Genomic DNA, 115,343 nt, shown 5'->3' on the forward strand with positions numbered 1-115,343 from the left:
GTGAAACTAATTAATTTTGGGTAAGAATTAGCATGAAAACTTTCGTTGCTAAACCAGAAACTGTAAAACGTGACTGGTACGTTGTTGACGCTGAAGGTAAAACACTGGGTCGTCTGGCAACTGAAATCGCATCTCGTCTACGTGGTAAGCACAAGCCGGAGTACACTCCGCACGTTGACACCGGTGACTACATCGTCGTTATCAACGCTGAGAAAGTTGCGGTAACTGGTGCTAAGCGCACTGACAAGATGTACCACCGCCACACTGGCTACATTGGTGGTCTGAAGTCTATCAGCTTCGAGAAGCTAATCGATAAGAAACCAGAAATGGTTATCGAAACTGCTGTTAAAGGCATGCTTCCTAAAGGTCCTCTAGGCCGTGCAATGTACCGTAAACTGAAAGTTTACGCAGGTACTGAGCACAACCATGCTGCACAGCAGCCTAAAGTTCTAGACATCTAATTGGGGAAGATGACAATGGCAGAGAATCAATACTACGGCACTGGTCGCCGCAAAAGCTCAGCTGCTCGTGTTTTCATTAAACCGGGTACAGGCAACATCGTAATCAACAAGCGCAGCATCGAAGAGTACTTCGGCCGCGAAACTGCTCGCATGGTTGTTCGTCAGCCACTAGAGCTTGTTGAAATGACTGAAAAACTGGATCTGTACATCACTGTTAAAGGTGGTGGTATCACAGGTCAGTCTGGCGCAATCCGCCACGGCATCACTCGTGCTCTGATGGAGTACGATGAGTCTCTACGTCCAACACTGCGTGCAGCAGGTTACGTGACTCGTGACGCGCGTCGCGTTGAGCGTAAGAAAGTTGGTCTGCGTAAAGCACGTCGTCGTCCACAGTTCTCTAAGCGTTAATTTACGCGCCGGTTTACCGGTTGTACTGTGTACAGAAAAAGCTCAACCTTCGGGTTGGGCTTTTTTTTTTACAGGTTCAAAACGTGTTGTTTGGCCTTCCTGCCCGGGTTGTTTTTGTTTGTTCCATGAAAAATCAAAACAAAAAGAACATACCTCTCACATTTGTTGCCGAAAGGTAGCTTTATCTTGTCAAAAAGTGGGGTTTTATTTATCATTTGGCGCGATTAACAACAGCTTAAAAATGTATCAATGATCTGTTGTATCTTTCCGTTGAGAGTTAGCCGTAAGCTCCAGGGACGCTAAAGGACATAATAATAATCCAGAGCGGGAGCACATGGGAGAATGTTTGGATGAGCAATGCGCCAGTAAGTAACGGTCGCCGCCGCTTCCTGACTGCGACAACGTCGGTTGTCGGAGGCTTAGGTGCAGTCGCTGTAGCTGTGCCTTTTATCAAGTCGTGGAACCCGAGCGCCAAGGCAAAAGCCGCCGGTGCGCCAGTCGAAGTTGATATCAGCAAGTTGGAAGATGGCCAAATGGTTCGCGTCGAATGGCGTGGTAAGCCAGTATGGGTCGTGCGCCGTAGTGAAGCAATTATTGAGGAACTGGGCGGTCATGATGACCAGCTGCGTGATCCGTCGTCAGATGAACCGCAGCAGCCGGGATACGCCCAGAACCAATTACGTTCAGTTAAGCCTGAAATCTTTTTAGCCGTAGGTATTTGTACCCACCTTGGCTGTTCACCGACCTACCTGCCTGATAGCTTCAGTGAGCAGGTCAGCGGTGTATCAGCTGGCTTCTTCTGTCCGTGCCACGGTTCTAAGTTTGATATGGCAGGCCGTGTATTTTCAGGAGTACCGGCACCATTGAACCTAGTGGTGCCGCCTCATATGTTCTTGGATGACAACACCATTTTAGTCGGTGTCGATGAGGAGACAGCCTAATGGAAGCATTACTTGGTTGGGTCGAAAAACGACTGCCAGTGATGAATGCTTACCGTAAGCATTTATCCGAATACCCGATGCCGAAGAACTTCAACTTCTGGTATCTGTTTGGTTCATTGGCCATGCTGGTACTGGTGAACCAGATCCTGACCGGGATCTGGTTGACGATGAACTACGTGCCTTCCGGTGATGGTGCATTCGCATCGATCGAATACATCATGCGTGATGTGGAATACGGTTGGCTGTTGCGCTATATGCACTCGACCGGCGCCTCGGCATTCTTTGTTGTGGTGTATTTGCATATGTACCGTGGTTTGATCTACGGCTCGTATCAGAAGCCGCGTGAGCTGCTGTGGCTGTTCGGGATGCTGATCTTCCTGGTGTTGATGGCCGAAGCCTTCATGGGCTACCTGTTGCCTTGGGGCCAGATGTCTTACTGGGGTGCCCAGGTGATTATCTCCCTGTTTGGTGCGATCCCGGTCATCGGTGACGATCTGACGCTGTGGATCCGGGGTGACTACGTGATCTCCGGTGCAACCCTGAACCGTTTCTTTGCCTTACACGTGATTGCGTTGCCGATTGTGCTGCTGCTGCTGGTAGTACTGCACGTTCTGGCGCTGCACGAAGTGGGCTCGAACAACCCGGATGGGATTGAGACCAAGCTGCCGAAGGGGAGCAAAGGCGAAGGGTACAAGACCCAGTTCCCGTTCCATAGTTACTACAGCAAGAAGTATGACATCATCGACTCCATTCCTTTCCACCCGTACGGGACGGTGAAAGATATGGTTGGGGTGGCTGTGTTTGCCTTCCTGTTCAGCTACGTGATTTTCTTTAACCCGGAAATGGGCGGCTACTTCCTTGAGCCACCTAACTTCGAAGCGGCGAACCCGCTGAAGACCCCTGAGCATATCGCGCCGGTATGGTACTTCACACCGTTCTACGCCATCCTGCGTGCGGTGCCGGATAAGCTGCTGGGTGTTATTGCCATGGGTGCCTCTATTGTGGCGCTGTTCCTGCTGCCGTGGTTAGACCGCTGTAAAGTGCGCTCTTACCGCTACCGGAGCAAACTGCATCTGGGCAACATTGTCCAGTTTACGATTTGCTTTATTGCGCTGGGTATTCTGGGTGCGCTGCCGGCGACGCCGACTTATACCCTGATGGCACAGGTATTTAGCTTTGGTTACTTTATGTTCTTCGTGCTGCTGTTCTTCTATAGCAAGAATGAAGCTACCAAACCGCTACCAGAGAGGGTGACATTCAAATGAGGAAGTTGATTGTATTGCTATTTGCCCTGTTGCCGTCTCTGGCAATGGCGGCTGGTGCAAAGGTGCCGTTGGATGCTGCCAACAATGATCTATCGGACAAGGCCTCACTGCAGCGTGGTGCCAAGACGTTCATGAACTACTGTTTTGGCTGTCACGCCACGCAGTATCAGCGTTATGAGCGGGTCGCGAATGATCTGGACATTCCTGCAGAGCTGATGAGAGAGCACATGATCTTTAATCCGGACGCGAAAATTGGTGAGCTGATGACCAATGCGATCCCGACCGAGTATGCGGCGACTTCATTTGGTGCTCCGGCGCCGGATCTGACGCTGGTTGCCCGGGTTCGCGGAACGGATTGGCTCTACACCTACCTGCGCTCATTCTATGCTGATCCAAGCCGCCCGTTTGGGGTGAACAATGTGGTCTTCCCGAGTGTGGGGATGCCGCATGTGCTTGAAGAGCTACAGGGTGTGCCGTCGAAGGTGTATGAAACCCGTCTGATTGACGGTGTAGAAGTGAAGGAGTTCGTCGGGATTGAGTCTGACGGCTCCGGTGAGCTGAACACCGAAGAGTATGACGCGGTGGTTCGTGACCTGGTCAACTTCCTGGAATACTCAGCCGAGCCAATGAAGCTGGAACGTCAGCGCCTTGGCCTGTGGGTGATGGGCTTTATCGTCGTATTCTTTGTACTAACATTACTGTTGAAGAAAGAGTATTGGCGTGATGTCCACTGATCGGGTAATCTAGTGGGTTAAGAATCTCGCAATGGGGGCTCGGGCCCCCGTTGCTTTTTGTGTATTTAAGTATACTGGAGGGGTTAATGGCTGTAGCTGCCAATAAACGCTCTGTGATGACTCTGTATTCTGATGCTTCGGATATCTACAGCCATCAGGTGCGTATCGTTCTAGCGGAAAAGGGTGTCAGTGTTGAAATCGAGCTGGTTGAGCCGGACAACTTACCTGAGGATCTTCTGGATCTGAACCCGTACAACTCTGTTCCGACCCTGGTTGATCGCGAGCTTGCGCTGTATCAGGCGAATATCATCATGGAATATCTGGATGAGCGTTTCCCTCACCCGCCGCTGATGCCTGTGTATCCGGTGGCTCGTGGTAACAGCCGCCTGATGATGTATCGTGTCGAGCGTAACTGGTATACCCTGGCTGAGAAGGTCACCAATGGCACTGCGGATGAAGCCGAGAAGGCGCGCAAGCAATTGCGAGAAGAGTTGCTGGCACTAGCCCCGGTTTTTGCGGAATTCCCTTACTTTATGAGCGAAGAGTTCAGCCTGGTGGATTGTTACCTGGCACCGCTGTTGTGGCGTTTGCCGCAAATGGGGATCGAGCTGGCAGGACCTGGCGCCAAAGAAGTGAAAGCCTATATGACTCGCGTGTTTGAGCGTGATTCTTTCCTGGCCTCGCTGACTGAAGCAGAGCGTGAAATGCGCCTGGCTGGCCAATAATGGATATGGCAACAATGACGCCGCGCCGCCCTTATTTGGTGCGGGCCTTCTATGACTGGCTGGTCGACAATGATTTGACCCCGCACCTGGTGGTCGATGCGACCTTGCCCGGTGTGCAAGTCCCGATGGAGTTTGTCAGCGACGGTCAAATTGTGCTGAACATCGCCCCGCGCGCGGTGGGGAACCTGGAGCTGGGGAACGAAGCGATTAGTTTCAATGCCCGTTTCAGTGGCCGCCCGCATTCGGTGATTGTCCCGCTCTATGCGGTGATGGCGATTTATGCCCGTGAAAACGGTGCCGGAACCATGTTCGAGCCGGAGCCGGCGTATGAGCCTGAGCTAGCTGAGCATGCTGAGCCGGCAACCGAGGATGAGCCGCTGATCGAGCTCGCAGAGGAAGAGGCGCCGTCTCTGTTGGCTGAAGTTACGGAAACGGCTGAAAGCGAGACCCCGGCGGAGGGCGATGAGCCGCCTCGTCCGCGTGGTCGGCCGAGCCTGCGTGTCGTCAAATAAAGTGACACGCTTGTTCGCCTGCAACAGGCGTCATGAAATAAAAACGCAGCCGAATGGCTGCGTTTTTTTATGGGGTGAGTCGAAAACGGGTTCACGATGGGTTGCCAGGTGTGCTTGCGAGATATTCAAACACCTTGACTACTTTCTTCACCCCGCTGACATTACGGGCGATTTCTGTCGCGATATTGGCTTGCTCACGGGTGACATAGCCCAGCAGGTACACTTCCTGGCCTTCGGTGATCACCTGAATCGTCACATCCTGCAGTTTCTTGCTGCCGATCAGCTGTGATTTCACCTTGGTGGTCAGCCAGCTGTCTTTGCTGACTTCGCCCAGTTTAGGCAGCGGGCGGACTTGGATCTGGTTGAACACAGTGCTGACATTGCTGAGCTGGCGGATCTGCTCGGCCAGCTGCGCCTTGGTGGCGTCATCGACGGCCTGGCCGACGAGCAGCACTTTGCCGTCAAAGGCCACCGCATTGATCCGGGCCTGCTGACGGTAGGGCGGTTTGTTCACCAGGCCGCCGACTTCCATCTCAATTTGTTGATCAAACCACTGCCGCTTGGCCGAGCGGGGATCGCTCGGGGTCAGCGCGGCGCACCCTTGGAGGAGGAATAACGCGGCCAGCAGCAGCGTCGGGAGTGTGCGCATGGATTATCCCTCGTGTTGTGGGAACAAGACCTTATCGATAAGATCACACAAACAATGGACGGTAAGCAAGTGCCCTTCCTGGATCCGGGCTGTGCGTTGTGACGGGATCCGGATTTCAACGTCCTGGACGCCAAGCAGGCCTGCCATCTCGCCACCGTCCTTCCCGGTCAGGGCGACAATGGTCATATCGCGGGTCAGGGCCGCTTCCATCGCCTTAATGATGTTCTTGCTGTTGCCGCTGGTTGACAGCACAAACAGGATGTCGCCGGCCTGGCCCAGTGCCCGGACCTGCTTGGAGAATACTTCGTCGTGGTGGTAGTCGTTGGCCACGGCGGTGAGGGTGGTGGTATCCGCCGTCAGTGCCAGCGCCGGCAGGCTCGGACGTTCGGTTTCAAAACGGTTAATCAGGCAAGAGGCAAAATGCTGGGCGTTGGCGGCCGAGCCGCCATTGCCGCAACACAGGATCTTATGGCCGTTCAGCAGGCTTTGCACCATCAGCTGGGCGGCCTGGGAAATGGCATCCGGCAGCGCTTCTGCCGCTGCAATCTGGGTCTGAATATTTTCGGTAAAACTTTCTTTAATGCTCTCTAGCATGGATTAACCTTCCACCAGGATATTGGTAAGCCATTCAATGTGCTGCTCGGCGCCTTGGATCGCCACGACATCAAATCGGAATTCGGTCTGCTCGGCCGCCAGCCCCTGTTGCCGGAGCCAGAACAGGGCGGCACGCTTCAGACGTTGCAGTTTGCGCCAGTTTACCGCTTCTGCGGCTGAACCGTAATGGGGGGATTGACGAAATTTGACTTCAACAAATACCACACAGTGGTGATCGCGCATGATGAGATCGATTTCACCGCTGCGGCATTGGAAATTTCGGTCGACGGCGACGAGCCCCTGGCGGCGCAGGTATTGTTCCGCCAGTTGCTCATAGGCCTGCCCTTGGCGGCGCCTATTGAACCGGTTCAACGCCATTTCCGGAGAACATGGCCCAGCTCAGCTGGCGTTGGATCACGCACTGCTCATCCAGGCTCAGGCGACCGGTTTTCCCCTGGGTGCTGTAGTTGTCGACTGCCTGCATCTGCGGCAGTTCGGTGATCATCTGATACGCATCCATCCCGAAGGCGTGCAGGCGCAGATCGGTATTGCTGGCATTTGGCCACAACTCGTTAAACCGGGTCATGAAATGATGGTTGGCATCGACCAGCAGCGGAATATCGCTGAACTCAATACCACGCAGCTCATTGAAGTTGGCGTTGCTGTCCGGGTAGCTGCGTGAGCTGGCGTACAGTTTCGGCGGCTGGATATCCGGGTTGATGGCGACTTCGATGAACGGCTTGAGCAGGGTCAGCTCATTTTTGTTGGCAATCAGGTACACGGCATCAGTGTCGCGTCGGCTGCGGGGCTGGGCCTCGAGCGTAATGCCCATCAGCTGTTTCATTTGTTGAATCCGGGACTGGCTCTCGGTCAGGCCGAATACAGCCGCAATTTGCTGTTGTACCTGTTTGCGTGAGCTGAACGAGCTGCTGGCCGGTTGGTGGCCGGTCAGTTGCTGCCACTGGTTGATAAAAGCCTGGCTGACCCGCTCACCAAAGGGGTTGCCCGGCGCGAGGACCATCGGGTATTGGTGGCCCTTGGCAAACAGATGGCGGGCAGCTTGTTCGGCTTCCTGCTCAGGTGACAGAGCGAAGTAACATGCCTTGCCCTGGGCACTGTTGACCTGATCCGGCTCGTTGAGGGCCAGCATGGTCATTTGTGACTGGTTCAGACGTTGGAAGTCGGTGATCTTGTCTTTGCGCAGCGGACCAATCACCAGTTCGATCCCGGTTTGCTCCAGCTTGCTGACGATGGTCGCCAGCGGCTCAGCTTCGGTATCGTAAATAGTGAGCTCGGTGTCTCCATCGCGCCCGGTATCATCGAGCATGGCATTGATGAAGCCGTCGCGTACGGCTTTGCCGGCATTTTCATAGCGGCCGGAAAGCGGCAGCAGCAGGGCTACGTTGCTGAGCTCGGGGATCTCCAGCGACAGGATCGCGGCCAGCTCTGCCGGTAGCGCCTGGTTGGCTGGATGGTAAGGGTGCTGGGCCAGCCATTCGTCGACTGCGCTCTTGAGCCTGGCCGGACGCTGCGAGTAGGTGTTTTTCAGAATACTGAGCTGGACCCAGCCGCGCAGTACCGTTTCGTCTTCGGCAATCTTGGCCGATTGCAGCTGGTTGTTGCTGTAGCTGGCCAGATCCTGCCACAGCCGTTGCCAGTTGGCGGCCTTTTGCTCCGGCTGCAGGTACTGATCCAGCACGGTGCGCTCGCGGGCCGCTGCAAAGGCCTGATTGGTCTGTGCCAGCAGCTCGGCGCGCAGCATGTGATAACGCAGGTACTGGCGGTCGTTCAGGGTCCACCAGGGCTGGAAGCTCAGGGTGTCGAGGGCTGCTTTCGGCTGGCCTTGCTGATAGTGCAGGGTCGCGCGTGCCAGTTGCCATTCCGCCATCTGAACCGGGCTCATCGCCAATCGGGCCAGGCGGTCGGCCTGTTGCTCAGCTTGCTCCAGGCGGCCTTCTTTGATCAGGGCTTTGAGGGCAAGAATGTGCCAGTCGATGCTGGTGGTGCCTTCACTGGATTCAGCTTGGATTAGATAATTGGCCGCACTGTCGGTGACAGGTGCGGTGATATCCAGGGTCACGGTTTGGGTTGGCGTCGAACAGCCAGCCAGGATCACGGCAAGCGCTACAGGGGCGATGAGTCGTGATACACTTTTACGCTTATGGGTAAAATTGAGCATTGAATTTTTTCAACTGTGACAAATTACTCTCTATATTAATTGCAGATGAGATCTTAGACAAATGAGTGAGACCAATTCATGCCCGGTAGATGTCGCAACTTTGTACATCGTACCCACACCAATCGGTAATCTGGCAGACATCACGCAGCGTGCATTGGATGTATTGGCGAATGTGGACCTGATCGCCGCAGAAGACACCCGGCATACCTCGCGCTTGCTGACCCATTTTTCTATCTCAACCCGCACCTTTGCGCTTCATGATCACAATGAGCAGCAGAAAGCTGACTTCCTGATCGAGAAGCTTCAGGCGGGCATCAGCATCGCGTTGGTCTCGGATGCCGGCACGCCTTTAATCAGTGATCCAGGGTATCATCTGGTCAATCGTTGTCGTCAGGCCGGTGTCAAAGTTGTGCCCTTGCCGGGCCCGTGCGCGGTGATCACCGCCCTGAGCGGGGCCGGGCTGCCGTCAGACCGTTTCAGTTTTGAAGGCTTCCTGCCGCCGAAAAGTAAAGGGCGCCGGGATTGCTTTCAGGCACTGGCCGATGATGAGCGTACCCTGATCTTTTATGAATCCCCGCACCGGATCATGGACTCCCTGGCGGATATGTTGGCGGTGCTGGGCGCTGAGCGCCAGGTGGTGCTGGCCCGGGAACTGACCAAAACTTATGAGACCATTCACGGCGCGCCGCTGGGCGAGCTGATTGCATGGCTGCAAGAAGACAGCAACCGGATCCGCGGTGAGATGGTGCTGCTGGTGGCCGGTCACCGGGCAAGCAAAGAGGCCCTGCCGTCCGATGCCCTGCGCACGCTGGGATTGCTGGCGGCCGAGTTGCCGCTGAAAAAGGCTGCCGCGCTGACGGCAGAGATCCACGGGGTGAAGAAAAACGCGCTGTATAAATGGGGGCTGGACAACCTGGACTAACCGGCTGGCGGGTCGATATATGCGGGGATTGCTCTCTTTTCGAGCGACCCGCTGCCGGCGGCGACATTTCGCTGGCAACCGGGATCGAACTTCGCTACAATCCGCCCCCTGAGTTGGCCAGGTAACCGCTGCTTCGTTGATGTCCTTTGGGAGACTGACGAAGGGGAGGAAAGTCCGGGCTCCACAGGGCAGGGTGCCAGATAACGTCTGGGGGGCGCAAGCCTACGACCAGTGCAGCAGAGAGTAAACCGCCGATGGCCCGCTTTTCAAGTGGTGCACAGGTAAGGGTGAAAGGGTGCGGTAAGAGCGCACCGCGCGGCTAGCAATAGTTCGTGGCACGGTAAACTCCACCCGGAGCAAGACCAAATAGGTCCCTAATGGCGTGGCCCGCGTTGGGGACGGGTAGGTTGCTTGAGCCTGTGAGCGATTGCAGGCCTAGAGGAATGGTTACCACCGCGCAAGCGGGACAGAACCCGGCTTATCGGCCAACTCCCCTCATTCTCTATAAAAGGTGATGTATTGCTTCAATTTGAGGCGAACATCACCTTTTATCGTTTTAGGGCTTTGTGACGGAAATGGACTGCTTCGGCAGAATATCTGTTTGGAATCAATGCAAAACCCGTCCCCGGTAATATCATTTGTTTGTCAGAAAGCCCGCCCCTCGCTTGACAATTTTTTTGTGTCATACGTACACTTTGCGATGGGAATGTGCGGGAAAAGCTGATCTTTCCGCGAAAATCACCGGTTTTTTGTTGAAACCGTGAGCTGACAAACAGTTTTCCCAACTTATACGCTTTCAGGCCGGTCCTGCCCAGAAGACTGCGGCGGTGCCGGCGAGCTTTCACTATCGCTGAATGAATAATATGTCTGAACAATTTGAGCACGTTTCCGTATTGCTCCAGGAATCTGTCGACGGCCTGGCCATCAAACCCGATGGTATCTATATCGACGGTACATTTGGCCGAGGTGGGCACAGCCGGCTGATCCTTTCTCAATTGGGAGAAAATGGTCGCCTGTATAGTATCGACCGCGATCCGCAGGCCATTGCTGAAGCGCAAAAAATCAATGATCCACGCTTTACCATTATTCACGGGCCGTTTTCCGGTTTGGCTGAATATATGGAGGAGCGCGGACTGAGCGGCAAAATTGACGGGGTGCTACTCGACCTTGGCGTGTCGTCGCCGCAGCTGGATGACGCCGAGCGCGGATTCAGCTTTATGCGTGACGGGCCGCTGGATATGCGAATGGATCCGACCTCCGGCATCTCGGCAGCAGACTGGCTGGCCCAGGCTGATGCCGATGATATTGCCTGGGTACTCAAAGAGTTCGGTGAAGAGCGCTTTGCCAAGCGGATTGCCCGCGGCATTGTGGCGCACCGCGAGAATCCGGACAAGGAGCCGCTGACCCGCACCTTGCAACTGGCCAGCCTGATCGCCGAAGTGTCGCCGTTTCGTGATAAACACAAGCACCCGGCGACCCGCAGTTTCCAGGCGATCCGGATCTATATCAACAGCGAGCTGGAAGAAATCGAGACTGCGCTGAACGGGGCTGTCGATGTGCTGGCACCGGGCGGCCGGCTGTCGGTGATCAGCTTCCACTCGCTGGAAGATCGGCTGGTGAAGCGTTTTATCCGCAAGCAGAGCAAAGGGCCGGAAGTGCCTGCCGGCCTGCCGCTGACGGAAGATCAGATCAAAGCGTTGGGATCGGCAGCCCTGAAAACGGTCGGCAAGGCGATCAAGCCGTCGAAAAACGAAATTGACGGCAATGCGCGTTCGCGCAGCTCCGTCCTGCGGCTGGCTGAACGGTTATGAGTGCTGCACCAGAGCCGTCAGAAAACCTGGCACGCCTGATCGCCCGGGACCTGGTCACCGTCGGTCGGGTGCCGCTGGTGCTGCTGGTTCTGGTGCTGGTTTCAGCACTCGGAGTGGTGCTGATCACCCATCACTCGCGTCAGCAGATTGCCCAGCAGGAGCAGTTGCTGATCGAGCGGGATCAGCTCGACATTGAGTGGCGTAACCAAATTCTTGAGGAAAATGCCCTGGCTGAGCACAGCCGAATTGAACAACTGGCTGAACAAGAGCTGGAGATGAAGCGCCCGTCACGGGATAGCGAAGTCGTCGTACAGTAATGAGTTTGATGAATAAATTAAAGCGTCAGCAGTCTGAAAATCAGCGTCGCCAGAAAGCGCCACCGGTGTTTATCCCGTGGCGCTTTGGTGTTATATGCGGATGTGTTGTGCTGGCGTTACTGGCCCTGATTGGCCGCGCTGCTTATATCCAGGTGCTGGAGCCGGGGAAGCTGATCCAGGAAGGCGATATGCGCTCGCTGCGGGTCAAGGCGATGCCGTCTGCGCGCGGGATCATCTCTGATCGCAATGGTGAGCAGCTGGCAGTCAGTGTGCCGGTCCAGGCGGTCTGGGCCGACCCGGTGCAAATCTACAAAAGTGGCGGTATTCAGAACCCGGATCGCTGGTATGCCCTGGCCGATGTACTGGGACTGGACCGTGAGGGGTTGCTGACACGGCTGGAAAGCAATCAGAAGCGCCGCTTTATCTACCTCCAGCGTCAGGTCAGCCCGGCGATGGCCGCCTATGTCAACAAGCTGAAACTGCCAGGGGTCGGCCTCAAAGATGAGTCGCGCCGTTTTTATCCGGCTGGAGAAGTCAGTGCACACTTACTCGGTGTGACGGGGATTGATAGCCGCGGCTTGGAAGGGGTCGAGCGAACCTATGATGGCTGGCTGACCGGCGAGCCGGGGCGACGTACGGTGCGCAAGGACCGTTACGGCCGGGTGGTGGAAAATATTTCCCTCAAACAGCGTGAGCCGGGCAAGCCGCTGAGCCTGAGTATTGATCAGCGCCTGCAGGCGGTGGCTTACCGGGCCGTGAAACAGGCGGTAGCGGATTACCGCGCGACCTCGGCCTCGGTGGTGATGGCGGATGTCCGCACCGGTGAAATCCTCGCCATGGTCAATGCGCCGTCCTATAACCCGAATAACCGCGAGCAGCTGCAGAGTTTCCGGATGCGAAACCGGGCGATCACTGATGCGATGGAGCCGGGCTCCACCATCAAGCCATTCGTGGTGCTGGCGGCGATGGAAAATGGGGTGGCCGATGAAGACACCATGATTGACACCGGCAACGGCCTGATGCAGGTCGGTGGCAGCCGGGTGCGCGATGTCTCCCGGGTCGGCAAGGCTGACTTGACTAAAATCCTCAAGAAATCCAGTAATATCGGGGTGAGTAAATTGTCCCTGGCGATGCCGGTCGATGCCGTACTCGGGATGTACAGCAGCGTCGGGCTCGGCGATGCCTCCGGGATCAACCTGATCGGTGAAGCCCAGGGATTCTTTCCCGATCGCCGGCGCTGGTCGGACTTTGAGCGCGCGACCCTGTCGTTTGGCTACGGGATCTCGGTGACACCGATTCAGCTCGTGCGTGCTTACGCCACCCTCGGTGCGATGGGCGTCAACCGTCCGCTCTCGATCCTCAAAACTGAACAAGTGGTGCCCGGACGGCAGGTCACGTCGGTCGAAAATACCCGCAAACTTCTGAATATGTTGGAAACCGTCACCCAGAAAGGCGGGAGTGCGTTTCGCGCGGCGGTACCGGGCTACCGGGTTGGGGCCAAAACCGGCACCGCGAAAAAAGCCATGGCCGGCGGTTATAGCGATGAATATATTGCGATGACGGCCGGGGTTGCACCGATCAGTAATCCGCGCCTGGCGATGGTGGTGGTGATCAATGAACCGCAGGGCGATAAGTATTACGGTGGCCTGGTGGCTGCACCGATTTTTTCTGAAGTGATGGAAAGTGCGCTTCAGATCTTGAATGTTCCGCCTGATGCCGGAACCGGTGAACAACTCAAAGTCGTACATAACAGAGGCCAAACCCATGCCGGTACTTAAATCAAATCGTCAACTCGGCGAACTCTTGTCTCCCTGGCTCGACCCGGCGCACTGGCCTACCGAGGCTGGGCAAGTTGCGCTGTCGGGAATGACTTTAGACAGTCGTCGTGTCCAAGCGGGCGATCTGTTCGTGGCGGTAAAGGGGCATGCCGTTGATGGCCGCCGGTTTATCCCGGCCGCGATGGAAGCCGGTGCGAGCGCGATCCTGGCGGAAGAAACGGCTGGCTCGCAACCTCGTATCGAGATGCAGCAGGGGATCCCGGTGCTGTTTCTGCCCGCGCTGGGCCAGCAGCTTTCGGCCATTGCCGGACGCTTCTACGGCGCGCCGGACCAGGCACTGAAGCTGGTGGCGGTGACCGGCACCAATGGCAAGACCACCATTTCCCAGCTGCTGGCTCAATGGGCAGCGCAGCTCGGCTATTGTGCCGGGGTGATGGGCACCACGGGCAATGGCCTGCTGCAGCAGCTGAAGCCGACAGTCAATACCACCGGCAGCGCAATTGAAATTCAGCAGGAGCTGGCCGATTTGGTTGCCCAGGGGGCGGATTTTGCCGCGATGGAGGTGTCTTCCCACGGCTTGGTGCAGGGGCGGGTGAAGGCACTGAAATTTAGTGCCAGCATTTTCACCAACCTCAGTCGCGATCACCTTGACTATCACGGCGATATGGCAGCTTATGCGCAAGCGAAGAAAACCCTGTTTACCGAGCACCAGGCCGGTGTCGCGGTGATCAATGCCGATGATGCCGTCGGACTTGAGTGGCTGGGCGAGCTGCCGCAGGCGGTCGCTGTTGCCAGTCAGCGGTCGTTGCTCGCAGCGCACCCGGGGCCGGCCTTGTGGCTGGAGCAGGTCAGCTATACCACCCAGGGGGTGACCGTGGCGTTTGATTCTTCCTGGGGGGCGGGTGAATTTACCGCGCCGTTGGTGGGCTCATTTAACGTCACTAACCTGATGCTGGCGTTGGCGACGTTACTGGCGACCGGCCATCCGCTGGTACAGCTGATGGCAACGGCACCGCAACTGCAGGCGGTGATTGGCCGGATGGAAGTTTTTCAAACCCCTGACAAACCTATGATGGTTGTTGATTATGCTCACACGCCGGATGCGCTGGAAAAAGCGCTGCAGGCGCTACGGGTGCATTGCCGGGGTAAACTCTGGTGTATTTTCGGCTGCGGCGGCGATCGTGATACCGGCAAACGGCCGTTGATGGCCGCAGTCGCTGAGCGGCTGGCGGACCGCATTATTCTGACCGACGACAACCCGCGCAGTGAATCGCCGGCGGCGATTGTAACCGATATGCTCGTCGGGCTGACACAACCGGCACAAGCGAAAATCGAGCACGATCGCGCCCGCGCCTGTGAGTGGGCATTTACCCAGGCCGGCGCCGACGATATCGTGCTGGTGGCCGGTAAAGGACATGAAGATTATCAGGTGCTGGCGGATTGCACGATTCATTACTCGGATCGGGAAACGGTTGCAGCACTATTGGAGAACAAGGCATGATCAAGGTTCAGCTATCACAACTGGCACAGGTTCTGGATGCCGAGCTGATTGGCCAGGACACGTCTATTGCGCAGATCTCGACCGACACCCGCAATATGCAGCCTCAAACGTTATTTATAGCCCTGAAAGGCGAGCGTTTTGACGGCCATGATTTTTGCGCCAATGCCCGGGAGAACGGGGCAACCGCGCTGTTGGTAAGCAAGCACTTACCGCTCAAAATCCCGCAGCTGGTGGTTAAAGATACCCGCCTGGCGTTAGGGCAGCTCGGTGCGTGGGTCAAAGCAGAAATGGCCGCTCAGCACGGGTTGCAGACCCTGGCGCTGACTGGCAGCTGCGGGAAAACCACGGTTAAAGAGATGACTGCGGCCATTCTGGCGCAGAAAGGCAAGGTGCTGGCGACCGCCGGCAACCTGAATAATGATCTCGGGGCACCGCTGACCCTGCTGCGCCTCGAGCCCAGCCATGAGTTTGCGGTGGTCGAGCTGGGAGCCAATCACCAGCAGGAAATCTCTTATACCACCGCCTTGGTGAAGCCGCAGGTGGCGCTGATCAATAACCTGGCGGCAGCCCACCTGGAAGGATTCGGCTCGCTCGATGGCGTAGCCAAGGCCAAAGGGGAGATTTTTGAAGGCCTGGATGACAACGGCGTAGCGATTATCAATGCCGACTCCAACGCCCGGGAGTTGTGGCAGCCGCTGCTTGACTCCAAGCGGGTGGTCACATTCTCTGCGGCCCGGCAGGACGTCGATTTTAGCGCCGATGACATATTTATTAACCATCTTGGCTGCGCTTGTTTTACAATGCGCACCCCCGATGGCAATGTGCCCGTGACGCTGACCCTGCCGGGGGCGCATAACGTGGCCAATGCCCTGGCTGCGGCTGCTTTGAGTATGGCCGTCGGTGCCAGCCTGGATCAGGTTCGGGTTGGTCTGGCTGGGGTTGAGCGGGTTAAGGGGCGGGTGGAAATCAGCCAGCCGGCGCCAGGACTGCGGCTGATTGATGATACTTACAACGCCAGTGTCGCTTCGGTGAAAGCGGCGATTGATCTGCTGGCAACATTTGACGGCCAGCGCTGGTTAGCGTTGGGTGATATGGCTGAGCTGGGCGAAGAGAGCCTTGCGCTGCACCGGGAAGTGGCGGAGTATGCGCGCGCCAAGGCGCTGGACAAGGTCTTTACCTTCGGCCAGGCCAGTGCGGTGGTGAGTGAGCTCAATCATGGCCACCATTTTGCGGATAAAGCGGCGCTGATTGCGCAGCTGAAATCACAGCTTCATCAATTTCAACATAATTCACAAAATGAAGAGGTTACAGTGCTGGCAAAGGGTGCCCGGAGCACCCGGATGGAAGACATCATTGTCGCACTGCAGGAACATAAAGAATGATTTATTGGTTAGCCGACTTACTTGAGTCCACATTCCCGTTTTTTCGTCTGTTTGAGTACCTGACGTTTCGTGCCATTATCAGTGTGCTGACGGCACTGTTGCTCTCGCTGTGGATGGGGCCGCGCCTGATTACTCGCCTGCAAATGCTGCAGATTGGCCAGGTGGTACGCCATGACGGGCCGGAGTCGCATTTCAGCAAGCGCGGTACGCCAACCATGGGCGGCATTATGATCCTGGCTGCGATTGCGATTACCGTGCTGTTATGGGCAGATTTGTCGAACCCGTATGTCTGGGCCGTGTTGACGGTGATGTTGGGTTATGGTGCGGTGGGCTTTGTCGATGACTACCGCAAAGTGGTGCGCAAAAATACCGATGGCCTGATTGCCCGCTGGAAATACTTCTGGCAGTCGGTGATTGCATTCGGAGTCGCGTTTGCCCTGTATGTGCACGGCCAGGATACTGCGGCAACCCAACTGGTGGTGCCGTTCTTCAAAGATGTGATGCCGCAACTGGGGCTGTTCTACATCGTGATGACCTATTTTGTGATTGTCGGCACCAGTAATGCGGTCAACCTGACCGATGGCCTTGATGGCCTGGCGATCATGCCGACCGTAATGGTGGCGGCCGGGATGGCATTTATTGCCTGGGCGACCGGGAACGTCAATTTTGCCGAATACCTCAATATTCCGTACCTCAAAGATGCCAGTGAGCTGGTAGTGGTCTGTACTGCGATTGTCGGTGCCGGTCTGGGCTTTTTGTGGTTCAACACCTATCCGGCACAGGTGTTTATGGGCGATGTCGGCTCGCTGGCCCTGGGCGGTGCGCTCGGCACCATCGCGGTGTTGGTGCGTCAGGAGCTGCTGCTGGTGATCATGGGCGGGGTGTTCGTAATGGAAACCGTGTCGGTGATCCTGCAGGTCGGTTCGTACAAGCTGCGCGGCCAGCGTATTTTCCGGATGGCGCCGATCCACCACCACTATGAGCTTAAGGGCTGGCCGGAGCCGAGGGTGATTGTGCGCTTTTGGATCATTACCCTGATGCTGGTGTTGATCGCGCTGGCAACACTGAAGGTACGATAACATGAATGGCTTGGATGGTGTCAAACAGGTTGTGGTAGTTGGACTGGGTATGACCGGCCTCTCGGTGGTGAACCACCTGCTGCGTCAGCCGGGCGAGCTGGCGATCAAGGTCATGGACACCCGCCTGACACCGCCCGGGCGGGATCAGCTGCCGTCATCGGTCGCCCTGCACAGCGGCGGCTGGCAGATGGACTGGCTGCTGAATGCCGATTTGATTGTTGCCAGTCCGGGTGTGGCACTGGCGACGCCGGAGCTGGTGGCCGCGCGCCAGGCCGGGATTGAGATTGTCGGTGACATTGAACTGTTTGCCCGCGCCGTGACCAAACCTGTGGTGGCGATCACCGGATCGAACGGCAAGAGTACCGTTACCAGCCTGGTCGGCGAAATGGCCAAGGAGGCCGGGCTCAACGTCGGTGTCGGCGGCAATATCGGATTTGCCGCGCTGGATATGCTGGCGCAGGACCATGATTTGTATGTGCTGGAGCTGTCGAGCTTCCAGCTGGAAACCACCTCCTCATTATCGCTTGTGGCCGCGGCCTACCTCAATTTGTCAGAAGACCATATGGATCGCTATGACAGCCTGGCCGATTACAGCCAGGCCAAAATGCGGATTTTCGATCACGCCAAGCTGGCGATCTGGAACCGCGATGATCCGGCAACTTGCCCGCCATCCTTTGTCGGCGCGATGACCAGTTTTGGTTTTGACGCTCAGGCTTACGGCCTGGTTGAGCAGGACGGCGCCGAGTGGCTGGCGGTGGAGCAGCAAGCTTTAATGCCGGCCGCAGAGATCGCCTTAGTCGGCCGGCATAATATCGCCAACAGCCTGGCCGCGCTGGCGCTGGCCGATGCGGCTGGTGTTGATCGCGAGGCGGCCTGTCGCGCGCTGCGCCGTTATCGCGGCCTGGCCCATCGCTGCCAGCTGGTGGCGGAACATCTGGGGGTGCGCTGGGTCAATGACTCGAAAGCGACCAATCTGGCCAGCACTCTGGCAGCCCTGAAAGGACTGTCGCTGTCCGGCACCTTGCATCTGCTGATGGGTGGGGATGGCAAAGGCGCGGATTTCTCTGAGCTCAAACCGATCTTGGCACCGCTGGATGTCCGGCTCTATTGCTACGGTCGGGACGGGGAGTTGTTCCTGCCTTTGGCTGACTCTGCCATCCGGGTTGAAACGATGGCCGAGGCCATGGCGCAGGCGGCAGCCTCGGCCAAAGCGGGTGACATGATCCTACTGTCGCCGGCCTGTGCCAGCTTTGATCAGTTCCCGAATTTTATGGCCCGGGGCGATGCTTTCGTGGCTCTGGCGCAAACCCTGCAGTACCAAGTGGCCGGGGGAGCGTGATGCTGAGTGCGCTGCGAGATCGCCTGGGAGGACTGGGAGAGTGGCTGACTCGCCCGGCAGCGCCGTGTCTGTATGATCGTCAGCTGGTCTGGATTGCCCTGATCCTGATGGTGACCGGTCTGGTGATGGTGACTTCCGCCTCGGTCCCGGTCGCGACCCGGCTGACCGGGATGCCGTTTTACTTTGCGCTGCGCCATGGCTTTTTCCTGATCTGTGCGCTGGTGATTGCGGCGTTTGTGGTCCAGATCCCGCTCGAACGTTGGCGTCAGCTCAGTGTGCCGATGCTGCTGGGGTCGATTTTTCTGCTCATTGCCGTGCTGGTAGTGGGGCGTTCGGTGAACGGGGCGTCGCGCTGGATCCCGCTGGGGATCTTTAACCTTCAGCCGGCCGAAGTGGCCAAATTGTCGCTGTTTATTTTCCTCTCCGGCTATCTGGTGCGTCAGTATCACCAGGTGCGGGAGAGTTTTTATGGTTTTATCAAGCCGCTGGTGGTGCTGGCGGTGATGGCCGGGTTGCTGCTGATGCAGCCGGATCTCGGCTCGTTCGTGGTGATGTTTGTCACCACGGTCGGCATGCTGTTTATTGCCGGCGCCAAGCTGTGGCAGTTTCTGGCGATGCTGGCGGCGGCGGTGCTGGGGATCACCCTGCTGATTATTTTTGAACCCTACCGTTTGCGCCGGGTGACCTCCTTCATGGATCCGTGGGAAGATCCGTTTGGCAGCGGCTACCAGCTCACCCAGTCGTTGATGGCTTTTGGCCGCGGCGACTGGCTGGGCCAGGGGCTGGGTAACTCGATTCAGAAGCTGGAATACCTGCCGGAAGCTCATACCGACTTTGTGTTTGCGGTGTTGGCGGAAGAAGTGGGGCTGGTCGGGGTGACTGTGGTGTTACTCCTGATTTTTGCTCTGGTATTCAAAGCGCTGCTGATCGGGCGTAAGTGCCTGCAGTCAAGACAGCTGTTCGGTGGATTTCTGGCATTTGGCTTTGGCTTCTGGTTTGCGTTCCAGACCCTGGTCAACGTTGGGGCGGCTGCCGGGCTGGTTCCGACCAAGGGGCTGACATTGCCGCTGATCAGCTACGGCGGCTCAAGTTTATTTATGATGGCGACGGCGGTCGCGATCTTAATCCGAATTGATCATGAGCAGCGTCAGGCGGCTCGGTACGGGCCTGCAGAAGAAACAGATGAAAACGATGACGAACAAGAATAAGCGCTTACTGGTGATGGCCGGTGGCACTGGGGGCCATGTGTTTCCCGGACTGGCGGTGGCCAGGAAGCTGCAACAGGAAGGCTGGGAAATCCGCTGGCTGGGGACAGCCGATCGGATGGAAGCGGACCTGGTGCCCAAGCACGGGATTGAGATCGACTTTATCAAGGTCAAGGGCTTGCGGGGCCAGGGGATTGCCAGGCTGTTGGCCGCGCCTTTTAAAATTTTCGGCGCCATTGCGCAGGCCCGGCGATATCTCAAAGCCTGGCAACCGGACGTAGTGCTGGGGATGGGCGGTTATGTCAGCGGGCCGGGCGGCGTTGCAGCCTGGCTATCCGGGATCCCGGTGGTGCTGCATGAGCAAAATGCAGTTGCTGGCCTGACTAACCGCTGGCTGTCCCGGATTGCGTCGGCGGTCCTGCAGGCGTTTCCCGGCGCATTTGCCGACAAAGAGGTCGTGGGCAACCCGGTTCGCCGTGATGTCACCGAGCTGCCACCGCCGGCACAGCGTTTTGCTGAGCGCCAGGGGCCGCTGCGGATCCTGGTGATGGGTGGCAGTCAGGGTGCACGGATCTTGAACCAGACCCTGCCGGCCGTTGCCGGCCAGCTGGGCAATAAAGTCACAATCCGCCATCAGGCAGGGAAAGGCAACCAGGCTGAAACCGAGCAGGCCTATGTCGCCAATACAGCCGTGACACATGAGATCACCGAGTTCATCGATGATGTGGCGTCGGCTTATGCCTGGGCTGATCTGGTCGTGTGTCGCTCCGGTGCGCTGACGGTTTCTGAGCTTGCTGCGGCTGGTGTCGGCGCGATCTTCATTCCTTTTATGCACAAAGATCGTCAGCAGGCGTTGAATGCCGATCATCTGGTGCACTGTGGTGCGGCCAGGATGATTGAACAGGCTGATCTGACGCCGGCAGGGCTGGCTGAGCAAATTGACCAACTTGATCGCCGCGCGCTGGCTGCCATGGCCGAAGCGGCGCGCGATGCAGCGATTCTGGATGCCGATGCCCGCGTGGCGGCGGTGATCCGAACGCTGGCAAACCCATAACATGAGACAGAGTGATGAAAGAACTGGATAACCAGCAATTAGCAAAAATCAGAACCATGGTACCAGAGATGCGTCGGGTTGAGCGCATCCACTTTGTCGGGATCGGCGGGGCCGGAATGAGCGGGATTGCCGAAGTGCTGATTAACGAAGGCTACCGGATCAGCGGCTCGGACCTGGCACCGAACGCGGTGACTGAGCGTTTGAGCGCCAAAGGCGCGGCGATCTATTTCGGCCATGCGGCCGAGAATATCGAAGGCGCCAGTGTGGTCGTGGCATCGACTGCAATTGTGGCCGAGAACCCGGAACTACAGGCTGCCCGGGCTAAGCGGATCCCGGTGGTTCGCCGTGCTGAGATGCTGGCTGAGCTGATGCGCTATCGCCACGGAATCGCGATTGCCGGGACCCACGGCAAAACCACCACCACGGCCCTGACCACCCAGATTTATTCTGAGGCCGGCCTGGATCCGACGTTTGTCAACGGCGGCCTGGTGAAGAGTGCCGGAACCAACGCCCGTCTGGGTTGCAGCCGCTACCTGATTGCCGAAGCCGATGAAAGTGATGCTTCCTTCCTGCACTTGCAGCCGATGGTGTGTGTTGTCACCAATATCGAAGCGGATCATATGGAAACCTATGGCGGCGACTTCGAAGTTCTTAAACAAACTTTTATCGATTTTCTCCACAACCTGCCGTTTTACGGTTTGGCGGTGATGTGCGTCGATGATCCTGTGGTGCGTGAACTGCTGCCGCGGGTCGGCCGTCAGGTGATCACTTACGGCTTTGCCGAAGATGCTGATGTCCGCCTGGTGAACTACCGTCAGCAAGGCCAGCAGGGCTTTTTCACCATCACGCGCAAGGGCAAGCCGGATCTGGCAGTTAAGCTCAATATTCCGGGCCGTCACAACGCGCTGAATGCAACGGCTGCGGTCGCCGTGGCGACCGAAGAAGGCGTTGAGGATGCCGCGATTATCCGGGCACTGGCCGAGTTCCAGGGGACCGGTCGCCGCTTTGATCACCTGGGCGAGTTCGACTCCGGCAACGGCAGGGTCATGTTGGTTGATGATTACGGCCACCACCCGAGTGAAGTGGCGGTGACCATCCAGGCTGCCCGCGCCGGCTGGAAAGACAAGCGACTGGTGATGGTGTTCCAGCCACATCGCTACAGCCGGACCCGGGATCTGTATGACGATTTTGCCAACGTGCTGGAGCAGGTCGACGTGTTGGTGATGCTGGATGTCTATTCGGCCGGGGAAGCGCCGATTGCCGGTGCCGATGGCCGCTCCCTTTGCCGCACCATCCGCCAACGCGGCAAGATCGATCCGATTTTTGTTCCCAATGGCGAAGCTTTGCCGTCTGCACTGGCCAGTATTCTCCAGGAAGGAGATCTGGTGCTGACCCAGGGGGCTGGTGATGTCGGCAGAGTTGCCCGCAACCTGGCGGAGATGAAGCTGAATATTGCAGCAATGAGCCGCCGTTAAATGTTCGGGAATAAACGGTGATAAATGGTACATTTATTGCATTGTTTTTAAGCAGTACAGACCGGCAAGCGCAATTTTTATTGGGTTTTACGTTCAGGAATTGCCAGGAAAGGCGCGACAGGAGTTGGAGAGCAACAGGTTGGTCGGTATAATCGATCAACTTTGCATTCTCCGGCGTCTGGCCGGTCAGCCGGGTCGTCTGGCACCGCAATGAACCAAGCTGGGGCGGTGCAGGAGACGGAATGAAAGCAAGTAGGCAAGACAAGATATGGCTGATGCAGTCGTGACAAGCTTCTCCCTGCCGTCATCGGCAAAGCGGATACCGTGGGGAGGGATGACTTTTTTTCTTGCGGTGATTGGTTTTATCGCCTGGCTGTTGAGTGCCGGCCTCACCTGGATGACAGATGCGAACCGCCTGCCGTTGTCACAGCTGGTGATCCAGGGGGAGCTGACATACTTGAAAGCCGACGATGTCCGCCGGGGGATCCTGGCATTGGAGCATCTCGGTAGTTTCATGACCCAGGATGTGGATGAGATCCAGCTGGCGCTGGAAGCCCTGCCGTGGGTCGCCCGGGCATCGGTTCGGAAACAGTGGCCGGATACAATCAAAGTCTTTTTGGTTGAGCATCAGCCGGCTGCAGTGTGGAACCGGCAGCATCTGGTCAACACCAACGGTGAGGTTTTTCGTGCTGCGGCCGCGCAGGTCCGGGAATTAGGGCTGGTTGAACTCAGCGGTCCTGAGGGCAGCAGTGCTGAGGTACTGGCAGCCCAGCGGGAGATGCAACCGAAATTACAGCGTGCCGGCCTGGAGATGGCGCAGCTTGCTCTGAACGAGCGTCGCTCCTGGCGGGTGTGGCTAACAAATGGAATCCGGCTTGAACTGGGCCGGGAAGGCAGGATGGAGCGCCTGATGCGTTTTATCAGCCTGTATCCTGAATTAGAGCAGCAAGGAAAAGCCATAACGTACGTAGACTTGCGCTACGATACTGGGGCTGCTGTGGGTTGGAACCAAGTTCCAGAATAAGACAGCCGGACGACACTCCGCCAAACAGAGGAGTGCGGGTGAGTATAACGATAAGAGTGTGCGCTAATGACGAAGGCGGCAGATAAAAAACTCATAGTAGGCCTGGATATCGGCACGTCCAAAGTGTGTGCTTTGGTCGGGGAAGTGCTGCCCGATGACAAGGTCAATGTCATTGGTGTCGGCAGCAGCCCGTCGCGGGGTATGGATAAAGGCGGGGTCAATGATCTTGAGTCCGTGGTCAAGTCAGTACAGCGCGCCGTCGATCAGGCGGAGCTGATGGCTGACTGCCAGATTTCCTCCGTGTTTTTGTCCTTATCCGGCAAACACATACGTTGCCAGACAGAAAAAGGCATGGTGCCGATTTCTGACAAAGAGGTAACACAGGATGATGTTGATAATGTTATCCATACAGCGAAGTCGGTAAAAATTAGCGATGAACATCGAACTTTGCATGTAATTCCCCAGGAATTTGCTATTGATTATCAAGAGGGAATTAAAAATCCGGTTGGGTTGTCAGGGGTGCGGATGGAAGCCAGCGTTCACCTGATCACCTGTCACAATGATATGGCCCGCAATATTGTCAAGGCCGTTGAACGATGCGGGCTGAAGGTTGACCAACTGATATTCTCCGGTCTGGCCGCCAGCCATGCCGTACTGACAGCCGATGAGCGTGAACTGGGTGTTTGCGTGGTTGATATCGGCGGCGGCACCATGGATCTGGCCGTATGGACCGGCGGGGCACTGCGACATGCCGAAGTGATCCCGTATGCCGGGAATGTGGTGACCAGCGATATCGCTTATGCCTTCGGCACGCCTCCGGGCGATGCCGAAGAAATCAAAGTCAAATATGGCTTTGCGCTGAGCGAGCTGGTCAGCAAAGACGCCAAAGTGGACGTCCCGAGTGTCGGTGGTCGTCCGTCACGGAGCTTGCAAAGCCAGACCTTGGCGGAAGTGATCGAGCCTCGCTACAGTGAGTTACTGGGGCTGGTGAATCAGAAGCTACTGGAAATACAGGAACAACTGCGTACTGCGGGGGTGAAGCACCATTTGGCGGCAGGGGTTGTCCTCACCGGCGGCGCTGCGCAAATGGAAGGGTTGATTGAATGTGCCGAGCGGGTTTTCCGCAATCAGGTACGGATCGGGCAGCCGCTTGAGCTGAGCGGTCTGACAGATTATGTCCAGGCCCCGCACTATGCAACGGCAGTAGGATTACTGCATTACGGAAAGGACAGTCAGACATTTGACGAGAGTGAACCGGAGCCGAAACGCTCTGTCTCCGGGATCTTCACGAAAATCAGTGGTTGGCTAAGAAAAGAATTTTAAACCTGATGCGAACAGGAAAAACGGAGAGAACAAATGTTTGAACCGATGATGGAAATGTCTGATGAAGCGGTAATTAAGGTCATTGGCGTTGGCGGCGGCGGCGGTAATGCTGTCGATCACATGGTACGTGAGTCGATTGAAGGGGTTGAGTTTATCACTGTGAACACTGATGCTCAGGCCCTGCGTAAAAGCAGTGTCAGCACAGTGATCCAGATTGGTGGCGATATCACCAAAGGCTTGGGTGCTGGTGCGAATCCTCAGGTAGGGCGCGACTCTGCACTGGAAGATCGCGAAGCCATCAAGGCTGAGCTGCAAGGCTCAGATATGATCTTTATCGCGGCAGGCATGGGCGGCGGCACCGGGACCGGTGCGGCGCCAATCATTGCGGAAGTGGCAAAAGAGCTGGGTATCCTGACGGTGGCTGTGGTGACCAAGCCATTCAGCTTCGAAGGCAAGAAACGCATGGCGTTTGCCGAGCAGGGTATCGAAGAGCTGTCGAAGCATGTGGACTCTCTGATCACCATCCCGAACGAGAAGCTGCTCAAAGTGCTGGGTCGTGGGATCACGCTGCTGGACGCGTTTGCGAAAGCGAACGATGTTCTGAAAAATGCCGTCCAGGGCATTGCAGAGCTGATCACCCGTCCGGGTATGATCAACGTCGACTTTGCAGATGTCCGGACGGTAATGTCCGAAATGGGTCACGCCATGATGGGCAGCGGCGTTGCGACCGGTGATGACCGTGCGGAAGAAGCGGCTGAAATGGCGATTTCCAGCCCGCTGCTGGAAGATATTGATCTGGCTGGCGCACGCGGTGTGTTGGTGAACATCACGGCCGGTCTGGATATGCGTCTGGACGAGTTTGAAACTGTGGGTAACACGGTGAAAGCGTTTGCCTCGGATAACGCCACTGTGGTGATCGGGACCTCGCTGGATCCGGAAATGTCGGACGAGCTGCGGGTGACAGTGGTTGCTACCGGGATTGGTAAAGAGACCAAGCCGGATATTACCCTGGTGACCAGTTCAAAGCCGGTTCAGGCGACGGCGACACAGGAAAAACCAGCGGCCCCAGCCGTGGCAGTGGAAGAGACGAAGTCGGCTCCGCTGACACAACAGCCGGCTGCTGAGAGTAACAATGTTCAGCAGGGTGGTTCGTCTGCTGCGGCGAAGTCCAAGCCTCAGGCGGATCACGACTATCTGGATATCCCGGCATTCCTGCGTAAGCAGGCGGACTAATCCGGGCAAATGGTTTGGGTTGCCACTGAATCAGTGGTATAATGTCTGCCCATTTATTATACCGTGGTATAAAAATGGGCCGATGTATTGGCAAACAATAGTTGAGAAAGCAGATGATCAGACAACGTACACTGAAAAGCATAGTGCAAACGACTGGGGTGGGACTTCACTCTGGACGTAAAGTGACGCTTATTCTTCGTCCTGCTGCTGCAAATACCGGTGTGATCTATCGCCGTACAGACTTGAATCCGCCGGTAGATTTTCCTGCCAACGCTGATTCAGTGCGCGATACCATGCTGTGTACAGCACTGGTGAATGAGGAAGGGGTACGGATCTCAACTGTTGAGCACCTGAACGCAGCTTTAGCAGGCATGGGGATCGATAACGTGATTATCGAAGTGGATGCGCCGGAAATTCCGATTATGGATGGTAGCGCCAGCCCGTTTATTTACCTGTTGCAGTCTGCCGGAATTGAGACCCTGAATGCGCCGAAGCGCTTCCTGCGTCTTAAGAAAACTGTTCGCGTCGAAGATGGCGACAAGTGGGCTGAGCTTCGTCCGTTCAACGGGTTCCGCCTTGATTTCGCTATCGATTTTAACCATCCGGCGATTGAATCAGAGCAACAGCGTTTGGTGCTGGATTTTTCCAGCCAGTCATTTGTCAAAGACATCAGCCGTGCCCGGACCTTCGGTTTCATGCGCGACATTGAGTACCTGCAGTCACAAAACCTGTGTCTGGGCGGTAGCTTCGATAACGCGATTGTACTGGATGATTACCGCATCCTTAATGACGAAGGCCTGCGGTTTGACAACGAGCTGGTGACGCACAAGGTACTGGATGCCATCGGTGATCTGTACATGTGTGGTCACAACATCATTGGTGAAATGGTCGCTTACAAATCCGGCCATGCCCTGAATAACAAACTGTTGCGCGCGGTGCTGGCAGATCAGGAAGCTTTTGAATGGTCCACCTTCACCGATGAGCAAGAGGTGCCTGTCACCTTCGCCCAGCCTGGGATGGTCCTGGCCTAAGCCGAATCGGATCCAGAATTGAATAGAGAAACGCCGGACCTGGTCCGGCGTTTTTGTACCTGGCGTCCAGCGGCTTTAATGGGACTGCGTTAGTTTTTGTTCTGTTTGGCAGCGAGCGCTGCGAGCCGCTCCAGCCGGGCTTTGACTTTATCCGGCGCGCCTTGCGCGGTGTTGCGTAGGTATTGTGCCGCCTGAGGCGAAATCGGTTTTTGTACGATGTCCGGGGTTTTGTCTGTCGGCTGGGTGGCCACAGCGGCCAGGGCCGGATTGACTTTAATTTCGATATTGGCGAGGTTCGGCAGCAGCTGGGCACGCAGTTTGCTCATCAGGGTGTTGCGTTCATAGTTGAGCCGCATCGACCAGGCCGCGGATGCAACCTCGAGGATCAGGGTACCCTGACGGTAGTTGCTGACCCGGCAATGTTCGGCGCAGGCCAGGTGTTGCTTGACTGCATTGTTCAGTTTGCCGAGGGCAACGGCACGCTGCTGAATATTACCCAGCTGGGTGTCGTCAAGCAGGCTGGCGGTCGATTGAGGGCGATGATCGCGCATGAAACACGGCTCCGGATCACTAATTAGCGGTAAAGTTCTAATTTTTCGATTATGAAAAGCCAGACGCCTGTTTTTATCATAGGCGGCCTTGGTATTATGTCATATTATATCAAGTCTATACGACGCGGGTGAATCTTTCCCGGCGACGGTAGCAGAGGCCTGTGGGCCTCTATCGGGCAGCCGTGTCGCTGGTGAACGCGGCTGCGGTTGTTTCCCGGCAATTCCAGGTATTGTTTTCGTTTCGCCCTTGAAAAAAAGTCCGGGCGTCACAATATCATTTTTATCCGATGTTTTTCGTGTCGGCTTCTGCGCCACTTCGGGTGGCGGATTCAGATGGGACAGGGATGGCAATACCGGAGCAATTCATGCCAGCACATCACGAGCGCTGTGATGGAAATGGCCAGAACATTTTCCCGGTTATGAAACCCAGATTTAGCAATTCAGCCAGCGCTGAAGCTGAAATAAACAAAGAGAAAACGGCAACGCCATGTTATCAAAACTACTGACCAAAGTTATCGGTAGCCGTAACGATCGCACTTTGCGTCGTTTGCGTAAAATTGTTGACCAAATCAACAAGCTAGAACCTCAATTTGAAAGCCTGCAAGACGAAGAGCTGAAAGCGAAAACGGTGGAGTTCCGTGAGCGTCTTGAGCAGGGCGAAACCCTGGATCAGTTGCTGCCAGAAGCGTTTGCGACCGTACGAGAAGCCTCGAAGCGTGTCTATGGCATGCGTCATTTCGATGTCCAGCTGATTGGCGGAATGGTGCTCAATAGCTGCCAGATTGCTGAGATGCGCACCGGTGAAGGTAAAACCCTGACCGCGACCCTGCCAGCCTACCTCAATGCCCTGACCGGCAAAGGCGTCCACATTGTGACGGTGAATGATTACCTGGCTGCCCGGGACGCCGAAACCAACCGTCCGCTATTTGAATTCCTCGGCATGACGGTGGGCGTGAATGTTCCAAACATGCCACCCCAGGCGAAGAAAGAAGCCTATGCGGCGGATATCCTGTACGGCACCAACAACGAATTTGGCTTTGATTACCTGCGCGATAACATGGCCTTCCGTCCGGAAGATCGGGTTCAGCGCGAGCGTTTTTTTGCCGTGGTCGATGAAGTGGACTCAATCCTGATCGATGAGGCACGAACGCCGCTGATCATTTCCGGTCCGGCGGAAGACAGCTCAGAGCTGTATACCCAGATCAATACCCTGATCCCGGAACTGGTTCGCCAGGAGAAGGAAGACAGTGATGAGTACCGCGGAGAAGGTCATTACACGGTTGATGAGAAAGCCAAGCAGGCTTACCTGACGGAAAACGGTCAGGAGTTTGTCGAAGAGCTGCTCAAGCAAAAAGGCATGATGGCGGAAGATGACACCCTGTACTCACCGGCCAACATCAGCTTGTTGCACCACGTGCATGCAGCGCTGCGTGCGCATGTCCTGTTTGAGCGCGATGTCGACTACATCGTCAAAGATGATGAAGTGATCATCGTGGATGAGCACACCGGCCGGACGATGCCGGGGCGTCGCTGGTCCGAAGGGCTTCACCAGGCCGTTGAAGCCAAAGAAGGGGTGAAGATCCAGAATGAAAACCAGACGCTGGCGTCGATCACCTTCCAGAACTACTTCCGCCTGTATGAAAAACTGTCCGGCATGACCGGGACCGCAGATACCGAAGCGTTCGAGTTCCAGTCGATTTACGGTCTGGAAACTGTGGTGATCCCGACCAATAAGCCGATGATCCGCGATGATATGGGTGATCTGGTCTATATGACCGAGCTCGAGAAATTTGCCGCGATCAGTGAAGATATTCAGGACCGGGTTAAAAACGGCCAGCCTGTCCTGGTGGGGACCGTGTCGATTGAAAAATCCGAACTGCTGTCCAATGCTCTGAAAAAAGCCGGTATCAAGCACCAGGTGCTGAACGCCAAGTTCCATGAAAAAGAAGCGGATATTGTTGCCCAGGCCGGTCAGCCGGGTGCGGTGACGATTGCGACCAACATGGCCGGTCGGGGGACCGATATCGTGCTGGGTGGCTCCTGGCAGAATGAAGTCGCCAAACTGGACAACCCGGATGCAGACCAGATTACGCAGATCAAGGCTAAATGGCAAGAAGTGCACGAGCAAGTGCTGGCTTCTGGTGGTTTGCATATTATCGGGACCGAGCGTCATGAATCGCGCCGGATCGATAACCAGCTGCGTGGCCGTTCCGGCCGTCAGGGGGATCCGGGCTCTTCCCGCTTCTACCTGTCGATGGAAGATGGCCTGATGCGGATCTTTGCCTCGGATCGTGTCTCGAACATGATGAAGAAACTGGGGATGGAAGAGGGTGAAGCGATTGAGCACCCATGGGTGACCAAGGCGATTGAAAATGCTCAGCGCAAAGTCGAAGGTCGTAACTTCGATATCCGTAAGCAGCTGCTTGAGTTTGATGACGTGGCTAATGATCAGCGCAAGGTCGTTTACGAGTTGCGTGATGAGCTGATGAATGCCGAAGACATCAGCGAGATGATTGAGCAGAACCGCGAAGATGTGCTGCAAGGCGTGATTGATGGTTATATACCGCCGCAATCCCTGGAAGAGATGTGGGACATTCCGGGGCTGGAAGAGCGCCTGAAAGCAGATTTCGATCTTGAACTGCCGATCCAGCAGTGGCTGGATGACGAAGAGAAGCTGTACGAAGAAGCGCTGCGTGAGCGGATCATCGAGAAAGCGGTTGAGATCTACCGTCAGAAAGAAGAAGTCGTTGGTGCGCCGGTGCTGCGGAACTTCGAGAAGACGGTCATGCTGCAGAACTTAGATACGCTATGGAAAGAGCACCTGGCGGCGATGGATCACCTGCGTCAGGGGATCCACCTGCGCGGCTATGCCCAGAAGAACCCGAAACAGGAATATAAGCGTGAGTCGTTTGAACTGTTTGAAGGGATGCTCGAAGCGCTGAAATCCGATGTTATTGCGATTCTGAGCAAGGTTCGGGTGCAGCAGCAGGAAGAAGTTGAGCGGATTGAAGAAGAGCGTCGTCGTCAGGCGGAAGCGCTGGCTCGTCGTCAACAGTACCAGCATCAGAACGCAGAAAGCCAGATTGCCGATGAAAGCGAGCAGGGTGGGGAGAACGAACCTTACCACCGTGGTGAGCGCAAGGTTGGCCGTAACGAGCCGTGTCCGTGTGGCTCGGGCAAGAAGTACAAACAGTGTCATGGTAAGATTAACTAATACAACCGTCACACAGGTTTGATATCCTAAGAAGGCCGCCTTGTGCGGCCTTTTATTTCTCGCGCAAGTAATCCCAATCGCAGTAAATAACTGGTCATCCTAGCTTGTTCAAATGCTCGATAACTGCGTTAGAATTTTTGATTGTAGAATAACTACTTATCTAAAAATTCTGCCTTGTTCTCAAACATTTTTCCGGCGCTATTTCTGATCACTGACTTACTTTGATTGGTATCATTGAGACTGTAGGCAGGTTATACATTGGATAAGAAGCAAGTTTGGATCTCAGCCGGGATCATACTGAACACAGCACAGGATCAGGTTTTTATCACCCGTCGTCCGGCGAAAGTGCACAAAGGGGGATTCTGGGAGTTTGCCGGCGGCAAGGTTGAGCAAGGCGAAACTGCCGAGCAAGCGGTGATCCGTGAGCTGGATGAGGAAGTCGGGATTCGGGCGACAGAGCTGGAACATTTTATGGCGCTGGAACATGATTATCCGGAAAAAGCGCTGAAGTTTGACTTTTTCCTGGTCAAAGCGTTTGAAGGCGAGGCGTTTGGCAAAGAAGGGCAACCGGGGGAGTGGGTTGAGCTGCAGCGCTTGCGTGATTACGCGTTTCCGGAAGCCAACGACGCCGTGCTGAACAAGCTGCTGGCGATGTAGCCCTGGCTGGAATTGTGAGTTTTAACTGATTCGAACAGCCCTGTGAGCGTCAGTCGCCCACAGGGACTGGTGATGTCATTCTTAATAGCCCATATCTTCCGACCAACCATCGGCATCGGAGAGATCCGGCGCGCCCGGGATCGCTTTCTCTTCATCTGCCCACTCGCCTAAATCGATGAGCTGACAACGCTTCGAACAAAACGGGCGGTACGGGCTTTTGTCGCTCCATTCAACCGATGACTGGCAGGTCGGGCACTTGACGACGGTGATGGCAGCAGATGGATTGGTTTGTGTCACGGATACCTCAGCAGATAGCTAGCTTGAATTCGATCGTGTCCGCAATGCTGGCCCCTTCCTCAAATGGTAAGAAGCGGATCGCAAAACGGCCACGATGGCCCGATATCATAGGGTAAACCCCATAGCTAGGGCAAATTTCCAGCCGTAGCAAGCTGGCATCCTCGGCGTCATACTGGAAAAAGCCGCCCCGTGCGACCTGGGGTTGGTGCTGGCCGAAATCCCGGGTCAGACGCAGCCAGAGATTCAGTGCCTCGTGCAGTTCATGGATCTGCCTGAGCCAGTTGGCCATATCATTTTGCTTATGGGCCAAAGGTAAGTGGAGCCAGTGATGCAGCGCCGGCAGATCGAAACAGCAGCTCCCGCCCGGAATGGAGAAGCGTTGTTTGATACTGTTGAGAAAGCGATCTTCTCGGAGCTCCTGGCCGAGCCGATTGGCCGTGATCAGCTGGTGATGGGCCAGGTCGATTTGATCCAGCACGGCCAGCAGCGCCGATTGATCCACGGCATCAATATCCATCCAGGTCTTGAGCTTGGCCCTTAGCTTATCGAGATCCTTGGCCAGCTCGGCTTTGAGCTGGATTTGATCGAGGATCTCAAGCAGATCGAACAGCGCCCGGAAAAAAATTTGATGCTGCCACTGATCATTGAGCTGGCTGGCATGGCTCATTTGCCGCATGAGATACTCAAGACGCAGATAAATACGGACTTTCTCATTTAACGGATGTTCAAAACGGTTCGTTAGCATACAGACGTCATCCGACATTAATTCGTTGTTAAGCGTACTGGCGGCTCAGGGGGAGATACTGCTGATGCAGCGCGCTGACAGCCGCTTCAAGTTCAGTGCTGCCGCCGTTGTTGGTGATCACATCATCAGCCGCCTCCAGGCGCTCCTGGCGCGTTGCCTGGGCAGCCAGAATTTTCCGGACATGCGCTGCATCAACCTGATCGCGTTGCCGGGTTCGGGCAATCTGAACGTCTTCCTCGACGTCGACGACCAGCAGGCGATGGGCCATGGCCTGGAGGTTGTTCTCCACCATCAGCGGGATCACCAGCAGGCAGTAAGGTGACCGGGCCTGGCGGATCTCCGCCTGCATTTTTTCCCGGATCAGCGGGTGAAGCAGGTTGTTGAGCCAGTGCTTCAGCGTGCTGTCATTGAAAATCGCCTGTCGTAGCTTAGCGCGGTCCAGGGTGCCGTCTGTCAGTAGGATGTCAGAACCCAGTTTATCAACAATGGCTTGCAATCCCGGCGTGCCGGGTTCAACCACCTCGCGGGCAATGATATCGGCATCGATGATGTCAATGTGGTAGCGGGCAAACAGATCGGCAACGGTGGACTTACCGCTGCCGATCCCGCCGGTTAATCCGACAACCATGGTCATGATCAGAGTCCTAAGTATGAAGTCAGGTACCAGCTCAGGATGTCATTTCCCCACAGGATTGCTATCCAGCCGGCAACGGCCAGATAGGGACCGAATGAAAATGGGGTTTGGGTATCCGAGCTTTGAAGTCGCATCAGGATGATGCCACAAATCGCCCCGACCAAGGAAGACAGCAGCACGACAAAAGGCAGCAGCTGCCAGCCCAGCCAGGCGCCGAGTGCTGCCAGGAGTTTAAAGTCGCCATAGCCCATCCCCTCTTTGCCGGTCAGGAGCTTGAAGCCCCAGTACAGGCCCCAGAGCGACAGGTAGCCGGCCATGGCGCCGATCACCGCATCCGTCAGTGATACCGGGCTCCAGCCCAGCAACGCACAGGCCAGCCCGCCCCACATCAAAGGCAGGGTGATTTGATCCGGCAGTAGCATTTTGTCGATATCAATGAAGGTCAGGGCGATCAGGGCAAAGCTGAACCCGAGCACGGCAATCGCCCATTCGGAAGGCGGCAGCATCAGGGCGACCGTGGTCGCCATCACGGCGCTCAGCAGCTCGACAGCCGGATAGCGGGCACTGATTTTCGCCTGGCAGTGTTTGCAGCGGCCTTTGAGCAGCAGCCAGCTCAGGACCGGAATATTCTCCCAGACATGGATGGGGTGCTGGCACTGCGGGCAACGTGAGCGCGGGATACTGAGGCTGAAGGTGGCGCCGGGCTCGACCGGGCCGAATTCGGGGAAGCACTCGGCGCAGTCGGCTTTCCACTGGCGTTCCATCATCACCGGCAGGCGATAAATCACCACGTTTAAAAAGCTGCCGATGATCAAGCCGAAAATGGCGGCAAACACGGGAAATAACCAGGGATAGTGGCTCAGCAGTTCCATGAAAGTGTTCTCATATAACAGATTACGGCTATTGTAGGGGAATCAGGGGCGAGATCCCAGCGCCGAGTTTTCGGCCGGTTGGGGCTGGGATCTTCGGCGCGCAGCGCATGGCTGGCACGGCCGTGACGGGGAAAGTGCCGGATGAGCGCGGCATATTAGCCGATCACGCTCATCAGCCTGAAAATCGGCATGTACATGGCCAGTAGCAGGCTGGCAATGAGACCACCGAGAAACAAGATGATCATGGGCTCGAGGATTTTGCCGAGGTTATCGACGGTATTGTCGACTTCATCTTCAAACAGGGTCGCCATTTTGTTGAGCATGTCATCGAGCGAACCGGACTCTTCCCCGATCTGGGTCATCTGGAGCATCAGTTCGGGAAACACACCGCTCTGGCGCAGGGCGATATGCAGCGGCATCCCGGCAGCGGTTGCGGCATGGACTTCCTCTACCGCCTGCTCAATATAGAGGTTATCGGCGGTTTTCCCGGCCGACTGCAACCCGGTTAAAAGCGGGATCCCGGCGCTGAAGGTGGTGGCCAGGGTACGGGCAAACCGGGCCACGGTGGCTTTGAGAGTCAGCTCTCCCAACAGTGGCAGTTGCAGCTGCAGCCGGTGTATCTTGCGCCGGAAGCCGGGGGCGCGCTTGTACTGATAGCTGGTGAGGATCACTGTCAATGCCAGGGTGGCGGCCATCATGGGCCCATGGGCAATGGTGAAGTCGGAAGCCTTCAGCACCTGGCGGGTAAACCAAGGCAGCTCGGCGCCAAAGCTGGCAAAAATCTCGGCAAATTGCGGGATCACCATCACCAACATCAGGATAGTCACCAGAACGGCCGTAAAGGTGACCATGGTGGGGTAAATCATCGCCTTGATCACTTTTTTGCGCATTGCCTCGTTTTTCTCCCGGTACAGGGCAATACGCTTGAAGATTTCGCCCAGGTGGCCGGTTTGCTCGCCGGTGGCGACCAAATCGCAGTAGAACTTATCAAACAGCGGTGAGCTGCTCTGCAACGCCCGGGACAGCGAGGCCCCCGCTTCCACCTGGGCGGTCACCTGAGTCAGGACTGCCCGGGCTTCTGCTTTGTGATGGCTGCTGGCCATCATGTTGAGCCCCTGGACCACAGGAACGCCGGAGTTGACCATAGTGGCCAGCTGGCGGGTGATGGCGGTGATATCGGTTGGTTTGAGCTGGTTTTTGAGTTTACTGAATGTCGAAGGTTTGCGCCGTTTGATCTTTTTCACCTGAACCCGCTGTTCGCTCAGCAGGTTGCGGACATCCTGCTCCTGAAACCCGAGCGTGATGCCACTGACTTTCTTGCCGTTCTGGTTGATCCCGCGCCAGTGGTAATGTCGAACTTTGCTGGGTTGGTTCATCGTCTGACTCCTGATTGACGTTCCCGGGGCTGCGCGCGAAATGGCCCGGGAGATTGATACCTGTTACGACAGTGCCGGGGAGGTTGCCCGGACAGAAATGATCTTGCCGGGGGGCCGGGGGGATGGGCTATCTTTTGCCGATGCCGATGCCGATGCCGATGCCGATGCCGATGCCGATGCCGATGCCGATGCCGATGCCGATGCCGATGCCGATGCCGATTGGAGACTGAACTGCAATACCCGCTGGAGCTCATCGAGGCTGGTGATCCCGGTTTCCAGCTTCTCGATCCCGGACTGTTGTAGGGTTTGCATCCCTTCACTGCGGGCGATGTCTTCCAGCTCCAGGGTTGAAGCGCCGGCGATCAGTGCCTGCGCCAGCCGGCGGCTGAACGGCATCACCTCATAAATTCCGACCCGGCCCCGGTAGCCCTTGTTGCACTCATCGCAGCCGGTTTCATTGGCCCGGTACAGGGGGATGCCGGGCGTGATGGCCAAAGCGCTTCGGGTCAGCGGATCGAGTGGATCGGGCTGCATGCAATGCTGGCATAGCCGGCGTGCCAGGCGCTGGGCGATGATCAGGCTCAGCGATGAGGCGAGGTTAAACGTCTGGAGCCCCATGTGGGTCAGCCGGGTAATGGTTTCCGCCGCCGAGTTGGTATGCAGGGTGGAGAGCACCAGGTGACCGGTCTGGGCGGCTTTGACCGCAATGGAGCCGGTTTCCAGATCCCGGATCTCGCCGACCATCACGATATCCGGATCCTGACGCAGAAAAGAGCGCAGGGCTTCGGCAAATCCCAGCCCGGTGCCCGGGTTGATCTGGACCTGGTTGACCCCGGGCAGGTTGATCTCGACCGGATCTTCGGCGGTGGAAATATTGCGCGACTCGGTGTTGAGGATGGTCAGGCCGGTATAGAGGGACACGGTTTTACCGCTGCCGGTCGGCCCGGTCATCAGGATCATCCCCTGCGGTTTTTGCAGCGCATCCAGATACGCCTGTTTCTGTTGCGGATTATAGCCGAGGGCATCAATGTCCAGGCTGGCGCTGGCACCGTCGAGGATCCGCAGCACCACTTTCTCGCCCCACAGGGTCGGCAGGGTCGAGACCCGCAAGTCAATCGCCAGGGTCGGCGAGAGCCGCAGTTTGATCCGCCCGTCCTGGGGCAGGCGCCGCTCGGCAATATTGAGCTTGGACATCACTTTGAGCCGGGTCGACAGGCGGCGGGACAGGTGCGCCGGCGGGGTGGCGTGCTGATGCAAGATGCCGTCGCAGCGAAAGCGGATGCGGTAGGTTTCCTCATAAGGCTCGAAATGAATGTCGGACGCTTGTTTGCGCACCGCATCGAGCAGCACCTGGTTGATGTAGCGGGTAACCGGGGCGCTGTCCTGGCTCAGATCGGTGGCGGTATCCTCGAATTCGCCTTCACTCAAATCAACCAGCTCGCCGAGATCGCTGTCACTGAGGCTGCGCTGGTGGCTGGTCTCGCCGATTTCGCTGCCGTACAGGCGTCGGATCGCACTGTCGAGCTGCTTGCACTCAAGCAGCAGCGGTTCGATGGATTTGCCGGTGGCAAAGCGGAACTCATCCAGGGCATCAAGCTGGGTCGGATCGCTCAGGCCGACATACAGGGTGGTTTCACTCTGGCTGAGTGGTAAGACCCGGTGGCGCAGGATCAGCTCGCGCTGGTTGAGTTGCTGGCAGCAGGCGGTGTAGTCGTACTGGTGGACATCGACCAGGGCGACGGCAAACAGGTGCTCGAGCTGGCGGGCCAGCTCGGCGCTGGTGAACAGCCCGAGCCGGATCAGGGCCGACGGCACCGGCATGCCGTCGGCCTCGACTGTATCCACTACTTGTTGCCGCTGCACCGGGCTGAGCAGCCCAGCCTGGCGCAGGGTCGAAGCGAGGTGGGTGTGCATTAGCTTGCTGGACACCAGTCAGTGCTACCGGCACCGGTACAGGTAACAGTCCAAACAACGCCGTTAGTATCAAGTGTTGGAGTTAGCGCAACAACGGCATCTGTCGGGAGAGAGCCCTTTGCTTTACCTTTAGTTACAGAAACTGTAATCTTCGAGTTTGCATCCACAGTACCTAAAGTTGCTTGTTTTACGCTTGAAGACACTTCAAAGCTATCATTGCCTTTGGCAAAAGTTTGTTTTGCGGGTACACCACCTTTACCATCTGTACAGTCAGTTTTTCCTCCTAATAAGCAGATACCAATAGCCGTTTTAAAAGCCGCTGTTGCATTCAACATTTCACTAGCATGAGCTCGCTTGGTGTAGTTCTGGTAGGCTGGCACAGCAAATGCACTTAATACCCCGATAATCGCCACCACGATCATCAGTTCAATCAGTGTAAACCCTTGTTGTTTCTTCATTACTTTATCCTTTCTTTGTCCAAGATGACGAAATCATTTCAGTGCGTTCAGAATATTTATATTTGCAACTGTGTGAATATGGTTGTCGGGATTTCTCGGCGCAGCAGAGAGAAAATGTGGCGGTTGTTTCACGGGTTACATCCCGGCGTCGGGAGAGGGCACACTTTTTCTGAGGAATTGATAAAGCGGGTAATAGTACGGATAGAGAAATGGCGTGGAAATGAGCAGGGGAAATGCCAACCCGTGTTGCCGGCTTGTTTTAGGCGAGGAGATGGATGGATTCAAATGCAGAAAAATCAGTGAGGTGCCCCGGCATCATGGGCCGGCCGGGGCGGGTGTTATCGGTCGTGCGGGGTCAGGGAAGGCGGTTTACTGGAACCGCATCGACAGATCTAGGGCGCGGACGTGCTTGGTCAGCGCGCCGACCGAGATGTAGTCGATGCCGGTGTCAGCATAGTCACGGATGGTGGCTAAGGTGATGTTACCGGAGTTCTCCAGTGCGGCGCGGCCGGCGTTGATCTTCACGGCTTCGCGCATCATCTCGAGGGTGAAGTTATCCAGCATCACGATATCGGCCCCGGCATCAATGGCTCGGCGCAGCTCTTCCAGGCTTTCGGTCTCCACTTCCACCGGTTTGCCCGGGTTGAGCTGTTTGGCGGTACGGATTGCCGCCTCAATGCCGCCGCAGGCGATGATATGGTTTTCCTTGATCAGGTAAGCATCAAACACCCCGATGCGGTGATTGAAACCGCCGCCGCAGGTGACGGCATATTTCAGCGCACTGCGCAGGCCCGGGATGGTTTTGCGGGTATCGAGCAGCCGGGTCGGGGTGCCTTCAAGCTGCTTGACGTACTCGGCAACCGTGGTGGCGCAGCCGGACAGGGTCTGGATGAAGTTCATCGCGTTGCGCTCGCCGGTCAGCAGAATTCGGGACGGGCCGCGCAGGGTGCACAGGGCCTGGTTCGGCGCGACTGTGTCGCCGTCTTTGACATGCCATTCAATCGTGACTTCACCGCCGAGCTGTTGAAAGACTTCATCGGCCCACAGCCGGCCGCAGAAGACGCCGGCCTCGCGGGTGATGATGGTGGCGACGCCCTGGCTGTCAGCCGGGATCAGGCTGGCGGTGATATCGCGGCTGGGATCGATGATGCCGCCCAGATCTTCACGCAGGGTCTCGGCGACGGCGCGGGTGATCTCAGCCGGTAGTTGCTGTTTGAGGTATTCCAGGCGCGAGGCGCTGTCGTGCTTTTGTTCCATCTCGGTCATGACAAATCCATAGCAAGGTGAAGTGCCGGATCCGATCCAACCCGGCTTAATCGATGGGCAAATGATACAGCGAGCAATCCGGAGATCCTAGGGCGTGCTTCATGATTTGTGTTTGTGGCGCAGCCGGCGCTTGATCTCCGTCGGCCAGTCGTTAGGCTGTGCAGCAGACAACCGATGCAGGATCAACTCATGTTCACAATTAACCAGACCCACTGGCTGGCCGGGGTCTCCCATGTGCCGTCGCCATTTTATGATCAGCGCCCGGACAGCCAGGATATCTCGCTGCTGGTGGTGCACAACATCAGCCTGCCGCCGGGCCGGTTTGGCGGCCCCTACATCGAGCAGCTGTTCACCGGTAAACTCGATCCGAATGAACATCCGTATTTTGCTCAAATATCAGGCTTTCGTGTTTCCGCTCATTGTTTAATTAGACGGGATGGCGGTATTATCCAGTTCGTTCCGTTTGATTGTCGGGCCTGGCATGCCGGGGTATCACAATTTGCCGGGCGTGAGCGGTGTAACGATTACTCGATCGGCATCGAGCTCGAAGGGACGGATCATCTGCCTTATACCGAGGCGCAGTACGATGCGTTGACGGCATTGACCCGGACCTTGATGGCGCGATATCCCGCAATCACTCGCGAGCGGATCACCGGGCATGAGTTTATCGCCCCGGGACGCAAAACCGACCCCGGTCTGGCCTTCGACTGGCAGGCGTTTAAAACAGCGCTGTAGAAATTGTAACATTTTTATCTTTTTTCAGATTTGGTCGTTAATTGGTCAGACCAATAATTATTTGCTCACTGCTTGATCCCCTTCTAACCTGTTGTGGAGCCATGATGGCCTTGTTTTCACAAGTTTTCATAAGTTGAATTTTTTGTTAAACAGGTCATCGTTCTATGATTTCCATCAAGTTGCCGGTGGACATCTTCAATTATTTCTGTAAAATTTCCTCCCAAATTTAATTGGTATTACCAATTATCCAGCTTCAGGTTTCCTGAGACGCTATAAGTGCAAGAAGCATAACGAAAAAGATGACTTATAAACGAATTCGCCAGCCAAAGCTCTCTGATGCTATCGAGCAGGAACTGGAGCATCTGATCCTGGAAGGCATATTGTCTCCGGGGGAGCAGTTGCCGTCTGAGCGTGAGCTTGCCAAGCAATTCGACGTTTCACGCCCGTCCGTACGGGAAGCCATCCAGCGCCTTGAAGCCAAACGCCTGCTGACCCGTCGCCAGGGCGGTGGAACGTTTGTCACCGAAAAACTATGGCAGAGTTTTTCCGAGCCGCTGTTGGACTTGCTCAGCGCCCATCCTGAAACCCAGCTAGATTTACTCGAGTCTCGCCATGCCCTGGAGGGCCTGGCTGCCTACTATGCAGCCCTGCGAGGCACTGAAGAAGATTTTACCCGTATCCGCGACTGCCATGCGCGGATCCAGGACGCCCAGCAGCAAGGCGATCCCAAGGCGGAATCTGCCGCCGTGATGCAATACCTGATCGCAGTCACTGAGTCTGCGCACAATGTGGTATTGCTGCACATTATCCGTAGCCTTGCCCCGTTGCTGGAGCAAAACGTATTACAAAACTTTGAACTCCTGAACCGCCGCGAAGAGGTGGTGGACAAGGTGAGAAAGCATCGAGCCAATATTGTGCATGCGATCGTTTCCGGTAAGCCTGAACAGGCCCGTGAAGCATCTCATGCACATTTGGCTTATATCGAGGAAACACTGTTGGATTTATCGCGTGAAGATAGCAGACGTGAACGCTCTCTTCGTCGGATTCAACAACGCAAGGACGGGCTGGATTAGGGGGCCTCATCTAGGGTGAGACTGCTCTGAAGCACAGTCGCGACATTGTTAGTTTTGTAGATTATCAACGAAAGGATAGATCGCATGTCTGAAGTCATGAAGAATGACGTGGACGTACTAGAGACTCAAGAGTGGCTTGCAGCCCTCGAGTCAGTCGTTCGTGAAGAAGGTGTAGAGCGCGCCCAGTTCCTACTTGAGCAAGTAATGGACAAAGCGCGTTTAGACGGTGTAGATATGCCAACCGGCATCACAACCAACTACATCAATACAATTCCAGCGGCGCAGGAGCCTGCGTATCCTGGTGATACCACGCTTGAGCGTCGTATCCGTGCTATCATCCGCTGGAACGCCGTGATGATCGTACTGCGTGCATCGAAGAAAGATCTGGAACTGGGCGGCCACATGGCGTCATTCCAGTCTTCAGCGGCATTCTACGAAGTCTGCTTCAACCACTTCTTCCGTGCGCCAAACGATGTAGATGGCGGCGACCTGGTTTACTACCAGGGCCACATCTCTCCAGGGATCTATTCTCGTGCGTTTGTTGAAGGCCGTCTGACCGAAGAGCAACTGGACAACTTCCGCCAGGAAGTCGACGGTAAAGGTCTGCCATCTTACCCTCACCCGAAACTGATGCCTGAATTCTGGCAGTTCCCGACCGTATCTATGGGTCTGGGTCCAATCGCTTCTATCTACCAAGCGCGCTTCCTGAAGTACCTGGAAGGCCGTGGCATGAAAGACACCTCGAAGCAGCGTGTATACGCGTTCCTGGGTGACGGTGAGATGGATGAGCCGGAATCACGTGGTGCGATTTCTTTCGCTGCGCGTGAGAAACTGGACAACCTGTGCTTCCTGATCAACTGTAACCTGCAGCGTCTTGACGGCCCGGTTATGGGTAACGGCAAGATTATCCAAGAGCTGGAAGGCCTGTTCAAAGGCGCCGGCTGGAATGTTGTGAAAGTGATCTGGGGTAACAACTGGGATTCACTGCTGGCGAAAGATACCTCTGGTAAGCTGCTGCAGCTGATGAACGAAACCATCGATGGTGACTACCAGACGTTCAAGGCCAAAGACGGCGCTTACGTGCGTGAGCACTTCTTCGGTAAATACCCAGAAACTGCTGCTCTGGTTGCAGACATGACTGACGACGAGATCTTCGCGCTCAAGCGTGGTGGTCACGAGTCTTCGAAGCTGTTCGCAGCGTTCAAGAACGCCCAAGACACCAAAGGCAAGCCGACTGTGATCCTGGCCAAGACCGTGAAAGGTTACGGTATGGGTGAAGCGGCTGAAGGTAAGAACATCGCGCACCAGGTTAAGAAAATGGACATGACCCATGTTCTGCACCTGCGTGACCGCCTGGGTCTGCAAGACCTGGTTTCAGACGAAGATGTGAAGAGCCTGCCGTACCTGAAACTGGAAGAAGGTTCGAAAGAGCACGAGTACCTGCACGCGCGTCGTAACGCCCTGCACGGTTACACGCCGCAGCGTCTGCCGAACTTTACCCAAGAGTTCATTGTTCCTGAGCTGGAAGAGTTCAAGCCGCTGCTGGAAGAGCAGAAGCGTGACATTTCTTCAACCATGGCATTCGTCCGTTCTCTGAACGTGCTGCTGAAGAACAAGAACATTGGTAAGAACATCGTTCCTATCATTGCAGATGAAGCCCGTACGTTCGGTATGGAAGGTCTGTTCCGTCAAATCGGTATCTACAACCCGCACGGCCAGAACTACACCCCGCAAGACCGCGACATCGTTTCTTACTACAAAGAAGCCACGTCTGGCCAGGTTCTGCAGGAAGGGATTAACGAACTGGGTGCCATGTCATCTTGGGTTGCTGCAGCGACGTCTTACAGCACCAACGATCTGCCAATGATCCCGTTCTACATCTACTACTCGATGTTCGGTTTCCAACGTGTTGGCGACATGGCGTGGATGGCTGGTGACCAGCAAGCCCGTGGTTTCCTACTGGGTGCAACTGCCGGTCGTACCACCCTGAACGGTGAAGGTCTGCAGCACGAAGACGGCCACTCGCACATCATGGCGGGTACGGTACCGAACTGTATCTCTTACGACCCAACATTCGCGTACGAAGTCGCGGTCATCATGCAAGACGGTATCCGTCGCATGTACGGTCCGGAACAAGAAAACGTGTTCTACTACCTGACCCTGATGAACGAAAACTACGCGATGCCAGCCATGCCGGAAGGCGCTGAAGAAGGCATCCGTAAGGGTATCTACAAGCTTGAGTCTTACGCGGGCGACAAGTCTAAAGTTCAGCTGATGAGCTCCGGCACCATCATGAACGAAGTTCGTAAAGCGGCTCAAATCCTGAGCGACGATTACGGTGTTGCGTCTGACGTTTACTCTGTGACTTCGTTCAACGAACTGACCCGTGACGGCCAGGATGCAGAGCGTTTCAACATGCTGCACCCAGAAGCTGAGCAGAAAGTGCCTTACATCGCAGAAGTGATGGGCAACGAGCCTGCTATCGCCGCAACGGACTACATGAAGAACTACGCTGAGCAAGTGCGCGCATTCGTACCGGCTGAATCTTACAAGGTTCTGGGTACCGATGGCTTCGGTCGTTCTGACAGCCGCGAAAACCTGCGTCGCCACTTCGAAGTGAATGCTGGCTACGTTGTTGTTGCAGCGCTGACTGAACTGGCGAAGCGTGGTGATGTTGAGAAATCTGTAGTTGCTGAAGCAATTGCGAAATTCGACATCGACGCTGACAAGATCAACCCGCTATACGCGTAAGAGGCAATAAATAATGGCAATCGAAATTAATGTACCTGACATCGGTGCGGATGAGGTTGAAGTGACTGAAATTCTTGTCAGCGTTGGCGACAAGGTTGAAGAAGAGCAGTCTCTGATCACGGTTGAAGGCGACAAAGCTTCTATGGAAGTACCGGCCTCTCAGGCGGGTATCGTGAAAGAAATCAAAGTTGCTGAAGGCGACAAGGTTTCTACCGGTTCTCTGATCATGATTTTCGAAGCCGAAGGCGGCGCTGCTGAAGCAGCGCCAGCCCAAGAGGCTCCGGCTCAAGCGGCAGCACCTGCTGCTCCAGCTCCAGCAGCAGCGGCTGAGCTGAAAGAAGTTCACGTCCCGGATATCGGTGGCGACGAAGTTGAAGTGACTGAAATCATGGTTGCGATTGGCGACAGCATTGAAGAAGAGCAGTCACTGATCACCGTTGAAGGTGACAAAGCTTCAATGGAAGTCCCTGCACCGTTTGCTGGTGTTCTGAAAGAAATCAAAGTTGCAGCGGGCGACAAAGTGTCGACTGGCTCTCTGATCATGGTCTTTGAAGTGGCTGGTTCAGGTGCTCCGGCTGCGGTTGAAGCGCCGGCAGCAGCCCCAGCGGCAGCATCCGGGGCGCCGGCCGCAGCCAAAGAAGTGAACGTGCCGGATATCGGTGGCGACGAAGTTGAAGTGACTGAAATCATGGTTGCTGTTGGCGACATGGTGGAAGAAGAGCAATCTCTGATCACCGTTGAAGGCGACAAAGCTTCAATGGAAGTGCCTGCGCCATTTGCGGGTAAAGTGAAAGAAATCAAGATCGCGACCGGTGACAAAGTGTCGACCGGCTCTCTGATCATGGTCTTCGAAGTGGCCGGCGCTCCGGTGGCGGGTGCAGCGCCTGCTCCGGCGGCAGCAGCTCCGGCACCAGCGGCGGCAGCTCCAGCGGCACCAGCAGCAGCGCCTGCGGCAGCGGCCTCAACGGGTGATTTCCAGGAGAACAATGAGTACGCGCACGCGTCTCCGGTTGTTCGTCGTCTGGCGCGTGAATTCGGCGTGAACCTGGCGAAAGTGAAAGGCACCGGTCGTAAGAACCGTATACTGAAAGAAGACGTGCAGAACTTCGTGAAAGATGCGCTGAAACGTCTGGAGTCTGGCGCAGGTGCAGCAGCATCTGGCAAAGGTGACGGCGCGGCCCTGGGTCTGCTGCCTTGGCCGAAAGTGGACTTCAGCAAGTTCGGTGAAACCGAAGTGAAGCCACTGTCTCGCATCAAGAAGATCTCTGGCGCGAACCTGCACCGTAACTGGGTGATGATCCCGCACGTAACTCAGTGGGACAACGCAGACATCACTGAGCTGGAAGCATTCCGTAAAGAGCAGAACGCGATTGAAGCGAAGAAAGACTCTGGCATGAAGATCACCCCACTGGTGTTCATCATGAAAGCGGCTGCGAAAGCGCTGGAAGCCTTCCCATCGTTCAACTCTTCGCTGTCTGAAGACGGTGAGAGCCTGATCCTGAAGAAATACGTGAACATCGGTATCGCGGTTGACACACCAAACGGTCTGGTTGTTCCTGTCTTTAAAGACGTGAACAAGAAAGGCATCCATGAGCTATCTGAAGAGCTGATGGCTGTGTCGAAGAAAGCCCGTGCCGGTAAGCTGACTGCAGCAGACATGCAGGGCGGCTGTTTCACCATCTCCAGCCTGGGCGGCTTGGGTGGCACTGCATTCACGCCAATCGTGAACGCGCCTGAAGTTGCCATCCTGGGTGTGTCTAAGTCTGAAATGAAGCCAGTGTGGAACGGTAAAGACTTTACCCCACGCCTGCAGCTGCCACTGTCGTTGTCATACGACCACCGTGTGATCGACGGCGCGGAAGGTGCACGCTTCATCACTTACCTGAACGGCTGTCTGTCAGACATCCGCCGTTTAGTGCTTTAAGGTTCATATCCGCAATCCATGCCTGCAACCGCAGGCATGGAATTGTTGGGTAGCTCACAGGCTCTGGCAATTTACTTTTCAGTTTGTTAACACCTCTGTAAAATCAGTTGACTAACTGAAAGAAAGAAGAGCCTACGCCTGTTAGGGATAAAAGACTTACAACGAGGTCATGATGAGTAAAGAAATTAAAGCCCAGGTAGTGGTGTTGGGTTCAGGCCCTGCTGGTTACTCTGCGGCGTTCCGTTGCGCAGACTTGGGTCTGGAAACAGTCCTGATCGAAAAATACAGCACCCTGGGTGGTGTTTGTCTGAACGTTGGCTGTATTCCTTCAAAAGCGCTGCTGCACGTAGCTAAAGTGATTGAAGAAGCCAAAGCGATGGCTGATCACGGTGTGGTATTCGGTGAGCCTCAGACCGATATCAACAAGATCCGTGTGTGGAAAGAAAAAGTAATCAATCAACTGACCGGCGGTCTTGGCGGCATGGCTAAGATGCGTAAAGTCAACGTGGTGAACGGTTACGGTAAGTTTACCGGCCCGAACACCATCGTGGTTGAAGGCGAAGAAAACACCACGATCACGTTCGATAACGCGATCGTTGCGGCAGGCTCTCGTCCAATCGAGCTGCCATTCATCCCGCACGAAGATCCACGCATCTGGGATTCAACAGACGCGCTGGAGCTGAAAGAAGTTCCTGAAAAACTGCTGGTCATGGGCGGCGGTATCATCGGCCTGGAAATGGGTACGGTTTACCACGCACTGGGCTCTCAGATCGACGTTGTTGAAATGTTCGACCAGGTGATCCCTGCAGCAGACAAAGATATCGTGAAAGTCTTCACCAAGCGCATCAAGAAGAAATTCAACCTGATGCTGGAAACGAAAGTGACCGCGGTTGAAGCCAAAGAAGACGGTATCTACGTGTCAATGGAAGGCAAGAAAGCCCCTGCTGAGCCAGTTCGTTACGACGCAGTGCTGGTTGCGATCGGCCGTGTACCAAATGGTAAGCTGATCGACGCTGAGAAAGCGGGTATCGAAGTTGACGAGCGCGGTTTCATCAACGTTGATAAGCAAATGCGTACCAACGTGCCTCACATCTTTGCGATTGGTGACATCGTTGGTCAACCAATGCTGGCGCACAAAGGTGTGCATGAAGGCCATGTGGCGGCAGAAGTGATCTCGGGTAAGAAGCACTACTTCGACCCGAAAGTGATCCCTTCAATTGCTTACACCGAGCCAGAAGTGGCATGGGTTGGTAAGACTGAGAAAGAAGCGAAAGCGGAAGGCATCAACTACGAAGTTGCAACCTTCCCTTGGGCGGCATCTGGCCGTGCCATCGCCTCTGACTGTGCTGACGGTATGACGAAGATGATCTTCGACAAAGACACCCACCGTGTGATCGGTGGTGCGATCGTCGGTACCAACGGTGGCGAGCTGCTGGGCGAAATCGGCCTGGCGATCGAGATGGGCTGTGATGCAGAAGACATCGCCCTGACCATCCACGCTCACCCGACGCTGCACGAGTCTGTGGGCCTGGCTGCTGAAGTGTTCGAAGGTTCGATCACTGACCTGCCGAACCCGAAAGCGGTCAAGCGTAAGTAAGCAGCCGCTTGCGATGAATATGAAAAAAGCGCCTCAGGGCGCTTTTTTTGTGCCTCGTGTTTAGCACCCGTATCTGATGACACCTAGGGCAGCTTCGGAAGTGCTGAGGGGTTCCAGGGCTTGCGTGAGGGCTGGCGTTTGTTGGAATCGTCTGCCTACGGGTATCAGGGCAAAAGCGTCTGGTATAAAGCCTGGTATAAAAAAGGAGAGCCGAAGCTCTCCTGTAGATGGATATGTCAGGCGGCACTGGTTACAGCTTGAAGGTGCCCACCATATCGTCCAGGCGCTGCGACAGAGCGCGAAGCTCCTGGCTGGCCGTGGCCAGCTCCGCGGCGGTTTCTGCGGTGCGCTGGGTCGTGTCGTTGATCTCTTCAATGTTGCAGTTGATGTCGTTGACCACGGTCGACTGCTCCTCAGTGGCCGTTGCGACCTGGGTATTCATGTCCGAAATCAGGGTGATCCGCTCGGCAATTGAGATCAGGGCGCCGGAGGCTTCGTCGGCAGAGGAAACGCCGTCCGAGGTGAGCTGGCGGCTTTGCATCATGGCATTGACTGCGTTGCCGGCTTCTTCCTGCAGGCGGTTGATCATATTCTGGATCTCGTCGGTGGAATCGGCGGTGCGGCTGGCCAGGTTGCGCACTTCATCAGCCACCACCGCAAAGCCACGGCCTTGCTCACCGGCCCGCGCGGCTTCAATGGCGGCGTTGAGCGCCAGCAGGTTGGTCTGCTCGGAAATACCGCGGATCACGTCCAGAATACTGCCAATCGCCTGGGTGTTATTGGCCAGTGATTCGATCACATCACTGACCTGGGCCACATCCTGCGCCAACTGGTTGATATTGTCACGGGCCTGGCCGACAACCTGCTGACCGCTCTGGGTTTCGGCGTCGGCATTATGCGCTGCTTCGGCGGCCTGAGCGGCATTGCCGGCAATTTCGCTGACCGTGGCGCCCATCTGGTTGATGGCGGTGACGACCTGGATGGTGCGATCCCGCTGGCTGTGGCTGTTATCCAACGTCAGCTGGGCCTGAGATGCCACAGATTCCGACGCGCTGCGCAGCGCGAGGCCGGTATCAGCCACTTCCCGGACCGAGCGATGAATTTTACCGATAAAGCTGTTGAAGCCGGTAGAGAGGCGGGCAATTTCATCTTTGCCTTCCACTTCAATCCGGCGGCGCAGATCGCCTTCTCCTTCACCCAGATCGTTAAAGACGTTGGCCAGCTGCTCAATCGGGCGGGTGATACTGGTGCCGAGCCAGATTGCCAGCAGCGCAAAGATGGCGGCAACCCCCAGGGTGAGCAGCATGATTTGGTTGCGGGCCTGGTTCAGGCCGGCGAAGGCTTCTTCTTTGGGCAGCTCAGCCACCACGTACCAGTCCATCGATGGGATATAGCTGGTGGCCAGCAGGCGATCCTGGCCTTCAATGTGAGCCTGGGTCAGGTTGAAGTCGTTTTTGAGCAGTAGCTGGCGAGCGATATCCGGGCTGTATTCCTGGCGCAGATCCCGCTGTCCCATTTTCTGTGAATCTTTGTGTAGCCGGATCATGCCCTCGGCATCGGTCAGGTAGACATAACCGCTTTGCTCGAGCCGGAACTGGTTGATAAATTCGACCATCTCATCCATAGAGCGGGACAAGCCGGCCATGCCACGGCCATGAAGCTGCTGGTAGTTGATGAACAGTTTGACCTCCCCGCTTGCTTCGCGAAACACATTAAGCATATGGGCGTTGCCACTGGCCGTAAAGTTATAGAACCAGCTGTCCTGTTGCCGGTTGAGCTGGCGCAGGAAGCCATTCTGGTTCCAGTAGCGGCCTGACTGGCGGTCGGCAATGGAGGCGTCCAGCAGCTGGTATTGCGCTTTAACCTGATTCAGCTGGCTTACCAGTAAGGCTTCCTGCTGTAGTGATAGTGCGCCGCTGAGCAACTCGGTGGCGAGGCGGTTGGACGCTAATTGTTGTGCAGCGGATTGTAATACTGACACTTCTTTGTCAATGTGGTTGCGTATCTGCATTAAGGTTGCAGGAAGTTCGCTGTTGAGCAGGCGGTGTTCAACCACCTGGCGTGCTTGCTGCTGGCTGAGGATCCCGACCAGGGCCGTTGAGGCCAGTACGGCGAAAATCATCGCCATGATCAGTTTCTGTTTTATGGTTAACTGGTTGAACTTCATAGTGCTTAACCCGCTTATAGCTAATCGGTATAGTAAGAACGAGCCTGTCGTCCACGGATAAAGTTGCTAATGACCCAACAACAGCCATCAGATCTAAATCTCTCTTCGGTTATATATCTGCCGTTCCGTTACATTTCTTTAGTGATCCTGCTCCCACTAATTGCAATCTCCTGCGCTTTTTCAGCTGCTGCTGACGAGCGACCCAAGGTCGGGGTGGTGCTCGGTGGGGGCGGGGCCAAAGGGGCGGCGCATATCGGGGTGCTGAAAGCATTAGAAGAGATGCATATCCCGGTGGATTACATTGTCGGTACCAGTATGGGGGCCTATGTTGGCGGGCTTTATGCTACCGGGATGAGCGCCGAAGAAATTGAGGCGCTGATGACCTCGGTCGATTGGGCAAGCGGCTATGAAGATCGGGTCAAGCGCAGTGAGCGCCGGGTGCGGGAAAAGCAGCAGGAAGACAGGTTCCAGGTGAACAGTGAGATCGGCTTTGAGTTCTGGAAACTGAAAGTGCCGCGGGGGTTCGTGCAGGGCCAGCGGATGGGGGAGATCCTGCGATCGACTTCGGGCAACCTGCCGATGATGCGCTGTTTTGATGATCTGGCGATCCCGTATCGGGCGGTGGCCACTGATATCGAACGGCTGGAGCCGGTGGTCTTGAAGGAAGGGGATTTGGCTGAGGCGATGCAGGCCAGTATGTCGGTGCCCGGATTGCTGCCGCCGCTTGAGCTTGATGGCCGCCTGTTGGTCGACGGTGGGATCACCAACAACCTGCCGATTTCCGTGGTTCAGGAAATGGGGGCCGACATCATTATTGCGGTGGATATCAGTAATGAGTTTAAAAAACGGGATGAGCTGGAAGATTATGTCGCGGTGATGGATCAATTGACCGATTTCATGGTGCGGGATAACGCAGCGCGTCAGCTGTCGCTGCTCAAAGACAAGGATATAGTGATCCGCCCGGATATTCGTGGGATCACCACCACGGATTTTGACAAGATGCCGGAAGCATTTGCCAAAGGCTACCGCGCCACCAAGGCGTTGCAGATCAAGTTACAGCGGCTGGGCGATCCGGTCTGGTTTCAAACCTATATTGATCGCAAGCAGCGCAAGCGCCGGTCGCTCAATTACCTGGATCAATTGCGGGTCGATCAGATCAAGCTGGTCAACCTCAGTCACTATTCCGACCAGGTGTTGCTGAATCGTCTCAAGCTGGAGCCGGGCAAGGTCATTCGTTCGGAGGCGCTGGCGGAAGGGGTCAGTAACCTCTACGCCCTGGATCGGTTTGAACGGGTGGATTACCGCATTCTGCGCGAGCAGGGCGAAAATGTAGTTCAGATTGAAGTGAAGGAGAAAAGCTGGGGACCGAACTTCATCGATCTGCGCTTCGCCCTGGAAGACGATTTTCAAAACACGACCGATTATTCCATCGGTGCGGCGTTTAATGTGACCGGGCTGAGTGGGGCCGGGGCGGAGTGGCGGACCGAGCTCGAATACGGGACCAAGAAACGGATTGCGACTGAGCTGTATTTACCGTTTGTCAAAGATCAGGCCTGGTTCAGTCTGCTGCGGGCGGAGTACAAATATGCCGAGAAAAATATTACCGGTTTCGGCGAAGAGCCGAGCCTGGAAGAGATCGGTAGCTTTGTGCAAGCCACTTACACCGACACCGTGCTGGATGCATCATTTGGCTGGCAACCTGAGCTGTGGCAGGAGTTTCGTCTCGGTGCCCGCTATATCTACGGGGAAACCGAATTTCCGGAAATTTTCGGCGTCGGTACAGATATCCGCGAGAGTCGGATTGCTTATCTCAACTATAACCTCGATACCCTGGATAACTTCATCATGCCGCGTCACGGCAATTTATTTGAGGTGGAACTGGCGGCTTCTGACGATATTAATGAGTTTCTCGACCAGGAACTGACAGATGTTTCCTTTCACCTGGATGTGAAGTGGAAGGGGGCGGCCAGCTTTGGCCCGCATACGTTGATGGGCAAGGCCGAACTGGGCCGGGTCAAATCCGATGAAGATCTGCGCCTGGACCCGAAGGAACTGGGCGGCTTTCTGAACTTGTCCGGGATCCCGAAAAACAGCCTGGCGGGCAACAACAAGATTTTCTCCGCTTTGGTGTATCGCTACGATCTGCTGGAGCAGGATTTTGGCCTGTTTAACTCGACCATTTACCTGGGCAGTTCGGTGGAGTGGGGCGGGGTTTATAATGACGATGATATTTCCCTGCATGAGGCACCGCTCTATGTCGCCGGAAGCGTATTTTCCGGTTTAACTACGCCGCTGGGGCCGCTGATCCTCGCTTATGGTCAGACTGAGCAGAACAATCATGCAGTGTACCTATTTTTCGGTGGCGCATTGTGATTGCAAACGGATTGCTATCGCTCTGATTCTTTGCAAAAGAAGTGCGATGCTGGCAGGGAATATCGGCGAAAGTTCGGGCAAAATTATGCGAAAAATGTGAATGTTGTATAAAACGGGTAGATTTTAATTTTACGTTAAAAATGGTATGCTCGCTGGACGGTTTTGGTCCCTTCTGCCCAAGATGCCGTCTAAGGACAACAAGAATAGACCCGGATGCAGAAGACGATCAATTACGTCCAAGGATGTTTGGCCATCGCGGCCGAACCAACAATGAGGAATATGTCGTGCTTGAAGCCTACCGTAAACACGTCGAAGAGCGTGCTGTCGAAGGAGTTGTGCCAAAGCCGCTCGATGCCGAGCAGGTTGCCGCCCTGGTTGAACTGTTAAAGAACCCGCCGGCCGGCGAAGAAGCGTTCTTGCTGGATCTGCTGGAAAATCGTATTCCCCCGGGTGTTGATGAAGCCGCTTATGTCAAAGCTGGTTTCCTGGCCGCTGTCGCCCAAGGCGAAGCCCAGTCGCCGATTGTCTCGAAAGAAAAAGCAGCTGAGCTCCTGGGCACCATGCAAGGGGGTTATAACATTGAGCCCCTGATCGCCCTGCTGGACAATGATGCCTTGGCGCCGATTGCAGCGAAAGCCCTGTCTCATACCCTGCTGATGTTTGATGCTTTCTACGATGTGGAAGAGAAGGCGAAAGCGGGCAATGCGCATGCTAAGCAGGTGATTCAGTCCTGGGCTGATGCCGAGTGGTTCCTGAAAAAGAACCCTGTGCCAGAAAAAGTTACCCTAACCGTATTTAAAGTCACCGGTGAAACCAACACCGATGATTTGTCTCCGGCCCCGGATGCTTGGTCTCGCCCGGATATTCCATTGCACGCCCTGGCAATGCTGAAAAACGAACGTGACGGCATTGAGCCGGATCAGCCAGGCGTGGTTGGCCCAATCAAGCAGCTGGAAGCGTTGAAAGCGAAAGGCCATCAGTTGGTTTACGTCGGTGATGTGGTCGGAACCGGCTCTTCCCGTAAGTCAGCAACCAACTCCGTGCTGTGGTTTATGGGGGATGATATCCCTTATGTACCGAACAAACGCGCCGGCGGTTACTGCCTGGGCGGCAAAATTGCCCCAATCTTCTTCAACACCATGGAAGATGCCGGTGCCTTGCCGATTGAGCTGGATGTGTCCAAGCTCAACATGGGTGACGTGATTGACCTGTACCCGATTGAAGGCAAGGTTTGTAAGCACGGCACCGACGAAGTGCTGTCGACCTTCAAGCTCAAAACTGACGTCCTGTATGATGAAGTGCGTGCCGGTGGCCGGATCCCGCTGATCATTGGTCGTGGCCTGACAGACAAGGCGCGCGAAAGCCTGGGGCTGGAGCCGTCTGATGTCTTCCGCCGTCCGCAGCCAGTCGCAGACTCAGGTAAAGGCTTCAGCCTGGCCCAGAAGATGGTTGGTAAAGCGTGTGGTGTTGAAGGGATCCGTCCGGGCACTTACTGCGAGCCGAAAATGACCACTGTGGGTTCTCAGGACACCACCGGGCCAATGACCCGTGATGAGCTGAAAGATCTGGCCTGTCTGGGCTTCTCTGCCGAGCTGACCATGCAGTCATTCTGTCACACCTCTGCTTATCCGAAGCCGGTTGATGTGGTCACGCACCACACCCTGCCTGATTTCATCATGAACCGTGGCGGGGTTGCCCTGCGTCCGGGAGATGGCGTGATCCACTCTTGGCTGAACCGCATGCTGCTGCCGGATACTGTAGGTACCGGGGGTGACTCTCACACCCGTTTCCCGCTGGGGATTTCGTTCCCGGCTGGCTCTGGTCTGGTGGCCTTTGCTGCCGCGACCGGTGTGATGCCACTGGATATGCCGGAATCGATCCTGGTGCGCTTCAAAGGCGAGATGCAGCCGGGGATCACCCTGCGTGATCTGGTTCATGCAATCCCTTATTTCGCGATCCAGCAAGGTCTGCTGACAGTTGAGAAATCGGGTAAGATCAATGAATTCTCCGGTCGGATCCTGGAAATCGAAGGGGTAGAGCACCTGACGGTTGAGCAGGCATTTGAGCTGTCCGATGCTTCTGCTGAGCGTTCAGCAGCCGGTTGTACCGTCAAGCTGTCGCAAGAGTCGGTTGCAGAGTACCTGGAGTCGAACATTGTGATGCTCAAGTGGATGATTGCCGAAGGCTATGGCGATCGCCGCACCATTGAGCGTCGGATCTCCGCGATGGAAGCCTGGCTGGCGAATCCTGAGCTGATGGAAGCGGATAAAGACGCCGATTATGCCCATGTGATTGAAATCGATCTGGCAGAGATCAAAGAGCCAATCCTGTGTGCGCCGAACGATCCGGATGATGCCCGCCTGCTGTCTGAAGTTCAGGGAACCGAGATCGATGAAGTCTTTATCGGCTCATGCATGACCAACATCGGTCACTTCCGTGCTGCCGGTAAGCTGCTGGAGAAATTCGGTGGCCAGCTCGATACCCGTCTGTGGGTCGCGCCGCCAACCAAGATGGACCGTGATCAGCTGACCGAAGAAGGTTACTACGGTATCTTCGGCCGTGCCGGGGTGCGGATTGAAACCCCGGGATGTTCGCTGTGTATGGGGAACCAGGCGCGGGTGGCAGACAAGGCAACTGTGATGTCGACCTCGACCCGCAACTTCCCGAACCGTTTGGGGACGGGCGCGAATGTCTACCTTTCCTCTGCCGAGCTGGCCGCAGTGGGGGCGATTCTGGGCCGGATCCCGACGATGGATGAGTACATGGAGTATGCCAAGCAGATCAATGCGACGGCAGCAGATACTTACCGTTATCTGAATTTCCACCGTATGGACGCTTACACCAAGAAAGCCGATGAGGTAATTGTTCAGACTGCGGTCTGATATCATCTGATTGAATCGGATCAGGACAGGGGAAGCCGGATGGCTTCCCTTTTTTATAGCCGTGTGTTTTATAGCCTTGTTTTTTGTCTTCGTTTGCCGGCGATGTCGTCAGCGGGCGTGTTGCAGCTGGATGAGCGCGGCAACGTTGCGTGCGGTGGCTTCGACGTTGGCTGCGGCTTCGGCCAGGGCTTGTTCCAATGGCATAGCTCCGGGCACTACGCTAAAGACGGCATCAATACCATGCTGGTGGACCACCGCGGCGTCCGGTGCGACACTGCCGGCGATTGCAATCACCGGTCGTTGGTATTGCTTGGCGACCCGTGCGACGCCGATCGGGGTTTTGCCGTGAATACTCTGGCGGTCGATCCGCCCTTCGCCGGTGATCACCCAGTCGGCATCCTGAACAGCTTCGGCCAGTCCGGCAGCTTCGGCGACCATGTCAATTCCCGGCCGCAGGCTGGCATCCAGTAATCCCAGCAGCGCAGCGCCTAGTCCGCCGGCCGCCCCGGCGCCTGGTGTGTTCAGGACTTCCCGCCCCAGTTGCTGGTGGATCAGCGCGGCATAGTGCGCCAGATTGGCATCAAGCTGTCGGACCATCGCCGATGTCGCGCCTTTCTGCGGGCCGAAGATTTGCGAAGCGCCGGTAGGTCCGCAAAGCGGATTGTCGACATCACAGGCCACTTCCAGCTTGACACGGGCCAGGCGCGGGTCGAGGTTGCGCATATCCAGGGTGGCAAGGTTCGCCAGGGCTGCACCGCCTCGGCCGATATCCTTGCCATGCCGGTCAAGCAGACGACCCCCAAGGGCCTGGGCCATGCCGATCCCACCGTCATTGGTGGCGCTGCCGCCGATCCCGAGAATGATGTGCCCGGCCCCGTGATCCAAAGCTGCCTTGATCAGCTCGCCGGTGCCGAACGAGGTAGTATGTAGCGGATTGCGCTGTGCCTGTGGTACCAGATGCAGGCCAGACGCTGCCGCCATTTCGATGACCGCGGTGATGCCGTCGCCCAGCAGGCCGAAAAACCCCTGCACGGGTGTGCCGAGCGGTCCGGTAACCGTGGTGTCGATCCGGGTGCCGCCCGTTGCATCAATCAGGGATTGCGCCGTGCCTTCACCGCCGTCCGCCATCGGCAGCTTGATATAGTCGGCCTCTGGCAGGACTTGGCGAAAACCGGCTTCAATGGCTGTGGCCACTTCCATCGCGGTCAGGCTCTCTTTGTACGAGTCCGGTGCTATGACGACTTTCATGTTTTCTATCCTTTGATGAAGGGCTCGCATGGGGTGTTGAGCAGCCGGTGATGAGCTTGGTAAGTTGCAATTTTGCGTCAGATCCTGACAATGTGCGCTCTTTACCTGCAATCGCCTGAGACGCGCATGTTGTGTCCGGGTAATTTTTATTATATCAAGCCTGTGGCTGAGGGCGGAACCGGGCCGGGCAGTATTCACGACCCTCGGAGATAGCGATGGATTACGAGTTCAAAAAAAATACCCTGGACGGCAGTTATCACGCCGTTTTTTCAATGGGGCATGAAGCGCTGGGTCGCTGGTTAATTGAGGAAGTCGGCCGGGATCTGAACATGATCGAACAGGTGCTGGCTCAGATTGGTGCATTGAAATGCAGCTCCCGTGAGTGGCGTCTGGTCGGGGAGGAGCTGACGCTGAGCCTGCAGGACAATGAAGCGCTGGTCCAGGCTAACTATTTGTTCTCTGAAGATGAGACTGAGCTTGATGACGACATGCATTTTTACGACGAAGAATGCATGGCGTTGTGTGGTTTCGAGGATTTTGAACAGATGCTGCAAGCCTGGCGCACTTTTGTGACCCGGTATTAGCCATACAGCTCCGCCGGGCTAAAAATTGCTTCTTTTCAGTGAAAGGGCTGCACCCCAGTGGTGCAGCCCTTTTTCTGTTTGGTGAGCTTTTTTGTTAAAGCATTGATAAAAAACAAAATAAAAAACTGGCACAAAGCTTGTTACTTCATCTGTGTGAGAGGAATGGCGATTACAGGTTAAGGAGCAGGCAATGAAAATAATTAACGCAATTATCAAACCCTTTAAATTGGATGATGTTCGCGAAGCATTGGCGGATGTCGGTGTTGAGGGGATGACCGTGTCTGAGGTCAAGGGATTTGGCCGCCAGAAAGGGCATACCGAGCTGTACCGGGGTGCTGAATATCAAGTCGATTTCCTGCCGAAGGTCAAGCTGGAAATCGCCACCCAGGCCGACAACCTGGATGCCATTGTAGAAGCGATCACCAAGGCGGCGCAAACCGGCAAAATTGGTGACGGGAAGATTTTTGTGTACGACCTCGATCATGCGGTACGGATCCGTACCGGCGAAACCGATCTGGAAGCATTATAAGCATCGAGTAAGAAGGGGATAATGACCATGGAACTAACAACAACCGTAACAGAGCTGCGTTATGCGCTCGATACATTCTTTTTCCTGATGTCAGGCGCATTGGTAATGTGGATGGCGGCCGGGTTTGCCATGCTGGAAGCTGGGCTGGTCCGCTCGAAAAACACCACTGAGATCCTGACCAAAAACTTTTGCCTGTACGCCATTGCCTGCACTATGTACCTGATTGTGGGCTACAACATTATGTATGTTGATAATGGTGAAGGCGGTTGGCTGCCGTCGTTTGGTGCCTTGATCGGCAGCCAGGCGGATGGCGCGGATCACTCGCTGGAATCTGATTTCTTCTTCCAGGTGGTGTTCGTGGCAACGGCGATGTCCGTGGTCTCCGGCGCCGTGGCCGAGCGGATGAAACTGTGGTCCTTTCTGATTTTCTCTGTCGTTCTGACCGCCTTCATCTATCCGGTGGAAGGCTACTGGACCTGGGGCGGGGGCTTCCTGTCAGAAGCGGGATTTAGCGACTTTGCCGGCTCCGGGATTGTCCATATGGCAGGCGCTGCAGCTGCGCTGGCCGGGGTGCTGCTACTCGGTGCCCGAAAAGGAAAATACGGTAAGCACGGTGAGATTCATCCCATCCCGGGCTCGAATATGCCGCTGGCAACCCTGGGGACCTTCATCCTGTGGTTCGGCTGGTTTGGCTTTAACGGCGGCTCACAGCTGATGGTATCTGATTTCGAAAATGCCACCGCAGTGGGACAAATTTTCCTCAACACCAATGCTGCTGCGGCGGCCGGTGCGATTGCTGCCCTGGCCGTCTGTAAGACAACCTGGGGCAAAGCGGATTTAACCATGGTTCTGAACGGTGCGCTGGCCGGCCTGGTTGCCATCACGGCCGATCCGCTGTCACCATCACCGTTGTCGGCAGTCGTGATTGGTGTTGTCGCCGGTGCGCTGGTGGTCTTTAGCATCATTGGTCTGGATAAAGTGAAAGTTGATGATCCGGTGGGGGCGATTTCGGTACATGGTGTGTGCGGCTTCTTTGGCCTGATGGTGGTGCCGCTGAATAACGCGGATGCGACGTTTGGTGCCCAGCTGCTCGGTGCCGTGGTCATCTTCGGCTGGGTGTTTGCCATGAGCTTGGCAGTCTGGGCCATTCTCAAAGCAACGGTCGGGATCCGGGTCTCGGAAGAAGAAGAGATGGCGGGAATGGATGTGCATGACTGTGGGATTGATGCCTATCCTGAGTTTGTCAGCGTGAAGTAATGACAGGCTGCGAGGGAGAAAGTGAGGATGCTGAACTGCTATTGATAGTTTTGATTTTTAGTGAAATCATTTACATACATACAGATCACAATTCGCGAAAAATGCCGCTGGAAATAGCGGCATTTTTGTGTTGATTTGTTTCAGCGCATTGTTTCTAAGCCTTGCTAACGTATAATCAATCGCTATTGATAAAACTTATCATTAGATTTTTCAATTGAGGGATGAATACATGAAAAAGCTGTTGGCATCGGCAATTCTTTTCGGTCTGGCTGCTCCGCAAGCAGCGCTGGCTGCTGAAGAAGTCAATGTTTACTCGTACCGCCAGCCTTTCCTGGTTGAGCCAATGTTTAAAGAGTTCACCAAAGAGACCGGCATCAAGGTGAATGTAAAGTTCGCCAAAAAAGGCCTGGCAGAGAAACTGCAGCAAGAAGGCGAGTACAGCCCGGCTGACGTGATCCTGACCACGGATATCAGCCGTCTGGTTGAACTGTCTGACAAGAAACTGGTTCAGGCCGTTGACAGCAAAGTGCTCGACGAGAATGTACCGGCACAGTACCGTGATTCAGATGAAGAGTGGTTTGCACTGACCCTACGTACCCGTAGCGTGTATTCTTCCCGTGACCGTGTTGGTCGTCTGCCTGCTGACTTCGACTACATGGATCTGGCCAACCCTGAGTGGAAAGGTAAGATTTGTACCCGTTCCGGTAAGCACCCGTACAACATCTCGCTGGTTTCTGCCATGATTGCTAACCACGGCGAAGCCGAAGCCAAGCAGTGGCTGGAAGGCGTGAAAGCGAACCTGGCGCGTAAGCCGCAGGGGAATGATCGTGCGCAGGTGAAAGCGGTGAAGGAAGGCCTGTGTGATCTGGCCATCGGGAACAGCTACTACCTGGGTAAGATGGTCAACGACGAGAAACAGAAGTCTTGGGCTGAAGCCGTTTACATCAACTTCCCGGGTCAGAAAGACAACGGCACCCACGTGAATGTCAGCGGTATGGCTATGGCCAAGTACGCGCCAAACAAAGCCAATGCTCAGAAGCTGATGGAGTTCCTGACCGGCGATAAAGCGCAGCATATGTATGCTGAAGTGAACTACGAGTACCCGGTGAAAACCGGCGTTGAGCGCTCGGCGTTGGTGGCCTCTTGGGGTGACTTCCGTGCCGATAAGGTATCACTGGAAAAAGTGGCAGATTACCACAGCACAGCGATTAAACTGCTGGATGAAGTGAAGTTTGACCTGTAAGTAAGATAAAAATGGGGCGTATTGCCCCATTTTTATTTGAGGCTTAGTATCTTTTCCAATAACTTATGGTACTTTCATCCTCTTTTCGTGCGGGGATGCGAATGAGACGTCGCAAGCGGTTGTCACGGCACCATAACTTGATTGCAAAAGGTATTATAAGTTCGCAATGAAAGAGAAATTTTTGTGTTGGCAAACCAGTGGCTGGGGGCTGTCTCTGCTGCTGGTTTTGCCGATTGTTGCCATTTTCTATACCGCGGCCGGCGAGTCCGACGAGGTGTTTTCCCATTTGATGGGGACAGTGATGGCAACCTATACCAGCAACACTTTCTGGCTCGTGGTGACCACCCTGGTACTGGCGTTGCTGTTTGGCTTACCCGCCGCCTGGGTGATGGCCATGTGCCGGCTGCCGGGTGAGAAGGTGCTGCAGTGGGCGTTGGTCCTGCCGCTGGCGATGCCGGGCTATATCATCGGCTATATCTATACCGACTGGTTTGACTATGCCGGTCCGATCCAAATTTTCCTCCGTGACTTTTTTGGCTGGCACAGCGTGCATGATTACTGGTTTCCGGATATTCGCTCGCTGGGCGGTGCCAGCATGGTGCTGGCATTGGTCCTGTATCCCTATATCTACCTGCTGGCTCGCGCCGCTTTTCTGGAGCAGAGTACCAGCTTGCTCCAGTCCGCACGTTTGCTGCGTTGCACGCCCTGGGAGAGTTTTCGCCGGGTGTCACTGCCGCTGGCCCGCCCATCGATTGCGGTTGGTTTGTCGCTGGTGGCGATGGAAACCCTGGGGGATTTCGGGACCGTCAGCTACTTTGCCGTTAATACCTTGACCACGGCGGTCTATGATACCTGGCTGGGTTACTCGAACCTCAATGCCGCGGCCAAGATTTCTGCCATCATGCTGGTGGCGATTTTCCTGTTGATCAGTGCCGAGCGCTTTAGTCGCCGCAAGCAGAAGCTGTTCCAGCAGGAGCTGGCGCATGGCGATGACGTGCGTTATACACTCAGCGGTGCCCGCAAGTGGCTGGCGCTGATCTGGTGCTGGGGCCTGGTGGCCTGTGCTTTTCTGTTCCCGCTGATGCAGCTGGGGTATTATGCTTGGCATTATTTTGCCGAGAGCTGGACGCCAGAGTTCCGGGCTTACAGCTTCAACAGTTTGCAGGTGTCACTGACGGCAGCGGTGCTGGCGGTGGTGTTGGCGCTGATCGTCAACTTCTACCGCCGCCTGGACGGGCGACGGATGACGCTGGTGCCGATCCGGATCTCCTCACTGGGCTATGCCGTGCCGGGGACCGTGCTGGCGATTGGGGTGATGATCCCGCTGACCCAGGCCGATCACCTGCTCAATGATCTGGCAAAGTCCCTGGAGCTGTCACCCCCCGGGCTGGTGTTTTCCGGCACTATGGTTGCGATTATTTTTGCGTTTGTGGTGCGGTTTTCCGCGGTGGCGATTGGCAGTATTGAAAGTAGTCTGGCCAAGGTGTCGCCATCACTGGATATGGCAGCCAAAACCATGGGCTATGCTTCAACCCGGATGTTGCGGCGGGTACATTTGCCGTTGATCCGCCGGGGCTGCCTGATTGCTGGTCTGCTGGTGTTTATCGAGTCGATGAAAGAGCTCAACGCTGCTTTGCTGCTCAGGCCGTTTAATTTCGAGACCCTGGCAACCTACGTCTTTAACTTTGCTTCCGATGAGCAGCTGGAGCTGGCCGCCCTGCCGGCTATCTTACTGGTGCTGGTCGGGCTGGTCCCACTGGTGATGGTGAACCGATCTTTGGAGAAAAAACACTGATGAGTCATGCATTATCCATTCGCAATCTGACATGTCGCTATCAGGGACAGGCGGTGTTACAGAACCTCTCGCTGCCGGTTGAAGACAATGAGATCGTTTGCTTGCTGGGTGCCAGCGGCTGCGGAAAAACCACCTTGCTCAAGGCCATTGCCGGCTTGCTGCCGCTGGAGCAGGGGGAGATCCATATTCACGGCCGGACCATTGCCGATCAGCACACCTGGCTGCCGCCGGAAAAGCGCAATATCGGGATGATTTTCCAGGACTATGCCCTGTTCCCACACCTGACAGTGGCTGAAAATATCGCTTTTGGCCTGCGGGGATGGGATAAGCCCAGGATCGCCCGCAAAGTGCAGGATATGCTGGCGCTGGTGCGCCTGGACGGACTGGATACGCGCTATCCACATCAGCTCTCGGGCGGGCAGCAACAACGGGTTGCAATTGCCCGGGCGCTGGCCAGCGAGCCGGATTTGATCCTGCTCGATGAGCCGTTTTCGAACATTGATACTCAGGTTCGCCATGGGCTAATTAAAGAGATCCGACGTATTTTTAAAGCCCAGGGTGTGACGGCCATTTTCGTCACCCACAGCCGGGAAGAGGCGTTTGCGTTTGCTGATCGGATGGCGGTGATGAATCAGGGTGTGATCGAGCAGTTCGGCACTGCCACCGAGCTCTACTACCGGCCGAGCAGCCGCTTTGTGGCAGAGTTCCTCGGCTCGGGGTCCTACCTGCCGGCCACGGTGCAGCACAATAATCTGATGACCCCACTGGGGACCATGAATCTGGAGTCGGCATCATCGCTGGCTTCTGATACCAGTGTTGAGTGGCTGATCCGGCCGCAGAACCTCAAGGTCAAACCGGCCGATGACGGGGAAGGCGTGATCACCGAGCAGCTGTTTATGGGCGATAGTTGCCGCTATACGGTGGATTTGAAAGGCTATCACCTGGTGGTGAACTCCAACCTGATTCTGCAGACGGGCCAGCGAGTGGAAGTGGCCGTGGAGCCGCATGATCCTGTCGTGTTTGCAGCGGCCAGTTAAAGATCGGGTACCTGTACGAATCAGGCCAGCAATTGCTGGCCTGTTTTGATCTTACCGGGTGTACTGAATATTAATTGCCGAGCAGGGAGGCGATATGCAATTCGGCCTGCTCGCGCATCACGTCCTGCTCCGGATTGATATTGCTTTGCAGGTACAGCACGTAACAGATGCCGTGGAGTTGCCAGGCCAGCGCTTCGGCACTGCGTGAATTGTCAATTTCCTGGTTGCTGATAGCCTGGGCAAACATTTCGACAATGCGCTCGTGGTTGGTTTTGTTGCTGCCTACAAATTGCGGCCAGATTTCATCGCGAACCGAAGTGCTCCACTCATACCAGACTTTTAGCCAGTCCTGCTGTTCGATCACGGCCTCGATTAAATGGTCCGTGAAACTCGTCAGACGAGGGTAGAGTGGGCGGCTATCTGCGCCCAGGCAGTCGCTCAGCACTTGGCTGAAGCGGTTTTCGACCTGGTTCAGTACTTGCTCGACCAGCGCTTCCCGAGTGGGGAAGTAGTTAAACACAGTCGCGACAGAGACATTGGCCATTTCGGCAATGTCGGCATGTCCGGCCCGGCCGATACCGCGACGGGCAAAGACTTCCAGGGAAAAATCCAGCAGTTGCTGTTTTCGCTTTTCCGGTGAAAGACGAGTTCTGGTTTTTTTGACGATCGTATCCATTTTCGCTTATTCCCTAGCCATGATCATGGTGCGTGAAGTTATATAGTTGTTTTAAATGATAACTTTACAATAGCGGGTGGTTGCAATCAAACTAGTTTTATACAAACTGTATCATATAATTGACAACTTTGAAAAATAACTATTGTCGGTGAGGGATGTTAGAATAGAGATCCGTTGAAAAAGTTAGCCGACAGGCGGCCGTTGTCGCTGTCCTGATGGAGAAAAAAATGAAGCATACCGTTGAAGTAATGATTTCTGAGCAGGATGTTCAGGCACGTATTCAAGAGCTGGGGCAACAAATCACTGAGCATTACAAGGATTCAGAAAATCTGGTGATGGTAGGTTTGTTGCGTGGCTCGTTCGTCTTTATGGCTGATCTGGCGCGTGCCATTGACCTGACGCATGAAGTCGACTTCATGACCGCCTCAAGCTACGGCAATACCATGGAAAGTAGCCGTGATGTCCGGATCCTTAAAGATCTGGATGATGACATCAAAGGAAAAGATGTGCTGCTGGTGGAAGATATTATCGATACCGGGAACACCCTGAACAAGGTATGCGAGATCCTGTCGCTGCGCGAGCCGAACTCGATTCGTATCTGTACCTTGCTGGACAAGCCGGAGCGCCGTGAAGTGAAAGTGGATGTCGCCTGGATTGGCTTTACTATCCCGGACGAGTTCGTGGTCGGTGTCGGCATCGATTATGCCCAGAAATACCGCCACTTGCCGTACATCGGCAAAGTGATCCCACTGGAAGGCTAATCGGCCGGCCGATGCAAAAAAGCGACCAGCCGGTCGCTTTTTTCGTTGTTGGGGAGGGCCGGTGCCGGCTTAAACTTTCGCCCCCGGTAAAATGGTGGCCATGGCATTGGCGTAGGCTTCTTCCAGGCCTTCGCGGCTAGTCGCGGCAACGCCCAGATCACGCAGCACACCATCTTCGATCCCGTACACCCAGCCGTGGATCTTGATCTGCTGACCCCGTTCCCAGGCTTGCTGCATAATGGTGGAGTTGCCCAGGTTATAGACCTGGGTCGCGACGTTGATTTCACAGAGTTTGTCGCTCCACTGCTCGCGCGGCAGGGTTTCCAGTTCGGTGCGGTGCTTGAGGTATAAATCGCGGATGTGCAGTAACCAGTTGTTGATCAGGCCGAGCTGCGGGTTGTCAATCGATGCAGCAACCCCGCCGCAACCGTAGTGACCACAGACAATGACGTGGCGAACTTTGAGGACGTCGACTGCATACTGGACCACGGAAAGGCAATTTAAGTCGGTATGGATCACCTGGTTGGCGACGTTGCGGTGCACGAAGAGCTCGCCGGAGTCCAACCCGGTCAGTCGCTCTGCCGGAACCCGGCTGTCGGCACAGCCGATCCACAGGTACTCCGGATGCTGGGCTTTGGCCAGGTGGGAGAAAAACTCTGGCTTTTCTTCCTTAATGTTCTCTGACCAGGAAAGATTATTTGCAAAGAGCTGCTTAATATCTGCCATGTTGGTGCCTTAGTTTGATACAGTCGTTATCCCGATAGGAATCACCCATTTACATAACCCTCTTGTGATAGCCCGCCATGCAGGGAAGCGCAAAGCGCTATGTAAATCGGCTTTACTATACACAAGCGAGTCAATTATCAAATCGGATTAGTTGTCCGCTAGGTGAAAGTTTCTAACATAAAGATCGCATTTTATGAACGCACTGGAAATAAAAAATGTAAGTAAAACTTATAAAGGTGGCGTTAAGGCATTGAAAAATATGACGCTTAACGTTGAGGAAGGCGATTTTTTCGCTTTGCTCGGGCCCAATGGTGCCGGTAAATCGACCACCATTGGGATTATCAGCTCGTTAGTGAACAAAACTTCCGGCTCGATCAAGGTATTCGGGTATGACCTTGATACCCAGGTGGTGGAAGCGAAAAATCACCTCGGGCTGGTGCCGCAGGAGTTCAACTTCAACCAGTTCGAGATGGTCGAGCAGATCGTGATCAACCAGGCCGGCTACTACGGGGTGGAGAAGTCCCTGGCGCGCGAGCGAGCGGAAAAGTACCTCAAGCAGCTGGACTTGTGGGAGAAGCGTCATGAGCGGGCCAGAAATCTTTCCGGCGGAATGAAACGGCGGCTGATGATCGCCCGGGCCCTGATGCATGAGCCTAAGCTGCTGATCCTTGATGAGCCGACCGCCGGGGTCGATATTGAGCTGCGCCGCTCGATGTGGACCTTCCTGCGCGAGATCAACCGCCAGGGGATCACGATTATCCTGACCACTCACTACCTGGAAGAGGCGGAGATGCTGTGCCGCAATATTGGCATCATCAATCACGGCGTGCTGATTGAGCATACCAGCATGAAAGCCCTGCTGGGTAAGTTGGAAGTGGAAACCTTTATCCTGGATATCAAGCTCAACGGCAACAAGCCGGCGCTGGCCGGGGTGAAGTGGAAATTGCCGGATAACCATACCCTGGAGATCGATGTGCCGAAAGGCACGGGTCTGAACGCGGTGTTCAGCCAGCTGAGCGCGCAGGGGGTGGAGGTGTTGTCGATGCGTAACAAGGCCAACCGCCTGGAAGAGTTATTTGTCAGCCTGGTGGCTGCAGAGAAGAAGGAGCAGGCATGAGATACCAGTACTGGGTGGCGTTTAAAAGCCTGATCACCAAAGAAGTCAACCGGTTTGCCCGGATCTGGGTGCAGACCATGGTCCCGCCGGCGATCACCATGACCTTGTATTTCATTATCTTCGGCAGCCTGATCGGCAGCCGGATCGGTGAGATGGGCGGATTTACCTACATGGAGTACATCGTGCCGGGGCTGATCATGATGTCGGTGATCACCAACTCTTATTCCAACGTGGCGTCGTCGTTTTTCAGCGCCAAGTTCCAGCACAATATTGAAGAGCTGCTGGTCGCGCCGGTACCGAATTATGTCATCATTGCCGGTTATGTCGGTGGCGGGGTGCTGCGTGGCTTGGGCGTCGGCCTGATTGTGTCTGTGGTTTCCTTGCTGTTTGTCGACCTGCAAATTGCCCACCTGGGGGTGATTATCGCCACCGTGCTGATGACCTCGATTGTGTTTTCCTTAGGCGGGCTGATCAACGCAGTGTATGCCAAAACCTTCGATGATATCAGTATTATTCCGACCTTTGTTCTGACGCCGTTGACTTATCTTGGCGGGGTGTTTTATTCGCTGAGCCTGTTGCCGGAGTTCTGGCAGGGGGTGTCGAAGCTGAATCCGATTGTTTATATGGTTAATGCATTCCGTTATGGCTTCCTGGGTGTGTCGGATGTCGGGATTGTGACCTCGTTCAGCGTACTGGGGCTGTTTGTCGCGATTTTGTATGCGATCTGCCACTACCTGATCTCGCGTGGGATTGGCTTGCGTTCTTAATCGTAGCTGATCAGTGAGGTTAAAAATCCCGGCCTGGGCCGGGATTTTTTGTGCTGTTTAGCTGTGGAGTTTATTCTTCCGCAGCGGTAGCCGGCTGAGCCAGATCGATGACCTGGTTGTCGATCAGGCGGGCTTTGCCGAGAAAGGCTGACATCAGAATAACCGCCTGCTGGCTCGACTCGCCGATTGGCTGCAGGGTTGCGGCATCACGGATGTAGATTTCATCCGGCTGCAGGCCGGCTGCTCTGAGCTGATCGTTGGCATCGACAATGATGTCGGCATAATCGGTGCGGCCGCCACGAACCTGGCTGCTGATCCAGCGCATGGTGCGGGCCAGGACCGGCGCCCGCTGGCGCTCATCAACGGTCAGGTAGCCGTTGCGCGAGCTCATGGCCAGGCCGTCCATCTCCCGCACGGTCGGCACGCCGATGATCTCGATATCCATCGCCATGTCGATGACCATCTGACGGATCAGGGCCAGCTGCTGGTAGTCTTTTTCACCAAAACAGGCCAGATCCGGCTGAACGATGTTGAACAGTTTGGTCACCACGGTGGAAACGCCACGGAAGTGGCTCGGGCGCAGGGCACCTTCCAGCATGGTCGACAGGCCCGGAACCTCAACAGACGTTTGGCGATCCAAGCCCTGCGGGTACATGATCTCCGGCGTCGGCGTAAAGACCAGCTCTACGCCTTCATTATTGAGTTTGGCCAGATCGTCATCCAGGGTGCGCGGATAGTTGTTCAGGTCGTCGGCTTTGTCGAACTGCATCGGGTTGACAAAAATGCTCACCACGACCACGTCTGCCAGCTCGCGCGCTTTGCGAACCAGGGTCAGGTGGCCTTCATGCAGGTTGCCCATGGTTGGCACAAAAGCAATCCGGCGGCCGTCACGGCGCCAGGCCCGGATTTGCTCTCGGATCGGGGCAATCTCAGCGAATGTTTGCATTGTTTGTGATTCCTTACTCAAAGGTATGCTCTGGACCCGGGAAGACACCCGCTTCGACTTCTTCCAGGTACTTGGTTACGGCGGCACGCATTTCGCCGGTTTCGGCCAGATAGTTTTTGGAGAAACGCGGCATATAGTTGGCCGAGATGCCGAACATATCGTGCATGACCAGGATCTGGCCATCGGTGACGTTGCCCGCCCCGATGCCGATCACCGGGACATCAACAGCCTGGGTGATCCGCTCGGCCAGGCTGGCCGGGACACACTCGAGCAAAATGATCTGGGCGCCGGCTTTTTGCAGCATAATCGCATCTTTGACCATCTGCTCGGCGTGGTCAGCGTCACGCCCTTGAATTTTATAGCCGCCGAAAATGTTAACCGACTGTGGGGTCAGGCCCAGGTGGGCACAAACCGGCACCGCACGCTCGGTCAGCTTTTCAACGGTTTCTGCCAGCCAGGCACCGCCTTCGAGTTTGACCATGTTGGCCCCGGCGCGCATCAGCTCGGCAGCATTGTCACAGGCCTGCTCGGGCGTGCCATAACTCATAAACGGCATATCCGCCATCAGCAGCGCGTTCGGGCTGCCGGCGCGTACGCAGCGGGTATGGTAGGCGATGTCCGCCACACTGACCGCCAGGGTGTCGGGTTTGCCTTGCAGCACCATCCCCAGGGAGTCACCGACCAGCAACACCGGCACGCTCTGTTGCTCGAACAACTGGGCAAAACTGGCATCATAGGCGGTGACCGATGCAAATTTACGACCTTGTTGCTTCCATGCCATCAGGTCATTAATCGTGATTTTTTTCATAACGTTTCCCTTTCCCTAACACAATGGTGATTTACCCTTGCCAGATGGCCAGGCCATTGCGGTCTACCTGAGTCAGCAGCGTTTGCAGCGCTATCTGATCCGGCAGGATTAAATCCGGGGCAATCTCTGCCAGCGGGTACAGGACAAACTCCCGCACCTTCATGCCATAGTGCGGCACGGTCAGCCGCTCGCACTGATGGACGAGATCGCCGTACAGGATGATATCGAGATCCAGGGTTCGCGGTCCCCAGCGCTCGGCTTTACGTACCCGGCCGTGGGCTTGTTCGATGGCCTGGGTTTGATCCAGCAGCGCCAGCGGGGCCAGCGTGGTGTTAACGGCGACCACGGCGTTGATATAATCCGGCTGGTCCTGCGGCCCCATCGGGGTGCTGCTGTAGAGCGAGGATTCTGCAACCACCTCAACTCTCGGGACGTCTTTCAACGCAGCAATCGCCCGGCGGGCCTGTTCGGCCGGGTTGCCCTGGTTGCTGCCGATTGCGATATACGCTCGGATCATGATGATTTCGCTTGTGGTTTTTTACGGCGTGGCGGACGGCGGCGGCGTCGACGCTGGCTGCTGCCCTCGTTGAGCTCCTGCACCATCTTGCCGCGCTGGTTGCGGTCGGCAGATTGGAAGTCGCGCCACCAGGCACCCAGCGTGGCAATGTCGTTGCCTTCAAACTGGCCGCGCATTTCCAGAAAGTCAAATGCCGCGCGAAATTTCGGGTGCTCCATCATCTTGAAGGCCCGTTTGCCGCTGCGGCGGCTAAAGCGCAGCTGTTGCTGCCAGATGTCGCGTACTGTGGTGGTAAAGCGGCGCGGGATGGCAATGGTTTTGACCTGCTCATCGAGAATATCGTTGGCCGCGACCATAAAGGCATCGTAGTAGGACAGGCCGCCGGTGACCGAGATTTCTTCGGCACGGGTGGTCATCGGGTACCACAGCATGGCGGCATACATAAAGGCCGGGTTGACGCGTTTTTCCTCGGCAATGCGGGCATCGGTTGCGGCCAGGATGTGCTCGATCATCCGCTCGGTCGGGCTGCTGTGATCTTCGGTGAAGTGCTCGGCCAGGATCGGGAATAGCTGCTGGAACAGGTTGTATTCGCGCAGCAGCTTATAGGTCGCCAGGCCGTTGCCCGATTGCAGCAGCTTGAGGCTCTCTTCGAACAGGCGCGCCGCCGGAATATCCTGCAGCAGCGTCGACAGACGCAGGATTGGCTCGGCGGTGTTGGCTTCAATGTCCATGTCCAGCTTGGCGGCAAAGCGCACCGCGCGTAGCATCCGGACTGGATCTTCGCGGTAGCGGGTTTCCGGATCGCCGATCAGACGGATGATCCGATCTTCCAGATCAGGCAAGCCGTTGGCATAGTCGCAGACCGTGAAGTCCTTGATGTTGTAGTACAGGGCATTGATGGTAAAGTCGCGGCGCTCGGCATCTTCATCAATGGTGCCGTAGACGTTGTCACGCAGCAGCATGCCTTCGTGGTTCTGGGCGGCAACCTGTTGTTTGATATTGCCGGCCGGTTTGGTCTCGGCGTGGTGGCCACGGAAGGTGGCAACCTCGATCACATCACGACCAAACAGAATGTGCGCCAGGCGGAACCGCCGGCCAATCAGGCGGCAGTTGCGAAAGAGCTTTTTGATCTCTTCCGGAGTGGCGTTGGTGGCGATGTCGAAATCTTTCGGCTTCTGATCCAATAACAGATCGCGCACGCCGCCACCGACCAGGTAAGCGTCATAACCGGCCTTATTGAGACGATAAAGTACCTTCAGCGCGTTTTCGCTGATATCTTTACGGGAAATACCGTGCTCTTGGCGTTGATAAATTTGCAAGGTCAAGTCCTCGGTAGCATGAGTACTGCTTTGGCGATTCAATACCTTACGGCAAAAGCTGGCTACTCGATTAAAGATAATACACCTCATTTACGTGGCTCGGATGCTATAGACAGCCGCATATCATATATCACGGTCGGGCATTTTAGAATGCCAGCGTGATGGCTGTGGCTTGTGGCAGTCTCCCTACGTGCCAGTTCTGGCACCCCCAGCGCAGGATCGCTTCCCGGCTGCTGTCGGCCAAATCGGCCGGGGGGGTCATCCCTAAAAATGTCATGGCCTGGATCAGCACCGGGTTCGGGTTTTGCTTGTCGATTGCCGGCGCATGATTTTGCTTCGACAGTTTATTGCCGTTTTCGGTCACCGCCAATGGCAAATGAAGATAACTGACTTCCGGCTGACCTAACTGGCGGTAAAGCCCGATCTGACGCCCGGTCGGGTCGATCAAATCAGCCCCGCGTACCACCTCGGTCACACCCTGGGCGATATCGTCCAGAACCACAGCAAGGTTATAGGCATAGAGTCCGTCACGGCGGTGAATAATGAAGTCTTCCTGCGCCAGGGCCGACGGGATTTCAATCCGGCCGTGGAGGATATCATGGAAATGGGTGATCGGGGTATCGACCCGCAATCGGACGGCACTGTTTTCGGCACTGTGGTGGCGGGTTCGGCAGGTTCCCGGATAATAGCCGCCGGCGGCTTTGATTTCTTTGCGGGTACACCGGCAGTAATAGGCTGCGCCGCTGTGCAGCCAGGCATCGATCTGGGCTTGGTACACATCATGGCGTTGGCTCTGGTATAACACCGGGCCGTCCCATTCAAGACCGTAGGCTTCCAGGGTGTGCAGGATATCATCGGCGGCGCCGGGCATTTCCCGTGGCGGGTCGAGATCTTCCATCCGCACCAGCCAGCGGCCTTGCTGGGATTTGGCTTGCAGGTAGCTGCCGAGAGCGGCAACCAGGGAGCCGAAATGGAGCGGGCCGGAGGGGGACGGCGCAAAACGGCCGATGTAGTGGGTGTTTAAACTCATAAACCGATCATACAAAAGGAAAGAGGGAGCTTGCCGCTCCCCCTTCAATGTTACTGTTGCAGATAAATGCCCGGGGTCGATTAGCCCGCCATCTGCTTTTCTTTGATTTCAGCGAGTGTTTTACAGTCGATACACAGCTCGGCTGTTGGGCGCGCTTCCAGGCGACGGATCCCGATCTCAACACCGCAAGAATCGCAGAAGCCGAAGTCATCGTCCTCGATGCGCTGAAGCGTTTTCTCAATCTTCTTGATCAGCTTGCGTTCGCGGTCACGGTTACGTAGTTCAAGGCTGAACTCTTCTTCCTGTGCAGCGCGATCCACAGGATCAGGAAAGTTTGCGGCTTCATCCTGCATGTGGTTTACCGTACGGTCCACTTCTTCACGAAGTTGGTTACGCCAGGCTTCAAGAATTTTGCGGAAGTGCTCTAGCTGAGCTTCACCCATATATTCTTCGCCGGCTTTTTCCTGATAAGGCTCAACCCCAGCAATAGCCAGGATGCCTAGCGATTTTTTAACGTTGCTCTCTGGCATATAGCATCTCCTAATATACCTAATAACCGTCACTGGTTAATTTTGGGCGGTATCTATAGCAGAAAGGGTTATTTGTGGCAATTGCTGCATATCTTCAATTTTATACCAATGTGAAGAAAGCATCATTTTTCACAGCGGTTGATGGAAATCTATGCGGTTGTTTAAGTAGAGCTCATTTTGGTTCAATACCGCTTTGTACCCAATGATCTCAACGCCTGCCTGTTCTGCCTGTTGAATTAACTGATGGTAGACCGGGTCTATATGGTGCGCCGCGGCTACGTTTTCAATCCCCGAATGCAAAATTGCAAAAAAAAGTATGGCTCGGTTTCCATTTTGTGCCACTTCCATCAACTCCCGCAGGTGTTTCTGGCCCCGGGTGGTTACGGCGTCGGGGAAATAGCCCTGACCGTTCTGCAGTAAGGTGACACTTTTTACTTCAATATAGCACGGTGGCTTGTCATCAGCGGTTAACAAAATGTCTATCCTGCTGTTTTCACTACCATACTTCACTTCTGTTCGCAGCGACGAATAGCCTTGTAATTCTGTGATGATATCCCGGTTTATTGCCTCTTCGACCAGGCGGTTGGCGCGGGCGGTATTGACACAAATCCAGTGACCGTCCGGGGTATGGGTCAGCTCCCAGCTGTTGGGATATTTGCGCTTCGGGTTGTCGGAGGTGGAGTACCACACGGTGCTGCCGGGCTCGGCGCAGCCGGTCATTGCCCCGGTGTTGGCGCAGTGGATGGTTTTGATGTCGCCGTCGGGCAGTTCGATGTCGGTCAGAAAGCGTTTGTAACGTTTGATTAATTTTGCAGCCTGCAAAGGTGGGTCAAATTTCATGGCAAATCCTGGTTGTCGGGTTTAGCCGGGGTAAGCGACCACTGTTTCAGGCAACGATAGTGGACTCCGGCCCCCCGGGGGCTGTTGATTTGTTCTGAAATATACAGGCCAAAGCAAGGGATGTGAAACTGCAACGGGGGAATTTCCGGCAGTGATTCCGGGCGGGCCCGCAGATGCTTCTTGAGGGTAATGTGCGGGGTGTAGGGCCGGCTTTCCTGGGGCAGACCGACCTGCTCGGCGATAGACCTGAGGGTTGCGGCCAGCAGCGCAAGCGGATCCGGCAGCGTGCAGCCCAGCCAGATCAGGCGGCTGCGCTTTTTGTATTTCAGCTCGGTAGTGGTGAGGGTAAATGCCGGCACCGCGATCGTGTCGGCCAGCGCGCATAGCTGCGTTTTTTGCGCCGCGGTCACGTTGCCGAGAAAGGATAATGTCAGATGCAGGTTGGCCGTACTGACCGTCCGTCCCTCTCCGGGCAATGTCTGGGCCAGCTGCTTCAATTGGTCAAACGCGGCGCGGTTTTCCTGCGCTGCATCGAAGGGCAGGGCAAAGAAGAGTCGTTCGGGGCGAGGCTCGGATGGGGACTGGGTTTGGGGCGTGGTCTGGGGCATGATCATCTCCTGAGCGGCTGTGTTATTGAGCGGCTATGCCGGGGGCCGGACACCGGGCGATTTTTGTTCAGTCTGGCTGCCAACTTTCTTGTACAATAATCCGCAGCTTCGTTTGAATATGACATAAGGTTTCTACATTGTCACAGCTGCCGATTGATACTGTCCTGCCCTCGCTCCTTGCCCAGCTTGGTGCTTCCTCTCAATTGATCCTTAAGGCGCCGCCCGGGGCCGGTAAGTCGACCCGCCTGCCGCTGGTACTGTTGCAGCAGGGGGGGATAGCCGGGCGGATCATCATGCTCGAACCGCGTCGCCTGGCGGCGCGCAATATTGCGTCATACCTGGCAGCCCAGCTCGGCGAGTCGGTCGGCCAGACCGTGGGGCTGCGGGTGCGTGGTGAGACCAAGGTGAGTGCCTCGACCCGGCTGGAAATTGTCACCGAAGGAGTGATGACCCGGATGCTGCAGCAGGATCCGGAGCTGAACGGAATTGAGTTGCTGATCTTTGATGAGTTCCATGAGCGCAGTATTCATGCCGACACCGCGCTGGCCCTGGCGCTGGAAGTGCAGGAAGCCTTGCGGGACGATCTGAAGTTGCTGGTGATGTCGGCCACCCTGGATCAGGAAGCATTGATCGCTTTGTTGCCGGCGGCGGCGTATCTCGAATCTGAAGGGCGCTGCTATCCGGTTGAGCACCGCTATCAACCTGTGCGTGAGCAGTATCAATTGATTGAAACCACCGCCCAGGCGGTGAGCCGACTGCTGGCCAGTGAGCCAGGATCGATCCTGGTGTTTCTTCCGGGCGCCGGGGAGATCCGGCAACTGGCTGAGCAATTGTCTGAGCGGGTGGGACCGGAGGTGCTGGTGTGTCCGCTGTTTGGCCAGCTCAGCAGCGCGGCGCAACAGCAGGCGATCACCCCGGCACCAGCCGGCAAGCGCAAGGTGGTGATCGCGACCAATATTGCCGAAACCAGCCTGACCATTGAAGGGATCCGGATGGTGATCGATTGCGGCCTGGAGCGGGTGGCACAGTGGGATCCGAAAACCGGGATCAGCCGGCTGGAGCTGGCCCGCATTGCCCGATCGTCAGCCGAGCAGCGGGCCGGCCGGGCCGGGCGTCTGGAACCGGGGATCTGTCTGCGTCTATACAGCGAAGAGATGCTGAACCGGCAACCGGCCACCCCGCAGCCGGAAATCCTGCGCGCGGATCTGACCGCCCTGGCGCTGGAGCTGGCGCAATGGGGCTGCCTTGAGGCTTCAGAGCTGCGCTGGCTTGATGAGCCACCGGCACCGGCTCTGGCTCAGTCTCGCCGCCTGCTGCAGGATTTGGGCGCGTTGACGTCGCGTCATCAGTTGACCGAGGTCGGTCAGCAAGTCCAACGTCTGGGCACCGATCCTCGCCACGGCGCGATGCTGTTACTGGCGCGGGAAAAAGGACGGGCGGCACAGATGACCGCGGCACTGCTGGTGGCGTTGCTGGAAGAGCCGCCACGAGGAATAAACAACCCGGATCTTCATTTTCAGCTTAGCCTGCTGGAGAGCGGCAAGCTGCCGCGGGCCAAGGCATATCTGCAACGGGCCCGGCAGCACTTTCATAAAATTGTCCCTGCGGACTCCGGCGCGGCGAAATCGACGTCGCTTCACGTCTCTGCGGCCTGGGTTGCGCCTTTGATGGCGGCGGGTTATCCGGATCGCATTGCGCTGTCACGGGGACGCGACGGGCGTTATCAGCTGGCCAACGGCCAGGGGGCGATGTTGTCTCCGGATGAGCCGCTGGCTGATGCAGCCATGCTGGTGGTGGCGGATATCGTCAAAACCCGCCAGGGCGACAGCCGAATTTTTACTGCGATTGCCGCCGATCCCGTGCAGCTTCAGGCCGAGCTGCCGCATCTGTTTACCGAACGGGAGTGGCTCGACTGGGATGACAAAAAAGGGCGGCTGACGGCTGAGCAGCATCTGTGCTGCGGGCAGCTGGTGCTCAAGCGTACCGTCATGGCCGAGCCGGATCCGGCCCGGGCCAGCGAAGCGCTGCTCAATGCCATTGTCCGCAAAGGACTGAAGGTGCTGCCCTGGGACGCCCGTGCGGAAAGTTTGCTGGTCCGGGCCCGGTGTGCGGCGGACTGGTTGCCGGAGCTGGCACTGCCGGCGATGGATGAGGTCAGTTTGCTGGCTGAGGCCGAACAATGGCTGCTGCCGTTTATGACCGGGATGACACGGCTCAAGATGATTGAAAAGTTGGATTTGGTGGCGGCGCTGGAGGCGCGGCTGGGTTGGGAGAAAACCAAGGCACTTAATGAAGCTTTGCCGACCCATTATCAGGTGCCGACCGGATCCCGTTATCCGATCCGCTATCAGGTCGGCCAGCAGCCGGCGCTGGCGGTCCGGATGCAGGAAATGTTCGGCGAGCAAGCCTCGCCGGTGATCGCCTATGGGAAGGTGGCGCTGGTGCTGGAGCTGTTATCGCCCGCCCAGCGGCCGTTGCAAATCACCCAGGATCTGGCGGCGTTCTGGCAGGGCTCGTACCGGGACGTGCAGAAAGAAATGAAAGGGCGCTATCCCAAACATGTCTGGCCGGATGATCCGGCCAATCATGCGCCAACCAGAAAAACCAAAAAGTATATGTGATTGGCTGACTGGTCGCCTGGGTGATCAGTGAGGCAAATGTGATTGCTGTGCCGGTACGGATGAATGTGCTGGCCGGGGAAGAATTCGGGAATCGTTGTGAAGATGAAGTTAACCCTGCGGGGACGTGCAGCTGCGCCGCAGAAACCGGGGGCAAAAAAGCCGGGAAGCAAAAAGCCCGCACCGAAGAATCCGGGCGCGAAAAAGCCTGCGGCGACACGAAAAAAAGCACCGGCGAAAAAGGGCAGCCCGCGCAAGCCGCGTAAAAAATCTGCTAAGAAAAACACCTCAAGGATGCCGGGCTGGCTGAAGTGGCTGCTTGGCTTTGGCCTGAAAGTGGCGGTGGTGGTACTGGCGGTCCTGCTGGTGGCCGGGATCTATCTCGATAAGGTGGTTCGCGATAAGTTTGACGGTCAGCTTTGGAATCTGCCGGCTGTCGTGTACGGTCGGGTACTGACGCTGCAGCCGGAGCAGCCGATCACCATTGATGAGGTCAAGCGCGAGCTGGATCTGCTGCAATATCATAAAGTGCGAAACCCGCAGCGGATCGGGGAGTATTCTGCCTCTTCGACCCGGATTGAACTGATCCGCCGGCCGTTTGAATTCGAGGATGGCCACGAAGGAGAGCGCCATATCATGCTGACGTTCTCGGGCAATACCCTGCAGAGTATCGAAGATCTGAGTCGTGAGCGCCAGCTGGGCTATATCCGTATTGAGCCGAAAATGCTGGGGATGCTGGGGACTCAGGAGGGAGAGCAGCGGATCTTCCTGCCGCGGGAGCGCTTCCCGGAAGTACTGGTTGATGCCCTGCTGGTGACGGAAGATCGCGATTTTTATTATCATGAAGGCATCTCGCCGCTGGCGATTGTCCGGGCGCTGCTGGTGAACCTGCAGGCCGGACGGACCGTGCAGGGTGGCAGTACCTTAACCCAGCAGTTGGCGAAGAATATTTTCCTGACCCGGGAGCGGACCCTGCTGCGTAAGATCAGCGAGGCGTATATTGCCCTGATCATCGACTATCGCTATAGCAAAGACCGGATTCTGGAAGCCTATCTTAACGAGATCTACCTGGGACAAAACGGTGGCAAGGAAGTCCACGGCTTCGGGTTGGGTGCCCGGCTGTATTTCGGCCGGCCGCTGCAGGAGCTACGTATCGATCAGCAGGCGTTACTGGTGGCGCTGGCCAAAGGACCATCGTATTACAACCCCTGGCGAAACCCGGAGCGGGCCAAACAGCGGCGGGATTTGGTGCTGCGGCTGATGATGGACAACGGCACACTCAGTGGCGCGCAGTATGAGCAGGCGGCATCCCGGCCGCTGGATGTGCAACGCAAACCGCAGATCGCCAGCCGCCAGCCGGCCTACTTCCAGCAGTTACAGCGTGAGCTGAAGCAGAAAGTGGGTGATAACTTTACCCCGGGTGTCGGGCTGCGGGTGTTCAGCACTTTAGATCCGCTGTCGCAGCAGGAAGCGGAACAGGCGGTGATGGCCCAGGTGCCGCGGCTGGCGAAAAAAGCCGGTGTCTCGGTGGAGACTGCGCTGGTGGCTGTCGATCGCCGCAGTGGCGAGATCCGGGCCATGGTCGGTGGTAGCCGGCCGGGTTATGCCGGGTTTAACCGGGCGCTGGACGGCCGGCGTCAGATTGGCTCGCTGGTGAAACCGGCGGTGTACCTGGCCGCGCTGCGTCAGCCGAAGCTATACTCGCTGGCCACCACGATCGAGGACAAGCCCATCGTGCTGAAAGGCAGCCGGGGCAGTGCCTGGAAACCGCGAAATTACGACCGGCGGTTCCGCGGCGAAGTGCCGCTGTATTATGCGCTGGCGAAATCGCTCAATGTGCCGACGGTGAATCTGGGGATGAAAGTTGGGCTGGGTTCGGTGATCGATACTATGGTGCAGCTCGGCGTACCGCGCGATGAAGTGCCGAAGCTGCCGTCGATCCTACTGGGTGCCTTTACCCTGACCCCGTTTGAAGTGACCCAGATGTATCAGACCGTGGTCAGCGGCGGCCGTAAGGCTGAGCTGACGGCCTTGCGTTCGGTGGTTGATCAGCAGGGGCAGCAGCTGTACCGGAATTATCCCAAAGCAGCCCAGGTGGTCCCGGAGCAGGCGGCCTGGCTGACGACCTACGGGATGAAGAATGTGGTGAGCCAGGGGACGGCGCGCTTTTTGCGGCCAACCTTCGGCTGGGCGGCGCTGGCCGGGAAAACCGGCACCACGGATAATAACCGTGACAGCTGGTATGTCGGTGCCGATGGTCGGGAAGTGGTCACTGTGTGGGTCGGCCGGGATGATAACAAGCCGGTGAACCTGACGGGCTCTGCGGGCGCATTGCGGCTCTACAGCAACTATCTCAAACGCCGCCAGCCGGAGCCCTTGCGCCTGGCCTGGCCGCAAAAACTGACGACGAGTAAATATCAGCGCCAGCCGAACGGCACGTTGCGGTTGGATTGCTCGGGCCAGCAGTCGTTGCCGGTATGGGATCAGGACGGTTCGGCCAAAGCCCATTGCACTCAGAAACAACCGGCCGGCTGGATCCGGGAGATGTTTAGCCAGTAGGAAAACCCAACACGCCGGAGAAATGCGGCGTGTTGTTATACCAATCGCAGTAAATAACTGGTCATTCTAGCGTGTTCAAATGCTCGATAACTGCGTTAGAATTTTTGATTGTAGAATAACTACTTATCTAAAAATTCTGCCTTGTTCTCAAACATTTTTCCGGCGCTATTTCTGATCACTTATTTATTTTGATTGGTATTAGTCATCAGGATCAAAATAGTAAGAGATCCGGATCCGTGGATTGAGGTAGGTGTAAACCTTTTCCGGCAGCTTGCTGGGAGGAATCGCCCGTTCGATCCGCAGATCACTGTCTTCCAGCTCCAGGATTGGCGCCTCATTGGACGGCACGGTCGGATCATAGAGCAGGACATTCGGAAACAGCAGACTTTCGGAGTTCACCGAGATCACCAGCCCTAGCTGCTGATTGGAAAGCTGCACCACACTGCCGGGCGGGTAAACCCCCAGCAGGCGGATCAGCAGGGCAAGGAAGTCGTTGTTGTACTGCTCTTTTTTATTCTTGAACAGATAGGAGAGGGCGCTGTATGGGATCCGGGCCTTTGAGGGATCCTGTGGGTGACATAGGTTGTCGTAAGCATTGACGACGGCAACCAGTTGGGCTTTGAGATCGATGTTAGCGGCAGCCAGCTGGTGGGGGTAACCGCTGCCATCGAGCAGTTCATGATGCTGGCTTAAAATCGGCTTGGCACTGTCGGGAAAGTCTTCAGTCAGGTTGGCCAGATCCAGGCTGTATTTGGTATGCAGTTTGAGGTAATTGTCTTCCGGCTCGGTGAGCGGGGTGGTTTTGCGGGTAATTGCGGTCGGCACTTTGAGTTTGCCCATATCATGGAACAGGGCGCCGAGGGCGATCGCTTTGATGTCTTCGGCCGGCATACCACTGGATTTGGCCAGCATCATCGACATGATGGCAACGTTCAGGGAGTGGAAATAGATGTCTTCTGACTCCTGATTGTCATTCATCAGATGCAGGGCGAGGTTGTCGCTTTCCATCAGGGCATCGACCATCTCCTCAACCAGCTGCTCGGCTTCCTGAATAGCGGTAACCGGACGGCTTTTGATTTTCCCGATAATGGCGCGCAGTTGGGCCATCGAGCGATTGAAATTTTTTTCGCAGCGCTGCAGCTTTCGTTTGTAGTTTTTCAGCCGGTTGATCCGGGACTGCTTTTCCTGCCACAGCTTCTCGGCCTGTTTATCGAGATACTGGCTTTCATCTTCACTGAGTGTTTCGGCCGGGGTCTCCGGATCCAGCGGCTTGGTGTCACTTTTCTCCGGGAGCAGGTAAACGAATTTCACCCCGAGATTTTTGATCAGGCGAATCTGCTGGTTATCTTTGATTTTGAAGTGGTTCAGTAGAAAAGGGTGATCAGTCCACTGTAAGGGGAGCTTGATATAGAGTCCTTCGGTTAAACGCTCTACTGAGAGTTTGATGCTTGCCATTCTTTTTCAGCGCAACCTGTTCTTGTACTTATACTCGAATTTGCCCCGTTGTGACTGATGTACTTTCCCTGATACAGCCCAGTGTACCTGGCAACGGCGTCAACAATTTGGGTGGCATTTATTATTGTAAACTATATCAATCAGCTACCCAATATGACACGAAATGGGTATATAGCGGATTCTTGAGAGGACCGGAGAGTGTATGTATGGCGTAAATAAAGAGATTTAGAATGGGGGGACATGACGCGCAGCGTGAACAACAGGGATAAAAAAGCCTTGTCTTGTGACAAGGCTTTCAAAAGTGGCTCCCCCTGCGGGACTCGGACGGGGCGGCCTCCCGCCTGCGACAATTCGCGCGCAGCGTGAACAATGGGTATAAAAAAAGCCTCGTCTTGCGACAAGGCTTTCAAAAGTGGCTCCCCCTGCGGGACTCGAACCTGCGACATACGGATTAACAGTCCGCCGTTCTACCAACTGAACTAAGGGGGAATTGTCTGTTTCTGTGTTGCTATCGTGACCAGCACCACATTGTAAATAATGGTGCCTCGAGTGCGGAATCGACCGCGCCCGGCCAGGGACCGACACATGATTGCGCAGCAATCACAGAAGGGTTTGGCTATCGTGACCAGCACCACATTGTAAATAATGGTGCCTCGAGGCGGAATCGAACCACCGACACGAGGATTTTCAATCCTCTGCTCTACCGACTGAGCTATCGAGGCAAATGGTGCCGACTACCGGAATCGAACTGGTGACCTACTGATTACAAGTCAGTTGCTCTACCTACTGAGCTAAGTCGGCACACAAAATTGCGTGTTATCAGGCGATGGCCTAACAACGAATTTGGCTCCCCCTGCGGGACTCGAACCTGCGACATACGGATTAACAGTCCGCCGTTCTACCAACTGAACTAAGGGGGAATTGTTTGTTACTGTGTTGCTATCGTGATGAGCACCACATTGTAAAATGGTGCCTCGAGTGCGGAATCGACCGCGCCCGGCCAGGGACCGACACATGATTGCGCAGCAATCACAGAAGGGTTTGGCTATCGTGACCAGCACCACATTGTAAATAATGGTGCCTCGAGGCGGAATCGAACCACCGACACGAGGATTTTCAATCCTCTGCTCTACCGACTGAGCTATCGAGGCAAATGGTGCCGACTACCGGAATCGAACTGGTGACCTACTGATTACAAGTCAGTTGCTCTACCTACTGAGCTAAGTCGGCACACAAAAGTGGCTCCCCCTGCGGGACTCGAACCTGCGACATACGGATTAACAGTCCGCCGTTCTACCAACTGAACTAAGGGGGAATTGTTTGTTACTGTGTTGCGTGTCGCACCACAATGAAAATGGTGCCTCGAGGCGGAATCGAACCACCGACACGAGGATTTTCAATCCTCTGCTCTACCGACTGAGCTATCGAGGCAACGGGGCGCATTAAATCGGTTTTGATCCGTTGCGTCAATGCTTTTTTAGTGAAAACAAACCAAAGTGGCTTTTTTTATGCTGATCGTTCGGTTTTTGAACTTTGCAAGTTCAGCCTGTTTTTGAAGTCATCCTTCAGGGATGGCCCAACGCTTGTTGCTCAAGGTTTAGTGCCCGCGCCAGTGCCGGACGGCGATTGGCGAACTGGCGGTATTTTTCCAATTTGGGCGGGATTTTCTGATCGAACTTTACCGCCCAGTTCAGGGTGTGGGTGAGCAGAATATCGGCCACCGTCGGAAATTGACCGAGTAGGTAGGCTGCTTGATTGAAACGAGATTCGGCAATTTGCACGGCTTTCTTAAACTCCCAAGCGGCGACCGGTAGCATTTCCGGCAGCCGTATTTTCTCCGGCAGGGCGAAGCGGTGCTTGCCCATTGTCCACAGCGGTTGCTCTAATTCGGTGGTGATAAAACTGATCCACTCATGATGGGTCGCGGCTTCTGGTGTCCCGGGTTTCGGTAGCCAGTGCCGGCCATACTTTTCTGCCAGATAAAGACAAATCGCAGCAGATTCGGTCACCACGATTTGATCATCGATCAGGCAGGGGACCTTGCCTGCGGGATTGCGGGCGAGAAACTGCGGGGCGCGGTGCTCATTGTTGTTGAAATCGACTAACTGGTATTCCCATTCCAATCCTAATTCTTCCAGCAACCATGAAACCCGTAAGGAGCGGGTTCGCGGGTAGCCATATAACGTCACCATATCGTCATCCTTGAATATGCCTTGTGTGATTAACCTTAGTCAAAAAGCTCCGAAGGATCGAAGTCCGGCGTATTTTCCTGTTTTAAAGCGGAAATCAAATGCTTTTCGTTGCACATGTTGGACTTAGTTTCAGCCATTTTCATGTTGATCAAGGCTGATAGCTGAGAGAAGTTCCACATTATTTTGTGATCTGGATCTTGTTTAGAGCTATTATTTTAATGCGAATGAAACTGATAATTGATCTCATTACAGCGTGGGTGCATGATGTGCCGCAAAATTACAGGGAATAAAGTGCTTTGCCCTGCCTTGAGATTCTTTGACGTTGTGAGTGCATCATGAAACGCAGTTTGGTTGGTCTTATTTTATGTGTCGTGAGCGCCTTGGTTGCACCGGCAGCTTTGGCGGACACCGCAGCGAACCAAACGGTGGCCGATCCGTCTTATGATTGGCTTCGGGATGACACCCGTCAGTCAGCGGCCGTGCTGAATTTCCTGCAGCAGGAAAACCAGCGCACTGAGTCACAGCTGGCGGCTCAGCAAACTTTGGAGCAAACCTTGTTGGCAGAGTGGCAGTCACGCAGCCGACAATCTGCTTTGCAGCCATGGCGGCTGCAGGGGGAGTTCAATTATCGCGTCGATGCATCGAGCCAGCAGCTGATCCGGAAAAACACTCAAACCCAGGCGGAAACTGTGGTGCTTGATCTGAGCACACGTCGCGAGGGTGCGGCTTATTATTCGCTGGGGAACTGGCGGGTGAGCCCGGACTATCGCTGGGTAGCGCTGGCCGAAGATCGCCGGGGCGATCGCAATTATCAAATTTCTGTGATTGCGCTGGACTCGGGAAAAGCACAGTCAGCGGTGCTGTCAGGTGTCACCACGGATCTGGTGTGGAGCAATGACAGCCAGAGCCTCTATGTCGTCGGCAATGAGGCGAAAACCTATCGCCCCAACCGGGTGCTGCGCTGGGTGTGGCAAACCGACACCACACAAGAGCTGTTCCGGGAAGCCGATCTGGCCTGGATGGTCTCGATCTATCCGTCGACTTCAGGCCAGCATGTGCTGATCCAGAGCAACAATCACAACAGCAGTGAGCAACATCTGGTGGATCGCAATACCGGCCGCTCGCTGGGATTGATCCGGGCGCGGGAGTCCGGGGTGGAGTATTACGCCGATGTCCGTCATGACACCCTGTATTTGTCGAGCAACCTCGACGGCGACTTTGCGCTCTATCAGGCAGCGCTTGCTGAGCCAACCCGGCCCTGGAAGGCAATCTGGCAGACTCCGCCAACACAGCATCTGAAAAACTGGTTGTTGTATCCACAGCACATTGTGCTGGAAATCAGCCGCCAGCAGTACAGCGATCTGGTGGTGCTGAATTATCAGGGTGAGACGTTGTACCAGCAAACCATGACGCCGTCTGGTGGAGTTGCCTGGTTGTCCGGCAACAGCAGTCGTTATGGTCAGTCGGTCCGGATCCGCCGGATGTCGATGGCGCAGCCGCCGCAGTGGCTGGTGCTGGATCTCGGGACATTTGAGATGAAGGTGCTGGGCGAAGACCGCTATCAGAACATCGAGCCGCAGCTGTATCGCAGCGAGCAGATCCAGGTCATGCATGATGGTGTCTCGGTACCGGTGTCCCTGGTATACCGAGAGGATCAACTAACGGCGCACTCCCCGGTGGTGCTGTATGGCTACGGCGCTTACGGCACACCGATGCGGCCTTATTTTATGCCTCAGGTACTGAGCCTGCTTGATCGCGGCATGATCTATGCCATTGCCCATGTGCGCGGTGGCGGATACCTTGGCCCGGCCTGGTATGAGCAAGGCAAAGGGATGAATAAACCCAATGCCTTTGCCGACTACCTCGCCGTGGCGCAAACCCTGAAGCAATACCGCGGCGGAAAAAATCGCCCGTTGCTGGCCATCGGCGGCAGTGCCGGCGGCACGCTGGTGGCGACGGCGCTCAATCAACAGCCGACGCTGTTTAGCGCCGCGGTGTTGCAAGTCCCGTTTGTCGATGTAGTGGCGACTATGTCTGATCCGACGCTACCGCTGACCCGCCAGGAATATGCCGAGTGGGGCGATCCGCGCGATCCGGCGCAGCGGGCCGTGATGGCCGCTTATAGTCCGATCGATAATATTGCCCGCCAAGCCTACCCGCCGATGCTGGTGACGGCCGGACTGTACGACAGCCAGGTGCCTTACTGGGAGCCGGCAAAGTGGGTGGCCAAAGTGCGTGAGCTGAGTGCCGGCAGCGGTCCCTATCTGTTGCAGACCAATATGCAGGGCGGCCATCGGCAGGATACCCGCCGGGCACAGCAGCAACAAGCCCGGGAGTATGCTTTCTTACTCCGCCAGGCTGGTTCGCTGCGCCATCCCGATACCCGATAACCTGAATTCGTGATGATTTTGCCGGCGGCCAGGCCGCCGGTAGGGATCTGTCATGCTGAAATTTGTCTTTCATCCCATAAACCCGGAGAACCGACCATGCAATTAAAGCCCGTGCCATTGGCTTTTTTGTCTTTATTTGGCCTGAGCAGCCACAGCGCTGTTGCAGAAGATGTGACCGCAATTTCGACCATTGTCGTCACGGCCAACAAGATTGAGAAGCCGCTGTCTGAGACCAATGGCTCGGTGGCGGTGATCACCAGTGAAGCGATGACCCGGGAAGGCGCAACTGAGCTGTACGATGCCCTCAATCATGAGCCGGGGATCAGCGTTTCCGGCGGGGCCGGCCGGCCGCAGAATATTACGATCCGCGGGATGAGCGGCAACCGGGTTGCGGTGATCAAAGATGGTGTGCGCGTGGCGGACGGTTATGGCGCCGATGATCTCAATGATGTGGCCGGTCATAACAGTTTCGACCTGGGGGATGTCAAGCAGATTGAAGTGGTCAAAGGCGCCGGCTCATCCCTTTATGGCTCGGGTGCGGTCGGCGGCGTGGTGGTGCTGACCTCGAAAGCGCCCGGCGATTACCTGAGGCAACGCGACAGTTACTGGGGGATTGAAGGCGGTTATGCCGGGATCAGTAACAAATACCGGACCGCCCTGACGACAGCACAGCGTTTCGGTGACTCCGATCACCTGCTGCGCCTGAGCTACTGGACGGGGAGTGAGTCGAAAAACCATGACGAATCACTCTACCTGCGTGATGTGGACGGTTTCTATGCGGCGCTGAGCAGCGAATGGTTTGTCAGCCCGCAGTGGATGCTGAAGGGCAAACTCAGCTATTACCAGCAGGAGGCGCTGCGCGAGGAAGGCCAGCCGCCGATCCAGGAGGATGGCAAAGGCTGGATCGCAAAAGATTTTCATGAGCAGGGTCGGGTCACCACCCTGGAATCCCGCGTCGGCGCGGAATGGGAAGGGACAGGGGGGCTGGCTGATCAGGCCGATTTCAACCTGTATTACCGCCTGACGGAAAATGACAGTGAATTACGGGTTGCGATGGCGCGGGTGCAGGAATCTCTATTGTTTAAGCGCCGTCAGATTGACAGCCGCCAGTTTCGAGATGCGCTGTTGGGCGGCTCTGCCGAGATGCAAAAGCGGATATCTCTGGGAAGCGCCAACCATACGTTTGCCTGGGGGGTGACACTGGAGTCGACCCGGCATGAACGCCCGGTGGAAAAGCTGATGATTGACTGGAATGGTGAGCAGCGCACCGAATCGGCGCCGTTTGCCGAAGCGACTACAGATCGTTTTGGCGTGTATGTGCATGATGATATTGACTGGGGTCGCTGGAATCTGACGCCAGGATTGCGGTTCGACTACCAGCGCCTGAGTCCGGGCGGTGCTGATTCGATCGGCACGGAAGCATTGGGTCGCTACGCGCTGGACACTACCGATCACAGTGAAATCTCACCAAGCCTGTCGCTGGCTTACCAGTGGACCGATGCTCTTAATACCTATCTGAGCTACACCCACGGATTCCGGGCGCCTTCTTATGCCAAGGCTTATGGTTTCGTGCCGCATCTGAACGGTGATTTGGGCAGCTTTGTGATTCAGCCAAACCCGGATCTGGGGGCAGAGACCAGTGACAATGTCGAGCTGGGCAGCAAGTACGATGATGGCCGCCTGGCGGTCTATGGTGCCCTGTTTTACTCCGTCTTTGATGATTTCATTGATGAGCAGGTGGTGGGTTGGGACGATGCCAACCAGCATGCCATCGTGCAATACCAGAACCTGAACGGGGTCAAAACCTACGGTGCAGAGCTGACGGTCCGATATACGTTGACCGACGCGCTGGCAATCAGCAGCAAGCTGGGGATTGTCGATGGTGAAGATGAGCAGGGTGAGGCAATCCGCGCGCTCACGCCGCTGGAAGGTAACACCCAGCTGGACTATCTGGCCGAGGACTGGGACGGCTTTGTTCGCGCCAACTATGCCGGGGCGATGGATCGGGTACCGACCTGCTACGGCGAGCTGGGGATGGCAGAGACCTGTGCCGAAACATCCGGCTGGCTGACGGTGGACTTGGGCGCGGGCTATTTTGTAACGCCTGATTTTCGTCTCAATCTCGCGATTCATAACCTGCTGGACCGGGACTACATCCGTTATCAGGATGTCGCCGGCGTTGCCGCGAAGGATACGACCTTCTCGACTCAGCCGGGTCGTTATTTCAACCTTAACGCGCAATATAGTTTCTAGGAGGTCGTCATGAACCGATTGAATCTGGCGGCTTCTGTGGTGGTTGCCGCTGTATCTGCGCCGTCTGTTGCGGCGCCGCACCTGGATTATCCCCAGTTGATGCCGGCGATTGGTACTGTGGCAGAAGCGAAATCTTATGTGCAGTCCCATTATCCCGATACCGAAACCTTAGTTCACCGCTATACCCGTCATAGTCTGCTGGGGACACACTATAACTTCGTCCAGCAGAATGCAGACGGCCAGCCTTGCGAAGGCGCGGTGGTGGTGACCACGGATCAGAATGGCGTGTTGTACCGGGTGTTTCATGCGCTGGTGGACAACCCGGCGTCCTGTGACCTGAATCAGCCGCTGCCGCCGCGCGCGCATCAGCTGACGGTGCCGCCGGCCGGTGAGATTGTGCAAACTCAGATGCAGGTGTTCGATCCCGATCCGCGGACCGCCGTCGGCTGGGCCATTGAAGGTGAGCACAGCAATGTCGCTGAAATCACCATTCCGGCTGAAGCTTACCAGCATGTTGCCGGGGTTGAGGTGACCCAGCATGATGGTCAGCTCTATCTGGCCAATGCACGGGTGATCGCGGTGGACTTTACCGAGATGCATGCGCTGGATCTGGGGCCGAAGCAGGGACTGGTCACGGTCGAAGACAGTACCGGATTTAACATTACCCGTCAGGAGGCTGCTTTTCGCGATGTGAATGCTTTCTATCACCTCGATCATTCATTGCAGTATCTCGAGCAACTTGGGTTCGTCGGCGACAAAGCTCTGTTTACCGCGCCGCTGAAAATTGATGCGCAGGGACAAAGCACCAATAACTCCACCTACCTGAGTGATGTGGGGATGCTGGCGATGGGGGTCGGCGGGGTACCGGACAGTGAAGATGCCGATGTCGTGCTGCATGAGTTTGGTCATGCGATCAACGACAAGCTGGTGCCGGACTGGAAGGGGGGCGACAGCGAAGCCATCGGTGAAGGATTCGGTGACTACTGGGCCGGGGCATATAGTTTCTGGGTGCAGCGCGATCGCAGTGACCCCTTTGAACTGGATGTGTTTGCCAACTGGGACGGTGCTGCCGGGGCGAACAAGGCCCAGCGTTCGCTCAATGACACCGAAGCACGCTATTACCCGGAGATGGAGTACCGGGCTCATGTCTCTGTCTACGGCACGCTGAGCGATCAATTGTGGTCGACGCCCTTGTTCCAGAGTCTGAAGCAGGGTGTAGCGATTTACGGTAACGACGCATTTGACGAATTCAACCGGATTGTGCTGGAAGGAATGGCCGGGATGGGCTTTGGCATGAAAATGTCGGATCTGGCGCGCTCAACCGTTGATGCCGCGCAGCGCCTGTATCCGAACAAGGATTATGCCCGCCTGCTAGCGGCCCGATTCAAGCAACACGGGATTTTGAGTGATGCTGTGGTGCTGGCTCAGTCTGATTCAGCAGTAACCATCCCGACGGCGCAATCTGACACCCGAACAGCAACCCTGACGGCAACGCTGGTCAACACCACCGATCAGCCCTTGGAGAGCTACCGGGCCGAGTTGGCGATTCCTGCAATCGGGTGGCACCGGGTGATCAGCCAGGAATCCATTGCTGCAGGCGCGCAACAGTCGATTGCAGCAGAATTACCGCTGCCTTCGACCCTGCAATGCGGGGAACGTTTCGAGATGACGGCCGACATTGAAACCCGTCATGACGTCACCCAGCGGGCGCAGCAAAGTCAGCAGCAACTGACGTTTACCTTTGGTCAGCCGGTGCTCTCACTGCCGTTGCAGCAATCAGCGCGTCCCCTGGCGGATGCCCGTCAGGTCAACGAGAGCAAAATTGTTCTGGGTGAATCCTTGTCCGCGTTCAAAGCCGGAGATGCCGGCGGGGTGGTGGACGATAACTTTGCGGTGCACCTGTCACTAAGTCATCCGCGGTTTGCTGAGCTGAAAGTGGTGCTGCGGGCACCTTCCGGTGCCGGTGTGACCCTGATGGATTACCAGGATCATCCGTTACCTGATTTCAGCCACACCCTGACCCTGGTCAATACGCCCAAACTGGCGGCATTGCGTGGGGAGTTATTGGCCGGGAACTGGATCCTTGAGATCACCGACCGGGTTGTCGGTGCAAGCGGTGAGTTGCATCGCTGGGGGATCGGCCATGTAACCGGTTACCAGTGCGGCGAGCACAAGGATAGGTCGGGAACACCAACCACGAGTCAACCCGATGGCTCGGCAGGAGAGCCCGGATCGTCCGGCGGTGCTGCCGGATGGCTCAGTCTGTTGGCCGGCCTGGTCATCGGCGTCTTCAGACGCAAACACACACCATATTCAACCCAATAAGAGATAGCCTGATGAGAAAGTTTCAACTTGCGATGCTGCCGGTTGCACTGACGGTTGCCCTGAGCGGCTGTAACAGCTCCGGCACCGATTCAGCGGCAGACGAAAGCAGCTTCCTAAACTATGACGTTTCCGGTGAAGTGACCTCAACGGCGGTGCAGGTCCCCTATACAATCTGCGCCGATTTTAACCGTGACTGGCAATGCGGCAGTGATGAGCCTTCGCTCAATGCAGACCAATACAGTTTTAAGCTCTCCAGCCCGGATATCCGGGTGCAGACTTCCCCGCTGGTGGTGAAGGCAAGTCTGTCAGCTGTGACCAAATCCGGCGTGAATGCCGAAGTGCTTCTGGCTGCGCCGCCAGCGCGGGATACCCCCCATACCCAGATCAACGGCATTACAACCCTGGTGGTCGGGGAGATGCTGACCGGCTCCAGCAAGGCAGATGCTGTGGCGAAGGTGACGGCAAACCTCAAGGCTCTGGGACTGAGCGCTGATATTATGCGCGACAGCCACCAGAGCGAGCTGGCGACAATGGATCAGCAGGTGATCCGGGTCCTGGCAGCGCTGGCTGAACGTGATGTGCCTTACGAGCAAGTGGTGGCCGGGCTGGCGCATGGCTTGAAGCTTTATGGTCAGGAGATCCTGGATGGTACCTTGAGCAGCATCCAGAAAAATCATATTCAAGAGCTGGGTCGTGTTGAATTCAAGCCTTTGAATGACACCGGTATGAAGCAACACCTGAACCTGGCTGCCGGCGGGATGGATACCCAAGCGGATCCGGATGCGCCGGGTCAGGATGCCAGCTATGGCCTGGATGTGAGCGACGGCGGATTCAAGCTGACCAAGCTGGATGAGACCGGTAAGCCGCTGGCTGAGGACAGCACGACCTGGGCTTGTGTGAAAGACGAGCGGACGGGGCTGATCTGGGAAGTGAAGGCGGATGATCCGACATCTTACCGTGACAAGCACCGCCTGTTTGCTTATGAAACCGAAACGCTCAAGCCCCATGCCGAGGACTTGGCCCTGGCATCATGTCAAACCGACGGTGTTGGCGTTTGTACCACACAGGAATATGCCAACAAGCTCAATACGTCCGGCTATTGTGGCAAAACCAACTGGCGGGTCCCGACGATGAACGAGCAGTTTGACTTGCTGGACTTCGGGGAAACGACCACCGACGAGACTGGAAACACTTATGGCCTGCCGGTGAAGTACTTTAACGATCAATACATAGGTCACCCGGATTTGGCCTACGGCTATTACTGGTCATCAACTTTGCTGCGCACTGATCCGGGGTATACCTCCGGCAAAGGGATTGCTCACCTGACCCAAATGACGGTGAAAGACGAGACCGGGCTGGGGGAAATCACGGCTTTCTACGCCCTGTGCGAAGAAGGACAGAAGGAAGATTGTGATTCTCCAAACGCATTAACACTCCGTATGGTTGCAGAATAAGGAATCTAACATGTTGAAAAAAGCACTACTTGCCGTGACCTGCTCTGTGTTGATGGCCGGCAATGCTGCCGCAAGCCTACAGAGTTGTTACAACGATTTGCCAAACAGCGCTCCGGATATCCGCTTTCAGGACAATGACAACGGTACGGTGACCGATCTGCAAACCAACCTGATTTGGCGTCGCTGCCTGTTGGGGATGACCTGGAATGCCACCACACAGCAGTGTGATGGTGAGCCAAGCGTTTACAGTTGGAAGCAGGCGCTGTTCCAAACTGAATTAAATTATCAGGATGCCAGCGAGAGCGGCAAGTCCTGGCGGATGCCGAATATCAAAGAGCTGGTAAGTCTGCGAGAAGTGGCCTGTATCTCTCCGGCGCTGAATCTCCAGGCGTTTCCAGGCTTGTTCCGAGAGGAAGCGGATAAATGGGAGATGAACAGAACGGTCTGGTCGGCAACGCCTCATGCACAGAGCCAGACGATTCTGACCTTTGGTCTGAATGACGGCATGACAACGCATTTTGGTCCACAAGATGTTGAGCTTGGTGTGTTGCTGGTCAAAGATGGCAAGTAATCACGCCGTGATTTGATAGTGCATGGATGATACCGCAGCCCGACTGCGGTATTTTTTTCCTTGATGCCGAGGGCAGGAAGGAGGGTTTGCAGCTAAACAACAGGGATAAAAAAAGCCTCGTCTTGCGACAAGGCTCTTTAAAGTGGCTCCCCCTGCTGGACTTGGACGGGGCGGCCTCCCGCCAGCGACAATTCGCGCGAAGCGAGAACTTGGGGTATAAAAAAAGCCTCGTCTTGCGACAAGGCTCTTTAAAGTGGCTCCCCCTGCTGGACTTGAACCAGCGACATACGGATTAACAGTCCGCCGTTCTACCGACTGAACTAAGGGGGAATTGTTTTTTTTACTGTGTTGCGTGTCGCACCACAATTAATATGGTGCCTCGAGGCGGAATCGAACCACCGACACGAGGATTTTCAATCCTCTGCTCTACCGACTGAGCTATCGAGGCAAATGGTGCCGACTACCGGAATCGAACTGGTGACCTACTGATTACAAGTCAGTTGCTCTACCTACTGAGCTAAGTCGGCACACAAATTTGGCTCCCCCTGCTGGACTTGAACCAGCGACATACGGATTAACAGTCCGCCGTTCTACCGACTGAACTAAGGGGGAATAAATTGTTATTGCGTTGCGTGTTTCGCACTACAATGAAACATGATGCTTGAGTGCGGAATCGACCGCGCCCGGCCAGGGACCGACACATGATTGCGCAGCAATCACAAATGGTTTGGCTATCGTGATGAGCACCACATTGTAAAATGGTGCCTCGAGGCGGAATCGAACCACCGACACGAGGATTTTCAATCCTCTGCTCTACCGACTGAGCTATCGAGGCAAATGGTGCCGACTACCGGAATCGAACTGGTGACCTACTGATTACAAGTCAGTTGCTCTACCTACTGAGCTAAGTCGGCACACAAATATGCGTGTTATCAGGCGATGGCCTAATAACGAATTTGGCTCCCCCTGCGGGACTCGAACCTGCGACATACGGATTAACAGTCCGCCGTTCTACCAACTGAACTAAGGGGGAATTATTTTTTTGTGCCTGCTTCGCAGCGCACTGAAATATGATGCTTCGAGTACGGAATCGACCGCGCCCGGCCAGTGACCGACACATGATTGCGGAGCAATCATCGAGGGTTTAGCTATCGTTACCAGCACCACATTATAAAAATGGTGCCTCGAGGCGGAATCGAACCACCGACACGAGGATTTTCAATCCTCTGCTCTACCGACTGAGCTATCGAGGCAACGGAGCGCTATTAAACGGGTTTTCGCTCTTGGCGTCAACCTCTTTTTTTACAAAAACGTCCGCTTGCTCGCTTTTTGTACATGCGGGTAGGTTTACGCTATTTCATTGTCATTTCATCAGATTTTGCCGCGATTGAATTCCTGTTGGAACTTGGTCACTTTCTGCAAATAGCGGCGTGCTTCCGCTTTGGGGTGCTTGTTGGTCAGCGCCCAGTAAACTTGGTTTGGCTGTAAGTTATTGAGATCCTGCATGGCGCGTTTACGGTTGTTGTGAAAGGTTTTCAACACCCCGCCGGTGCCGCCGTTGTAGGCCGAGATCATACTGTAGTGGAGGGACAGGGGATCGCGGATCTGTTTGAGATAGCGGTTACGCAGGATATAGAAATATGCGGTGCCGGTATCTATATTCTTAGCCGGATCAAACAGGTATTGTGGGGATGGCTTGCCGGATTTGTTTTTGACCAGCTTGAACACGTCCGCCCCGGCCGTATTGGGCACCACCTGCATCAGGCCATAGGCGTTGGCATGGCTGACCGCATAGGGGTTGAAGCTGCTCTCGGTTTTGATAATGGCGTAGATCAGATCTTCCGCGATCCCGTAGCGGCGGGAAGCATCGCGGACAATGCTGGCATACTTATAGCTTCGCTTGTTGATGTGATCGGCCACCATGGGGATTTCGACATAGTAGGCCTGTTGGTAGCGGACCTGGCGCTTTTTCAACTGGGTGGCGATCAGGTGGTCGGCGAACTGGTTGGCCCGCCAGGACCATTCAATCGGTTTTTTGTCCTGATCCAGTACCTGGCCGTAGAGAAAGGGCTTGCCGTTGAACTCGATCGCCGAGGCGGAATAGAGATCGACACCAGCCGGATCGTCCGGGGTCAGCAGGGTGGTGGTGATGGCTTCTTTAAGGTGCTTTTCAGGCTCGGTAGTTGCGACGGTTTCAACGATGATCATTCCGCGAACGAAATCGACATGGGCCCGGCTCTGGTAGCCGTCGGTATATTTTACATACTGACGTTTGCCGGCCACCAAGTTGTCGTCCTCACCCCAGTAGCGATGGACCTGGCCGCTGAAGCTGGCCATCAGGCGGTCTAATGCCGCAGCATCTTTGGTGAACTGGCCGGGCAGCGGGGCCAGGTTTTTGGCAAACCGGTTGGTGGTGCCGTAGTCGACATCATAGATCTTTTCGACAAATTCGCGGCTGCAGCCGCTGAGCATCAGCAGTGAGAAGATGAGAGCGCGTTTTTTCATAATCCCGAAAGAAAAAAGACATCACTTGTTGGGCACAAATGATGTCATTTTCTGGTACTTAGCGTAAGTATTTTTCGTCCCAAAGCGGGAAAGCGTGATGTGCTGGCTTATTTCTCGCTCGGCGGAGTATAGCCGTCGATCACTACGTCCTGGCCTTCGAACAGAAATTTCACCATTTCGGTTTCCAGCAGCTTGCGGTGCTCCGGATCCATCATGTTCAGTTTCTTTTCATTGATCAGCATGGTTTGCTTGCCTTGCCACTCAGCCCAGGCTTCTTTGGAAATGTTGTCGAAAATACGCTTGCCCAGCTCGCCCGGATACAGTTGAAAATCCAGGCCTTCCGCTTCTTTCTTCAGGCGGGCGCAAAATACGGTACGGCTCATCGGGTGGCTCCTTCAGTTAAACCTTCATGAGTACGGCTCCATTTATACCAGAGAGCGGCTTGAGCTGCCAGATTTCCCCCGGAGTGCAGGGACAGCGAGTCGGTTGAGGGACAGGTACGTCTGCAAAATCAACTTGATTGAAACAAAAGCCCTGCAAATAACAGGGCACTCTTGTTAGGCGGATTGTGGGGCGTTGCGGGTCAGGAACTTGCGGATCGGGGTCGGCAGGCCCAGCTCGGCGCAGGCGTCAAAAGGAAACCATTGCTGGTTGTCCGCTTGCTCGCCTAAGCGGTCGACGTGCCACACTTTGGCATCCAGCTTGTAATGGGTAAAGGTGTGCTTGAAACTGCCTTTGAGTTGGACATGCTCGCCGAGTTGCTCTGGCTCGAGGTGAATTTGCGGCAGGCACCAGAGTGCGCCCCAGATCCCGTTGTCAGCCCGTTTCTCCAGCAGCAATTTGCCGTTCGACTCAATCCACAGAAATTGTCCTGTCCGGGTCGGAATGGTTTTCTTCGGTTTCGGGGTCGGCAACTGATCGACCCGGTTGCTCTGATAGGCAATGCACTCGGGTTGAAAGCTGCAGTCATCGCAGGTCGGGTTCTTCGGCTTGCAGACGGTGGCGCCCATATCGAGCAATCCCTGGGCGAAGGCCCGGTTGCTCTGGTTCGGGGTATAGGTTTCGGCCAGGTGCCAGAGAGTTTTATCGACCTGGGTGGTGCCCGGTACCCCTTCGATGCCGAAAAAGCGGCAGAACAGGCGTTTGACGTTGCCGTCGACAATCGGGCCGTAGGTGTTGTAAGCAAAGGAGGCTATCGCCCCGGCGGTATAGCGGCCGACACCCGGGATCTTCAGCAGGGTCTCGACCTGATCCGGAAACTGACCGCCGCATTCTTCGGTGATGTACAGCGCGGCTTTGCGCAGGTTGCGGGCGCGGGAGTAATAGCCCAGCCCCTGCCAGTGGCTCATCACCTCATCTTCGGAGGCGGCAGCCAGGGCCTCAATGGTCGGGAAACTGGCCATCCAGCGCTCAAAGTAGGGGATCACGGTGGCGACCTGGGTTTGCTGAAGCATGATTTCAGACACCAGTACCCGGTACGGGGTCGGGTCCTGCTGCCAGGGAAGATCATGGCGGCCATGGGTCTGCTGCCAGGAAATGAGTCGTTGCTGAAAGTCTGTCGGGGTCAAAGGCGGGTGCATCATAAATATACTTCTTTGTATTGCTCACTTTACGGGCCGCCTGGGAGCGTGCCAAGATGGGATTGATGGGTATTTTTGCGGTTGATTGCACCATAATCTGACGGCAGTCGCAAACGATAGACTTGCACTCAGCGCGTATCTTTGGATAATGCCGACGCTTAGTTTTTATTCTTTTCTAGTTTAGGTAATACGATGAGCGAAGTTTCTAAAGCCTCTGGCGAAGTCACCCTGTCTGAATTTAACGAAGACGGTAAGCTAATCCGTAAAGTGCGCAGCTTCGTTCGTCGCGAAGGTCGCCTGACCAAAGGCCAGGAAGCGGCCCTGGATAACAACTGGCCGACCATGGGTATCGACTTTGCTCAGCAGATGCTGGACTGGAAGGAAGTCTTTCATCGTGAAGCGCCGGTGGTGCTGGAAATCGGTTTCGGTATGGGTGCGTCGCTGGTCGAAATGGCGAAAAACGCGCCGGAGAAAAACTTCATCGGGATTGAGGTTCATAGCCCGGGTGTCGGTGCCTGCCTGATGGGGGCGGAAGAAGCTGAGCTGACCAACCTGCGTGTGATGTGTCATGATGCGGTTGAAGTCTTTGATTACATGATCCCGGACGGCAGCCTGGACACGGTTCAACTGTTCTTCCCGGATCCATGGCACAAGGCGCGTCACCACAAGCGTCGTATTGTGCAGTCTGAATTTGTGGAAATGGTCCGTAAGAAGCTGAAAATTGGCGGTATCTTCCACATGGCGACTGACTGGGAAAACTACGCCGAGCACATGGTTGAAGTGATGAACGCTGCGCCGGGGTATGAGAATACCGCGACTGACGGCGATTACATCCCGCGTCCGGATGATCGTCCGCTGACTAAATTTGAAGCGCGTGGCCACCGCCTGGGTCATGGCGTCTGGGATATGAAGTTCGCCAGAACTGAATAAGTGCCAACGACAGGCCGGGTAGAAATGCCACCCGGCCACGATGAATCAGAAATTTAAAAAGCCAGCCTCGTGTTGGCTTTTTTATCCTTGGAGAACATGAATGAAGCCGACAGAAGCACTGCTGCATGACATTCTGGATGAAGTCCGTCCGTTAATTGGCCGGGGCAAGGTGGCGGATTATATTCCGGCGCTGGCCAATGTCCCGGCCGATAAGTTGGGGATTGCAGTTTGCTATAACGATGGCGAAATCATCCAGGCCGGTGACAGTGAAGAAGGCTTTTCGATTCAGTCGATCTCCAAGGTGCTGAGCCTGACTCTGGCGATGACCCTGTACGAGCCGCTGGAGATCTGGCAGCGGGTCGGTAAAGAGCCGTCCGGTCATGCGTTCAACTCGATGATCCAGCTCGAGCTGGAGAACGGCATTCCGCGCAATCCGTTTATCAATGCCGGCGCCCTGGTGGTGTCGGACTTACTGCACAGCCGCCTGTCAGCACCGCAGTACCGGATGCTGGAGCTGGTGCGCGAGCTGTCGGGCGACCCGCATGTGGTGTACGACAAAGAAGTTGCCAATTCGGAGATGCAGCACAGCGATCGCAATGCCTCAATTGCCTACCTGATGCGCTCATTTGGCAACTTCGATAACGAGGTGATGCCGGTGCTGACCAACTACTTCAGCTACTGCGCGTTGAAAATGAGCTGTGTCGATCTGGCCCGAACTTTCAGTTACCTGGCGAATAAAGGGCTTCCTTTAGGCGCAAAAAAATCGATCATCAGCCAGACTCAGAGTAAGCAGATCAATGCCCTGCTGGCGACTTGCGGCCTGTATGACGGTGCCGGTGAGTTTGCCTACCGGGTCGGGATGCCGGGTAAATCCGGGGTCGGTGGCGGGATCATTGCCGTGGTTCCGGGGGAAATGACCATTGCCGTCTGGTCGCCGGAGCTGGATCCGTCCGGCAACTCCCTGGCCGGAACAGCCGCGCTGGAACTGCTGGCGGAGCGGATCGGCCGCTCGATTTTCTAAGCAAAGCGATGAAGCGGGGCATCGCTTTTGATTGAAGGGGATGCCTATGTCAAATCGTGATCGGTGGGTTACGGCTGGTTTGATGGTGCCGAGAGGCATTATGCTGGCTTTGGGTTTAATCGCAGCGTGCGTACCTATTCAGGCGACAGCGCAACACCAGTCTCAGGTTCAAGCCCAAGTTCAAACCCAAGTAAAAGCTCAAGATCAAGCCGAGCCCTGCCAGCCGCAGTGGCTCAATTCGGTGAGCCTGCAGGACGGCACCTTAACCCTGGCGATGGCCGGGGAGCGTTTTAAGGTTGAGTCCGACGGCCAGCTCTACTACGACGTCCATAAAGTCCGGCTGACGGCCCTGCAGATGGGCGTGCTGGCTGACTACCACCAGTTCATGCGGCAAGAACTCCCCTATGTCTTGTCCCACTCGCAATTGGTTGACGAAGGGCTGTGCCGGCACTTGGTGATGCGCCGGGCCAAAGAGCAGGTGGTTCAGCGCCAGATCCCGGCCCTGAAGCACTGGCAGAGCGTCAGCCTACCACAGAGCGAACGATAAGCGCCTGATGCTCAGTGAGCATCAGGCGCTTTTTGTTATGGCGGGGATGGTCGTTTAATCTTCCTCGACAAACGCGGCCAGCAGATCGTTGAGGAATAGCTTACCGTGTTCGGTGATCTGCCATTCATCGCCCCGATCAGCCAGGTAGTTCTGGTCCAGCGCCCAAGTGATCGGCGTGTCAATCGCGCTGAGCGGTAAGCCGGTGCGCTCGACGAAGTGCTGTTTCGGGCAGGCTTCCAGCAGGCGAAAACGGTTCATAAAAAACTCAAACGGCCGCTCGCTGCCCGCGACCTGGGTTTGTTGATCCAGATAAGGTTTCTGCGGGTTGAGGTAGCCGCGCGGGTGCTTCACTTTCACCGTCCGGGTGATAGTGCCGTCAGCAAAGCTGATCTTGCCGTGGGCACCGCAGCCAATGCCTAAGTAATCGCCGAAGCGCCAGTAGTTGAGGTTATGGCGGCATTGCACACCGGGTTTGCTGTAGCCGGAGATCTCATACTGGACATAGCCAGCTTCACGCAGCAGCTGGTGGCCTTGCTCGAAAATATCCCACAGGTCGTCATCGTCCGGCAGCGTTGGCGGTTTGGAGTAGAACAGGGTGTTCGGCTCGATGGTCAGCTGGTACCAGGACAGGTGCGGCGGATCCAGCGCAATGGCTTGTTTGAGATCAGACAGTGCATCGTCAATTGACTGATCCGGCAACCCGTGCATCAGATCGAGGTTGAAGCTGCTGAGGCCTGCCTCTTGTGCCAGCCGGGCGGCGCGCACCGCTTCACTGCTGCCGTGGATCCGGCCCAGGCGCTTGAGCTTGTCGTCCTGGAAGCTCTGGATCCCGATCGAGATCCGGTTGACCCCGACCGCCCGGTAGGCCTTGAACCGATCGGCTTCTACAGTGCCCGGGTTGGCTTCCATGGTAATTTCAATCCCTTCGGCAAACGGGATCCGGGCCTCGATTTCGCGCAGCAGGCGACCAATCTCATCCGGGGAGATCAGGCTCGGGGTCCCGCCGCCAATAAAGATGGAGTGGAGCGGCCGGTCGCCGTTGTCCAGCCGGTAAGCAGCCAGATCGGTGTCCAGATCTTCAAGCAGTGCATCAATGTAGTCCAGCTCCGGGATGTCAGCTTTGAGCGCATGCGAGTTGAAATCGCAATACGGACATTTCTGCACGCACCAGGGAATGTGGACATACAGGCTCAGTGGAGGCGGGACTAGCATCAGGCGTCCTTCAGGGCGGCGAACAGTTGTTGCAGCGCCTTACCCCGATGCGACAGTTGCTTCTTGCGGGCAGGTGCCAGTTCGGCAGAGGCACACTGGTCTTCCGGCACCCAGAATACCGGATCATAGCCAAAGCCGTTTTCGCCGTGCGGCTCGGTCAGGATGCGACCTTCCCAGGTGCCGTGGCACACCAGTGGAGTCGGATCGTTCTCATGGCGCATCATGACCAGCACGCAGTGGAAGCGGGCGGTACGCTCGGCTTCCGGGACGCCTTCCATAGCTTTCAGCAGCTTGTTGAGGTTGTCCAGATCGGAAGCACCTTCACCGGCAAAGCGCGCGGAATAGATCCCCGGAGCGCCTTTGAGGAAGTCGACTTCCAGGCCCGAGTCGTCGGCAATGGCCGGCAAACCGGTTTCTTTGGCGGCATGACGAGCTTTGATAATGGCGTTTTCGATAAAGGTGGTGCCGGTTTCGGCCACCGAAGAGACCTGGTAGTCACTCTGGGCGACCACATCAAAACCGAAATCGGCCAGCAGGCTTGCCATCTCTTTTACTTTGCCCTGGTTTCCCGTGGCCAGTACTAGTTTGCTCATCGCTATCCTCGCAGCGGTCTGTATCGTCGTGGGGCGCTATGATAAACCCAATTGTCGCGAGTCACCAGCCTGCCGTCGGCGGGCAGCGGGGCGGGGGAGAAATGGAAGGAGCCGGCAGGCCCCTTAACCGGTTGTTAATCGACGAAGAAGGTCTGCTTGAAGGCTATCTGGCCGCTGTTGCCGCCCTGGAACACATCAATGGTGAAGGTGAAGCTTTCTTCATTGGCATGGCTGAGCTCGGCGATATAGTAAATCGCATCCCCTTCGCGGACTTCCCGGAACGAGAGGTTACGGATGCTCCCCAGCAGGTTTTTGGCCTGGCCGGATAAGGTTGCGGTAACCGCCGGTTTACCTTCCTGGGAGGCATCGAGCACGGTTACATTGACCACCGCCGAGTAGCGGCTGCGCTGGATCCGGTAGGCATTGGCGATTTCCGGGGTTAGGAAAGTTGAAGGAAAGCTTGAATAGTGGACTTCCAGATTACCGATATTGGTGACTTGCTCGGCCTGAGCCGGGAGGGCTGTCAGCAAGAGCAGAGCGAAGCTGAATAACCATTTCATTGTAATGTCTCCAAGAGGGTTTTGGGGCCTTAGGCAGCCCGATAGCATTATTGTCGGTCAGTTTTTGCGGATTCACCACATGAGATGTGGGGGCATGTCGTGACATGTGGCAAAGCGGTGCCAGTGTAGCGGATTTTTAAGTGATTGTTTTAACGTGATTTGAAAACAGAGGTGTTGGTCGGGGAATGAGGCCGGGAAGGGGCTCCCGGCCTGTGGATCAATGGAGCAGCGTTGCGATGGTCCCGGGAAGCTCACGCGGGGACTCGATGCGCACTTGTTTGTGGCGGCCCAGTTCTCCCTTTTCGATGACCACCTGACCTTTGGCGACCTTGAACTGTTTGGCCAGGTACTTGGTCAGGTGGGCATTGGCTTTCCCGTCTACCGGCGGGGCGGTGATGGCGACCTTTAATTCGTCGCCATGCAGGCCAACCAGCTGATCGCGGCTGGCCTTGGGCTGGATATAGAGCCGGAGGCGCAGATCCTCTCCGTCCCGGATCACCGCGGGCTGGCTCATAGCTGATGCCAGATCGGGCCGATCAGATCGCCCATCAGGAAGTTGGCAAACTGCAGGCCGATAAACAGCACCAGGACGCTGAGATCCAGGCCGCCCATCGCCGGGATGAAGCGGCGGATCGGCGCGGTCATCGGCTCGGTCAGCTGATGCATGACATATTCAACTGGGCTGCTGCCCTGGCTGACCCAGCTCAGGATCGCCCGTAGCAGCAGGACCCAGAACAGCAGGCCACCAGCGGCTTTGACCAGCGACAGCGCGCCAACCCAGAGAAAATCAGTGCTGAATGCCAGCGCGCCGCCGGTGAGGACCAGCTGCAGGGTAATGAACTTGGCAATGCTCAGGACATAGGCAAAGAGCAGGGTGGCCAGATCAAGCGAGCCAACTGAGGGGATCACCCGGCGCAGCGGCGCAACCACAGGTTGGGTAGCTTTGACGACAAACTGGGAGAACGGGTTGTAGAAGTCGGCCCGGGCCCACTGGAGCCAGATCCGTAGCAGGACGACCATGATATAGAGGTCAAACAGGGTGTTGACCAAAAAGCCAAGTGAATTCATAACGTAACCTTAAAATAATTTTTCCATCTCTTCAGCGCGGGCGACGGCTGCACGCATTGCTTTCGCTACGATATCACCAAGTTGATGTTCGTTAAACGTGCGCAGAGCTTCGGCCGTGGTTCCACCTTTTGAAGTGACCTGTTCGCGCAGGGTCGACAGCTCGGTTTCCGGGTTGGCGACGACCATGGCGGCGGCACCGGTGGCGGCTTGTTGCACGAGCTGGCGGGCGGTTTCCGGTGCAAATCCCTGGCGAATGGCTTCGGCTTGCATCGCTTCCATAAACAGGAAGAAATAGGCTGGGGCACTGCCCGCTGCTGCAATCACGCCGTTGATGCCGGACTCTTCGTCGACCCAGCAGACTTCGCCGACCGCTTTCATCAAATCTTCGGCAAATTGCTTGTCAGTTTGCGGCACTGTGGTCGGAGCATACATACCGCTCATCCCTTTGCCGAGCAGCGACGGGGTGTTTGGCATCACCCGTACCAGTTTCAGCTCGGCATTGAGCATGGCGTTAAAGCGCTGGGCGGAGATCCCGGCAGCAATCGAGATCACCAGCTTGTCGGCAAAGTTGATTGCCTGAAGCGGGCGGCAGACTTCCGCCATCAGCTGGGGTTTCACCGCCAGGACGATCACATCGGCTTGCTCGGCAGCCCGGAGGTTATCATCTGTGGTGTGAATCCCGTAATCACGGGCCAGCGGCTCCCGGCGGGCCGGGCTGGGGGCCGTGGCGGTGATTTTATCCGGTGCGTAGCCGCTTTGAACCAGGCCGGCGATAATTGAGCGGGCCATATTCCCTGCACCGATGAAGGCGATTGAACGTTGTTCCATGTCTAATCCTTAGTTAAATCCTGAATATTTACGCGTAATCACGCGCCCCGAAAATAGCGGTGCCGATCCGGACGATGGTACTGCCGGCGGCGATGGCCGCTTCCATATCACCACTCATTCCCATCGACAGGGTGTCGAGCTGCGGGTGTTTGGCTTGCAGTTTCTGCTGGGCGCCGGCCAGGGCGCGAAAAGCTGTAAGCTGGCTGTCGTAATCTTCTGCTTTTTGCGGGATCGACATTAACCCGCGCAGCACCAGGTTGGGAAGCCCGGCAATGGCATCGGCCAGGCTTTCCAGCTCGTCAAAGCTGATCCCTGATTTGCTGGCTTCGCCGCTGGTGTTGACCTGCAGTAAGATATTGAGCGGCGGCAGTTGAGCCGGGCGTTGCTCACTGAGGCGGCGGGCGATCTTGAGCCGATCAACAGAATGAACCCAGTCGAAATGCTCGGCAATCGGACGGGTTTTGTTGGACTGGATCGGGCCAATAAAATGCCAGCTCAGCTGCATTGCTTGCGGATGATCGGCAAAATGCTGAACTTTGTCGACGCCTTCCTGCACATAGTTTTCACCAAAAGCGAGCTGCCCTGCGGCGATGGCCTCGTCAATGGCTGCGATCGGCTTGGTCTTGCTGACGGCCAGCAATTGGACGGAATTTTCGAGCCGGCCGCATTTTTCGCAGGCCGCGGCTATCTCAGCCATGACCTGCTCAATGTTTTGTTTGATACTGCTCATAATTGATTCTGTAGGGAAAGTTAATGGATATCACTGAACTACTGGACTTTAGTGTAAAGCATAATGCCTCCGATCTGCACCTTTCTGCCGGGGTGGCGCCGATGATCCGGGTCGATGGCGATGTCAGAAAGCTCAGTCTGCCGGCACTGGAGCATGGGGAAGTGCACCGGTTGGTGTTTGATATTATGACCGACGCCCAGCGCCGGGAGTTTGAAGAGAAGCTGGAAGTGGATTTCTCGTTTGAGCTGCCGCAGGTCGGCCGTTTCCGGGTCAATGCTTTTCATCAGGCTCGCGGCTGCGCGGCGGTGTTCCGGACCATACCGGTCCAGGTACCGTCCCTGAGCTCGCTCAATGTGCCCGAGGTGTTCTACAACATCGCCCAGTGCCAGCGCGGTCTGGTGCTGGTGACCGGGGCGACCGGCTCGGGGAAGTCGACCACCATTGCAGCCCTGGTCGATTACATAAACGAGAACTTCAACCGCCATATCCTGACCATTGAAGATCCGGTCGAGTTTGTTCATCACGGCAAGCGCTGTTTGATCAACCAGCGCGAAGTGCATCGCGATACCCATAGCTTCCACCGGGCCTTGCGCTCGGCGCTGCGTGAAGACCCGGATGTGATTGTGGTTGGTGAGCTGCGCGATCAGGAAACCATCAGCCTGGCGCTGACGGCTGCTGAAACCGGTCACCTGGTGCTGGGCACCTTGCATACCAGCTCGGCGGCTAAAACCATTGATCGGATCATCGATGTGTTCCCGGGCAATGATAAAGCCATGGTGCGCTCGATGCTGTCGGAATCGTTGCGGGCGGTGGTCTCGCAACACCTGCTCAAATGTACCACCGGCGGTCGGGTTGCGACCCATGAAGTGATGATGGCCACCCCGGCGATCCGCAATTTGATCCGGGAAGATAAAGTGGCGCAGATGTACTCGATGATCCAGACCGGCTCGGCGCTGGGCATGCAAACCATGGAGCAGAGCGTCAGGATGCTGGTGGCCCAGGGCATCGTCGATGCTGAAGAGGGGCGGCGGATTGTCGATGGTAACTCGTGACAAACAGAGAGAGCAGGGTGACTGAACAGGAAAGGTAACATCATGACATTACAGCAGATCCTTGAAGAGATGGTGCGCTGCAAGGCCTCGGATCTCTATCTCACGGTGGACTCCCCCGGCTTGCTGCGGGTGGATGGTCATTTGCACCCGGTCGGCGAGGTGCTGGATCGCGGGGCGGTCGATCGTTTGTTTGCAGAAGCGATGGACAGCAATCAGCGCAGCGAGTTTGCGGCGACCAAGGAAGCCAATTTTGCCCTGGTGCGGGGGGAGCTGCGGTTTCGGATCAGTGCTTTTTGGCAGCGGGAAATGCCGGGGATGGTGATCCGCCGGATAGAAACCGAAATCCCGGATCTACATGCGCTCAACCTGCCGATGGATATGCAGAAGATGGCTCTGGCCAAGCGGGGACTGGTGCTGGTGGTCGGGGCGACCGGCTCGGGTAAGTCGACCACCATGGCGGCGCTGACCGGCTATCGCAATCACAACCGCAGCGGCCATATTCTGACGGTGGAAGATCCGATTGAGTTCGTGCACAAGCATCATCGCTGTATCATCACTCAACGTGAAGTCGGGCTGGATACCGAAAGCTACGATGTGGCACTGAAAAACTCGTTGCGCCAGGCGCCGGATATGATCCTGATTGGCGAGATCCGGACTCCGGAGACCATGGAGTACGCGATGAACTTTGCCGAAACCGGTCACTTGTGCATGGCAACCCTGCATGCCAACAATGCCAATCAGGCGCTGGAGCGGATCCTGCATCTGGTGCCGAAAGAGCGGCGCGAGCAGTTCCTGTTTGATCTGTCGCTCAACCTTAAATGTATTCTGGCCCAGCAGTTGATCCCGGATGCTAATGGGGTCGGCCGGCATGGTGCGTTTGAGCTGCTGCTCAATACACCGCGGATCGCCGATCTGATCCGTCGCGGCGAGCTGCATGAGGTTAAAGAAGCGATGGCGAAATCGACCGATTCAGGCATGATGACCTTTGATCAGTCGCTGTACGAGTTGTTCAGTCAGGGCAAAATTACTGAGCAGGATGCGCTGCACCATGCCGACTCGGCCAACGATTTACGCCTGATGATCAAAGTCGGCAGCAAGACCCAGCAGGCGAAAAATGCCCTCGATGGCGTGACCATTGATATGCGTTAATACGCTTCGACATGATGATCCTACGCATAGATAAAAGCTTTTGGGTTGTGATGATCCAAAAGCTCTTTTTGCTGAACGGTATATTCAAGTAACTGATAAAGAAGAGTTTATCCTGAGCTGGTGATCCAGGTGTACAGCTTGGGAAGCTTTTGGGTTCCAGAAGTCCAAAAGCTGTACAGGCGGATCAGGCCCCGGATCAGCTGGGAGCGCCGGATCAAGTTGCGAGTGCTTCTGAGGCGCGGGATCTTTTTGCTGCAATTTGAGGGAAAAGCTGTACGCGGGACAGAAGGGGGGCAGAGGCGAGCGCTTGGCCTGGATGGTGATGGCTCTGCGCTCGTTGCTGAAAAGTCGGGGGATGTTACAAATCAGCCGTATTGCTGTTCAAACCAGCTTTCGAGGATCACCACGGCGGATTGGGAATCGATGTTGCCTTTGCTCAGGTTGCGGTAGCCGCCCCGGTCGAATAAATCGGCCCGGGCTTCTGCAGTACTGAGGCGCTCATCATGCAGTTCCACCGGGCAGCCGAAACGGCCGTGCAGGCGGTTGGCAAATTTCTTGGCCCGCGGGGTAATCGCTTCGAGTTCGCCGCCATGGAGATCCAGCGGCAGGCCGACTACTACCAGATCCGGCTGCCATTCCTTCAACAGTTTTTCGATCGCCTCCCAGCTCGGGATGCCATCTTTGGCCTTGAGGGCGGCCAGCGGGTTTGCGGTGCCGGTCAGCTCCTGGCCGATGGCGACGCCAATACTTTTTGTTCCGTAATCAAATGCTAATACGCTGCGAGAATAACTCATGCATGTCCTGCTTGTGTTGAAAGGTGTGCGGCATTGATACCGAGTTGGGCAACGGCCTTGCCCCAGCGCTCACTGATCGGGGTATTAAACACTACCTCCGGATCGGCTTCGGTAGTCAGCCAGGTATTCTCGGCCAGCTCCTGCTCCAGCTGTCCGGCATTCCAGCCGGCATAGCCGAGGGCGACCAGGAATTTTTCTGGTGCCTTGCTGGTGCCCAGCAGGGCCAGGATATCTTTTGATGTGGTGACGGACAGCTGCTCGGTAATGTCAATGCTGGAGCTGAAGTCCTCATCTTGCTGGTGCAGGTGCAGCACAAAGCCCCGATCGCCGGACACCGGACCACCGTTAAATACAGGCTGCTCCAGGCTGGCTGGGTTTTTCAGCGGCAGATCGCGCTCAACGTCAATTTGATCCAACATGTTGCCGACGGAAATGTCGATCGGTAGGTTGATCACCAGTCCCATCGCCCCTTCGTCGTTATGCTCGCAGATATAGACGACGCTCCCCTTGAAGTTCGGATCCTGCATGCTGGGCATGGCGACCAGGAAATGATTCGTCAGATTCATGAGTGTGCCCTTACAACCTATCCTGTTACTTACAGTATGCCGACAATTTGCCGGAAATGGTATTGCTTGCAAAAAGTTCAGCGAATGGTCTTTCTGACCGTCGCCGGGACTGCCGGAGCTGGCTGACCAGGTCCGGCAATGTGGGCGTTTTAGGCCTTGATCAGGCGCTCGACCGCATCCATCAGCTTGCCGGTGATCGAAATATCAAAGGCGGCTTCAATTTCGCGGATACAGGTTGGGCTAGTGACGTTAATTTCGGTGAGCTTGTCACCAATTACATCCAGGCCGACGAAGATCAGGCCCTTTTCTTTCAGTACCGGTGCAACGGCTTCGGCGATCTGGCGATCGGTTTCGCTGATCGGCCGGGCTTCCCCGCGGCCACCGGCAGCCAGGTTGCCGCGGGTTTCCCCTTTGGCCGGGATCCGGGCCAGGCAATAAGGCATAGGTTCACCGTCGACGATCAGGATCCGCTTGTCGCCGTTGGTGATATCCGGGACGAACGTTTGTGCCATGCAGTAATGCTGGCCGTGGTTAGTCAGGGTTTCGATGATCACCGAGACGTTTGGATCGCCCTGCATTACACGGAAGATCGAAGAGCCACCCATACCATCCAGCGGCTTGAGGATCACATCGCCATGCTCTTGCTGGAAGGCTTTAATTTTCTCTGCGCTGCGGGTGACCACTGTGGTTGGGGTCAGCTCCGGGAACCAGGCGGTGAATAGTTTTTCGTTACAGTCACGCAGGCTCTGCGGCTTGTTCACAATCAGGGCGCCTTCCTGCTCGGCACGCTCGAGGATATAGGTGGCGTAGATGTATTCGGTATCAAACGGCGGATCCTTGCGCATCAGGACAGCGTCCAGATCGGCCAGGGCAATTTCTTGCTCGCTGTGGAATTCATACCAGCCGTTTGGATCTTCTTTCAGGCTCACCGTGCGGGTGCGGGCAACGGCTTTGCCTTGCTCCAGTGACAGGTCGTTCATTTCCATGTAATGAATTTCCCAACCACGGCGCTGCGCTTCCAGCAACATGGCGAAGCTGGAGTCTTTCTTGATATTGATGGACGCGATTGGATCCATCACGATACCCAGTTTGATCATAGGTTTCTCCTAAATTTGTTTTCCCGAGGGTTAGCCGAGATCGCCGAAGCGAACCTGAAGGGCGGTGATAGCCGTCATCGCCGTGGTTTCGGTGCGCAGTACACGCGGTCCGAGTAGGATTTCACTAAATTGATATTGTTCGGTCATGGCAATTTCTTCGCCGGACAGACCGCCTTCCGGGCCGATCAGCAGGCGAACTTTGGTGATCGGTGCCGGCAGGGTGTTGATGCTGTAGTTGGCGCGCGGATGCAGGTTCAGTTTCAGGCCATCGTATTCTTCCGCACACCAGTCTTCCAGCTTCATGATCGGGCGGATTTCCGGTACGCGATTGCGGCCGCATTGCTCACAGGCACTGATGGCGATTTTCTGCCACTGTGCCAGCTTCTTTTCAAAGCGCTCGGCATTGAGCTTGACGCCGCACCGCTCGGAGATCAGCGGGGTGATGGTGTTGACCCCCAGCTCGACCGATTTCTGGATGGTAAATTCCATCTTCTCACCACGCGAGACGACCTGGCCTAAATGAATATCCAGCGGCGACTCGACACTGTGCTCATGGCGGCCCTGGATTTCAACTTCAACGCTTTTCTTGCTGGCGTTGGTGATCATCGCCGGAAACTCGGCATCGCTGCCGTCAAACAGCATCAGTTCCTGACCGGACTGCATGCGCATGACACGGCCGACATGGTTGGCGGCATCGTCGCTGAGCAGGATGGTGCCTTGTGCCGGCAGCGGCTCAGGATGAAAAATACGGGGAATTCTCATGGCTATTTTAATAACCTGCTTGGGTTTTTGATTGGCTGCATTATATCAATACAGAGCTGATAGACACTACATGGTTGCCGCAAGGGGGAAATACAAGGCAGGGGGGATAATTTTGTCCGGCAGCGACAAGGCTGCCGGACTTTGACGGTAGGTTAACGCCCTTGTGCCTGGCAGGCCTGTAGCACATACGGGTTGTGGTTGCGCTGCACTTTGGCGATCCGGCGGTCGCGTTCACATTCCCAGTCCGAGACCGGGTGCTGGCGATCCCAGGCTTCCATCAGCTGGCGCTGCTGGCGGGAGAGACGGAACGGATAGGTATCGCTCATATAGAGATAGATCCGGGCAATGGGGCCACGGGCAGCGACGGGCGGATCGGCCCGGCGGGCTTTGAAATCGACTTTCATCGCGCACTGACCGTAATAGGCGCCCTGCTGATGGCTCCACGGCATAAAGCTGAAATTGGAGCGGTCGCCGTTCACCTCACCGATCGTCGGGGTCAAATTGTGCAAATCAGCTTCCATGGTTCTAAAGGCGGCGTTTTTACGGCAGTTCTTTCGACCGCCGTCCTGCCAGCACTGGAGCTGGTGGCCGAATTGCCAGGCCGGAACCACGTGCTCCCACTCAATCCGGCTGGCCCGTTTGGGCTGTTTTCGGATCTGGTAGCCGCAGCTTTGCAGATCCGGGATCCCTTTTCTGCCTTGCCAGGTGATGGCGCAGCCACAGTAGAAGCTGACCGGGTGATCCTGATAGATTTGAACGGCAATTTTTTTCGCTTTGCTGAACGAGGCTGGCGGGGCTGCCAGAGCGACGGCGGGCGTGAGCAAGGCAAACAGAAAAACCTTGAGTGCAGACTTCATAAATAGCCTTATCAATAGTAATTATTTGATAAGACTATCACCTATCTTGCTTTTTAGAAGCATTTCACATTGGTGGGGTGTCATCGGTGAGCCGGTGACACAACGGTGAGAGCTCGCTCAGGCCTGCTCGAGCGGCTGCTGGCAGGTACGGCAGTGGTAGATCGCCTGTTGGCGCCGGATTTTATTATGTCGCCGGATGGTGAGCTGGTGCTCCTGGCACTGGCAGCGATAGCGGAACGTTTGGCCCTGCACGGAGCGGGTATCAAAACTGTGGGTGGTTCGTGCCGGAATGCCGAAGACCTCGGTCATCATCGCTTGCCACTCTTTGCCGTGGGGACGTACTTTGCCGAAGCGGTGAAAGGTGATGAGGTGGGCGACTTCGTGCGGCACCACTTCATCGAGAAACGCCTGCGGATTTTCTGCCAGTAACACCGGGTTGAAGCGAACTTCCCAGCTTTGCAGCCGGGCGCTGCCGGCGATTTTTCCCCGTTGCCTGAAACTGACTACCGGCAGGGGGAGGGTGATGTTTAACTGCTGGTTTGCCCGGGCGATACACTGTGCAACGCGGGCTTTAATTTGAGACTGAAGCTGGGACTGAAGCTGGGACTGAAGCTGGGACTGAAGCGATGTCATGGCAAAAACTGGGTTGCAGGTAGAGGGAGCAGTATAAAAGGCGTGGCAACAAAAAAGGAAGCCGAAGCTTCCTTTTAGATGGCATATACGTTCTGGTGCGAAGACTTACTTCAGGTTGGCGAAGTCACGCAGCAGATCGGCTTTGTCGGTTTTTTCCCAAGGGAACTCTTCGCGACCGAAGTGACCGTAAGCCGCTGTCTTCTGGTAGATTGGTTGTAGCAGATCCAGCATTTCAATCAGGCCGTACGGGCGCAGGTCAAAGTGCTGACGTACCGCTTCTACAATCACGTCGTGAGCAACTTTTTCCGTGCCGAAAGTCTCGACCATGATAGATGTCGGATCAGCAACACCAATGGCGTAAGACAGCTGAATTTCACAGCGATCAGCCAGGCCGGCAGCAACGATGTTTTTCGCCACATAACGTGCCGCATACGCTGCACTACGGTCAACTTTTGATGGATCTTTACCCGAGAAAGCACCGCCACCGTGACGCGCAGCACCGCCGTAGGTGTCAACGATGATCTTACGACCGGTCAGGCCACAGTCACCCATTGGGCCGCCAATCACAAAACGACCGGTCGGGTTGATGAAGTATTTGGTCTCTTTGCTCAGCCACTCGCTTGGCAGAACCGGTTTGATGATCTCTTCCATCACCGCTTCTTGCAGCACAGGCAGCTCGATGCTGTCACAGTGTTGGGTTGACAGCACAACGGCGTCGATACCGACAATTTTGCCCTGATCATAGGCAAAGGTGACCTGGCTTTTTGCATCCGGACGCAACCATGGCAGGGTGCCGTTTTTACGGATTTTCGCCTGGCGCTCAACCAGGCGGTGCGCATAAGTCACTGGTGCCGGCATCAGCACGTCAGTTTCGTTGGTCGCGTAGCCGAACATAATGCCCTGGTCGCCGGCACCCAGCTCGCGCGGATCTTCACGGTCAACACCTTGGTTGATGTCCGGCGACTGTTTACCAATTGCGCTCAGTACCGCACAAGAGTTGGCATCAAAGCCCATGTCAGAGTGTACATAGCCGATTTCACGAACAGTGTTACGGGTGATCTCTTCGATATCGACCCAGGCTGAGGTGGTAATTTCACCACCGACCATCACCATACCGGTTTTAACATAGGTCTCACACGCAACTCGTGCTTTCGGGTCTTGTTCCAGGATTGCATCCAACACGGCATCAGAGATTTGATCAGCAATTTTATCCGGATGTCCTTCTGATACAGACTCAGAAGTGAACAGGTGCTTTGACATGTGTACACTCACTTAAATATGACTTGTCGATGGAAAATGAGGGGGCTCTAGTGAAAAAGCATTCATCAATGATGCATATAGATGTCCGTGTTGATGGATAGAGCTACCTCCGTCTAGACGTCTATAATACCTGCAACTCGTTTTAAATCAATACCGCAGTTTTTGTGGAAATAGTTGAACGGCGCAAGCAATCGTTTACGCTTCAGGGGCTTAGTGCCTTAAATATCACCCCAGCTCAGAGCAGGTGCTTGATCAGGATGATTTTTTACGGGAAATCGTTTGCAGAGGCAGGGCAGACTTTGCGACAATGCTCACCCGCCGATTTCAGATGCAACCCCTGCATCTATTGCTGGACAGATACCACAATAATTATTGTCGATGAACTTCTGGAGCAGACATGCCTTCTCGTAAAGATCTTGCTAATGCAATCCGTGCCCTGAGCATGGACGGTGTCCAACAAGCCAACTCCGGTCACCCGGGTGCCCCGATGGGGATGGCTGACATTGCCGAAGTCCTGTGGCGCGACCACATGAACCACAACCCGCAGAACCCGGACTGGGCTGACCGTGACCGCTTCGTGCTGTCCAACGGCCACGGCTCGATGCTGATCTACTCACTACTGCACCTGACCGGCTACGCGCTGCCGATCGAAGAGCTGAAGAACTTCCGTCAGCTGCACTCGAAAACCCCGGGCCACCCGGAGTACGGCTACGCGCCGGGCATCGAAACCACCACCGGCCCGCTGGGCCAGGGCATCACCAATGCGGTGGGGATGGCGATTGCTGAAAAAGCAATGGCGGATCAGTTCAACCGTGACGGTCACGACATCGTCGATCACTTCACCTATGCCTTTATGGGCGACGGCTGCCTGATGGAAGGGATCTCACACGAAGCTTGTTCTCTGGCCGGCACCCTGGGCCTGGGCAAACTGATCGCGTTCTGGGATGACAACGGCATCTCCATCGACGGTGACGTGGAAGGCTGGTTCACCGACGACACCGCCAAGCGTTTCGAAGCCTACGGCTGGCACGTGATCCCGGCGGTTGACGGCCACGATCCGGAAGCGATCAACGCAGCCATCGAAGCGGCGAAAGCAGAAAGCGGCAAACCAACCCTGATCTGCACCAAGACCATCATCGGCTTCGGCTCTCCGAACAAAGCCGGCTCGCACGACTGTCACGGCGCGCCACTGGGCCACGACGAAATCGCTGCGGCACGTGAATTCCTGGGCTGGAACCACGGTCCGTTTGAAATCCCGGCTGACATTGCTGCCGAGTGGGATGCCAAAGAAGCCGGCGCTGCTAAAGAAGCGGCCTGGAACGAGAAGCTGGCTGCGTACGAAGCCGCCTACCCTGAGCTGGCGGCCGAGTTCAAACGCCGCGTGAACGGTGAGCTGCCGGCGGAGTGGGAAGCGCAAGCAAGCCAGATCATTGCCGATCTGCAAGCCAACCCGGCCAACATCGCCTCGCGTAAAGCGTCACAAAATGCGCTGGAAGCGTTCGGTAAGCTGCTGCCGGAATTCATGGGCGGCTCGGCTGACCTGGCGCCATCGAACCTGACCATGTGGTCCGGCTCCAAATCCCTGACCGCGGATGACGCGTCCGGCAACTACATCCACTACGGTGTCCGTGAGTTCGGCATGACCGCGATCATCAACGGTATCGCCCTGCACGGCGGTTTCGTCCCTTACGGCGCAACCTTCCTGATGTTCATGGAATACGCCCGTAACGCAATGCGCATGGCAGCCCTGATGAAAGTGCAGAACATTCAGGTGTACACCCACGACTCCATCGGTCTGGGCGAAGACGGCCCGACGCACCAGCCGGTTGAGCAAATCGCCTCGCTGCGTCTGACCCCGAATATGAGCACCTGGCGTCCGTGTGATCAGGTCGAGTCTGCCGTTGCCTGGAAACTGGCGATTGAGCGCAAAGACGGCCCGACTTCGCTGATCTTCTCGCGCCAGAACCTGGCTCAGCAGGACCGCACTGAAGCGCAGGTCGCTGACATCGCCAAGGGGGGTTACATCCTCAAAGATAGCGACGGCAAACCGGAGCTGATCCTGATCGCCACCGGCTCTGAAGTCGAGCTGGCGGTGAAAGCTGCCGACGAACTGACGGCTGCCGGCAAGCAGGTTCGCGTGGTCTCCATGCCATCGACCGACGCCTTCGACAAGCAAGATGCCGCTTACCGTGAAGCGGTACTGCCATCCGATGTAACCGCGCGTATCGCGATTGAAGCCGGCATCGCCGACTTCTGGTACAAGTACGTCGGCTTTGACGGCCGCATCATCGGCATGACCACTTTCGGTGAATCTGCACCGGCCGGTCAGCTGTTCGAGATGTTCGGCTTCACCACTGAAAATGTGGTGAACACCGCCAAAGAGCAGCTGGCATAAGTGACGGTTTGATTTATTTTAGCAAGTAAAATAAAGGCCTCCGGACGGAGGCCTTTTTTATACGAAATGGGATCTCAATCACAATGTCACTGGGCTGAAAAGCCTGTCATGACGCTGAAATTGGATAGCTAATTATTTGTTTTACATTGGGATTACTGGCCGGGTGACCGTGTTCACATTTATCGTGATTCTCATTCTGGCTTGGTATACACTAACCCAGCTTATCAATTTTGTAGCACGGATATGACACTAAAAGTCGCAATCAATGGATTTGGCCGTATCGGACGCAGCGTGCTTCGCGCCCTGTATGAGAGCGGTAAACATCATCAGATCAAAGTCGTGGCAGTGAACGAGTTGGCCGAGCCGGAAGCGATGGCCCACTTGTTACAGTATGACACCAGCCATGGCCGTTTTCGCAAGCCTGTCACCCATGATCAGGAGCACCTGTTTATTGCCCACGAAAATGGCGAACAGGACAACATCCGGATCCTGCATCAGTCCGACATCCACCTGTTGCCGTGGCAGGATCTCGAAGTCGATATCGTGCTTGATTGTACCGGGGTTTATGGTTCGCGAGAGGACGGCGAAGCGCACTTGAAAGCCGGGGCGCAAAAAGTTCTGTTTTCTCACCCGGCCGGCAACGACATCGATCACACCATTATTTATGGCGTGAACCACCAATCGCTCCGCCCGCACCATAAAATTGTCTCCAACGGCTCCTGTACTACCAACTGTATTGTTCCTGTGATCAAAGTGCTGGATGAAACGTTCGGCATCGAGTCCGGCACCATCACCACGATTCATTCTGCGATGAATGACCAGCAAGTCATTGATGCGTACCACAACGACCTGCGTCGTACCCGCGCTGCCAGCCAATCCATTATTCCGGTCGATACCAAACTTCACCTGGGGATTGGTCGAATCTTTCCGAAATTTTCTGACAAATTTGAAGCAATCTCTGTGCGTGTGCCCACAATTAATGTCACGGCGATGGATTTAAGTGTCACCGTGAAAACAAACGTGAAAGTTAATGACGTAAATCAATCACTGGCAGACGCGTCTCGTTGTACATTAGACGGTATTGTTGACTATACCGAAGCGCCCCTGGTGTCGATTGACTTTAATCACGATCCGCACAGTGCCATTGTCGACGGCACCCAGACCCGGGTCAGTAACCAGCATTTAATCAAACTCCTGGTCTGGTGTGATAACGAATGGGGATTTGCCAACCGGATGCTGGACACCGCGCTGGCAATGCAGGCAGCTGATGCGCAGCCTGAAACAACCGAGTAGTAAGAATGAACAGGCCGGGCAATGATGCCGGGCCGGTAAAACTTTGACTTTAAATTAATCAATGTTGAGAGGACAAACCATGTCTGTAATCAAGATGACTGATCTGGACCTTGCAGGTAAACGCGTATTTATCCGTGCTGACCTGAACGTGCCAGTGAAAGACGGCAAAGTAACTTCTGATGCACGTATTCTGGCATCGCTGCCTACCATCAAGCACTGCCTGGAAGCGGGTGCGAAAGTCATGGTGACATCTCACCTGGGCCGCCCGACAGAAGGTGAGTACGCGGAAGAGTTCTCTCTGCAGCCTGTTGTGAACTACCTCAACGACGCGCTCGATTGCGACGTGAAACTGGCGAAAGATTACCTGGACGGGATTGAATTGAACGCCGGTGAGCTGGTGGTTCTGGAAAATGTTCGCTTCAACAAAGGCGAGAAGAAGAACGAAGAAGCACTGTCGAAGCAATACGCGGCGCTGTGTGACGTCTTCGTGATGGATGCATTCGGGACTGCGCACCGTGCTCAGGCATCGACGCACGGTGTCGGCATGTTCGCCCCGATTGCGTGTGCCGGTCCGCTGCTGGCCAATGAGCTGGACGCCCTGGGTAAAGCGATGGACAAACCTGCACGTCCAATGGTAGCGATTGTGGGTGGTTCTAAAGTGTCAACCAAGCTGACAGTGCTGGAGTCGCTGTCTAAAGTGGCTGATCAGCTGGTGGTTGGTGGTGGTATCGCCAACACCTTCATCGCAGCCGCTGGCCACAACGTGGGTAAATCGCTGTACGAAGCGGATCTGGTCGACACCGCGAAGAAATTGATGGAAGAGTGTGCGATTCCGGTTGCCACGGACGTTGCCTGTGCCAAAGCATTTGACGAGAACGCAGAAGCGGAAATCAAACACGTTTCTGAAGTTCAGGACGATGACATGATCTTCGACCTGGGCCCTGAGTCAACCGAAGCGCTGGCGAAAATCCTGAAAGATGCCAAAACCATCCTGTGGAACGGCCCGGTTGGCGTATTCGAGTTCAAGAACTTTGAAGCCGGTACCAAAGGCATTTCTGAAGCGATTGCCGGGTCTGAAGGCTTCTCTGTTGCCGGTGGCGGCGACACCCTGGCAGCCATCGACAAATTTGGCATCAAAGCGGATGTTTCTTACATCTCAACCGGCGGCGGCGCATTCCTGGAATTCGTAGAAGGTAAGCAACTGCCAGCCGTTGCGATGCTGGAAGAGCGTGCTAAAGCTTAATTCAATGGTGCGGGAGCCGGGTGGCTCCCGCACTGAATTGTTTGTTCATCAGGCTGCAATTTTGTAGAATACCGGCCTGAAGCAA

At 55.9% G+C, this 115,343-nt stretch carries 98 protein-coding genes, 16 tRNA genes, 1 other RNA gene and 1 pseudogene; 56 read left to right on the top strand and 60 right to left on the bottom strand.

Annotated elements, in window-relative coordinates; translation table 11 throughout:
* The first annotated feature begins 32 nt into the window (after positions 1 to 32).
* The 7 genes from rplM (at position 33) to sspB (ending at position 5,046) form a co-directional block, all read left to right on the top strand.
* On the top strand, positions 33 to 461 hold the full coding sequence (gene rplM / locus NNL38_RS01700) for a 50S ribosomal protein L13 (protein ID WP_255389306.1): 429 nt from the start codon (positions 33 to 35) through the stop codon (positions 459 to 461).
* Between the two features lie 15 nt (positions 462 to 476).
* On the top strand, positions 477 to 869 hold the full coding sequence (rpsI, locus tag NNL38_RS01705) for a 30S ribosomal protein S9 (protein WP_255389307.1): 393 nt from the start codon (positions 477 to 479) through the stop codon (positions 867 to 869).
* 350 nt (positions 870 to 1,219) lie between these two features.
* Positions 1,220 to 1,810 carry a ubiquinol-cytochrome c reductase iron-sulfur subunit gene (gene petA / locus NNL38_RS01710; protein WP_255389308.1) on the top strand — a complete coding sequence of 197 codons (591 nt, stop codon included), beginning with the start codon at positions 1,220 to 1,222 and terminating at the stop codon, positions 1,808 to 1,810.
* Positions 1,810 to 3,075, top strand: a complete 1,266-nt coding sequence (locus NNL38_RS01715; RefSeq protein ID WP_255389309.1) for a cytochrome b — start codon at positions 1,810 to 1,812, stop codon at positions 3,073 to 3,075. Before petA ends, NNL38_RS01715 begins: the two co-directional genes overlap by 1 nt.
* Entirely contained in the window at positions 3,072 to 3,809 is a 738-nt protein-coding gene (locus NNL38_RS01720) for a cytochrome c1 (RefSeq protein ID WP_255389310.1), read from the top strand. Before NNL38_RS01715 ends, NNL38_RS01720 begins: the two co-directional genes overlap by 4 nt.
* 86 nt (positions 3,810 to 3,895) lie before the next feature.
* Entirely contained in the window at positions 3,896 to 4,534 is a 639-nt protein-coding gene (gene sspA / locus NNL38_RS01725; RefSeq protein ID WP_255389311.1) for a stringent starvation protein SspA, read from the top strand.
* Positions 4,534 to 5,046: a ClpXP protease specificity-enhancing factor gene (gene sspB, locus NNL38_RS01730; protein ID WP_255389312.1), complete on the top strand. Its 513-nt coding sequence runs from the start codon at positions 4,534 to 4,536 to the stop codon at positions 5,044 to 5,046. The genes sspA and sspB overlap by 1 nt, the downstream gene beginning before the upstream one ends.
* Positions 5,047 to 5,137: 91 nt before the next feature.
* On the opposite strand, the gene NNL38_RS01735 is transcribed toward sspB, so the two are convergent.
* The 4 genes from NNL38_RS01735 to NNL38_RS01750 are packed head-to-tail and all read right to left on the bottom strand — an operon-like array spanning position 5,138 to position 8,468.
* A complete protein-coding gene (locus NNL38_RS01735; protein ID WP_255389313.1) occupies positions 5,138 to 5,695 on the bottom strand; it encodes a BON domain-containing protein in 558 nt (185 codons plus the stop codon).
* A 3-nt stretch (positions 5,696 to 5,698) separates the two neighbouring features.
* Complete coding sequence (locus NNL38_RS01740) at positions 5,699 to 6,289, bottom strand: phosphoheptose isomerase (RefSeq protein ID WP_255389314.1); 591 nt, start codon at positions 6,287 to 6,289, stop codon at positions 5,699 to 5,701.
* 3 nt (positions 6,290 to 6,292) lie between these two features.
* On the bottom strand, positions 6,293 to 6,667 hold the full coding sequence (locus NNL38_RS01745; protein WP_439651365.1) for a YraN family protein: 375 nt from the start codon (positions 6,665 to 6,667) through the stop codon (positions 6,293 to 6,295).
* The gene (locus NNL38_RS01750) at positions 6,645 to 8,468 is read right to left on the bottom strand and encodes a penicillin-binding protein activator (protein ID WP_255389316.1); all 1,824 of its coding nucleotides are present in this window, start codon (positions 8,466 to 8,468) and stop codon (positions 6,645 to 6,647) included. Before NNL38_RS01750 ends, NNL38_RS01745 begins: the two co-directional genes overlap by 23 nt.
* Before the next feature lie 61 nt (positions 8,469 to 8,529).
* On the opposite strand from NNL38_RS01750, the gene rsmI reads away from it, so the two are divergent.
* The 16 genes from rsmI (at position 8,530) to lpxC (ending at position 26,942) form a co-directional block, all read left to right on the top strand.
* A complete protein-coding gene (gene rsmI / locus NNL38_RS01755; RefSeq protein ID WP_255389317.1) occupies positions 8,530 to 9,390 on the top strand; it encodes a 16S rRNA (cytidine(1402)-2'-O)-methyltransferase in 861 nt (286 codons plus the stop codon).
* A gap of 109 nt (positions 9,391 to 9,499) precedes the next feature.
* Positions 9,500 to 9,887: RNase P RNA component class A (rnpB, locus tag NNL38_RS01760), an RNA gene on the top strand.
* Positions 9,888 to 10,253: 366 nt separating this feature from the next.
* A complete protein-coding gene (rsmH, locus tag NNL38_RS01765; RefSeq protein WP_255389318.1) occupies positions 10,254 to 11,201 on the top strand; it encodes a 16S rRNA (cytosine(1402)-N(4))-methyltransferase RsmH in 948 nt (315 codons plus the stop codon).
* Positions 11,198 to 11,518, top strand: a complete 321-nt coding sequence (ftsL, locus tag NNL38_RS01770; RefSeq protein WP_255389319.1) for a cell division protein FtsL — start codon at positions 11,198 to 11,200, stop codon at positions 11,516 to 11,518. Before rsmH ends, ftsL begins: the two co-directional genes overlap by 4 nt.
* Before the next feature lie 8 nt (positions 11,519 to 11,526).
* Positions 11,527 to 13,296 (top strand): peptidoglycan glycosyltransferase FtsI, encoded by a 1,770-nt coding sequence (ftsI, locus tag NNL38_RS01775; protein WP_255389320.1) that lies wholly within the window; start codon positions 11,527 to 11,529, stop codon positions 13,294 to 13,296.
* Complete coding sequence (gene murE, locus NNL38_RS01780) at positions 13,283 to 14,797, top strand: UDP-N-acetylmuramoyl-L-alanyl-D-glutamate--2,6-diaminopimelate ligase (RefSeq protein ID WP_255389321.1); 1,515 nt, start codon at positions 13,283 to 13,285, stop codon at positions 14,795 to 14,797. The genes ftsI and murE overlap by 14 nt, the downstream gene beginning before the upstream one ends.
* Positions 14,794 to 16,179 (top strand): UDP-N-acetylmuramoyl-tripeptide--D-alanyl-D-alanine ligase, encoded by a 1,386-nt coding sequence (gene murF / locus NNL38_RS01785; RefSeq protein WP_255389322.1) that lies wholly within the window; start codon positions 14,794 to 14,796, stop codon positions 16,177 to 16,179. The genes murE and murF overlap by 4 nt, the downstream gene beginning before the upstream one ends.
* A complete protein-coding gene (mraY, locus tag NNL38_RS01790; protein ID WP_255389323.1) occupies positions 16,176 to 17,258 on the top strand; it encodes a phospho-N-acetylmuramoyl-pentapeptide-transferase in 1,083 nt (360 codons plus the stop codon). The genes murF and mraY overlap by 4 nt, the downstream gene beginning before the upstream one ends.
* 1 nt (position 17,259) lies before the next feature.
* Entirely contained in the window at positions 17,260 to 18,597 is a 1,338-nt protein-coding gene (murD, locus tag NNL38_RS01795) for a UDP-N-acetylmuramoyl-L-alanine--D-glutamate ligase (protein WP_255389324.1), read from the top strand.
* Positions 18,597 to 19,805, top strand: a complete 1,209-nt coding sequence (gene ftsW / locus NNL38_RS01800; protein ID WP_255389325.1) for a cell division protein FtsW — start codon at positions 18,597 to 18,599, stop codon at positions 19,803 to 19,805. Before murD ends, ftsW begins: the two co-directional genes overlap by 1 nt.
* Positions 19,789 to 20,856, top strand: a complete 1,068-nt coding sequence (murG, locus tag NNL38_RS01805; RefSeq protein WP_255390537.1) for an undecaprenyldiphospho-muramoylpentapeptide beta-N-acetylglucosaminyltransferase — start codon at positions 19,789 to 19,791, stop codon at positions 20,854 to 20,856. Before ftsW ends, murG begins: the two co-directional genes overlap by 17 nt.
* Positions 20,857 to 20,870: 14 nt before the next feature.
* Positions 20,871 to 22,331, top strand: a complete 1,461-nt coding sequence (gene murC, locus NNL38_RS01810; protein ID WP_255389326.1) for a UDP-N-acetylmuramate--L-alanine ligase — start codon at positions 20,871 to 20,873, stop codon at positions 22,329 to 22,331.
* A 268-nt stretch (positions 22,332 to 22,599) separates the two neighbouring features.
* Positions 22,600 to 23,355 (top strand): cell division protein FtsQ/DivIB, encoded by a 756-nt coding sequence (locus NNL38_RS01815; RefSeq protein ID WP_255389327.1) that lies wholly within the window; start codon positions 22,600 to 22,602, stop codon positions 23,353 to 23,355.
* Between the two features lie 66 nt (positions 23,356 to 23,421).
* On the top strand, positions 23,422 to 24,678 hold the full coding sequence (ftsA, locus tag NNL38_RS01820) for a cell division protein FtsA (protein WP_255389328.1): 1,257 nt from the start codon (positions 23,422 to 23,424) through the stop codon (positions 24,676 to 24,678).
* A 33-nt stretch (positions 24,679 to 24,711) separates the two neighbouring features.
* The gene (ftsZ, locus tag NNL38_RS01825; RefSeq protein WP_255389329.1) at positions 24,712 to 25,911 is read left to right on the top strand and encodes a cell division protein FtsZ; all 1,200 of its coding nucleotides are present in this window, start codon (positions 24,712 to 24,714) and stop codon (positions 25,909 to 25,911) included.
* Between the two features lie 113 nt (positions 25,912 to 26,024).
* On the top strand, positions 26,025 to 26,942 hold the full coding sequence (lpxC, locus tag NNL38_RS01830) for a UDP-3-O-acyl-N-acetylglucosamine deacetylase (RefSeq protein ID WP_255389330.1): 918 nt from the start codon (positions 26,025 to 26,027) through the stop codon (positions 26,940 to 26,942).
* Between the two features lie 89 nt (positions 26,943 to 27,031).
* On the opposite strand, the gene NNL38_RS01835 is transcribed toward lpxC, so the two are convergent.
* Positions 27,032 to 27,493, bottom strand: coding sequence for a DUF721 domain-containing protein (locus NNL38_RS01835; RefSeq protein WP_255389331.1), 462 nt, complete (start codon positions 27,491 to 27,493; stop codon positions 27,032 to 27,034).
* A gap of 487 nt (positions 27,494 to 27,980) precedes the next feature.
* On the opposite strand from NNL38_RS01835, the gene secA reads away from it, so the two are divergent.
* A complete protein-coding gene (gene secA, locus NNL38_RS01840) occupies positions 27,981 to 30,707 on the top strand; it encodes a preprotein translocase subunit SecA (protein WP_255389332.1) in 2,727 nt (908 codons plus the stop codon).
* Between the two features lie 258 nt (positions 30,708 to 30,965).
* Entirely contained in the window at positions 30,966 to 31,364 is a 399-nt protein-coding gene (gene mutT / locus NNL38_RS01845; protein ID WP_255389333.1) for an 8-oxo-dGTP diphosphatase MutT, read from the top strand.
* A gap of 81 nt (positions 31,365 to 31,445) precedes the next feature.
* Here mutT and yacG read toward each other — a convergent pair whose 3' ends face one another.
* The 8 genes and pseudogenes from yacG to nadC all read right to left on the bottom strand — a co-directional run bounded on the left by yacG (position 31,446) and on the right by nadC (position 38,917).
* Entirely contained in the window at positions 31,446 to 31,661 is a 216-nt protein-coding gene (gene yacG / locus NNL38_RS01850) for a DNA gyrase inhibitor YacG (protein ID WP_255389334.1), read from the bottom strand.
* Between the two features lie 7 nt (positions 31,662 to 31,668).
* The gene (gene zapD, locus NNL38_RS01855) at positions 31,669 to 32,406 is read right to left on the bottom strand and encodes a cell division protein ZapD (protein WP_255389335.1); all 738 of its coding nucleotides are present in this window, start codon (positions 32,404 to 32,406) and stop codon (positions 31,669 to 31,671) included.
* Between the two features lie 28 nt (positions 32,407 to 32,434).
* Positions 32,435 to 33,040 carry a dephospho-CoA kinase gene (gene coaE, locus NNL38_RS01860; protein WP_255389336.1) on the bottom strand — a complete coding sequence of 202 codons (606 nt, stop codon included), beginning with the start codon at positions 33,038 to 33,040 and terminating at the stop codon, positions 32,435 to 32,437.
* Between the two features lie 2 nt (positions 33,041 to 33,042).
* Complete coding sequence (locus NNL38_RS01865) at positions 33,043 to 33,912, bottom strand: prepilin peptidase (RefSeq protein ID WP_255389337.1); 870 nt, start codon at positions 33,910 to 33,912, stop codon at positions 33,043 to 33,045.
* A 155-nt stretch (positions 33,913 to 34,067) separates the two neighbouring features.
* Positions 34,068 to 35,288: a type II secretion system F family protein gene (locus NNL38_RS01870; protein WP_255389338.1), complete on the bottom strand. Its 1,221-nt coding sequence runs from the start codon at positions 35,286 to 35,288 to the stop codon at positions 34,068 to 34,070.
* 228 nt (positions 35,289 to 35,516) lie between these two features.
* Positions 35,517 to 37,202: pseudogene (gene pilB / locus NNL38_RS01875) on the bottom strand (type IV-A pilus assembly ATPase PilB); the annotation flags it as partial.
* Positions 37,202 to 37,660 (bottom strand): pilin, encoded by a 459-nt coding sequence (locus tag NNL38_RS01880; protein WP_255389339.1) that lies wholly within the window; start codon positions 37,658 to 37,660, stop codon positions 37,202 to 37,204. The pseudogene pilB and the gene NNL38_RS01880, both read right to left, overlap by 1 nt.
* Positions 37,661 to 38,029: 369 nt before the next feature.
* Positions 38,030 to 38,917, bottom strand: a complete 888-nt coding sequence (nadC, locus tag NNL38_RS01885) for a carboxylating nicotinate-nucleotide diphosphorylase (protein ID WP_255390538.1) — start codon at positions 38,915 to 38,917, stop codon at positions 38,030 to 38,032.
* Between the two features lie 198 nt (positions 38,918 to 39,115).
* On the opposite strand from nadC, the gene ampD reads away from it, so the two are divergent.
* The 5 genes from ampD (at position 39,116) to lpdA (ending at position 47,006) form a co-directional block, all read left to right on the top strand.
* Positions 39,116 to 39,661, top strand: coding sequence for a 1,6-anhydro-N-acetylmuramyl-L-alanine amidase AmpD (ampD, locus tag NNL38_RS01890; RefSeq protein WP_255389341.1), 546 nt, complete (start codon positions 39,116 to 39,118; stop codon positions 39,659 to 39,661).
* Between the two features lie 299 nt (positions 39,662 to 39,960).
* Entirely contained in the window at positions 39,961 to 40,734 is a 774-nt protein-coding gene (gene pdhR, locus NNL38_RS01895; protein WP_255389343.1) for a pyruvate dehydrogenase complex transcriptional repressor PdhR, read from the top strand.
* Between the two features lie 84 nt (positions 40,735 to 40,818).
* Positions 40,819 to 43,485, top strand: coding sequence for a pyruvate dehydrogenase (acetyl-transferring), homodimeric type (aceE, locus tag NNL38_RS01900; RefSeq protein WP_255389344.1), 2,667 nt, complete (start codon positions 40,819 to 40,821; stop codon positions 43,483 to 43,485).
* Positions 43,486 to 43,498: 13 nt separating this feature from the next.
* On the top strand, positions 43,499 to 45,409 hold the full coding sequence (gene aceF, locus NNL38_RS01905) for a pyruvate dehydrogenase complex dihydrolipoyllysine-residue acetyltransferase (protein WP_255389345.1): 1,911 nt from the start codon (positions 43,499 to 43,501) through the stop codon (positions 45,407 to 45,409).
* A gap of 172 nt (positions 45,410 to 45,581) precedes the next feature.
* Entirely contained in the window at positions 45,582 to 47,006 is a 1,425-nt protein-coding gene (gene lpdA, locus NNL38_RS01910; protein WP_255389346.1) for a dihydrolipoyl dehydrogenase, read from the top strand.
* A gap of 250 nt (positions 47,007 to 47,256) precedes the next feature.
* Here the strand turns inward: lpdA and NNL38_RS01915 are convergent, their stop codons facing one another.
* Complete coding sequence (locus tag NNL38_RS01915; RefSeq protein WP_255389348.1) at positions 47,257 to 49,173, bottom strand: methyl-accepting chemotaxis protein; 1,917 nt, start codon at positions 49,171 to 49,173, stop codon at positions 47,257 to 47,259.
* Positions 49,174 to 49,242: 69 nt separating this feature from the next.
* Here NNL38_RS01915 and NNL38_RS01920 point away from each other — a divergent pair, with 69 nt between their 5' ends.
* Together NNL38_RS01920 and acnB are read left to right on the top strand one after the other, a co-directional pair.
* Positions 49,243 to 51,546, top strand: coding sequence for a patatin-like phospholipase family protein (locus NNL38_RS01920; protein ID WP_255389349.1), 2,304 nt, complete (start codon positions 49,243 to 49,245; stop codon positions 51,544 to 51,546).
* 284 nt (positions 51,547 to 51,830) lie between these two features.
* Positions 51,831 to 54,428, top strand: coding sequence for a bifunctional aconitate hydratase 2/2-methylisocitrate dehydratase (acnB, locus tag NNL38_RS01925; protein ID WP_255389350.1), 2,598 nt, complete (start codon positions 51,831 to 51,833; stop codon positions 54,426 to 54,428).
* Between the two features lie 108 nt (positions 54,429 to 54,536).
* Here acnB and NNL38_RS01930 read toward each other — a convergent pair whose 3' ends face one another.
* Positions 54,537 to 55,676: a glycerate kinase gene (locus NNL38_RS01930; RefSeq protein ID WP_255389352.1), complete on the bottom strand. Its 1,140-nt coding sequence runs from the start codon at positions 55,674 to 55,676 to the stop codon at positions 54,537 to 54,539.
* 215 nt (positions 55,677 to 55,891) lie between these two features.
* On the opposite strand from NNL38_RS01930, the gene NNL38_RS01935 reads away from it, so the two are divergent.
* The 6 genes from NNL38_RS01935 (at position 55,892) to NNL38_RS01960 (ending at position 62,121) form a co-directional block, all read left to right on the top strand.
* Positions 55,892 to 56,260, top strand: coding sequence for a YacL family protein (locus tag NNL38_RS01935; protein WP_255389353.1), 369 nt, complete (start codon positions 55,892 to 55,894; stop codon positions 56,258 to 56,260).
* Between the two features lie 190 nt (positions 56,261 to 56,450).
* Complete coding sequence (locus NNL38_RS01940) at positions 56,451 to 56,789, top strand: P-II family nitrogen regulator (RefSeq protein ID WP_255389354.1); 339 nt, start codon at positions 56,451 to 56,453, stop codon at positions 56,787 to 56,789.
* 27 nt (positions 56,790 to 56,816) lie between these two features.
* A complete protein-coding gene (locus NNL38_RS01945; protein WP_255389355.1) occupies positions 56,817 to 58,046 on the top strand; it encodes an ammonium transporter in 1,230 nt (409 codons plus the stop codon).
* Between the two features lie 229 nt (positions 58,047 to 58,275).
* Positions 58,276 to 59,289, top strand: a complete 1,014-nt coding sequence (locus tag NNL38_RS01950; RefSeq protein WP_255389356.1) for a Fe(3+) ABC transporter substrate-binding protein — start codon at positions 58,276 to 58,278, stop codon at positions 59,287 to 59,289.
* A gap of 166 nt (positions 59,290 to 59,455) precedes the next feature.
* Entirely contained in the window at positions 59,456 to 61,084 is a 1,629-nt protein-coding gene (locus NNL38_RS01955) for an ABC transporter permease (protein ID WP_255389357.1), read from the top strand.
* Positions 61,084 to 62,121: an ABC transporter ATP-binding protein gene (locus NNL38_RS01960; RefSeq protein WP_255389358.1), complete on the top strand. Its 1,038-nt coding sequence runs from the start codon at positions 61,084 to 61,086 to the stop codon at positions 62,119 to 62,121. Before NNL38_RS01955 ends, NNL38_RS01960 begins: the two co-directional genes overlap by 1 nt.
* Positions 62,122 to 62,191: 70 nt before the next feature.
* On the opposite strand, the gene NNL38_RS01965 is transcribed toward NNL38_RS01960, so the two are convergent.
* On the bottom strand, positions 62,192 to 62,797 hold the full coding sequence (locus NNL38_RS01965) for a TetR/AcrR family transcriptional regulator (RefSeq protein WP_255389359.1): 606 nt from the start codon (positions 62,795 to 62,797) through the stop codon (positions 62,192 to 62,194).
* A gap of 227 nt (positions 62,798 to 63,024) precedes the next feature.
* Here NNL38_RS01965 and hpt point away from each other — a divergent pair, with 227 nt between their 5' ends.
* Positions 63,025 to 63,558: a hypoxanthine phosphoribosyltransferase gene (gene hpt, locus NNL38_RS01970; RefSeq protein ID WP_369414568.1), complete on the top strand. Its 534-nt coding sequence runs from the start codon at positions 63,025 to 63,027 to the stop codon at positions 63,556 to 63,558.
* Between the two features lie 69 nt (positions 63,559 to 63,627).
* Here the strand turns inward: hpt and can are convergent, their stop codons facing one another.
* Complete coding sequence (gene can / locus NNL38_RS01975; RefSeq protein WP_255389362.1) at positions 63,628 to 64,284, bottom strand: carbonate dehydratase; 657 nt, start codon at positions 64,282 to 64,284, stop codon at positions 63,628 to 63,630.
* A gap of 193 nt (positions 64,285 to 64,477) precedes the next feature.
* Here can and NNL38_RS01980 point away from each other — a divergent pair, with 193 nt between their 5' ends.
* Positions 64,478 to 65,401 (top strand): ABC transporter ATP-binding protein, encoded by a 924-nt coding sequence (locus NNL38_RS01980; RefSeq protein ID WP_255389364.1) that lies wholly within the window; start codon positions 64,478 to 64,480, stop codon positions 65,399 to 65,401.
* Positions 65,398 to 66,168, top strand: coding sequence for an ABC transporter permease (locus tag NNL38_RS01985; RefSeq protein WP_255389366.1), 771 nt, complete (start codon positions 65,398 to 65,400; stop codon positions 66,166 to 66,168). Before NNL38_RS01980 ends, NNL38_RS01985 begins: the two co-directional genes overlap by 4 nt.
* A gap of 70 nt (positions 66,169 to 66,238) precedes the next feature.
* On the opposite strand, the gene panC is transcribed toward NNL38_RS01985, so the two are convergent.
* The 8 genes from panC to thpR all read right to left on the bottom strand — a co-directional run bounded on the left by panC (position 66,239) and on the right by thpR (position 72,766).
* Positions 66,239 to 67,114 (bottom strand): pantoate--beta-alanine ligase, encoded by an 876-nt coding sequence (gene panC, locus NNL38_RS01990; RefSeq protein WP_255389368.1) that lies wholly within the window; start codon positions 67,112 to 67,114, stop codon positions 66,239 to 66,241.
* A gap of 13 nt (positions 67,115 to 67,127) precedes the next feature.
* Positions 67,128 to 67,922 carry a 3-methyl-2-oxobutanoate hydroxymethyltransferase gene (panB, locus tag NNL38_RS01995; RefSeq protein WP_255389370.1) on the bottom strand — a complete coding sequence of 265 codons (795 nt, stop codon included), beginning with the start codon at positions 67,920 to 67,922 and terminating at the stop codon, positions 67,128 to 67,130.
* Between the two features lie 31 nt (positions 67,923 to 67,953).
* Positions 67,954 to 68,439, bottom strand: coding sequence for a 2-amino-4-hydroxy-6-hydroxymethyldihydropteridine diphosphokinase (gene folK / locus NNL38_RS02000; RefSeq protein ID WP_255389372.1), 486 nt, complete (start codon positions 68,437 to 68,439; stop codon positions 67,954 to 67,956).
* On the bottom strand, positions 68,436 to 69,848 hold the full coding sequence (pcnB, locus tag NNL38_RS02005; RefSeq protein ID WP_255389374.1) for a polynucleotide adenylyltransferase PcnB: 1,413 nt from the start codon (positions 69,846 to 69,848) through the stop codon (positions 68,436 to 68,438). Before pcnB ends, folK begins: the two co-directional genes overlap by 4 nt.
* Before the next feature lie 55 nt (positions 69,849 to 69,903).
* Entirely contained in the window at positions 69,904 to 70,788 is an 885-nt protein-coding gene (gene gluQRS, locus NNL38_RS02010) for a tRNA glutamyl-Q(34) synthetase GluQRS (protein WP_255389375.1), read from the bottom strand.
* 80 nt (positions 70,789 to 70,868) lie between these two features.
* Positions 70,869 to 71,318: an RNA polymerase-binding protein DksA gene (gene dksA, locus NNL38_RS02015; RefSeq protein WP_255389376.1), complete on the bottom strand. Its 450-nt coding sequence runs from the start codon at positions 71,316 to 71,318 to the stop codon at positions 70,869 to 70,871.
* Between the two features lie 129 nt (positions 71,319 to 71,447).
* A complete protein-coding gene (sfsA, locus tag NNL38_RS02020; RefSeq protein WP_255389377.1) occupies positions 71,448 to 72,158 on the bottom strand; it encodes a DNA/RNA nuclease SfsA in 711 nt (236 codons plus the stop codon).
* Positions 72,155 to 72,766: an RNA 2',3'-cyclic phosphodiesterase gene (gene thpR, locus NNL38_RS02025; RefSeq protein ID WP_255389378.1), complete on the bottom strand. Its 612-nt coding sequence runs from the start codon at positions 72,764 to 72,766 to the stop codon at positions 72,155 to 72,157. Before thpR ends, sfsA begins: the two co-directional genes overlap by 4 nt.
* A gap of 137 nt (positions 72,767 to 72,903) precedes the next feature.
* On the opposite strand from thpR, the gene hrpB reads away from it, so the two are divergent.
* Positions 72,904 to 75,387, top strand: a complete 2,484-nt coding sequence (gene hrpB / locus NNL38_RS02030; protein WP_255389379.1) for an ATP-dependent helicase HrpB — start codon at positions 72,904 to 72,906, stop codon at positions 75,385 to 75,387.
* Between the two features lie 102 nt (positions 75,388 to 75,489).
* Positions 75,490 to 77,943, top strand: a complete 2,454-nt coding sequence (gene mrcB, locus NNL38_RS02035) for a penicillin-binding protein 1B (protein WP_439651384.1) — start codon at positions 75,490 to 75,492, stop codon at positions 77,941 to 77,943.
* Between the two features lie 198 nt (positions 77,944 to 78,141).
* Here mrcB and NNL38_RS02040 read toward each other — a convergent pair whose 3' ends face one another.
* The 10 genes from NNL38_RS02040 to NNL38_RS02085 all read right to left on the bottom strand — a co-directional run bounded on the left by NNL38_RS02040 (position 78,142) and on the right by NNL38_RS02085 (position 81,590).
* The gene (locus tag NNL38_RS02040) at positions 78,142 to 79,398 is read right to left on the bottom strand and encodes a cyclic di-GMP phosphodiesterase (RefSeq protein WP_255389380.1); all 1,257 of its coding nucleotides are present in this window, start codon (positions 79,396 to 79,398) and stop codon (positions 78,142 to 78,144) included.
* Between the two features lie 413 nt (positions 79,399 to 79,811).
* Positions 79,812 to 79,887, bottom strand: a tRNA-Asn gene (locus NNL38_RS02045).
* A gap of 157 nt (positions 79,888 to 80,044) precedes the next feature.
* A tRNA-Phe gene (locus tag NNL38_RS02050) sits at positions 80,045 to 80,120 on the bottom strand.
* Between the two features lie 3 nt (positions 80,121 to 80,123).
* Positions 80,124 to 80,199, bottom strand: a tRNA-Thr gene (locus NNL38_RS02055).
* Positions 80,200 to 80,242: 43 nt separating this feature from the next.
* Positions 80,243 to 80,318: transfer RNA gene (locus NNL38_RS02060), tRNA-Asn, on the bottom strand.
* 155 nt (positions 80,319 to 80,473) lie between these two features.
* Positions 80,474 to 80,549, bottom strand: a tRNA-Phe gene (locus NNL38_RS02065).
* Between the two features lie 3 nt (positions 80,550 to 80,552).
* Positions 80,553 to 80,628, bottom strand: a tRNA-Thr gene (locus NNL38_RS02070).
* A 9-nt stretch (positions 80,629 to 80,637) separates the two neighbouring features.
* Positions 80,638 to 80,713, bottom strand: a tRNA-Asn gene (locus NNL38_RS02075).
* A 40-nt stretch (positions 80,714 to 80,753) separates the two neighbouring features.
* A tRNA-Phe gene (locus NNL38_RS02080) sits at positions 80,754 to 80,829 on the bottom strand.
* Between the two features lie 134 nt (positions 80,830 to 80,963).
* Positions 80,964 to 81,590, bottom strand: a complete 627-nt coding sequence (locus NNL38_RS02085) for a glutathione S-transferase family protein (RefSeq protein ID WP_255389381.1) — start codon at positions 81,588 to 81,590, stop codon at positions 80,964 to 80,966.
* Between the two features lie 335 nt (positions 81,591 to 81,925).
* On the opposite strand from NNL38_RS02085, the gene NNL38_RS02090 reads away from it, so the two are divergent.
* From NNL38_RS02090 to NNL38_RS02110, 5 genes are all read left to right on the top strand, one after another.
* Positions 81,926 to 83,980, top strand: coding sequence for a prolyl oligopeptidase family serine peptidase (locus tag NNL38_RS02090; RefSeq protein WP_255389382.1), 2,055 nt, complete (start codon positions 81,926 to 81,928; stop codon positions 83,978 to 83,980).
* A 96-nt stretch (positions 83,981 to 84,076) separates the two neighbouring features.
* Positions 84,077 to 86,233 (top strand): TonB-dependent hemoglobin/transferrin/lactoferrin family receptor, encoded by a 2,157-nt coding sequence (locus NNL38_RS02095; protein WP_255389383.1) that lies wholly within the window; start codon positions 84,077 to 84,079, stop codon positions 86,231 to 86,233.
* Between the two features lie 9 nt (positions 86,234 to 86,242).
* Complete coding sequence (locus NNL38_RS02100; protein WP_255389384.1) at positions 86,243 to 88,558, top strand: proprotein convertase P-domain-containing protein; 2,316 nt, start codon at positions 86,243 to 86,245, stop codon at positions 88,556 to 88,558.
* 11 nt (positions 88,559 to 88,569) lie between these two features.
* The gene (locus tag NNL38_RS02105; RefSeq protein ID WP_255389385.1) at positions 88,570 to 90,012 is read left to right on the top strand and encodes an Lcl C-terminal domain-containing protein; all 1,443 of its coding nucleotides are present in this window, start codon (positions 88,570 to 88,572) and stop codon (positions 90,010 to 90,012) included.
* 10 nt (positions 90,013 to 90,022) lie between these two features.
* Entirely contained in the window at positions 90,023 to 90,583 is a 561-nt protein-coding gene (locus tag NNL38_RS02110; protein ID WP_255389386.1) for an Lcl C-terminal domain-containing protein, read from the top strand.
* Between the two features lie 254 nt (positions 90,584 to 90,837).
* Here NNL38_RS02110 and NNL38_RS02115 read toward each other — a convergent pair.
* The 11 genes from NNL38_RS02115 to mutY all read right to left on the bottom strand — a co-directional run bounded on the left by NNL38_RS02115 (position 90,838) and on the right by mutY (position 94,671).
* A tRNA-Asn gene (locus tag NNL38_RS02115) sits at positions 90,838 to 90,913 on the bottom strand.
* 42 nt (positions 90,914 to 90,955) lie between these two features.
* A tRNA-Phe gene (locus NNL38_RS02120) sits at positions 90,956 to 91,031 on the bottom strand.
* 3 nt (positions 91,032 to 91,034) lie between these two features.
* Positions 91,035 to 91,110: transfer RNA gene (locus NNL38_RS02125), tRNA-Thr, on the bottom strand.
* A gap of 9 nt (positions 91,111 to 91,119) precedes the next feature.
* Positions 91,120 to 91,195, bottom strand: a tRNA-Asn gene (locus tag NNL38_RS02130).
* 147 nt (positions 91,196 to 91,342) lie between these two features.
* Positions 91,343 to 91,418: transfer RNA gene (locus tag NNL38_RS02135), tRNA-Phe, on the bottom strand.
* Between the two features lie 3 nt (positions 91,419 to 91,421).
* Positions 91,422 to 91,497: transfer RNA gene (locus NNL38_RS02140), tRNA-Thr, on the bottom strand.
* A 43-nt stretch (positions 91,498 to 91,540) separates the two neighbouring features.
* Positions 91,541 to 91,616: transfer RNA gene (locus NNL38_RS02145), tRNA-Asn, on the bottom strand.
* A gap of 144 nt (positions 91,617 to 91,760) precedes the next feature.
* Positions 91,761 to 91,836, bottom strand: a tRNA-Phe gene (locus NNL38_RS02150).
* A gap of 118 nt (positions 91,837 to 91,954) precedes the next feature.
* Entirely contained in the window at positions 91,955 to 93,088 is a 1,134-nt protein-coding gene (gene mltC, locus NNL38_RS02155) for a membrane-bound lytic murein transglycosylase MltC (RefSeq protein WP_255389387.1), read from the bottom strand.
* A gap of 107 nt (positions 93,089 to 93,195) precedes the next feature.
* Entirely contained in the window at positions 93,196 to 93,471 is a 276-nt protein-coding gene (locus tag NNL38_RS02160) for an oxidative damage protection protein (RefSeq protein WP_255389388.1), read from the bottom strand.
* 174 nt (positions 93,472 to 93,645) lie between these two features.
* Positions 93,646 to 94,671 carry an A/G-specific adenine glycosylase gene (gene mutY / locus NNL38_RS02165; protein WP_255389390.1) on the bottom strand — a complete coding sequence of 342 codons (1,026 nt, stop codon included), beginning with the start codon at positions 94,669 to 94,671 and terminating at the stop codon, positions 93,646 to 93,648.
* Between the two features lie 189 nt (positions 94,672 to 94,860).
* Here mutY and trmB point away from each other — a divergent pair, with 189 nt between their 5' ends.
* The 3 genes from trmB (at position 94,861) to NNL38_RS02180 (ending at position 97,166) form a co-directional block, all read left to right on the top strand.
* Positions 94,861 to 95,598: a tRNA (guanosine(46)-N7)-methyltransferase TrmB gene (trmB, locus tag NNL38_RS02170; protein ID WP_255389392.1), complete on the top strand. Its 738-nt coding sequence runs from the start codon at positions 94,861 to 94,863 to the stop codon at positions 95,596 to 95,598.
* A gap of 100 nt (positions 95,599 to 95,698) precedes the next feature.
* Positions 95,699 to 96,619 (top strand): glutaminase B, encoded by a 921-nt coding sequence (glsB, locus tag NNL38_RS02175; protein ID WP_255389394.1) that lies wholly within the window; start codon positions 95,699 to 95,701, stop codon positions 96,617 to 96,619.
* Between the two features lie 46 nt (positions 96,620 to 96,665).
* Positions 96,666 to 97,166: a YggN family protein gene (locus tag NNL38_RS02180; protein WP_255389395.1), complete on the top strand. Its 501-nt coding sequence runs from the start codon at positions 96,666 to 96,668 to the stop codon at positions 97,164 to 97,166.
* A 54-nt stretch (positions 97,167 to 97,220) separates the two neighbouring features.
* On the opposite strand, the gene hemW is transcribed toward NNL38_RS02180, so the two are convergent.
* The 7 genes from hemW to NNL38_RS02215 form a co-directional block, all read right to left on the bottom strand.
* Positions 97,221 to 98,378, bottom strand: a complete 1,158-nt coding sequence (hemW, locus tag NNL38_RS02185; RefSeq protein ID WP_255389397.1) for a radical SAM family heme chaperone HemW — start codon at positions 98,376 to 98,378, stop codon at positions 97,221 to 97,223.
* Positions 98,378 to 98,971, bottom strand: coding sequence for an XTP/dITP diphosphatase (locus NNL38_RS02190; protein ID WP_255389399.1), 594 nt, complete (start codon positions 98,969 to 98,971; stop codon positions 98,378 to 98,380). Before NNL38_RS02190 ends, hemW begins: the two co-directional genes overlap by 1 nt.
* 134 nt (positions 98,972 to 99,105) lie before the next feature.
* Positions 99,106 to 99,531 (bottom strand): DUF4426 domain-containing protein, encoded by a 426-nt coding sequence (locus NNL38_RS02195; protein WP_255389401.1) that lies wholly within the window; start codon positions 99,529 to 99,531, stop codon positions 99,106 to 99,108.
* 217 nt (positions 99,532 to 99,748) lie between these two features.
* Complete coding sequence (gene yggU / locus NNL38_RS02200; protein WP_255389402.1) at positions 99,749 to 100,045, bottom strand: DUF167 family protein YggU; 297 nt, start codon at positions 100,043 to 100,045, stop codon at positions 99,749 to 99,751.
* Positions 100,042 to 100,599: a YggT family protein gene (locus tag NNL38_RS02205; protein WP_255389403.1), complete on the bottom strand. Its 558-nt coding sequence runs from the start codon at positions 100,597 to 100,599 to the stop codon at positions 100,042 to 100,044. Before NNL38_RS02205 ends, yggU begins: the two co-directional genes overlap by 4 nt.
* A gap of 9 nt (positions 100,600 to 100,608) precedes the next feature.
* Positions 100,609 to 101,427, bottom strand: a complete 819-nt coding sequence (gene proC / locus NNL38_RS02210) for a pyrroline-5-carboxylate reductase (RefSeq protein WP_255389405.1) — start codon at positions 101,425 to 101,427, stop codon at positions 100,609 to 100,611.
* Between the two features lie 28 nt (positions 101,428 to 101,455).
* A complete protein-coding gene (locus tag NNL38_RS02215) occupies positions 101,456 to 102,157 on the bottom strand; it encodes a YggS family pyridoxal phosphate-dependent enzyme (protein WP_255389407.1) in 702 nt (233 codons plus the stop codon).
* A 23-nt stretch (positions 102,158 to 102,180) separates the two neighbouring features.
* On the opposite strand from NNL38_RS02215, the gene NNL38_RS02220 reads away from it, so the two are divergent.
* Positions 102,181 to 103,209 carry a type IV pilus twitching motility protein PilT gene (locus NNL38_RS02220; protein WP_255389408.1) on the top strand — a complete coding sequence of 343 codons (1,029 nt, stop codon included), beginning with the start codon at positions 102,181 to 102,183 and terminating at the stop codon, positions 103,207 to 103,209.
* 42 nt (positions 103,210 to 103,251) lie between these two features.
* Positions 103,252 to 104,358 carry a PilT/PilU family type 4a pilus ATPase gene (locus NNL38_RS02225; RefSeq protein WP_255389410.1) on the top strand — a complete coding sequence of 369 codons (1,107 nt, stop codon included), beginning with the start codon at positions 103,252 to 103,254 and terminating at the stop codon, positions 104,356 to 104,358.
* 365 nt (positions 104,359 to 104,723) lie between these two features.
* Here NNL38_RS02225 and ruvX read toward each other — a convergent pair whose 3' ends face one another.
* The 7 genes from ruvX to metK all read right to left on the bottom strand — a co-directional run bounded on the left by ruvX (position 104,724) and on the right by metK (position 110,327).
* Positions 104,724 to 105,152, bottom strand: a complete 429-nt coding sequence (gene ruvX / locus NNL38_RS02230; RefSeq protein ID WP_255389412.1) for a Holliday junction resolvase RuvX — start codon at positions 105,150 to 105,152, stop codon at positions 104,724 to 104,726.
* Positions 105,149 to 105,718: a YqgE/AlgH family protein gene (locus NNL38_RS02235; RefSeq protein WP_255389414.1), complete on the bottom strand. Its 570-nt coding sequence runs from the start codon at positions 105,716 to 105,718 to the stop codon at positions 105,149 to 105,151. Before NNL38_RS02235 ends, ruvX begins: the two co-directional genes overlap by 4 nt.
* 149 nt (positions 105,719 to 105,867) lie before the next feature.
* A complete protein-coding gene (gene gshB / locus NNL38_RS02240) occupies positions 105,868 to 106,815 on the bottom strand; it encodes a glutathione synthase (RefSeq protein WP_255389415.1) in 948 nt (315 codons plus the stop codon).
* A 30-nt stretch (positions 106,816 to 106,845) separates the two neighbouring features.
* Positions 106,846 to 107,577, bottom strand: a complete 732-nt coding sequence (rsmE, locus tag NNL38_RS02245) for a 16S rRNA (uracil(1498)-N(3))-methyltransferase (protein WP_255389416.1) — start codon at positions 107,575 to 107,577, stop codon at positions 106,846 to 106,848.
* Positions 107,578 to 107,729: 152 nt separating this feature from the next.
* Complete coding sequence (gene endA, locus NNL38_RS02250; protein WP_255389417.1) at positions 107,730 to 108,434, bottom strand: deoxyribonuclease I; 705 nt, start codon at positions 108,432 to 108,434, stop codon at positions 107,730 to 107,732.
* Positions 108,435 to 108,551: 117 nt separating this feature from the next.
* Positions 108,552 to 109,067 (bottom strand): SprT family zinc-dependent metalloprotease, encoded by a 516-nt coding sequence (locus tag NNL38_RS02255; RefSeq protein WP_255389418.1) that lies wholly within the window; start codon positions 109,065 to 109,067, stop codon positions 108,552 to 108,554.
* A 105-nt stretch (positions 109,068 to 109,172) separates the two neighbouring features.
* Positions 109,173 to 110,327, bottom strand: a complete 1,155-nt coding sequence (gene metK / locus NNL38_RS02260) for a methionine adenosyltransferase (RefSeq protein ID WP_255389419.1) — start codon at positions 110,325 to 110,327, stop codon at positions 109,173 to 109,175.
* 397 nt (positions 110,328 to 110,724) lie between these two features.
* Here metK and tkt point away from each other — a divergent pair, with 397 nt between their 5' ends.
* From tkt to NNL38_RS02275, 3 genes are all read left to right on the top strand, one after another.
* Entirely contained in the window at positions 110,725 to 112,722 is a 1,998-nt protein-coding gene (gene tkt, locus NNL38_RS02265; RefSeq protein WP_255389420.1) for a transketolase, read from the top strand.
* Positions 112,723 to 112,965: 243 nt separating this feature from the next.
* Complete coding sequence (gene epd / locus NNL38_RS02270) at positions 112,966 to 114,015, top strand: erythrose-4-phosphate dehydrogenase (protein WP_255389421.1); 1,050 nt, start codon at positions 112,966 to 112,968, stop codon at positions 114,013 to 114,015.
* A gap of 79 nt (positions 114,016 to 114,094) precedes the next feature.
* The gene (locus tag NNL38_RS02275) at positions 114,095 to 115,258 is read left to right on the top strand and encodes a phosphoglycerate kinase (protein WP_255389422.1); all 1,164 of its coding nucleotides are present in this window, start codon (positions 114,095 to 114,097) and stop codon (positions 115,256 to 115,258) included.
* Positions 115,259 to 115,343 lie beyond the last annotated feature (85 nt).

This window comes from Photobacterium atrarenae, from assembly GCF_024380015.1.
Classification (GTDB): Bacteria; Pseudomonadota; Gammaproteobacteria; order Enterobacterales; family Vibrionaceae; genus Photobacterium; species Photobacterium atrarenae.

Bases quoted from the DNA above. Each gene is read 5' to 3' on its own strand.
- trmB (WP_255389392.1), top strand. From the start codon at position 94,861: ATGAGCGAAGTTTCTAAAGCCTCTGGCGAAGTCACCCTGTCTGAATTT.
- gluQRS (WP_255389375.1), bottom strand. From the start codon at position 70,788: ATGAGTTTAAACACCCACTACATCGGCCGTTTTGCGCCGTCCCCCTCC.
- endA (WP_255389417.1), bottom strand. From the start codon at position 108,434: ATGAAGTCTGCACTCAAGGTTTTTCTGTTTGCCTTGCTCACGCCCGCC.
- ftsL (WP_255389319.1), top strand. From the start codon at position 11,198: ATGAGTGCTGCACCAGAGCCGTCAGAAAACCTGGCACGCCTGATCGCC.
- NNL38_RS01950 (WP_255389356.1), top strand. From the start codon at position 58,276: ATGAAAAAGCTGTTGGCATCGGCAATTCTTTTCGGTCTGGCTGCTCCG.
- NNL38_RS02040 (WP_255389380.1), bottom strand. From the start codon at position 79,398: ATGGCAAGCATCAAACTCTCAGTAGAGCGTTTAACCGAAGGACTCTAT.
- NNL38_RS01985 (WP_255389366.1), top strand. From the start codon at position 65,398: ATGAGATACCAGTACTGGGTGGCGTTTAAAAGCCTGATCACCAAAGAA.
- NNL38_RS01960 (WP_255389358.1), top strand. From the start codon at position 61,084: ATGAGTCATGCATTATCCATTCGCAATCTGACATGTCGCTATCAGGGA.
- NNL38_RS01980 (WP_255389364.1), top strand. From the start codon at position 64,478: ATGAACGCACTGGAAATAAAAAATGTAAGTAAAACTTATAAAGGTGGC.
- NNL38_RS01915 (WP_255389348.1), bottom strand. From the start codon at position 49,173: ATGAAGTTCAACCAGTTAACCATAAAACAGAAACTGATCATGGCGATG.
- metK (WP_255389419.1), bottom strand. From the start codon at position 110,327: ATGTCAAAGCACCTGTTCACTTCTGAGTCTGTATCAGAAGGACATCCG.
- NNL38_RS01720 (WP_255389310.1), top strand. From the start codon at position 3,072: ATGAGGAAGTTGATTGTATTGCTATTTGCCCTGTTGCCGTCTCTGGCA.
- mrcB (WP_439651384.1), top strand. From the start codon at position 75,490: ATGAAGTTAACCCTGCGGGGACGTGCAGCTGCGCCGCAGAAACCGGGG.
- NNL38_RS02255 (WP_255389418.1), bottom strand. From the start codon at position 109,067: ATGACATCGCTTCAGTCCCAGCTTCAGTCCCAGCTTCAGTCCCAGCTT.
- ruvX (WP_255389412.1), bottom strand. From the start codon at position 105,152: ATGAGTTATTCTCGCAGCGTATTAGCATTTGATTACGGAACAAAAAGT.
- NNL38_RS01955 (WP_255389357.1), top strand. From the start codon at position 59,456: ATGAAAGAGAAATTTTTGTGTTGGCAAACCAGTGGCTGGGGGCTGTCT.
- thpR (WP_255389378.1), bottom strand. From the start codon at position 72,766: ATGCCCCAGACCACGCCCCAAACCCAGTCCCCATCCGAGCCTCGCCCC.
- sspA (WP_255389311.1), top strand. From the start codon at position 3,896: ATGGCTGTAGCTGCCAATAAACGCTCTGTGATGACTCTGTATTCTGAT.
- glsB (WP_255389394.1), top strand. From the start codon at position 95,699: ATGAAGCCGACAGAAGCACTGCTGCATGACATTCTGGATGAAGTCCGT.
- aceF (WP_255389345.1), top strand. From the start codon at position 43,499: ATGGCAATCGAAATTAATGTACCTGACATCGGTGCGGATGAGGTTGAA.
- panB (WP_255389370.1), bottom strand. From the start codon at position 67,922: ATGAAAAAAATCACGATTAATGACCTGATGGCATGGAAGCAACAAGGT.
- ftsW (WP_255389325.1), top strand. From the start codon at position 18,597: ATGCTGAGTGCGCTGCGAGATCGCCTGGGAGGACTGGGAGAGTGGCTG.
- sfsA (WP_255389377.1), bottom strand. From the start codon at position 72,158: ATGAAATTTGACCCACCTTTGCAGGCTGCAAAATTAATCAAACGTTAC.
- zapD (WP_255389335.1), bottom strand. From the start codon at position 32,406: ATGCTAACGAACCGTTTTGAACATCCGTTAAATGAGAAAGTCCGTATT.
- NNL38_RS01735 (WP_255389313.1), bottom strand. From the start codon at position 5,695: ATGCGCACACTCCCGACGCTGCTGCTGGCCGCGTTATTCCTCCTCCAA.
- rsmH (WP_255389318.1), top strand. From the start codon at position 10,254: ATGTCTGAACAATTTGAGCACGTTTCCGTATTGCTCCAGGAATCTGTC.
- NNL38_RS02215 (WP_255389407.1), bottom strand. From the start codon at position 102,157: ATGAGCAGTATCAAACAAAACATTGAGCAGGTCATGGCTGAGATAGCC.
- NNL38_RS01920 (WP_255389349.1), top strand. From the start codon at position 49,243: ATGACCCAACAACAGCCATCAGATCTAAATCTCTCTTCGGTTATATAT.
- NNL38_RS02160 (WP_255389388.1), bottom strand. From the start codon at position 93,471: ATGAGCCGTACCGTATTTTGCGCCCGCCTGAAGAAAGAAGCGGAAGGC.
- rpsI (WP_255389307.1), top strand. From the start codon at position 477: ATGGCAGAGAATCAATACTACGGCACTGGTCGCCGCAAAAGCTCAGCT.
- NNL38_RS01935 (WP_255389353.1), top strand. From the start codon at position 55,892: ATGGATTACGAGTTCAAAAAAAATACCCTGGACGGCAGTTATCACGCC.
- dksA (WP_255389376.1), bottom strand. From the start codon at position 71,318: ATGCCAGAGAGCAACGTTAAAAAATCGCTAGGCATCCTGGCTATTGCT.
- ftsI (WP_255389320.1), top strand. From the start codon at position 11,527: ATGAATAAATTAAAGCGTCAGCAGTCTGAAAATCAGCGTCGCCAGAAA.
- ftsA (WP_255389328.1), top strand. From the start codon at position 23,422: ATGACGAAGGCGGCAGATAAAAAACTCATAGTAGGCCTGGATATCGGC.
- panC (WP_255389368.1), bottom strand. From the start codon at position 67,114: ATGCAAACATTCGCTGAGATTGCCCCGATCCGAGAGCAAATCCGGGCC.
- rsmE (WP_255389416.1), bottom strand. From the start codon at position 107,577: ATGAGAATTCCCCGTATTTTTCATCCTGAGCCGCTGCCGGCACAAGGC.
- NNL38_RS02275 (WP_255389422.1), top strand. From the start codon at position 114,095: ATGTCTGTAATCAAGATGACTGATCTGGACCTTGCAGGTAAACGCGTA.
- tkt (WP_255389420.1), top strand. From the start codon at position 110,725: ATGCCTTCTCGTAAAGATCTTGCTAATGCAATCCGTGCCCTGAGCATG.
- mraY (WP_255389323.1), top strand. From the start codon at position 16,176: ATGATTTATTGGTTAGCCGACTTACTTGAGTCCACATTCCCGTTTTTT.
- mutY (WP_255389390.1), bottom strand. From the start codon at position 94,671: ATGATGCACCCGCCTTTGACCCCGACAGACTTTCAGCAACGACTCATT.
- NNL38_RS01750 (WP_255389316.1), bottom strand. From the start codon at position 8,468: ATGCTCAATTTTACCCATAAGCGTAAAAGTGTATCACGACTCATCGCC.
- rsmI (WP_255389317.1), top strand. From the start codon at position 8,530: ATGAGTGAGACCAATTCATGCCCGGTAGATGTCGCAACTTTGTACATC.
- murG (WP_255390537.1), top strand. From the start codon at position 19,789: ATGACGAACAAGAATAAGCGCTTACTGGTGATGGCCGGTGGCACTGGG.
- NNL38_RS01740 (WP_255389314.1), bottom strand. From the start codon at position 6,289: ATGCTAGAGAGCATTAAAGAAAGTTTTACCGAAAATATTCAGACCCAG.
- NNL38_RS02205 (WP_255389403.1), bottom strand. From the start codon at position 100,599: ATGAATTCACTTGGCTTTTTGGTCAACACCCTGTTTGACCTCTATATC.
- NNL38_RS01945 (WP_255389355.1), top strand. From the start codon at position 56,817: ATGGAACTAACAACAACCGTAACAGAGCTGCGTTATGCGCTCGATACA.
- NNL38_RS02105 (WP_255389385.1), top strand. From the start codon at position 88,570: ATGAGAAAGTTTCAACTTGCGATGCTGCCGGTTGCACTGACGGTTGCC.
- NNL38_RS02100 (WP_255389384.1), top strand. From the start codon at position 86,243: ATGAACCGATTGAATCTGGCGGCTTCTGTGGTGGTTGCCGCTGTATCT.
- coaE (WP_255389336.1), bottom strand. From the start codon at position 33,040: ATGACCATGGTTGTCGGATTAACCGGCGGGATCGGCAGCGGTAAGTCC.
- ftsZ (WP_255389329.1), top strand. From the start codon at position 24,712: ATGTTTGAACCGATGATGGAAATGTCTGATGAAGCGGTAATTAAGGTC.
- NNL38_RS01930 (WP_255389352.1), bottom strand. From the start codon at position 55,676: ATGAAAGTCGTCATAGCACCGGACTCGTACAAAGAGAGCCTGACCGCG.
- secA (WP_255389332.1), top strand. From the start codon at position 27,981: ATGTTATCAAAACTACTGACCAAAGTTATCGGTAGCCGTAACGATCGC.
- NNL38_RS02095 (WP_255389383.1), top strand. From the start codon at position 84,077: ATGCAATTAAAGCCCGTGCCATTGGCTTTTTTGTCTTTATTTGGCCTG.
- NNL38_RS01715 (WP_255389309.1), top strand. From the start codon at position 1,810: ATGGAAGCATTACTTGGTTGGGTCGAAAAACGACTGCCAGTGATGAAT.
- NNL38_RS02225 (WP_255389410.1), top strand. From the start codon at position 103,252: ATGACATTACAGCAGATCCTTGAAGAGATGGTGCGCTGCAAGGCCTCG.
- NNL38_RS01870 (WP_255389338.1), bottom strand. From the start codon at position 35,288: ATGAACCAACCCAGCAAAGTTCGACATTACCACTGGCGCGGGATCAAC.
- NNL38_RS02085 (WP_255389381.1), bottom strand. From the start codon at position 81,590: ATGGTGACGTTATATGGCTACCCGCGAACCCGCTCCTTACGGGTTTCA.
- rplM (WP_255389306.1), top strand. From the start codon at position 33: ATGAAAACTTTCGTTGCTAAACCAGAAACTGTAAAACGTGACTGGTAC.
- proC (WP_255389405.1), bottom strand. From the start codon at position 101,427: ATGGAACAACGTTCAATCGCCTTCATCGGTGCAGGGAATATGGCCCGC.
- pcnB (WP_255389374.1), bottom strand. From the start codon at position 69,848: ATGAGGTGTATTATCTTTAATCGAGTAGCCAGCTTTTGCCGTAAGGTA.
- NNL38_RS02235 (WP_255389414.1), bottom strand. From the start codon at position 105,718: ATGAATCTGACGAATCATTTCCTGGTCGCCATGCCCAGCATGCAGGAT.
- NNL38_RS01880 (WP_255389339.1), bottom strand. From the start codon at position 37,660: ATGAAGAAACAACAAGGGTTTACACTGATTGAACTGATGATCGTGGTG.
- hpt (WP_369414568.1), top strand. From the start codon at position 63,025: ATGAAGCATACCGTTGAAGTAATGATTTCTGAGCAGGATGTTCAGGCA.
- sspB (WP_255389312.1), top strand. From the start codon at position 4,534: ATGGATATGGCAACAATGACGCCGCGCCGCCCTTATTTGGTGCGGGCC.
- NNL38_RS02220 (WP_255389408.1), top strand. From the start codon at position 102,181: ATGGATATCACTGAACTACTGGACTTTAGTGTAAAGCATAATGCCTCC.
- NNL38_RS01745 (WP_439651365.1), bottom strand. From the start codon at position 6,667: ATGGCGTTGAACCGGTTCAATAGGCGCCGCCAAGGGCAGGCCTATGAG.
- NNL38_RS02195 (WP_255389401.1), bottom strand. From the start codon at position 99,531: ATGAAATGGTTATTCAGCTTCGCTCTGCTCTTGCTGACAGCCCTCCCG.
- NNL38_RS01835 (WP_255389331.1), bottom strand. From the start codon at position 27,493: ATGCGCGATCATCGCCCTCAATCGACCGCCAGCCTGCTTGACGACACC.
- NNL38_RS01965 (WP_255389359.1), bottom strand. From the start codon at position 62,797: ATGGATACGATCGTCAAAAAAACCAGAACTCGTCTTTCACCGGAAAAG.
- murE (WP_255389321.1), top strand. From the start codon at position 13,283: ATGCCGGTACTTAAATCAAATCGTCAACTCGGCGAACTCTTGTCTCCC.
- pdhR (WP_255389343.1), top strand. From the start codon at position 39,961: ATGACTTATAAACGAATTCGCCAGCCAAAGCTCTCTGATGCTATCGAG.
- hemW (WP_255389397.1), bottom strand. From the start codon at position 98,378: ATGCTAGTCCCGCCTCCACTGAGCCTGTATGTCCACATTCCCTGGTGC.
- mltC (WP_255389387.1), bottom strand. From the start codon at position 93,088: ATGAAAAAACGCGCTCTCATCTTCTCACTGCTGATGCTCAGCGGCTGC.
- NNL38_RS01865 (WP_255389337.1), bottom strand. From the start codon at position 33,912: ATGGAACTGCTGAGCCACTATCCCTGGTTATTTCCCGTGTTTGCCGCC.
- nadC (WP_255390538.1), bottom strand. From the start codon at position 38,917: ATGGAACAAAAGCACGACAGCGCCTCGCGCCTGGAATACCTCAAACAG.
- NNL38_RS02190 (WP_255389399.1), bottom strand. From the start codon at position 98,971: ATGAGCAAACTAGTACTGGCCACGGGAAACCAGGGCAAAGTAAAAGAG.
- ampD (WP_255389341.1), top strand. From the start codon at position 39,116: ATGTTCACAATTAACCAGACCCACTGGCTGGCCGGGGTCTCCCATGTG.
- epd (WP_255389421.1), top strand. From the start codon at position 112,966: ATGACACTAAAAGTCGCAATCAATGGATTTGGCCGTATCGGACGCAGC.
- aceE (WP_255389344.1), top strand. From the start codon at position 40,819: ATGTCTGAAGTCATGAAGAATGACGTGGACGTACTAGAGACTCAAGAG.
- murD (WP_255389324.1), top strand. From the start codon at position 17,260: ATGAATGGCTTGGATGGTGTCAAACAGGTTGTGGTAGTTGGACTGGGT.
- NNL38_RS02110 (WP_255389386.1), top strand. From the start codon at position 90,023: ATGTTGAAAAAAGCACTACTTGCCGTGACCTGCTCTGTGTTGATGGCC.
- folK (WP_255389372.1), bottom strand. From the start codon at position 68,439: ATGATCCGAGCGTATATCGCAATCGGCAGCAACCAGGGCAACCCGGCC.
- murF (WP_255389322.1), top strand. From the start codon at position 14,794: ATGATCAAGGTTCAGCTATCACAACTGGCACAGGTTCTGGATGCCGAG.
- can (WP_255389362.1), bottom strand. From the start codon at position 64,284: ATGGCAGATATTAAGCAGCTCTTTGCAAATAATCTTTCCTGGTCAGAG.
- yggU (WP_255389402.1), bottom strand. From the start codon at position 100,045: ATGAGCCAGCCCGCGGTGATCCGGGACGGAGAGGATCTGCGCCTCCGG.
- lpdA (WP_255389346.1), top strand. From the start codon at position 45,582: ATGAGTAAAGAAATTAAAGCCCAGGTAGTGGTGTTGGGTTCAGGCCCT.
- NNL38_RS02090 (WP_255389382.1), top strand. From the start codon at position 81,926: ATGAAACGCAGTTTGGTTGGTCTTATTTTATGTGTCGTGAGCGCCTTG.
- petA (WP_255389308.1), top strand. From the start codon at position 1,220: ATGAGCAATGCGCCAGTAAGTAACGGTCGCCGCCGCTTCCTGACTGCG.
- NNL38_RS01940 (WP_255389354.1), top strand. From the start codon at position 56,451: ATGAAAATAATTAACGCAATTATCAAACCCTTTAAATTGGATGATGTT.
- NNL38_RS01815 (WP_255389327.1), top strand. From the start codon at position 22,600: ATGGCTGATGCAGTCGTGACAAGCTTCTCCCTGCCGTCATCGGCAAAG.
- NNL38_RS02180 (WP_255389395.1), top strand. From the start codon at position 96,666: ATGTCAAATCGTGATCGGTGGGTTACGGCTGGTTTGATGGTGCCGAGA.
- lpxC (WP_255389330.1), top strand. From the start codon at position 26,025: ATGATCAGACAACGTACACTGAAAAGCATAGTGCAAACGACTGGGGTG.
- gshB (WP_255389415.1), bottom strand. From the start codon at position 106,815: ATGATCAAACTGGGTATCGTGATGGATCCAATCGCGTCCATCAATATC.
- murC (WP_255389326.1), top strand. From the start codon at position 20,871: ATGAAAGAACTGGATAACCAGCAATTAGCAAAAATCAGAACCATGGTA.